The sequence below is a fragment of the Streptomyces sp. NPDC007917 genome, from assembly GCF_042959105.1.
Lineage (GTDB): Bacteria > Actinomycetota > Actinomycetes > Streptomycetales > Streptomycetaceae > Streptomyces.
The window spans coordinates 279,983-393,610 of sequence record NZ_JBIBKK010000008.1 but is presented as its reverse complement, the minus strand read 5'-3'; the positions used below and the strand labels follow the sequence as shown (position 1 = coordinate 393,610).

The 113,628-nt window shown below is 72.2% G+C and carries 97 protein-coding genes, 3 pseudogenes and 2 riboswitches (2 of these 102 only partly in view); of the genes and pseudogenes, 40 read left to right on the top strand and 60 right to left on the bottom strand.

All coding sequences use genetic code 11. From position 1 onward, the window contains the following. From sdhA to ACFZDL_RS18890, 3 genes are all read left to right on the top strand, one after another. Window positions 1–1,478, top strand: partial view of a succinate dehydrogenase flavoprotein subunit gene (sdhA, locus tag ACFZDL_RS18900; protein WP_353588297.1) — the 3' portion only. 277 nt of this gene lie to the left of the window's left edge; 1,478 of the gene's 1,755 nt are visible here — the last part of the coding sequence; its start codon lies off the left edge, out of view; its stop codon occupies window positions 1,476–1,478. Beyond that, on the top strand, window positions 1,478–2,251 hold the full coding sequence (locus tag ACFZDL_RS18895) for a succinate dehydrogenase iron-sulfur subunit (RefSeq protein ID WP_353588298.1): 774 nt from the start codon (window positions 1,478–1,480) through the stop codon (window positions 2,249–2,251). Before sdhA ends, ACFZDL_RS18895 begins: the two co-directional genes overlap by 1 nt. Window positions 2,252–2,427: 176 nt before the next feature. Beyond that, a complete protein-coding gene (locus ACFZDL_RS18890; protein ID WP_353588300.1) occupies window positions 2,428–3,717 on the top strand; it encodes a VanZ family protein in 1,290 nt (429 codons plus the stop codon). A gap of 18 nt (window positions 3,718–3,735) precedes the next feature. Here the strand turns inward: ACFZDL_RS18890 and ACFZDL_RS18885 are convergent. Further along, window positions 3,736–5,939: pseudogene (locus ACFZDL_RS18885) on the bottom strand (MMPL family transporter). 284 nt (window positions 5,940–6,223) lie between these two features. Between ACFZDL_RS18885 and ACFZDL_RS18880 the strand changes: the two are divergent. Beyond that, complete coding sequence (locus ACFZDL_RS18880) at window positions 6,224–6,910, top strand: response regulator transcription factor (RefSeq protein WP_353588302.1); 687 nt, start codon at window positions 6,224–6,226, stop codon at window positions 6,908–6,910. Beyond that, on the top strand, window positions 6,907–8,502 hold the full coding sequence (locus ACFZDL_RS18875) for a HAMP domain-containing sensor histidine kinase (RefSeq protein ID WP_353588304.1): 1,596 nt from the start codon (window positions 6,907–6,909) through the stop codon (window positions 8,500–8,502). The genes ACFZDL_RS18880 and ACFZDL_RS18875 overlap by 4 nt, the downstream gene beginning before the upstream one ends. Here the strand turns inward: ACFZDL_RS18875 and ACFZDL_RS18870 are convergent. Further along, window positions 8,406–9,758 carry a metallophosphoesterase gene (locus ACFZDL_RS18870; RefSeq protein WP_353588306.1) on the bottom strand — a complete coding sequence of 451 codons (1,353 nt, stop codon included), beginning with the start codon at window positions 9,756–9,758 and terminating at the stop codon, window positions 8,406–8,408. The genes ACFZDL_RS18875 and ACFZDL_RS18870 overlap by 97 nt on opposite strands. A 59-nt stretch (window positions 9,759–9,817) precedes the next feature. Next, entirely contained in the window at window positions 9,818–10,081 is a 264-nt protein-coding gene (locus tag ACFZDL_RS18865) for an SCO4848 family membrane protein (RefSeq protein ID WP_353588308.1), read from the bottom strand. Between the two features lie 106 nt (window positions 10,082–10,187). Here ACFZDL_RS18865 and ACFZDL_RS18860 point away from each other — a divergent pair, with 106 nt between their 5' ends. Next, window positions 10,188–11,486 (top strand): D-alanyl-D-alanine carboxypeptidase, encoded by a 1,299-nt coding sequence (locus ACFZDL_RS18860; protein WP_353588310.1) that lies wholly within the window; start codon window positions 10,188–10,190, stop codon window positions 11,484–11,486. A 97-nt stretch (window positions 11,487–11,583) separates the two neighbouring features. On the opposite strand, the gene ACFZDL_RS18855 is transcribed toward ACFZDL_RS18860, so the two are convergent. The 3 genes from ACFZDL_RS18855 to trpS all read right to left on the bottom strand — a co-directional run bounded on the left by ACFZDL_RS18855 (window position 11,584) and on the right by trpS (window position 14,409). After that, window positions 11,584–12,480, bottom strand: coding sequence for a YihY/virulence factor BrkB family protein (locus ACFZDL_RS18855; RefSeq protein WP_353588312.1), 897 nt, complete (start codon window positions 12,478–12,480; stop codon window positions 11,584–11,586). Window positions 12,481–12,614: 134 nt separating this feature from the next. Next, a complete protein-coding gene (locus tag ACFZDL_RS18850) occupies window positions 12,615–13,214 on the bottom strand; it encodes a 2'-5' RNA ligase family protein (protein WP_353588314.1) in 600 nt (199 codons plus the stop codon). 181 nt (window positions 13,215–13,395) lie between these two features. Then, the gene (gene trpS, locus ACFZDL_RS18845; RefSeq protein WP_353588316.1) at window positions 13,396–14,409 is read right to left on the bottom strand and encodes a tryptophan--tRNA ligase; all 1,014 of its coding nucleotides are present in this window, start codon (window positions 14,407–14,409) and stop codon (window positions 13,396–13,398) included. Here trpS and ACFZDL_RS18840 point away from each other — a divergent pair. Next, window positions 14,408–15,163 (top strand): annotated as a pseudogene (locus ACFZDL_RS18840) (RNA polymerase sigma factor); the annotation flags it as partial. The gene trpS and the pseudogene ACFZDL_RS18840 overlap by 2 nt on opposite strands. A gap of 422 nt (window positions 15,164–15,585) precedes the next feature. Here the strand turns inward: ACFZDL_RS18840 and glyA are convergent. Continuing rightward, the gene (glyA, locus tag ACFZDL_RS18835; protein ID WP_353588318.1) at window positions 15,586–16,896 is read right to left on the bottom strand and encodes a serine hydroxymethyltransferase; all 1,311 of its coding nucleotides are present in this window, start codon (window positions 16,894–16,896) and stop codon (window positions 15,586–15,588) included. Between the two features lie 43 nt (window positions 16,897–16,939). Beyond that, window positions 16,940–17,033: riboswitch (ZMP/ZTP riboswitch) on the bottom strand. 143 nt (window positions 17,034–17,176) lie between these two features. On the opposite strand from glyA, the gene ACFZDL_RS18830 reads away from it, so the two are divergent. The 6 genes from ACFZDL_RS18830 (at window position 17,177) to ACFZDL_RS18805 (ending at window position 20,165) form a co-directional block, all read left to right on the top strand. Further along, complete coding sequence (locus ACFZDL_RS18830) at window positions 17,177–18,394, top strand: helix-turn-helix transcriptional regulator (protein WP_353588320.1); 1,218 nt, start codon at window positions 17,177–17,179, stop codon at window positions 18,392–18,394. 153 nt (window positions 18,395–18,547) lie between these two features. Continuing rightward, window positions 18,548–18,964 carry a hypothetical protein gene (locus ACFZDL_RS18825; protein WP_353588322.1) on the top strand — a complete coding sequence of 139 codons (417 nt, stop codon included), beginning with the start codon at window positions 18,548–18,550 and terminating at the stop codon, window positions 18,962–18,964. Further along, window positions 18,961–19,146, top strand: coding sequence for a hypothetical protein (locus ACFZDL_RS18820; RefSeq protein ID WP_353588324.1), 186 nt, complete (start codon window positions 18,961–18,963; stop codon window positions 19,144–19,146). Before ACFZDL_RS18825 ends, ACFZDL_RS18820 begins: the two co-directional genes overlap by 4 nt. Beyond that, the gene (locus tag ACFZDL_RS18815) at window positions 19,143–19,349 is read left to right on the top strand and encodes a hypothetical protein (RefSeq protein ID WP_353588326.1); all 207 of its coding nucleotides are present in this window, start codon (window positions 19,143–19,145) and stop codon (window positions 19,347–19,349) included. Before ACFZDL_RS18820 ends, ACFZDL_RS18815 begins: the two co-directional genes overlap by 4 nt. Before the next feature lie 131 nt (window positions 19,350–19,480). After that, entirely contained in the window at window positions 19,481–19,609 is a 129-nt protein-coding gene (locus ACFZDL_RS18810) for a hypothetical protein (protein WP_353588328.1), read from the top strand. Window positions 19,610–19,679: 70 nt separating this feature from the next. Continuing rightward, a complete protein-coding gene (locus ACFZDL_RS18805) occupies window positions 19,680–20,165 on the top strand; it encodes a hypothetical protein (protein ID WP_353588329.1) in 486 nt (161 codons plus the stop codon). A 170-nt stretch (window positions 20,166–20,335) separates the two neighbouring features. On the opposite strand, the gene ACFZDL_RS18800 is transcribed toward ACFZDL_RS18805, so the two are convergent. Further along, window positions 20,336–20,995: a DUF4232 domain-containing protein gene (locus ACFZDL_RS18800; protein ID WP_353588331.1), complete on the bottom strand. Its 660-nt coding sequence runs from the start codon at window positions 20,993–20,995 to the stop codon at window positions 20,336–20,338. A gap of 261 nt (window positions 20,996–21,256) precedes the next feature. Beyond that, a complete protein-coding gene (locus ACFZDL_RS18795; RefSeq protein ID WP_353588333.1) occupies window positions 21,257–21,895 on the bottom strand; it encodes a TetR/AcrR family transcriptional regulator in 639 nt (212 codons plus the stop codon). A gap of 74 nt (window positions 21,896–21,969) precedes the next feature. Here ACFZDL_RS18795 and ACFZDL_RS18790 point away from each other — a divergent pair, with 74 nt between their 5' ends. Then, on the top strand, window positions 21,970–22,683 hold the full coding sequence (locus ACFZDL_RS18790) for a carboxymuconolactone decarboxylase family protein (protein WP_353588334.1): 714 nt from the start codon (window positions 21,970–21,972) through the stop codon (window positions 22,681–22,683). 76 nt (window positions 22,684–22,759) lie between these two features. On the opposite strand, the pseudogene ACFZDL_RS18785 reads toward ACFZDL_RS18790, so the two are convergent. Continuing rightward, a pseudogene (locus ACFZDL_RS18785) lies at window positions 22,760–22,882 on the bottom strand (MerR family DNA-binding transcriptional regulator); the annotation flags it as partial. A gap of 9 nt (window positions 22,883–22,891) precedes the next feature. Further along, entirely contained in the window at window positions 22,892–23,839 is a 948-nt protein-coding gene (add, locus tag ACFZDL_RS18780) for an adenosine deaminase (RefSeq protein WP_353588336.1), read from the bottom strand. Window positions 23,840–24,046: 207 nt separating this feature from the next. Between add and rocD the strand changes: the two genes are divergently transcribed. Beyond that, window positions 24,047–25,273, top strand: coding sequence for an ornithine--oxo-acid transaminase (gene rocD / locus ACFZDL_RS18775; protein ID WP_353588935.1), 1,227 nt, complete (start codon window positions 24,047–24,049; stop codon window positions 25,271–25,273). An 84-nt stretch (window positions 25,274–25,357) separates the two neighbouring features. Here the strand turns inward: rocD and ACFZDL_RS18770 are convergent, their stop codons facing one another. Next, entirely contained in the window at window positions 25,358–26,101 is a 744-nt protein-coding gene (locus tag ACFZDL_RS18770; protein WP_353588338.1) for a TetR/AcrR family transcriptional regulator, read from the bottom strand. 94 nt (window positions 26,102–26,195) lie between these two features. Between ACFZDL_RS18770 and ACFZDL_RS18765 the strand changes: the two genes are divergently transcribed. Then, a complete protein-coding gene (locus ACFZDL_RS18765; protein WP_353588340.1) occupies window positions 26,196–27,641 on the top strand; it encodes a DHA2 family efflux MFS transporter permease subunit in 1,446 nt (481 codons plus the stop codon). Window positions 27,642–27,720: 79 nt separating this feature from the next. On the opposite strand, the gene ACFZDL_RS18760 is transcribed toward ACFZDL_RS18765, so the two are convergent. After that, window positions 27,721–29,175: a PLP-dependent aminotransferase family protein gene (locus ACFZDL_RS18760; RefSeq protein ID WP_353588342.1), complete on the bottom strand. Its 1,455-nt coding sequence runs from the start codon at window positions 29,173–29,175 to the stop codon at window positions 27,721–27,723. A gap of 47 nt (window positions 29,176–29,222) precedes the next feature. Between ACFZDL_RS18760 and ACFZDL_RS18755 the strand changes: the two genes are divergently transcribed. The 3 genes from ACFZDL_RS18755 (at window position 29,223) to ACFZDL_RS18745 (ending at window position 31,578) form a co-directional block, all read left to right on the top strand. Then, complete coding sequence (locus tag ACFZDL_RS18755; protein ID WP_353588344.1) at window positions 29,223–29,705, top strand: carboxymuconolactone decarboxylase family protein; 483 nt, start codon at window positions 29,223–29,225, stop codon at window positions 29,703–29,705. Beyond that, window positions 29,702–30,457 (top strand): isocitrate lyase/phosphoenolpyruvate mutase family protein, encoded by a 756-nt coding sequence (locus ACFZDL_RS18750; protein ID WP_353588346.1) that lies wholly within the window; start codon window positions 29,702–29,704, stop codon window positions 30,455–30,457. The genes ACFZDL_RS18755 and ACFZDL_RS18750 overlap by 4 nt, the downstream gene beginning before the upstream one ends. Before the next feature lie 266 nt (window positions 30,458–30,723). Beyond that, window positions 30,724–31,578 (top strand): serine protease, encoded by an 855-nt coding sequence (locus ACFZDL_RS18745; RefSeq protein WP_353588348.1) that lies wholly within the window; start codon window positions 30,724–30,726, stop codon window positions 31,576–31,578. Between the two features lie 80 nt (window positions 31,579–31,658). On the opposite strand, the gene ACFZDL_RS18740 is transcribed toward ACFZDL_RS18745, so the two are convergent. The 13 genes from ACFZDL_RS18740 to purN all read right to left on the bottom strand — a co-directional run bounded on the left by ACFZDL_RS18740 (window position 31,659) and on the right by purN (window position 47,327). After that, window positions 31,659–32,654, bottom strand: coding sequence for an ABC transporter substrate-binding protein (locus ACFZDL_RS18740; RefSeq protein ID WP_353588350.1), 996 nt, complete (start codon window positions 32,652–32,654; stop codon window positions 31,659–31,661). Between the two features lie 2 nt (window positions 32,655–32,656). After that, a complete protein-coding gene (locus ACFZDL_RS18735) occupies window positions 32,657–34,702 on the bottom strand; it encodes an ABC transporter permease subunit (RefSeq protein ID WP_353588351.1) in 2,046 nt (681 codons plus the stop codon). A gap of 37 nt (window positions 34,703–34,739) precedes the next feature. Continuing rightward, window positions 34,740–35,831: a glycine betaine/L-proline ABC transporter ATP-binding protein gene (locus ACFZDL_RS18730; protein WP_353588353.1), complete on the bottom strand. Its 1,092-nt coding sequence runs from the start codon at window positions 35,829–35,831 to the stop codon at window positions 34,740–34,742. Beyond that, window positions 35,831–37,372, bottom strand: coding sequence for a GMC oxidoreductase (locus ACFZDL_RS18725; RefSeq protein WP_353588354.1), 1,542 nt, complete (start codon window positions 37,370–37,372; stop codon window positions 35,831–35,833). The genes ACFZDL_RS18730 and ACFZDL_RS18725 overlap by 1 nt, the downstream gene beginning before the upstream one ends. Before the next feature lie 143 nt (window positions 37,373–37,515). Beyond that, a complete protein-coding gene (locus tag ACFZDL_RS18720; RefSeq protein ID WP_353588356.1) occupies window positions 37,516–39,018 on the bottom strand; it encodes an aldehyde dehydrogenase family protein in 1,503 nt (500 codons plus the stop codon). 184 nt (window positions 39,019–39,202) lie between these two features. Beyond that, the gene (locus tag ACFZDL_RS18715; RefSeq protein WP_353588358.1) at window positions 39,203–40,036 is read right to left on the bottom strand and encodes a serine/arginine repetitive matrix protein 2; all 834 of its coding nucleotides are present in this window, start codon (window positions 40,034–40,036) and stop codon (window positions 39,203–39,205) included. A 56-nt stretch (window positions 40,037–40,092) separates the two neighbouring features. Then, window positions 40,093–40,506 (bottom strand): hypothetical protein, encoded by a 414-nt coding sequence (locus tag ACFZDL_RS18710; RefSeq protein WP_353588360.1) that lies wholly within the window; start codon window positions 40,504–40,506, stop codon window positions 40,093–40,095. A gap of 164 nt (window positions 40,507–40,670) precedes the next feature. Further along, the gene (locus ACFZDL_RS18705) at window positions 40,671–41,660 is read right to left on the bottom strand and encodes a malate dehydrogenase (RefSeq protein WP_353588362.1); all 990 of its coding nucleotides are present in this window, start codon (window positions 41,658–41,660) and stop codon (window positions 40,671–40,673) included. A 291-nt stretch (window positions 41,661–41,951) separates the two neighbouring features. After that, window positions 41,952–43,109 (bottom strand): DUF2690 domain-containing protein, encoded by a 1,158-nt coding sequence (locus ACFZDL_RS18700; RefSeq protein WP_353588364.1) that lies wholly within the window; start codon window positions 43,107–43,109, stop codon window positions 41,952–41,954. A 368-nt stretch (window positions 43,110–43,477) separates the two neighbouring features. Further along, the gene (locus ACFZDL_RS18695) at window positions 43,478–44,059 is read right to left on the bottom strand and encodes a DUF3017 domain-containing protein (RefSeq protein ID WP_353588366.1); all 582 of its coding nucleotides are present in this window, start codon (window positions 44,057–44,059) and stop codon (window positions 43,478–43,480) included. Then, a complete protein-coding gene (locus ACFZDL_RS18690) occupies window positions 44,049–44,957 on the bottom strand; it encodes a bifunctional methylenetetrahydrofolate dehydrogenase/methenyltetrahydrofolate cyclohydrolase (RefSeq protein WP_353588368.1) in 909 nt (302 codons plus the stop codon). The genes ACFZDL_RS18695 and ACFZDL_RS18690 overlap by 11 nt, the downstream gene beginning before the upstream one ends. Window positions 44,958–45,093: 136 nt before the next feature. Continuing rightward, window positions 45,094–46,680, bottom strand: coding sequence for a bifunctional phosphoribosylaminoimidazolecarboxamide formyltransferase/IMP cyclohydrolase (gene purH / locus ACFZDL_RS18685; protein WP_353588370.1), 1,587 nt, complete (start codon window positions 46,678–46,680; stop codon window positions 45,094–45,096). Next, the gene (gene purN, locus ACFZDL_RS18680; RefSeq protein ID WP_353588372.1) at window positions 46,677–47,327 is read right to left on the bottom strand and encodes a phosphoribosylglycinamide formyltransferase; all 651 of its coding nucleotides are present in this window, start codon (window positions 47,325–47,327) and stop codon (window positions 46,677–46,679) included. Before purN ends, purH begins: the two co-directional genes overlap by 4 nt. 429 nt (window positions 47,328–47,756) lie before the next feature. On the opposite strand from purN, the gene ACFZDL_RS18675 reads away from it, so the two are divergent. Both ACFZDL_RS18675 and ACFZDL_RS18670 read left to right on the top strand, forming a co-directional pair. After that, window positions 47,757–48,716 (top strand): hypothetical protein, encoded by a 960-nt coding sequence (locus tag ACFZDL_RS18675; protein ID WP_353588374.1) that lies wholly within the window; start codon window positions 47,757–47,759, stop codon window positions 48,714–48,716. 228 nt (window positions 48,717–48,944) lie between these two features. Beyond that, on the top strand, window positions 48,945–49,382 hold the full coding sequence (locus ACFZDL_RS18670; RefSeq protein ID WP_353588376.1) for a DUF4267 domain-containing protein: 438 nt from the start codon (window positions 48,945–48,947) through the stop codon (window positions 49,380–49,382). On the opposite strand, the gene ACFZDL_RS18665 is transcribed toward ACFZDL_RS18670, so the two are convergent. The 8 genes from ACFZDL_RS18665 to ACFZDL_RS18630 all read right to left on the bottom strand — a co-directional run bounded on the left by ACFZDL_RS18665 (window position 49,379) and on the right by ACFZDL_RS18630 (window position 61,305). Then, window positions 49,379–51,286 (bottom strand): DUF6350 family protein, encoded by a 1,908-nt coding sequence (locus tag ACFZDL_RS18665; protein WP_353588378.1) that lies wholly within the window; start codon window positions 51,284–51,286, stop codon window positions 49,379–49,381. The two genes, ACFZDL_RS18670 and ACFZDL_RS18665, sit on opposite strands and share 4 nt — an antisense overlap. Window positions 51,287–51,515: 229 nt before the next feature. Next, window positions 51,516–52,400, bottom strand: a complete 885-nt coding sequence (gene sucD, locus ACFZDL_RS18660; protein ID WP_014177349.1) for a succinate--CoA ligase subunit alpha — start codon at window positions 52,398–52,400, stop codon at window positions 51,516–51,518. A gap of 20 nt (window positions 52,401–52,420) precedes the next feature. Then, window positions 52,421–53,596, bottom strand: coding sequence for an ADP-forming succinate--CoA ligase subunit beta (gene sucC / locus ACFZDL_RS18655; protein ID WP_353588380.1), 1,176 nt, complete (start codon window positions 53,594–53,596; stop codon window positions 52,421–52,423). Between the two features lie 351 nt (window positions 53,597–53,947). Next, window positions 53,948–55,321 (bottom strand): hypothetical protein, encoded by a 1,374-nt coding sequence (locus tag ACFZDL_RS18650; protein ID WP_353588382.1) that lies wholly within the window; start codon window positions 55,319–55,321, stop codon window positions 53,948–53,950. A gap of 97 nt (window positions 55,322–55,418) precedes the next feature. After that, the gene (locus tag ACFZDL_RS18645; protein ID WP_353588384.1) at window positions 55,419–56,252 is read right to left on the bottom strand and encodes a hypothetical protein; all 834 of its coding nucleotides are present in this window, start codon (window positions 56,250–56,252) and stop codon (window positions 55,419–55,421) included. A gap of 171 nt (window positions 56,253–56,423) precedes the next feature. After that, a complete protein-coding gene (locus ACFZDL_RS18640; RefSeq protein WP_353588386.1) occupies window positions 56,424–57,635 on the bottom strand; it encodes a VWA domain-containing protein in 1,212 nt (403 codons plus the stop codon). Beyond that, window positions 57,632–60,094, bottom strand: coding sequence for a DUF5682 family protein (locus ACFZDL_RS18635; protein WP_353588937.1), 2,463 nt, complete (start codon window positions 60,092–60,094; stop codon window positions 57,632–57,634). Before ACFZDL_RS18635 ends, ACFZDL_RS18640 begins: the two co-directional genes overlap by 4 nt. A gap of 71 nt (window positions 60,095–60,165) precedes the next feature. Then, complete coding sequence (locus tag ACFZDL_RS18630; protein ID WP_353588939.1) at window positions 60,166–61,305, bottom strand: AAA family ATPase; 1,140 nt, start codon at window positions 61,303–61,305, stop codon at window positions 60,166–60,168. Between the two features lie 194 nt (window positions 61,306–61,499). Here ACFZDL_RS18630 and ACFZDL_RS18625 point away from each other — a divergent pair, with 194 nt between their 5' ends. Together ACFZDL_RS18625 and ACFZDL_RS18620 are read left to right on the top strand one after the other, a co-directional pair. Then, window positions 61,500–62,963, top strand: coding sequence for an SWIM zinc finger family protein (locus ACFZDL_RS18625; RefSeq protein ID WP_353588388.1), 1,464 nt, complete (start codon window positions 61,500–61,502; stop codon window positions 62,961–62,963). Continuing rightward, the gene (locus ACFZDL_RS18620; protein ID WP_353588390.1) at window positions 62,960–64,762 is read left to right on the top strand and encodes a DUF5691 domain-containing protein; all 1,803 of its coding nucleotides are present in this window, start codon (window positions 62,960–62,962) and stop codon (window positions 64,760–64,762) included. Before ACFZDL_RS18625 ends, ACFZDL_RS18620 begins: the two co-directional genes overlap by 4 nt. Window positions 64,763–64,827: 65 nt before the next feature. Here the strand turns inward: ACFZDL_RS18620 and ACFZDL_RS18615 are convergent, their stop codons facing one another. Next, complete coding sequence (locus tag ACFZDL_RS18615; protein WP_353588942.1) at window positions 64,828–65,238, bottom strand: cobalamin B12-binding domain-containing protein; 411 nt, start codon at window positions 65,236–65,238, stop codon at window positions 64,828–64,830. Window positions 65,239–65,563: 325 nt separating this feature from the next. Here ACFZDL_RS18615 and ACFZDL_RS18610 point away from each other — a divergent pair, with 325 nt between their 5' ends. Continuing rightward, on the top strand, window positions 65,564–65,758 hold the full coding sequence (locus ACFZDL_RS18610; RefSeq protein WP_391191543.1) for a hypothetical protein: 195 nt from the start codon (window positions 65,564–65,566) through the stop codon (window positions 65,756–65,758). 184 nt (window positions 65,759–65,942) lie between these two features. Further along, complete coding sequence (locus ACFZDL_RS18605; RefSeq protein WP_353588391.1) at window positions 65,943–67,592, top strand: peptidoglycan DD-metalloendopeptidase family protein; 1,650 nt, start codon at window positions 65,943–65,945, stop codon at window positions 67,590–67,592. 120 nt (window positions 67,593–67,712) lie between these two features. On the opposite strand, the gene pcrA is transcribed toward ACFZDL_RS18605, so the two are convergent. Then, complete coding sequence (gene pcrA / locus ACFZDL_RS18600) at window positions 67,713–70,202, bottom strand: DNA helicase PcrA (protein ID WP_353588392.1); 2,490 nt, start codon at window positions 70,200–70,202, stop codon at window positions 67,713–67,715. A 156-nt stretch (window positions 70,203–70,358) separates the two neighbouring features. Then, a riboswitch (cyclic di-AMP (ydaO/yuaA leader) is annotated at window positions 70,359–70,536 on the top strand. A gap of 7 nt (window positions 70,537–70,543) precedes the next feature. Between pcrA and ACFZDL_RS18595 the strand changes: the two genes are divergently transcribed. Further along, window positions 70,544–71,716 carry an NlpC/P60 family protein gene (locus tag ACFZDL_RS18595; RefSeq protein ID WP_353588394.1) on the top strand — a complete coding sequence of 391 codons (1,173 nt, stop codon included), beginning with the start codon at window positions 70,544–70,546 and terminating at the stop codon, window positions 71,714–71,716. Window positions 71,717–71,796: 80 nt separating this feature from the next. On the opposite strand, the gene ACFZDL_RS18590 is transcribed toward ACFZDL_RS18595, so the two are convergent. Together ACFZDL_RS18590 and ACFZDL_RS18585 are read right to left on the bottom strand one after the other, a co-directional pair. After that, the gene (locus ACFZDL_RS18590) at window positions 71,797–72,444 is read right to left on the bottom strand and encodes a L,D-transpeptidase (RefSeq protein WP_353588944.1); all 648 of its coding nucleotides are present in this window, start codon (window positions 72,442–72,444) and stop codon (window positions 71,797–71,799) included. A gap of 123 nt (window positions 72,445–72,567) precedes the next feature. Beyond that, window positions 72,568–72,921, bottom strand: coding sequence for a hypothetical protein (locus tag ACFZDL_RS18585; RefSeq protein WP_319689616.1), 354 nt, complete (start codon window positions 72,919–72,921; stop codon window positions 72,568–72,570). Between the two features lie 303 nt (window positions 72,922–73,224). On the opposite strand from ACFZDL_RS18585, the gene ACFZDL_RS18580 reads away from it, so the two are divergent. Both ACFZDL_RS18580 and ACFZDL_RS18575 read left to right on the top strand, forming a co-directional pair. Next, window positions 73,225–74,292, top strand: coding sequence for an NlpC/P60 family protein (locus ACFZDL_RS18580; RefSeq protein ID WP_353588396.1), 1,068 nt, complete (start codon window positions 73,225–73,227; stop codon window positions 74,290–74,292). Window positions 74,293–74,388: 96 nt separating this feature from the next. After that, entirely contained in the window at window positions 74,389–75,432 is a 1,044-nt protein-coding gene (locus ACFZDL_RS18575; protein ID WP_353588398.1) for a homoserine dehydrogenase, read from the top strand. A 68-nt stretch (window positions 75,433–75,500) separates the two neighbouring features. Here ACFZDL_RS18575 and ACFZDL_RS18570 read toward each other — a convergent pair whose 3' ends face one another. Beyond that, window positions 75,501–76,538 (bottom strand): alpha-hydroxy acid oxidase, encoded by a 1,038-nt coding sequence (locus ACFZDL_RS18570; protein ID WP_353588400.1) that lies wholly within the window; start codon window positions 76,536–76,538, stop codon window positions 75,501–75,503. 143 nt (window positions 76,539–76,681) lie between these two features. Further along, window positions 76,682–78,322, bottom strand: a complete 1,641-nt coding sequence (locus ACFZDL_RS18565; RefSeq protein WP_353588402.1) for a serine/threonine-protein kinase — start codon at window positions 78,320–78,322, stop codon at window positions 76,682–76,684. A gap of 131 nt (window positions 78,323–78,453) precedes the next feature. Here ACFZDL_RS18565 and ACFZDL_RS18560 point away from each other — a divergent pair, with 131 nt between their 5' ends. Further along, window positions 78,454–79,137, top strand: a complete 684-nt coding sequence (locus ACFZDL_RS18560) for a lipoprotein (RefSeq protein ID WP_353588404.1) — start codon at window positions 78,454–78,456, stop codon at window positions 79,135–79,137. 8 nt (window positions 79,138–79,145) lie between these two features. On the opposite strand, the gene ACFZDL_RS18555 is transcribed toward ACFZDL_RS18560, so the two are convergent. Further along, window positions 79,146–79,850, bottom strand: a complete 705-nt coding sequence (locus ACFZDL_RS18555) for a TetR/AcrR family transcriptional regulator (RefSeq protein WP_353588406.1) — start codon at window positions 79,848–79,850, stop codon at window positions 79,146–79,148. Between the two features lie 149 nt (window positions 79,851–79,999). On the opposite strand from ACFZDL_RS18555, the gene ACFZDL_RS18550 reads away from it, so the two are divergent. Further along, on the top strand, window positions 80,000–80,710 hold the full coding sequence (locus tag ACFZDL_RS18550; RefSeq protein ID WP_353588407.1) for an NAD(P)H-binding protein: 711 nt from the start codon (window positions 80,000–80,002) through the stop codon (window positions 80,708–80,710). A gap of 23 nt (window positions 80,711–80,733) precedes the next feature. On the opposite strand, the gene ACFZDL_RS18545 is transcribed toward ACFZDL_RS18550, so the two are convergent. The 3 genes from ACFZDL_RS18545 to ACFZDL_RS18535 form a co-directional block, all read right to left on the bottom strand. After that, window positions 80,734–81,450, bottom strand: coding sequence for a response regulator transcription factor (locus ACFZDL_RS18545; protein WP_353588409.1), 717 nt, complete (start codon window positions 81,448–81,450; stop codon window positions 80,734–80,736). After that, window positions 81,447–82,715 (bottom strand): PspC domain-containing protein, encoded by a 1,269-nt coding sequence (locus tag ACFZDL_RS18540; protein WP_353588411.1) that lies wholly within the window; start codon window positions 82,713–82,715, stop codon window positions 81,447–81,449. The genes ACFZDL_RS18545 and ACFZDL_RS18540 overlap by 4 nt, the downstream gene beginning before the upstream one ends. 70 nt (window positions 82,716–82,785) lie before the next feature. Next, window positions 82,786–84,447 carry a protein kinase gene (locus ACFZDL_RS18535; RefSeq protein WP_391191633.1) on the bottom strand — a complete coding sequence of 554 codons (1,662 nt, stop codon included), beginning with the start codon at window positions 84,445–84,447 and terminating at the stop codon, window positions 82,786–82,788. A gap of 217 nt (window positions 84,448–84,664) precedes the next feature. Between ACFZDL_RS18535 and ACFZDL_RS18530 the strand changes: the two genes are divergently transcribed. Then, the gene (locus ACFZDL_RS18530) at window positions 84,665–85,987 is read left to right on the top strand and encodes a PspC domain-containing protein (RefSeq protein WP_353588414.1); all 1,323 of its coding nucleotides are present in this window, start codon (window positions 84,665–84,667) and stop codon (window positions 85,985–85,987) included. Continuing rightward, window positions 85,984–86,286: a hypothetical protein gene (locus tag ACFZDL_RS18525; RefSeq protein WP_353588416.1), complete on the top strand. Its 303-nt coding sequence runs from the start codon at window positions 85,984–85,986 to the stop codon at window positions 86,284–86,286. The genes ACFZDL_RS18530 and ACFZDL_RS18525 overlap by 4 nt, the downstream gene beginning before the upstream one ends. A 14-nt stretch (window positions 86,287–86,300) precedes the next feature. On the opposite strand, the gene ACFZDL_RS18520 is transcribed toward ACFZDL_RS18525, so the two are convergent. The 4 genes from ACFZDL_RS18520 to guaA all read right to left on the bottom strand — a co-directional run bounded on the left by ACFZDL_RS18520 (window position 86,301) and on the right by guaA (window position 90,826). Beyond that, window positions 86,301–86,876 (bottom strand): DoxX family protein, encoded by a 576-nt coding sequence (locus ACFZDL_RS18520; protein WP_353588417.1) that lies wholly within the window; start codon window positions 86,874–86,876, stop codon window positions 86,301–86,303. Between the two features lie 60 nt (window positions 86,877–86,936). Next, window positions 86,937–88,268, bottom strand: a complete 1,332-nt coding sequence (locus ACFZDL_RS18515; RefSeq protein ID WP_353588419.1) for a hypothetical protein — start codon at window positions 88,266–88,268, stop codon at window positions 86,937–86,939. Between the two features lie 36 nt (window positions 88,269–88,304). Further along, the gene (locus tag ACFZDL_RS18510) at window positions 88,305–89,093 is read right to left on the bottom strand and encodes a class II aldolase/adducin family protein (protein ID WP_353588421.1); all 789 of its coding nucleotides are present in this window, start codon (window positions 89,091–89,093) and stop codon (window positions 88,305–88,307) included. Window positions 89,094–89,239: 146 nt separating this feature from the next. Continuing rightward, window positions 89,240–90,826, bottom strand: coding sequence for a glutamine-hydrolyzing GMP synthase (gene guaA / locus ACFZDL_RS18505; protein WP_353588423.1), 1,587 nt, complete (start codon window positions 90,824–90,826; stop codon window positions 89,240–89,242). Between the two features lie 960 nt (window positions 90,827–91,786). Between guaA and ACFZDL_RS18500 the strand changes: the two genes are divergently transcribed. After that, window positions 91,787–92,827, top strand: coding sequence for an LAETG motif-containing sortase-dependent surface protein (locus ACFZDL_RS18500; RefSeq protein ID WP_353588425.1), 1,041 nt, complete (start codon window positions 91,787–91,789; stop codon window positions 92,825–92,827). A gap of 196 nt (window positions 92,828–93,023) precedes the next feature. Here ACFZDL_RS18500 and ACFZDL_RS18495 read toward each other — a convergent pair whose 3' ends face one another. Further along, complete coding sequence (locus ACFZDL_RS18495) at window positions 93,024–94,010, bottom strand: aldo/keto reductase (RefSeq protein ID WP_353588427.1); 987 nt, start codon at window positions 94,008–94,010, stop codon at window positions 93,024–93,026. Between the two features lie 132 nt (window positions 94,011–94,142). Here ACFZDL_RS18495 and ACFZDL_RS18490 point away from each other — a divergent pair, with 132 nt between their 5' ends. Then, the gene (locus ACFZDL_RS18490) at window positions 94,143–95,186 is read left to right on the top strand and encodes an aldo/keto reductase family protein (protein WP_353588429.1); all 1,044 of its coding nucleotides are present in this window, start codon (window positions 94,143–94,145) and stop codon (window positions 95,184–95,186) included. 50 nt (window positions 95,187–95,236) lie between these two features. On the opposite strand, the gene ACFZDL_RS18485 is transcribed toward ACFZDL_RS18490, so the two are convergent. The 10 genes from ACFZDL_RS18485 to ACFZDL_RS18440 all read right to left on the bottom strand — a co-directional run bounded on the left by ACFZDL_RS18485 (window position 95,237) and on the right by ACFZDL_RS18440 (window position 107,011). Further along, window positions 95,237–95,704, bottom strand: coding sequence for a hypothetical protein (locus ACFZDL_RS18485; RefSeq protein WP_353588431.1), 468 nt, complete (start codon window positions 95,702–95,704; stop codon window positions 95,237–95,239). A gap of 10 nt (window positions 95,705–95,714) precedes the next feature. Further along, a complete protein-coding gene (locus tag ACFZDL_RS18480; RefSeq protein WP_353588432.1) occupies window positions 95,715–96,887 on the bottom strand; it encodes a hypothetical protein in 1,173 nt (390 codons plus the stop codon). Between the two features lie 11 nt (window positions 96,888–96,898). Next, complete coding sequence (locus ACFZDL_RS18475) at window positions 96,899–97,357, bottom strand: hypothetical protein (RefSeq protein WP_353588433.1); 459 nt, start codon at window positions 97,355–97,357, stop codon at window positions 96,899–96,901. A 158-nt stretch (window positions 97,358–97,515) separates the two neighbouring features. Beyond that, window positions 97,516–99,333, bottom strand: a complete 1,818-nt coding sequence (locus tag ACFZDL_RS18470; protein ID WP_353588435.1) for a GMC family oxidoreductase — start codon at window positions 99,331–99,333, stop codon at window positions 97,516–97,518. 34 nt (window positions 99,334–99,367) lie between these two features. Then, window positions 99,368–101,038, bottom strand: a complete 1,671-nt coding sequence (locus ACFZDL_RS18465; protein WP_353588437.1) for a succinic semialdehyde dehydrogenase — start codon at window positions 101,036–101,038, stop codon at window positions 99,368–99,370. Between the two features lie 50 nt (window positions 101,039–101,088). Continuing rightward, entirely contained in the window at window positions 101,089–103,017 is a 1,929-nt protein-coding gene (locus ACFZDL_RS18460; RefSeq protein ID WP_353588439.1) for a protein kinase, read from the bottom strand. A gap of 88 nt (window positions 103,018–103,105) precedes the next feature. Next, a complete protein-coding gene (locus tag ACFZDL_RS18455) occupies window positions 103,106–104,845 on the bottom strand; it encodes a serine/threonine-protein kinase (RefSeq protein WP_353588441.1) in 1,740 nt (579 codons plus the stop codon). A 77-nt stretch (window positions 104,846–104,922) separates the two neighbouring features. Next, window positions 104,923–105,822, bottom strand: a complete 900-nt coding sequence (locus tag ACFZDL_RS18450) for an aminoglycoside phosphotransferase family protein (protein ID WP_353588443.1) — start codon at window positions 105,820–105,822, stop codon at window positions 104,923–104,925. Window positions 105,823–105,917: 95 nt separating this feature from the next. Next, entirely contained in the window at window positions 105,918–106,205 is a 288-nt protein-coding gene (locus tag ACFZDL_RS18445) for a DUF397 domain-containing protein (protein WP_353588444.1), read from the bottom strand. Continuing rightward, window positions 106,202–107,011: a helix-turn-helix transcriptional regulator gene (locus ACFZDL_RS18440; protein WP_353588446.1), complete on the bottom strand. Its 810-nt coding sequence runs from the start codon at window positions 107,009–107,011 to the stop codon at window positions 106,202–106,204. Before ACFZDL_RS18440 ends, ACFZDL_RS18445 begins: the two co-directional genes overlap by 4 nt. A 120-nt stretch (window positions 107,012–107,131) precedes the next feature. Between ACFZDL_RS18440 and ACFZDL_RS18435 the strand changes: the two genes are divergently transcribed. The 3 genes from ACFZDL_RS18435 to ACFZDL_RS18425 all read left to right on the top strand — a co-directional run bounded on the left by ACFZDL_RS18435 (window position 107,132) and on the right by ACFZDL_RS18425 (window position 109,380). Continuing rightward, complete coding sequence (locus ACFZDL_RS18435) at window positions 107,132–107,509, top strand: ATP-binding protein (RefSeq protein ID WP_353588448.1); 378 nt, start codon at window positions 107,132–107,134, stop codon at window positions 107,507–107,509. 54 nt (window positions 107,510–107,563) lie between these two features. Further along, on the top strand, window positions 107,564–108,088 hold the full coding sequence (locus ACFZDL_RS18430; protein ID WP_353588449.1) for a hypothetical protein: 525 nt from the start codon (window positions 107,564–107,566) through the stop codon (window positions 108,086–108,088). A gap of 98 nt (window positions 108,089–108,186) precedes the next feature. Continuing rightward, a complete protein-coding gene (locus tag ACFZDL_RS18425) occupies window positions 108,187–109,380 on the top strand; it encodes a winged helix DNA-binding domain-containing protein (protein WP_353588451.1) in 1,194 nt (397 codons plus the stop codon). Between the two features lie 16 nt (window positions 109,381–109,396). Here ACFZDL_RS18425 and ACFZDL_RS18420 read toward each other — a convergent pair whose 3' ends face one another. After that, window positions 109,397–110,302 carry a LysR substrate-binding domain-containing protein gene (locus ACFZDL_RS18420; RefSeq protein WP_353588453.1) on the bottom strand — a complete coding sequence of 302 codons (906 nt, stop codon included), beginning with the start codon at window positions 110,300–110,302 and terminating at the stop codon, window positions 109,397–109,399. 103 nt (window positions 110,303–110,405) lie between these two features. Here ACFZDL_RS18420 and ACFZDL_RS18415 point away from each other — a divergent pair, with 103 nt between their 5' ends. The 3 genes in view from ACFZDL_RS18415 to ACFZDL_RS18405 are tightly spaced (at most 43 nt apart) and all read left to right on the top strand, a layout consistent with a single transcriptional unit that may run on beyond the window. After that, on the top strand, window positions 110,406–111,239 hold the full coding sequence (locus ACFZDL_RS18415; protein WP_353588455.1) for an oxidoreductase: 834 nt from the start codon (window positions 110,406–110,408) through the stop codon (window positions 111,237–111,239). A 24-nt stretch (window positions 111,240–111,263) separates the two neighbouring features. Next, on the top strand, window positions 111,264–111,509 hold the full coding sequence (locus ACFZDL_RS18410) for a hypothetical protein (RefSeq protein WP_353588457.1): 246 nt from the start codon (window positions 111,264–111,266) through the stop codon (window positions 111,507–111,509). Between the two features lie 43 nt (window positions 111,510–111,552). Beyond that, window positions 111,553–113,628: the 5' portion of an MMPL family transporter gene (locus ACFZDL_RS18405; protein ID WP_353588459.1), read on the top strand. The gene runs 135 nt beyond the window's last position; the window shows 2,076 of its 2,211 coding nt (coding positions 1–2,076); it begins with the start codon at window positions 111,553–111,555; its stop codon lies off the right edge, out of view.

Here is a 113,628-nt window from a genome sequence, read left to right as displayed (position 1 = left end):
TCCTCGACCTGGAGAAGATGGGCCTGCCGTTCAACCGGACCCCGAACGGCACCATCGACCAGCGCCGTTTCGGCGGCCACAGCCGTAACCACGGCGAGGCCCCGGTCCGCCGGTCCTGCTACGCCTCGGACCGCACCGGCCACATGATCCTCCAGACGCTGTACCAGAACTGCGTCAAGGAGGGCGTGGAGTTCTTCAACGAGTTCTACGTCCTGGACCTGCTGCTGACCGAGGTCGACGGCGTCAAGCGCACCGCGGGTGTGGTGGCGTACGAGCTGGCGACCGGCGAGCTCCACGTCTTCCAGGCGAAGGCCGTCGTCTTCGCCTCGGGCGGCTGCGGCAAGTTCTTCAAGGTGACCTCCAACGCCCACACCCTGACCGGTGACGGCCAGGCGGTCGCCTACCGGCGCGGGCTGCCGCTGGAGGACATGGAGTTCTTCCAGTTCCACCCGACCGGCATCTGGCGCATGGGCATCCTGCTCACCGAGGGCGCCCGCGGTGAGGGCGGCATCCTGCGCAACAAGGACGGCGAGCGCTTCATGGAGAAGTACGCGCCGGTCATGAAGGACCTCGCCTCCCGCGACGTGGTCTCGCGCTCCATCTACACCGAGATCCGGGAGGGCCGCGGCTGCGGTCCCGAGGGCGACCACGTCTACCTGGACCTCACCCACCTGCCGCCGGAGCAGCTGGACGCCAAGCTGCCCGACATCACCGAGTTCGCCCGGACGTACCTGGGCATCGAGCCCTACACGGACCCGATCCCGATCCAGCCGACCGCGCACTACACGATGGGCGGCATCCCGACCAACGTCCTGGGTGAGGTGCTGTCCGACAACGACACCGTCGTGCCGGGCCTGTACGCGGCGGGCGAGGTCGCCTGTGTCTCCGTGCACGGCGCCAACCGCCTGGGTACCAACTCGCTCCTCGACATCAACGTCTTCGGCCGCCGGGCCGGCATCGCCGCCGCGGAGTACGCCGCCGGGAGCGACTTCGTCGAGCTCCCCGACGACCCGGCCCAGCTCGTCCAGGACCAGGTCGAGGGGTTGCGGAGCGCGACCGGCAGCGAGCGGGTCGCCGAGGTCCGCAAGGCGCTGCAGGAGACCATGGACAAGAACGTCATGGTCTTCCGCACCGAGCAGACGCTGAAGGAGGCCGTCGAGGAGATCGGCCACCTGCGCGAGCGCTACAAGAACATCAGCGTCCAGGACAAGGGCAAGCGGTTCAACACCGATCTGCTGGAGGCGATCGAGCTGGGCAACCTGCTCGACCTGGCCGAGGTCATGGCCGTCTCCGCCCTGGCCCGCAAGGAGTCGCGCGGCGGCCACTACCGCGAGGACTACCCGAACCGCGACGACGTCAACTTCATGCGCCACACCATGGCGTACCGCGAGGTGGGCGCCGACGGTTCCGAGTCCATCCGCCTCGACTACAAGCCGGTCGTGCAGACCCGCTACCAGCCGATGGAGCGTAAGTACTGATGAGCACCCCGACGCTTGACAAGCCCTCCGAGGCTCCGGAGGCGGCCGCGGCCACCGCTTCGCACCTGATCACGGTCACCTTCCGGATCCGCCGGTTCAACCCGGAGGTCGCCGCCGATGCGTTCTGGGAGGACTTCCAGATCGACATCGATCCCAAGGAGCGCGTCCTCGACGGGCTTCACAAGATCAAGTGGGATCTGGACGGCACCCTGACCTTCCGCCGCTCCTGCGCCCACGGCATCTGCGGCTCCGACGCCATGCGGATCAACGGCCGCAACCGGCTGGCCTGCAAGACGCTGATCAAGGACATCAACCCTGAGAAGCCCATCACGATCGAGGCCATAAAGGGCCTCACGGTCCTCAAGGACCTGGTCGTGGACATGGAGCCGTTCTTCCAGGCCTACCGCGATGTGATGCCCTTCCTGATCACCACGGGCAACGAGCCGACGCGTGAGCGCCTGCAGTCCGCCGAGGACCGCGAGCGCTTCGACGACACCACCAAGTGCATCCTGTGCGCCGCGTGCACCTCCTCGTGCCCGGTGTTCTGGAACGACGGCCAGTACTTCGGCCCGGCGGCGATCGTCAACGCGCACCGCTTCATCTTCGACTCGCGCGACGAGGGCGGTGAGCAGCGCCTGGAGATCCTGAACGACAAGGACGGCGTCTGGCGCTGCCGCACCACCTTCAACTGCACGGAGGCCTGCCCGCGTGGCATCGAGGTCACCAAGGCGATCCAGGAAGTGAAGCGCGCGCTGATCACGCGGCGCTTCTGATCCCTGCCCTGGGCCTGCCGAGTGCCCCGCTTCCTTCCGGGAAGCGGGGCACTCGCCGTTTGTGCCGTATCGCGTGCCGGCTACGAGCCCTGGGGCGGGATCACGACCGCCCCAGGCCCGGACCCCGCATCAGCACCTATACACACTGTGTATACGTGGTGTGTATAGTGCTCCGCATGACCGCTGCCTACCTGCTGCCGATCAAGACCGCCGCGGCCCTGTTCCCCCTCATCGCGCTGGCCTTGTTCCTGCCGACGGCCGTCGTGCTGTACCGCAGGCACGGCGTCATGTCGCGGGGGCGGGCCCTGTCGCTGTACGGCTTCCTGTACTACGCGCTGAGCGCGTTCTGCATGACGGTCGTCCCACTGCCCCGGCGGTCCGCTGACATGTGCGCCGGATTCGCCGCGGTCGCCGACCCGCAGCTGATCCCGGGCAACACCTTCGGCGACATCTGGAAGGAGGCGCACGGCAAGGTCACCGTCAACGCGCTGGTCCTGCAGAACCCCGCCGTCGCCGGCACCCTCTTCAACCTGCTGCTGCTCCTGCCGCTCGGGGTCTTCCTCCGCTATCACTTCCGGCAGGGGCTGCGGGCCACCGCGGCCCTCGGCTTCGGCGCCTCGCTGTTCTTCGAACTGACGCAGTGGAGCGGGGTGTGGGGCCTGTACGCATGCCCGTACCGGCTCTTCGACGTGGACGACCTGATCGTCAACACCTCGGGCGCGCTGCTCGGCTGGGTCCTGGCCGGGCCCGTGGCGCGGCGGCTGCCCACGCTGGAGACGCTGGACGGACGGGCGCTGGCGCGCCACCCGGTGCCGTTCGGACGGCGGCTGACGGCGCTGGTGGTCGACCTGGCCGGGTACGCGGCGGCGACGCTTCTCGCCGTCGTGGTGAGCCACGGAGCCGGAGCGGCGGGCCTCCTTCCGTGGGTTCCCTTCGCTTCCTTCGCCGGGTGGTTCGTCGTCCTGCCGTATCTGACCGGGACGACGCCCGGCAAGCGGCTGCTGCGGCTGCGGCTGGTGGCCTCGGACGGCGGCGCGCTCCCCCTGTGGCGGCCGGCCGTACGGGCGCTGGTGCTCGGCGCGGCCGCGCTGCCGCTGCTGGCGGGGCTGTCGTTCGCGGCGGCGGTGCTGCTCTTCGAGCCCGGCCTCATCGACGCCGCCCGGCGGGCGGACGGCGAGGACGCGGTGTATCTCATGGCGTCCTCGCCGGAGCAGGCACTCGTCGCCGTGCTGGGCATCACGATGCTGATGGCCTACGGGCTGCGGACGCTGCGGCACCCCGAAGGCCTCGCCCCGCACGAGACCGTCTCGGGGCTCCGCAACGAGGCCCTGCCGCCCACCCGCGCCCTGCGGCCCCGCACCCCGGTGGCCGCCCCCGCCCCCGTCGCCATCCCCGCCCCCGTCGGCACCGCTCCCGTCGCCGTGAGGGCAGCCGACCCGCGGCAGAAGACGCTCACCAGCGTCTGAGCCCGACGCCCGGGGGCCTCAGCGCTCCGCCACGAACTCCCGCTCGCCGTCGGACGCCGCGGACGCCCCCGGGTACGGGCGGTCCGGCGGGTCGACCGCCAGGTGCGGCAGCCGCTTGTCGATCGCGCGCGGCAGCCACCAGTTGGCGGCCCCGAACTGGTGCATGAGGGCGGGCACCAGGATCGTCCGCAGAATGAACGCGTCGAGCGCGACAGCGCCCGCGAGGCCGATGCCGAACATGGTGATGATCCGCTGCCCGCTGAGGATGAACGCCCCGAACACGCAGATCATGATGACCGCCGCGGAGTTGATGACACGGCTGGTCTCCGTGAGGCCGACGCGCACGGCCCGGGCGTTGTCCCGGGTGTGCACCCACTCCTCGTGCATCCGGCTGACCAGGAACACCTGGTAGTCCATGGACAGGCCGAACAGCAGCGACAGCATGATCACCGGGAGGAACGGCTCGATCGGGCCCTCCTTGCCGGCGCCCAGCGACTCGACGCCCCAGCCCCACTGGAACACCACGATCACCAGGCCGAAGGACGCCACGGCGGCGATCAGGTTCATCGCGGCGGCGGTCAGCGGCACCAGCAGGCTGCGGAAGGCGATCAGCAGCAGCACGAAGCCCAGCACGACGATAATGCCGACGAACATCGGCAGCTTGCCGGTGAGGACCTGCGCGAAGTCCTTGTAGGTCGCGGTGGCCCCGCCGACGTGCGCCTTCATCGTGGTGCCGCGTTCGGCGGCCGGGACGACGTCCTCCCGCAGGTGGTCGATCAGCTTGGACGTCTCCTCCGACTGCGGTGACGTCGTCGGCACGACCGAAAGCACCGCGATGCCGGCGTCCGGCGGCAGCGGCAGCTGTGCGACCTGCGCGACGCCCTTGACCGCGGCGAGGTCCTTGGCCAGCGTAGCCACGGCCGCCCGGTCGCCGGTGCCGGGCACCTCGGTGACGATCTGCAACGGGCCGTTGAAGCCTGGCCCGAAACCGTCCGCCAGCAGGTCGTACGCCTTGCGGCTGGTTGTGGACGACGGGTTGTTGCCCTGGTCGGAGGAGCCGAGGCGCAGCGACAGCGTGGGGATGGACAGCGCCGCCATCACGGCGACCGCCACCACGGTCAGCATCCGCGGGTGCCGCTCCACGAACGTGGACCAGCGGGCGGCTGTGCCGTTCACGGCCTCCGGCTCCGAGCCGTTCGCGGCCAACCTGCGGCGCTGGCGGCGGCTGAGGATCCGTATGCCGAGCACGCCGAGCATCGCGGGCAGCAGCGTCACTGCCGCGGCGACGGTGAAGACAACGCTCAGTGACGCGGCGATCGCCACGCCGTTGAGGAACGACATGCCCATCGCGAACATGCCGAGCAGGGCGATGCACACCGTGCCGCCCGCGAACAGGACGCCCGTCCCGAGGTGTTGACCGCCTGGACCGCAGCCTCCTCCAGGGGCCGGCCCCGCAGGATCGCCTTGCGGTACCGGGTGATGATGAACAGCGCGTAGTCGATGCCGACGCCCAGGCCCACCAGGGTGGACAGGATCGGCGCGATCTGGGGGATCTCCATGCCGTGGCTGAGGAGGATGACCAGGAAGGACGCGGTGCCGATGGCGAACAGCGCAGTGACGATCGGCAGCAGCATGCCGAACAGCGAGCCGAAGGCCAGGAACAACACGACGGCCGCGGCGACGATCCCGACAATTTCGGCGATGTTCTGCGGCGGCCGCTCGGCATCCGAGACGGCCTTGCCGCCCAACTCGACCTGGAGTCCCTTGCCCGCGGGCGCCCTGGCGGTGTCCATCATCTTCTCGACCAGGCCTTCGGGCAGATCTTTGCCCTGCTTGGCGAGGGTGACCGTGGCGTAGGCGGTGCGGCCGTCCCTGCTGATGCGGCCCTTGCCGCCCTTGTCGTAGGGGCTGGCGACGGCGCCGACGTCCGGCAGCTTGGCGATGTCGGCGAGCGCCGCCGCCATCCGCTTCTTGACGGAGGCGTCCCGCACCGAGCCGTCCGTGACGTGCCACACCACGGTGTCCGACTCACCGGACTGCTGCGGGAAGGCCGTCTTCATCAGTTCGAGAGCGCGTGCGGACTCCGTGTCGGGCAGTTGGAACCCGTCCGAGTAGGTGGTACCCAGGGAACCGCCCACCCCACCGAGCCCCGCCAGCGCCAGCACCCATGCAACGATCACCACCCATCCGCGCCGGAAGCACCAGCGTGCCAAAGCGGTCACGTCAAAATCTCCTTGTGGTCGTCCGGGTCGTACCCGTCCACCTTCTGCGGGGCGCCGGAGCGCCGCCAAACCAGGCCGGGGCCTCACAGGAAACTCTCAAGTTCGTATAAGGAATCTCTGAGGGTCGGGGGCGCGGCGGCCCCGGATACTGGTCCCCATGCAGGACGACCACACCGCCAGGCCCCCCCGCCCCGGCACCGGGGGCGGACCCCTTCACCCCGCCGCCCCCAGAGGAGTCCGCGGACCGCACGGCGGGCGGGGCGGACGCCGCCCGCGCGGCGACCGTGCTGGTCGTGGAGGACGAGCCGAGCATCGCCGACATCCTGACCATCACGCTCCGCTTCCACGGGTTCGTGGTGCACTGGGCGTCCACCGGCAGACAGGCCATCGAGATGGCCCGCGAGCACCGGCCCGACCTGCTGCTGCTCGACGTGATGCTGCCCGACGGCAACGGCTGGCAGGTGTGCCGCAGGCTCACCGAGGAGCGCGACGACCTCGCCGTGGTGTTCCTCACCGCCCGCGACGCCCCGTCCGACCTGGTCAGCGGCCTTGCGCTGGGCGGAGACGACTACATCACCAAGCCGTTCACCATCGACGAGGTGCTGGCGCGGGTCCGCGCCGTGCTGCGCCGCACCCGCCGTAATGCGCCGGGCAGGGCGCCGCACAGCGTCCTGCGCCACGGCGACCTGGAGATGGACGAGGCGACGTTCACGGTGCGGCGCGCGGGCCAGCCCGTGGAGCTGACGCCCACCGAGTACAACCTGCTGCGGCTTCTGCTGCGCAACGCCGACCGCATCGTCACCAAGGAGCAGATACTCCAGCACGTGTGGCGCTACGACTTCTCGGTCGAGTCAACGGTGGTGGAGACGTACATCAGCTATCTGCGGCGCAAACTCGACCCGCTGGGGCCGCCGCTGATCCGCACCCGGCGCGGCGTCGGCTACGGCCTGCGGCCCGTGGAGCCGACATGAAGTGCTGGCGCGGGAGGCGTCGGCGCAAGGAGCAGCACCGGCGCGCGACGCTGCGGGCCAAGCTGACGCTCAGCACCATCGCCATGCTGACGATCGGCATCACCGCCGCCCTGTGGGTCAACACCGTGGGCATCCGGCACTACATGGTCGCCAACATCGACAACGATCTCATCGCCTCCCGCGACGGGCTCCAGCGGACCGGGCTGACCCGCGACCAGATAGAGGCCATCGGCGCGATCGCCGACCTGAGCGGCCAGTTCGCCACCAAGAACCGTTCCAGCCGGACCCTGTTCACCGTCGTCGGCCGCGACGGCAAGGCCGCTCCGTTCGGCAGAGTGGCGCCGGACGCCATCCAGCGCGCCCTCGCCGACGCCGTCCCCGACGCCGCCGCGCTGGCCCGCCGCGACAAGCCCATCGACGTGACCGCGCACGGCACCGGCTACCGGGTCACCGCCCTGAGCCTGAGCGACCCCGACGGCCGGCTGCTCCTGGTGGCCAACTCCACGACGGCCGTCACCCAGACGATGCACAAGGTTCGTCGGATGGTGCTGATCATCGGCACCATCCTGGTCGCCTCCCTGGGCGCGGCCACCTTCTTCGGCGCGCGGCGACGGCTGCACCCCCTGGAGGACATGGTCGAGACCGCCTCCGCCATCGCCGAGGGCTGTCCTCAGGGGCTCGACCTCTCCCGCCGGATCGCCTCCCGCGGCCACCGGCGCAACGGCGGCGAGGTCGAGCAGCTGCGCACCGCGCTCAACGCCATGCTCCAGCAGCTGGAGACCGCCTTCGTCACACGCGAGCACGCCGCCGGACAGCTGCGCCGGTTCATCGCCGACGCCTCGCACGAGCTGCGGACGCCGCTCGCCGCGATCCGCGGCTATCTGCAGCTGCACGAGAAAGGCATGTTCAAGGACGAGGCGGAACGGGCTCGCGCGATGGCCCGGATGAACGCCGAGACCGAACGTATGGCCCGGCTCGTCGACGAACTCCTCGCCCTGGCCCGCCTCGACCAGCGGCCCCGGCTGCGCCCCGCACCGGTCGACCTGGCGGGCGTGGTGCGCGGCGCCGCCGCCGACCTCAGCGCCCAGCAGCCCGGCCGCCCCGTGGAGCTGCGGCTGCCCGCGGACTGCCCGGTCCTCGCCGACGAGCCGACCCTCCACCAGATCGTCAGCAATCTGCTGGCCAATGTGCGCGTCCACACGCCCGCCGACGCACGGGTGCGGATAAGCGTCGACGAGGAGGCCGCGGAGGCCGAGGAGGGCGGCTACGGGGTGCTGCGGGTCGCCGACGAGGGACCCGGCATGCACCCGCGGGACGCGGAGCGCGTCTTCGACCGCTTCTTCCGTACGGGCGGCGCGGAGGGCAGCGGGCTGGGCATGGCGGTCGTACGGGCGGCGGTCGACGCGCACGACGGCACGGTACGGGTCACCACCGCCCCGGGCGAGGGGCTGACGGTCGTGGTGACCCTGCCGTCGGCGCGCGCCGGCAGACCGCATCACGCGCGGGCCGCGGCCAGCTCCACCACGGTGATGTCCGGCGGCGCCCCCACCCGTACCGGCGGGCCCCAGGCGCCCGCGCCGCGGGTGACGTAGAGCTGGGTGTCGCCGTAGCGCTCGAGCCCGGCGGCGGTCGGGTTCGCGAGCTCGGCGACGTAGTTGCCGGGCCACATCTGACCGCCGTGGGTGTGCCCGGACAGCTGCAGATCCACGCCGTGGTCCACCGCATCGTGGATCACCACCGGCTGGTGGGCGAGCAGCACACAGGCACGGGCCGGGTCGCGGTCGCCGAGAGCCGCCTCGAAGTCGGGGCCCTGGCCCTCGTCCTCGCCCGCGACGTCGTTCACGCCGGCGAGGTCGAAGCCGCGCAGCTCGGTGCGCTGGTTCTCCAGCGGGCGCAGCCCGAGCTCGCGTACGTGGTCGACCCACTGGGCCGCGCCGGAGAAGTACTCGTGGTTGCCGGTGACGAAGTACGACCCGTGGCGGGCGCGCAGCCCGCGCAGCGGCTCGGCGGCGGGGCCCAGGTCCTCGACGCTGCCGTCGACGAGGTCGCCGACGACGGCGATCAGATCGGGGCTGGTGCGGTTGATCGTCTCCACGATCCGCCGGGTGTGGGCCCGGCCCAGGATCGGCCCGAGGTGGATGTCGCTGACCACGGCGATCCGGAACCCGTGTGCCTGGCGCGGCAGTTTGGCCAGCGGCACGGTGACCCGCTTGAGGCGGGGCCCGCGCAGCACGGTGTACGTCCCGTACCCCACGGTGCCCGCCGCCACGGCGGCCGCCCCGGCGGCCACGGTCCGCGCGACGAACAGCCGCCGGGAGGGGGGCGGCGGCGCGGCTGCGGTGTCGGTCGCGGTCGTGTTGTCGGTCGCGGTGTCAGTCGCGGTCGCGGTGTCGGGCTCTGGGCGTACCGCCTCGTCCACGGCGCCCACCGCCACCGGCGCCCGCTTCGCGGGAAGGCCGGCGGGAAGATCCGCGAGCGGGCCGGCGGGCGAAGCGGCCGGCACGGGGCCGTGCTGAGCGGACCTGGCCGCGTCACGCCGCTCCAGCCACCGGCGCAGCAGCGGCCGCACCGCCTCGCCCGCCAGCAGGGCGAGCGTCAGATACAGCACCAGCGCCAGCCACAGATAGCCCGGCCAGGCCAGGGCGCGCTGCAGAGCGAAGGGCGCTCCGGCCCGCCCGGAGACCAGCGCGCCCACGCTGATCAGCGGCAGGACCACCGCGGCGACCGTACCGGCGCGCCGGGCGCGCCCGCCGCGCGCCGTCGTGTCGCGGACGAGCCGACGCCACAGATACCAGTGGACGCCGGACAGCAGCCCGACGACGGCGAGCGCCACGAGGGCGAAGAGCACGACCAACCCAGGTCCTCCCGTTTCGCGCCCCCAGGGCGCCCGGTTACGCCACTACTGCTTCACTGCTGCCCCTTCGCGGCGGCGTCCTCGTGGCGCAGAGCGCGCAGCCCGCGGAACCCGATCACGCCAATGCCCGTCCCCAAGAGAAACGAAGTGATCGCGAGCAGCAGATGCACCCAAAAGTACGCGGTGGGATCTCCGGCGTCGTCGAAAGCGAGCCCGCTGGCGTCCTTCCACAAGTTTTTGACAAAGGTGAACCAGATGGCCCAGCTCCAGACCCCGAAGGCGAGCAGGAACCAGGAAATGGGGCGGCTGAGCTTCATGCTTTCCAGTATGAGGACGCCCGCCGGACGAGGCTCGCGCGGGTCGGACACTCGTAAGGCCGTGGCCGTTTCGCCAGGGGGTTCGACGGCCGGTACGTTCGCAGGCGTGCCGACCTCCTCCTGCGCCCCCAAGCGGGGCACCGCCGCGTCTCTGGCCGCCTCCGCCGCCCTCCTGCTGGCCGCCCTGCTGTCCACCGCCCCGGCCCACGCCGCGACGACCGCCGACCGCACCGACGACGACACCGCCAAGCCGCCCGCCAAGATGTCCGAGGTGGGCGGCGAACGGCTCGGCCGCCCCGGCACCCAGGTGTCGCTGAAGGCGGGCGCGCCCGCGCTGCCCAAGGGGCTGAGCGGACTCTCCTGGATGGTGGCCGACGCCGAGTCCGGCGACGTGCTCGCCGCGCACAACGCCCACTGGAAGCTGCCGCCCGCGTCCACCCTGAAGATGCTCTTCGCGGACACGGTGCTGCCCAAGCTCCCCAAGGACCGCGAGCACAAGGTGGCGCCGTCCGACCTGGCGGGCATGGGGGCGGGCAGCAGCCTGGTCGGGGTCAAGGAGAACCTGACCTACACGGTGCACGACCTGTGGCTCGGTGTCTTCCTGCGCTCGGGCAACGACGCGGTGCACGTGCTGTCCGCGATGAACGGCGGCAAGGCGAAGACCGTGGAGGAGATGCAGGCGCACGCCAAGCAGCTGAACGCGCTCGACACGCAGGTCGTCACCCCGGACGGCTACGACGAGAAGGGCCAGGTCAGCAGCGCGTACGACCTCACCCTCTTCGCCCGCTCGGGGCTGCAGAAGGCGGACTTCCGGGAGTACTGCTCGACGGCGACCGCGCAGTTCCCCGGGGAGTACAAGAAGGACAAGAAGAACAAGGGGAAGAAGAAGCGCGAGAGCTTCGCGATCCAGAACACCAACCGCCTGCTCACCGGCTTCCAGGTCCCGCAGTACAAGGGCATCGCCGGGGTGAAGAACGGCTACACGACGCACGCGGGCTCCACCTTCACCGGGGTCGCGCAGCACGGCGACCGGGTGCTGCTGGTCACCGTGATGAACCCGCAGAAGCAGGAGGCCAACGAGGTCTACAAGGAGACCGCGAAACTCTTCGACTGGGGCTTCAAGGCGGCCGACTCGGTCGAGCCGGTGGGCACGCTCGTCCGACCGGGCCCGAAGGGCCTCACGGACGGGTCCGCGTCGGACGGCTCCGGGGGCACCGGGAAGAAGACCGGTGACCACGCCCAGGCGGCCGTCTCGGCCGGCGACGGCGGCTCGGGCTCGGGCGGCGGCATGTGGACGGCGGTCGGTGTCACGGGCGGTTCGCTGGTGCTGCTGGGGGGCGTGGCGTACGCGGTGCACCGGCGCTGGCCGCTGCCGGAGCTGGTGCGGCGCCGCTCGCGCGGCTGAGCCCGCCGGAGCTCCGGCTCCGGGGGATACGCGGGCTTCAGGAGCGCGGGCTTCAGGGGCGCGGGCTTCAGGAGCGCGGGCTTCAGGGGCGCGGGCTTCAGGAGCGCTCGGGCTGGGGGACCTTCAGCCCGGGCCGCTCCGTCTCGGGGACGGGTTTGGTGGCGGTCCAGGCGGCGCAGAAAAGCGTCAGCTTGGCGGTGAAGTTGATCCACAGGAGCAGGGCGATGGGCGCCCCGAAGGCCCCGTACATGCTCTTGGCCGCGACACCCTGCAGGTAGCTGCTCAGCAGCAGCTTGAGCACCTCGAAGCCGATCGCGCCGATGAGCGCCGCGACGACGACGCTCCGGCGCTCCGGCTCGACGCCGGGCAGCCAGGTCAGGACGTAGCACAGCAGCAGGAAGTCGGCGACGACGGCGGCCCCGAAGGCCGCCAGCCGCAGCAGCCAGCCACCGGGCCCGTTCTCGGGGATGCCCAGATGGCGCGCGGTCCAGCCGACGGCGGTGACGGCGAAGGCGGACACAGCGAAGGAGCCGACCGCGACACCGCCGAGGCCCACAAGCACGATGGCGTCCTTGGCCTTGCGCCCCACCGGGTTGCCGGGGTCCTCCTCCAGCTCCCACACCGCGCGCAGGCACTCGCGCAGCGACCCCACCCAGCCGATGCCGGTGAACAGCAGCAGCGCTCCGGCCACGACGCCGATCGTACCGGCGTTCTCGATGAGACCGCTGAGGTCGAGCTGGCCGGAGATCCCGGGGACCTGCTGGGCGAGCTTCTTCTCCAGCTGCCGCATCTGGGCCTCGCTGAGCGTCGCGGCGCCGATCGCGGCGCCGACGGTGATCAGCGGGAAGAAGGCGAGAAAGCTGATGAAGGTGATGGCGGCGGCGAGTCGGGTCCAGTGGACGCGCTCCAGCGTCTCGTACGAGCGCCAGGCGTGGGTGTGCGTCAGCCGGACGAACAGGGGTCCGATCACAGGCAGCCGGGTCAACCAGTCCATGATCAGCGAGTACCCTTCGGCCGTCTTCCAGTCCCGGGGCGACCAGGCCAGGTTCTCGCTACGACCGGCCGTCAGCCGGAACAGGCTTGTCCGACACTCCGCCCATCACTCTTCTTGGTGAGGGTCGCGGCGCGTCACAGGGACGGCGCGGGCGGGCGGGAGAGGTTGACCTGACGGGGAAGCACCGGGCCGGTGCCCGACAGTCCGGGTCCGTCGCCGAAGGGGTATTCGCGCTCCAGGCGCCAGACCCCGTCCGCGCCCTGCTCGTAGAGCGCGAAGCCGTCGATCGTCCAGGCCGCCTCGAAGTCCTTCAGCTCGGCGTACGCCCGGTCCATGGCCGCCTCGTCGATGCCATGGGCGATCGTGACGTGCGGGTGGTAGGGGAACTGCAGCTCGCGGGCGCAGGGTCCGGAGGCGATCCGCACCCGCTCCTGGAGCGCCGTGCACTCCTCGGCACCCTCGACGATCCTGACGTAGACGACCGGGGACAGCGGGCGGAAGGTGTCGGTGCCCTCCAGCCGCATGGTGAACGGCCGACCCTCGGCCGCGACCGTCGCCAGATGGCGCTCGACGCCGGGCAGCGCCGAGGGGTCGACCTCGGTGGGCGGCAGCAGCGTGACGTGGGTGGGGATGCCATGGGCCGCGGGGTCCCCGAAGCCCGCGCGCCGCTGCTGCAGATAGCTGCCGTACGGCTCCGGGACCGCGATCGAAACGCCGAGCGTTACGGTCCCCACTGCGTTCTCCCTCCTGGCCCTCCCGGGCGTTGTGGGCCTGAGCCTCTCCGCCGCTGCTTCGGTGTCAGTGTGGCGGCTGGGCCGCCTTCGCGGCTAGGTTCGTCGGTCCATCGGCGCACGTACCCACGGCCCCCCGCGCAGGGGGCCTTGGGACGTCGGCCGGTGCTTCGGTCAGTGCCGGTCAGTGCTTCGCGGGCAGGAAGCCCACCTTGTCGTAGGCGCGGGCCAGCGTGTCGGACGCGACGGCTCGGGCCTTCTCCGCGCCCCTGGCCAGAATCCCGTCCAACGTCTCGGGGTCCGCGAGGTATTCCTGGGTGCGCTCGCGGAACGGGGTGGCCCACTCGACCAGCACCTCGGCGAGGTCCGTCTTGAGCGCGCCGTAGCCCTTGCCCTCGTACTTCCGCTCCAGGTCGGCGATCGTGGTGCCGGTGAGGGTGGAGTAGATGGTCAGCAGATTGCTGACGCCGGGCTTCTTCTCCTCGTCGAAGCGGACCTCGGTCTCGGTGTCCGTGACCGCGCTCTTGATCTTCTTCGCCGAGACCTTGGGATCGTCCAGCAGGCTGATGATGCCCTTCGGCGTGGACGCCGACTTGCTCATCTTGATCGCCGGGTCCTGCAGGTCGTAAATCTTCCCGGTCTCCTTGACGATGTGCGGAGCGGGAATGGTGAAGGTGTCGCCGAAGCGCCCGTTGAAGCGCTCGGCGATGTCGCGGGTCAGCTCGACGTGCTGGCGCTGGTCCTCGCCGACCGGGACGTGGTCGGCCTGGTAGAGCAGGATGTCGGCGACCTGGAGGATCGGGTACGTGAAGAGGCCGACGGTGGCCCGGTCCAGGCCCTGCTTGGCCGACTTGTCCTTGAACTGCGTCATCCGGGACGCCTCGCCGAAGCCCGTCAGACAGTTCATCACCCAGGCGAGCTGCGCGTGCTCGGGCACATGGCTCTGGATGAAGAGCGTGCAGCGGTCCGGGTCGAGCCCGGAGGCGAGCAGCTGGGCGGCGGCGAGGCGGGTGTTGGCGCGCAGCTCCGCCGGATCCTGCGGCACGGTGATCGCATGCAGGTCCACGACCATGTAGAAGGCGTCGTGGGTCTCCTGCAGCGCGACGTACTGCCGGATCGCGCCGAGGTAGTTCCCGAGGTGGAACGAGCCCGCGGTGGGCTGGATACCGGAGAGTGCACGGGGACGATCGAGGGCCATGGCACCCATTCTCTCAGGTGTGGAACCAGTCTCGGTCCGCCGGTGTATGAAAGGTGTGAGGACTCGTGAGAGGGCGCGGGAGGGGGACCTCGCCGTGCGGAAGACGGCAGGGGCACAGTCGGCCGGGGCCGGGGCCGAGACGGCGGCCTCGGCCGACGCAGCGATCGCCGACGCAGCGATCATCGCTCGGGTGCGCGCCGGGGACACCGAGGCGTACGCGGAGCTGATGCGGGCCCACGCGCCGATCGCGCACCGCACCGCCGTGGTGCTCGGGGCGGGCGCCGACGCGGAGGACGTGGTGCAGGACGCCTTTGTGAAGGCCTATCTCGCCCTGGGCGGATTCCGGGACGGCGCGGCGTTCCGGCCATGGCTGCTGCGGATCGTGGCCAACGAGACGAGCAACATGCTCCGCTCGGCGCGGCGGATGCGCACGGCGGTGGGCCGGGAAGCGGCGCTGGGCGGCTGTGCCGGCCGCGGCGGATCCGAGCCGGCCATACCGGAATCCGCGGACCCGGCGGTGGCGGCGCTCGCGGGCGAGCGGCGGACCCGGCTGCTGGCCGCGCTGGACGAGCTGAGCGAGCCGCAGCGGCGGGTGGTCACCTACCGCTATCTGCTGGATCTGGACGAGTCGGAGACCGCGCAAGCGCTCGGCTGGCCGCGCGGCACGGTGAAATCCCGGCTCAGCCGTGCGCTGAGGCGGCTGGAGGGGCTGGTGGCGGAGGAGGAAGGAAGGCGAGGAAGTGACGGAGAGGAACGCGGAAAGGACTGCGGAGAGAGGCTCGGGGTCGCCCGCGAAGGACACCGAGGCTGTGGCCCGGAGCGGGGACGGGCACCTGCCCGACGAGTTGCGGGCGCTCGGGCGCGCGCTGGGGTCTCCCCCGCTGGGCGGGTCGCCGGTGGACGGAGAGACGCTGATCGAGCGGGTGATGGCGCGGATAGTGGGCGCTTCGGCGGCCGCCCCCGCGGCCGCTCCGGACCAGGACGGGCGGGTCCAGGTCCGGGCGGACGAGCAGTGGCGGGACCTGCCCGGCCTGACGGCCGGACAGGGCTCCGCGGGCGGCCGGCCCGGGCCCAGACCGGAGGGTTCCCAGCCGGAAGGGGCCAGACCGGACAGCCCCAGACCAGACAGCACCAGGCTGGAAGGGGTCAGACCGGACGAGACCAGGCCGAACGACGTCAGGCGGTCGGCAGACCGGGGGCGGGATAGGCCGCCATCAGCTCGGCGACCTCGGCCCTGACCTTGGCAAGCGTCTCCTCGTCGCCGGTCCTGGCGGCGCCCACGCCCCGATCGATCCACTCCGCCACGGTGGCCATGTGCTCGGTGCGCAGGCCGCGCGAGGTCAGGGACGGGGTGCCGATCCGGATGCCGGAGGGGTCGAAGGGCTTGCGCGGGTCGAAGGGGACGGTGTTGTAGTTCACCACGATCCCGGCCTGGTCGAGGGCCTTGGCCGCGACCTTGCCCGGCACGTCCTTGGGCGTGAGGTCCATGAGGATCAGGTGGTTGTCGGTGCCGCCGGAGACCAGGTCGAAGCCCCGGGCGAGCAGGGCTTCGGCGAGGGCCTGGGCGTTGGCGACGACGGCGTGGGCGTAGTCGCTGAACGCGGGCTGGGCGGCCTCGTGCAGGGCCACGGCGATGCCCGCGGTGGTCTGGTTGTGGGGGCCGCCCTGCAGCCCGGGGAAGACGGCCTTGTCGATCGCCTTGGCGTGGGCCTCGCGCGACATCAGCATCGCGCCGCGCGGGCCGCGCAGCGTCTTGTGGGTGGTGGTGGAGACGACATCGGCGTGCGGCACCGGGGAGGGGTGGGCGCCTCCGGCGATCAGCCCGGCGATATGCGCGATGTCGGCGACCAGCACCGCGTCCACCTCCCGGGCGATCTCCGCGAAGGCGGCGAAGTCGATGGTGCGGGGCACCGCCGTACCACCGCAGAAGATCACCTTCGGGCGCTCCTTGCGGGCCAGGTCGCGCACCTCGTCGAAGTCGATCAGCCCGGTGTCCTGCCGCACCCCGTACTGAACGCCCCGGAACCACTTGCCGGTGGCGGAGACGCCCCAGCCGTGGGTGAGGTGGCCGCCCATGGGCAGCGCCATGCCCATCACGGTGTCGCCGGGCTCGGTGAAGGCCAGGTAGACGGCGAGATTGGCGGGCGAGCCGGAGTAGGGCTGCACGTTGGCGTGCTCGACGCCGAACACTGCCTTCGCGCGGTCCGCCGCCAGGGTCTCGACCTGGTCGATGACCTGCTGGCCCTCGTAGTAGCGGCGGCCCGGGTAGCCCTCGCTGTACTTGTTCTGGAGCACCGTGCCGGAGGCCTCCAGGACGGCGCTGGAGACATAGTTCTCGCTGGGGATCAGCCGCAGGGTCTCCGCCTGCAGCCGCTCCTCCGCCCCCACCAGCGCGGCAAGCTCCGGGTCGGCCGCGGCCAGCGCGGGGTGAGGGAGGAAGGGGCCGGGAGAAGAGGCGGAGTCGGAATGGGAGAGGGGCTGGCTCATCGGTGTCCTCCGGGGCGATCGGTCGGTTGGTCCGGTCGTGGTCCCGGGGTGCCCAGGCGGGCGGCACCTCGTGATGGTCGCAGCCGCACACCGCTTCCTCGTGGTCACTTCCACGTTCGCCAGTCACGGCGTGCGCTCCCACTCTAATCGGGGTTCGGTTTCGGCCCAGCCGGGTGTCGGGGACGACGGGCCCTCTCGTACGCCCGGCAGGTGAACAAACTCGTGCATGGGGCTCCCTGCGGCGTAGCGTGGATGAACCGTTCACCTGGTGGGGGTGACTATGCAGTACGCGAACGAGACGATCGGCGATCGAATCGGCCGGCTCCGTGAACGACGGGAGCTGACGCAAGAGCAGCTTGCCGAGCACGCGAACGTGTCAGTGGACACCGTGCGGAAGCTTGAGCAGAACCGGCGACTGACGGCTCGGCTTTCCACACTGAACCAGCTGGCCCGCGCCCTGGATGTCGAGACATCGGCACTGGCCGGTCAGCCAACGACCTTCGAGGTGCGCTCTGATGGCGACACACCCTCCGTGCTCGCATTGAGACAGGCGGTCTCACCGCTGTCCGACCTGCTCGGCGAGGACCCCGACACGGAAGACCCGCCCTCCGTAGGAGCGCTGCGCGCTTCGCTTCGCTCGACCGAGGTCATCCGTCGCGAGGGCCGCATGGGTGAAATCGGTTCGCTTCTGCCTCAGCTCATCCGAGACGCCCGCGCTGCGGCCCGCGCCTACCACGGCAGCGACCAAGCAGCCGCCCATGCCGTCCTGGCCGAGGCATATCAAGTGGCGGCGACCACGCTCACAGCGCTGGGCAAGGAAGATGCCGCGTTCACCGCCATGGAGCGCGCTACGGAGGCAGCCAGACGCTCCGACGACCCCCACCTCGAATCCATTGGCGCCTCGACACTGGCATGGATCTTCACGAAGCAAGGACGCCTTGAAGATGCCGAGCGCGTGGCACTGACGTATGCCGACCAGATCAACCCCGGCTTCCGCTCTCAGCCTGTTGATCTCTCGCTGTGGGGAATTCTGCTGCTGCGGGCGGCCACTGCGACCGTGCGTCAGGGCGAGGGCAAGTACGACAGGGTGAAGGAGCTGCTAAGGCTGTCGACGGGCGCCGCAGCAAGCATCGGGGCCGATCGCCTCGACTATGCCACACCGTTTGGCCCGACCAACGTGGGTGTAGCGAAGGTGAATTTTCTGGTCGAGATGGAACAAAGCGCCGATGCGGTAGCTACGGCCCGCGCCGTGCAGGGCATCGGATCGCTTCCACCGACCTGGCGGGCTCGGTTTCATGTGGATCGCGCCCTGGCCTACTCCGATCTCCGCCGGGATGCGTCGGCCATCGGTGCCCTGTTGAAAGCCGAGGAGGACGCACCTGAGTGGATGCGGTACCACGGCACCGCGCGGCAGCTTGTGGCCGAGCTGCGCAGCCGGGAGCGGCGCCGCACCTCTCCGGTAACGCAACTCGCGGACCGTCTCCACCTGGACGGGTAGGGCATCGCGTCCTACCCAGGTGCGAAAGTAGGACGCCTCGTCACTGTCTGCTTGCGCGCAGTGCCTCTAAGTTGCGCCCCACTGGACAGCGGCCCTGATCGCGCGACCCCCGCCAGGGCAGACCGGCGCCGCTACGCATGACAAGGGGCGCACATGACGACCGAAGCCGAACCATGGACACCGCCAAGCGGCCGCAACGCGCAGTTGCAGGCCGCTGGTCAATGGTGGGACGTCGTACGCGTCCCCCGCTTTATCGGTGAACAGGCCCTGGCACTGCTCGGCAACGACGTGGGCGCGGTCATCGAGAATCCCTTCGACGGGGTGCTGTGCTGGCTCATCGCTCCCGGGGAGGCCGCCGGATGGGACATGAGTGCGCTGCCCAGCATCCAGGTCTGGGGAGCGACCGCCTATATCGAGGTGCCCTCCGTCGACTCCCGTAGGGGACCCGGGGTGCGCTGGCGCGTACCGCCCCGGCACGACCGGTACCTCACCGACCCGACGGCTCTCCTCACCGCGCTGAAGATCGCCACCAGCGCGGCGCTAGGCCCACGCGAAGGGTCCACCCGGTGACCGAGTGCTGCTATCGCTGCGACAAGCCCACCCGCGAGCCGATCACCGTGCTGCGCGCGTCGGCCTCAGGGCCCGGCTGTCTGCGCCACCTGTGCCCGGACTGCAACCGCCGCTGGCCGCACCCCGACGCCGACCTGTACGCCGTGCTCGTCACGCTGCAGCGCGAAAGGCGGGCGACGTGACCGTCCCGGTGGGTGCCCGGCGGATGTCCCCGTACTGCGCGCTGTATACGGCCGAGCCCGACACCACGCCCGACGAGATCCACGCGTTCTGCAACGGCCCGGGCGAAGTCCGGCTGAAGCCGGTACCGCCCGCCACGCGCGGATTGCTCATCATGACCGTCCCGTGCGACTGCGACTGCCACAAGAAGGCGGACGCCACATAGACCGGTGGGCCGCTCGGTGGCCCACCCCACCCTCGCCCCGGCCTCCCGCTTGCAGGCCAGTGGCCGGGACGAGGACCGCGCAACCAGCGCGGGGACACCCCTGCGCACCTCAACAACTCACAGGAGGCCCTATGCGATTACAGCACGCCGTCCACCTCCAGGACCCGGACGATCGCGACACCATGCCGGACACCGACACCCCGACACCCGGCGGCCAGACACCCGGCGACTCGGACGACGGGCGCCAGTACGCGCGCTGACCAGACCGCGGCCCCGTCCTCAGACCGCCCCCGCCAAAGGGCGGGGCCGCTCCCCCACGCAGGAGCCACCATGACAGCACCGCCCGCACCTGATCACTGGCACTGCTACCGCTGGACCGGAGAACGCCGAACCTATGACGATGAGTCCGCGCGTCGGCCGCCCCATCTCGTCGTCCAGAACATGTCGCCCCAGGAGTGGAAGCAGATCGCGTCCGCCAGCCCCGCCTTCATGGCAAGCGACGTACCACCCCTGGAGGTAGCACACTGGCTGCTACGCCCAGCCAGAACGATCAAGGCGACCTTCGAGGAGCCGGACAAGGCCTCGGCCTGGTACCGAGACCAGGTCACCGACCTGGCCCCCTCCTTCATGACCGACCTCGACACGAACCCCACCCGGCAGACCGAACGATTCACGGCCGCCGATGACCGGCTCCGCTGGGGCGGGGACGTCGTCGGCGGCTGGTACCTGCGGGGTACCGGGTTCGCCTCCATCCAGGTGGTCGCCTGCAGCGCGAATCGGATTCGTCCGACCATCCCCTGCCCCATACCCCCCTAGCTACCGCCGGGAGATCCCACCTGATGCCTCGCCCGGAACGCCGATGACCCCCGCGGGGGCAGGGGCCATCGGGGCGGGAAGCCGGGGGGAGGCGGCTCCCCGGGTCTGTGGGCCGGGTTGGTCGGCCGGTCGTCAGCTGACCGAGTGGGCCAAGCCGTCAGCTGGGTGGGTTAGTCGAGGGCGTTGGACAGGTCGCTCTGCCAGTACGTCACCTGGGCGCTGTTGTCGATGTAGACGGAGCCGCCGGGCAGTTCGACCGACTTGGAGTCATCGGAGCCTTCGAGGAAGACCTCCAGAGAAGTGGCCTTGTAGCCGTTCAGGCCCGAGCCGTCGGCGGAGGAGGTGCGGATCCCCGCGTACGCGGTCTCGCCGGGGGCGAGGGTGACCACGGCCTGCGGCTTGCTGTCCTCGTACACCGGGGTCGCGGCCTGGGCGTCCTCGCCGAACTTCAGGCGGGGGAAGCCGGGCATGTTGCAGTCCACACCCGCGTGATTGTTCACCTCGAGCACCATGTAGTTCACCGGCCGCTGAACCGACTTGACGCCAACCGTCAGCTTGTTGATGTCACACGGGCCGATCTCCTGCTCCGAGCCACCCGAGCCCTTGGCGCCGTCCTCGGACGACCCGGCCTGCTCGGCGCCGCCGCCCTTCTTCGCGCCGCCCGCCGCGTCGAGGCGCTGATCGCTCTGCTCGGCCGGGGCCTCGCTCTTGGTGCCGGTGCCCTCGTTGCTGTTGCAGGCGGTGAGGGTGAGAGCGGCAACCGCGGTCAGGCCGGCGGCGGCCAGGCGCAGGGTACGGGCTCGACGGGCGGCGAAGGCGGTGATCGACATGGTGGGTTCCCCCCAGTGGGACTTGGCCGTTTCCGGTGTGTCTTTCTCGGTACGGCTTAAGCCTGGCCTCCCCCGCTGTCGTTCGACTGCCGCACCACAGCCGTCCGACTGCCGAGCCGCTAACGTCCCACTAACGCCCCGCCCTTAGCGCCCTCCAGCTCTCTTTCACCGCGCTGAAGATCGCCACGAGCGCGGCGCTAGGCCCACGCGAAGGGTCCACCCGGTGACCGGCGAGCCATTTCGCCGCACGGCACACCGCCGTCACCCTTCCATAGGCGGAACGCCGACCAGTTTCACGAGGAACCGGTCCACCTGTTCCTCCAGCGGGGGCCAGGGCAGATCGGGTTGGTTGACGCGCAGCGAGACCGCGCCGTGGACGGCCGTGCGCAAATCCAGGGAGATGGTCTCCGCGTCGCCGCCCGGCGCCAGCCCGGCGTCCATGCAGCGGCGGATCGCCGTGGTCGTGCGCTTGGCCATCTCCTCCTTGAAGGACATGTCCGTGCGCCGGTTGAGCGTGCTCTCGTGCAACACCTTGTACAGCCCCGGGTGCTCGCGGGACCACGCGCCGAGCAGCGTCGTACGGGCGCGCAGTGCGGCCACCGGGTCGGCGGCGCCTGACTCCGCGTTGTCCACCGCTCGCAGCAGGTCCGCATGGCAGTGCTCCAGCGCGGCCAGTACGAGCGCATCGCGGTCGGCGAAGTGGATGTAGACGGAGGTCGCGGCGATGCCCACCTCGCGGGCGACCGCCCGCAGCGACAGCGCCTGGTCGTCGGCGAGTTCGTCCAGCAGCCGCAGCGCCGCGTCGACGATCTCGGCGCGCAGCCGCTCGCCCTGGCCGCGCGGGTTGCGGCCCCGCGGCGCAGTGCGGGCGGTCTTTCGGGCCGGAGTGGTCGCATCCATGATTCGCCATTGTATGGGAACGCCTGTAGGGCTACAGTCGTAGCCCTACAGGCATTCACTTACAGGGAGTCACCATGACGCTGCCGACCCGGACCACGGTCAAGGAACTGGACCCGGCGTTCGCGGAGATGGCCGCCGCGAGCTTCCAACGCGCCTGGTCAGGGACCCAGCTGACGCCGCGAGAGCTCGCTCTGGTCAGCCTCGTTGCCGACGTCTGCGAACAGGTCCTTGGGACGCCGTTCGAACTGCACGTGCGGGCCGCCCTGGACAATGGCCTCGACGCCGATGACCTACGCGAGCTGCTCCGTTTCATCTCCTACGACAGCGGCTATCCGGCGGCGCTGGCCGCGTTGGAGCGGCTGGCTGAGATCGAGCGCACACACGGCCTGCCCGGGCCGACAGGCCGGGGCCACCAGGTGAACGCGGACGGCACGGGCAGCCCCCTCCCCACGGCGATGCGCGCCGAGGTGCGCGCCCTCGACCCGGGCTTCGCCGACTACATGGACCTGCAGTCGCGGATGCGCGCCGGCATGTCCCGGATCAGCGTCCGCGAGCGGGCGTTCGCCACCATGACGGTGGACGTCCTCTACCAGACCCTCCAGGAGAGCTTCCGTGCCCACGTCGGCCGCGCGCTGGGCGCGGGAGCGACGCCCGACGAGGTCCGCGCCGCCGTCCGCGCCACCGCAACGTTCGGGATGACCCGGACCTGGCGCGCCCTGAACGTCCTCGACGCGCTGCTGGCCGAGCAGGAGGAACTGCGGGAGAAGCAGACGGCCGGGGACGCCTGACCGCCTGCGGCCTGCACCCCGCGCACGACGCGGACCGCAGGGCCGGTCCGTCATGGTGCAGGCCGCAGGCGCGGGGATCACCGGCGGTGTAGAGCCGGTATCCGGCAGCCGTGCGCAGCGACGGTCGCGCCAGACCGATCTCGTCCCAGTGGTGCAGCGCGCGGACGGTCACGCCCAGACGCGTCGAGACCTGGCCGATGAGCCGCCCTCACTCGCTCAGCCATTGCTCGATCTCGGCGCTGATCCGCGCCTTCAAGGCCGCGGGGGCGAAGCTGCCCTCGGCCGAGGCTCGGGCCAGGTTCGCCAGTTCGGCGTCGCTGTACCCGAAAATCTCCCGGGCGCGCTGGTACTCCGCCGCCAGCGACGTCTCCCCGTCGGTGTTCAGGGTGACCGTCAGACCGGCCTCGACCAGGCGTGGCAGCGGGTGTTCGGCCAGTGACGGCACCAGGCCGAGCAGGACGTTGGAGGAGGGGCAGACCTCCAGCGGCACACGGCGGCTGCGCAACTCGGCCACCAGGTCAGGGTCCTCCAGCGCGCGGATGCCGTGGCCGATCCGCTCCGCGTGCCCCGCCGTCAAGGCCTCCCGGACGCTGGCCGGGCCGGCCGTCTCCCCGGCGTGGTGCACCAGGTGCAGTCCCGCCTCGCGGGCGGCCTGGAACACCTCGGCGAAGGGCGCCGCCGGGTAGGACTCGTCTCCCGCGAGGCCGATGGCGATCACCTGCGGGTACCGGGTGGCCAGCTTGAGGGTGCGCCACAGCCGCTCGACGGGGCGGCGGCGCGAGTGGTCCAGGATCACCCGTGTCTGGATGCCGTACCGCTCAGCGCCGGCGGCCAGCCCCTCGAGCACCGCTTCCAGCGGCATCTCAGGATCGCCGACGCGCTCGCCGTGGGCCGCCGCGGTGAAGGTGACCTCCGCGTAGCGGACGCCCTGGCCCGCCTCGTCCTGGCAGAACTCCTCGGCGATACGGCGGAAGTGCCGAGGGTCGCGCAGCAGCGCGCGCGACCGGGCCCGCTGGTCGGCGAACTCCCCGAAACTGGTGAACGGCCGGTCCTCGGCGGGCGGCTCGCCGCCCAGGTCGCGGATCGTGGCGCGGCGGACGGTGCTTTCCAGGTGGGTGTGCAGATGGGCCTTGGGCAGGAGGCGAAGATCTCTCACGGCAGGACTTTAGGCAGTCGGGCCCGCAGAGCCGACATCTTTTTCGAGGCCCCGCCCGACCTCGGCCCAGGCGCGGTTCCGCTCCGGCCGGGCATCGGCCCGCCCCGCCGCCGCGCGAGCTCCGGCGCCGGAAAGTTTCTTCGCAAACCACCCGGGCGACGATAGGAATGAGCACTGATCGGCGCCGACACCGAACGGAGCATGACTTTGACCTCAACGGAACGCGCCATCGCCGCCGCCGAGGCGCACAGCGCGCACAACTACCATCCGCTTCCGGTCGTCGTCGCGTCCGCGGAGGGCGCCTGGATGACCGATGTCGAGGGGAGGCGGTACCTCGACATGCTCGCCGGGTACTCCGCGCTCAACTTCGGGCACGGCAACCGGCGGCTGATCGACGCCGCGAAGGCCCAGCTGGAGCGGGTCACGCTCACCTCCCGCGCGTTCCACCACGACCGCTTCGCCACCTTCTGCGCACAGCTGGCCGAGCTGTGCGGCATGGAGACGGTGCTGCCCATGAACACGGGGGCGGAGGCGGTGGAGACGGCCGTGAAGACCGCCCGGAAGTGGGGCTACCGCGTCAAGGGGGTCCCGGACGGCCGCGCGAAGATCATCGTCGCGGACAACAACTTCCACGGCCGGACGACCACCATCGTCAGCTTCTCCACCGACCCCGAGGCCCGGGCGGACTTCGGCCCGTACACGCCGGGCTTCGAGATCGTGCCGTACGGGGACCTGGCCGCGATGGAGGCCGCCCTGGACGCCGCCGGTGAGGACGTGGTGGCCGTGCTGCTGGAGCCCATCCAGGGCGAGGCGGGGGTGCTGGTGCCGCCGCCCGGCTATCTGGCCGGGGTCAGGGAGCTGACCCGGGCGCGGAACGTGCTGTTCATCGCGGACGAGATCCAGTCCGGCCTGGGGCGTACCGGCAAGACCTTCGCCTGTGAGCACGAGGGCGTCGTCCCGGACGTGTATGTGCTGGGCAAGGCGCTCGGCGGCGGCGTGGTGCCGGTGTCGGCGGTGGTCTCCTCCCAGGAGGTGCTGGGGGTGTACCGGCCGGGCGAGCATGGTTCGACCTTCGGCGGCAACCCGCTGGCCTGCGCGGTCGCGCTGGAGGTCATCGCCATCCTGCGGACCGGTGAGTTCCAGCAGCGGGCGGCGGAGCTCGGCGACCATCTGCACAGCGAGCTGGGGCTGCTGGTGGAGGGCCCGGCGCAGCGGGGCGGCGTTCGGGCCGTGCGCGGGCGGGGGCTGTGGGCGGGGGTGGACATCGACCCCTCGCACGGCACCGGGCGGCAGATCTCGGAGAAGCTCATGGACCGGGGGGTGCTGGTCAAGGACACCCACGGCTCGACCATCCGGATCGCGCCCCCGCTGGTGATCAGCAAGGAGGACCTGGACTGGGGCCTGGACCAGCTGCGGGCGGTCCTGGCCGGGTGAGCTCCCCTGCCTGACCGGCTGACGGAGCTGACGGAGGGCCGTCGGGCGCCCCGCGGCGCTCGGCGGCCCTCCGGAGAATCACCCTCAGGGAATCGCGGTCGCCCCGAGCCCGTCGATCATCAGGCCGATGGTGAAGTCGAAGCGGTCGTGCACCGTTCCGGCCGTGAGCTCGGCGGCGTAGCGCTTGGTCTGCGGGAACGTGTCGGGCAGTGCGGCGAATCGGCCCAGTAGTTCATCGCGGCTGACGACCCAGTCGTCGTCACTGCGGCTGAGCCGCTTGTTCGCCAGCGAGAGCTCGAGGCTATAGGCGTTGACGTAGAGCGACAGTGAGTCGATCGCCCAGGCGGCAGCCTGCGGGGCGATGCCCCCGGCGAGCAGGATGGCGAGCATTCCCTCGCTGACGCGCAGCGTGTCCAGATTGGACGGAGCGGCGGCGAAGGCCGCCTGGGAGATTCCCGGGTAGCGCAGATACTGGTCGCGCAGCTGGGTGCAGACGCCGATGATCTGCTGCCGCCAGCGGGCGGGGTCCGGTTGGGGCAGGTCGATCTCGGCGCACAGACGGCCGAGGAGCAGTTCGTCCAAGTCCTCTTTGTTGACGACGTGAGCGTAGAGCGACGACGGTCCCGTCTCCAGCGCGGTCGCCAAACGCCGCATGGTCAGGGCTTCGTATCCCTCTTTCTCCACGATGGCGAACGCGGTGCTGATGATGGCATCGACCGTGATCGGCTTCTTGCGCCCGCCGGACGGTCCACGCCGGGCCGCTGGTGTGCTCGAACCGGTGCCGAGCTGGTGCCGCGCTGCGCGCCGTTCCTGCGGAGTCGGTGACATACGGGCAGTCTAGCGAATCGACGAACAGTGTTCTGCATCACTCAGAACGACGTTCTGGTTGTCTGGAACACTGTTCTGCCGTAGAACGGTGTTCGTGTCTATTGACCAGCGCATATCTCAAGCGCCCACCCCAAGCACCCTGCCGCTGCGCACCGCATGGCTCGTCCTGGCCGTCGTGGTCCTGGCCGACATCATGGATCTGATCGACTCGAGCATCGCCAACCTCGCCGGCCCGTCCATCCGCGCCGATCTCGGCGGCGGCGAGGTGACGGTGCAGTGGGTGCTGAGCGCCTACACCGCGGCCTTCGCCCTCGGCCTGGTCACCTCAGGACGGCTCGGGGACCTGCTCGGGCGCCGACGGCTGTTCCTGCTCGGCATGACCGGCTTCACCCTGGCCTCGCTGGCCTGCGGTCTCGCCCCCGACGCGGTCTTCCTGATCGTCGCCCGCACGCTGCAGGGCCTGTGCGGATCGGTCATGATCCCGCAGGGGCTGGCCCTGGTGAAGGTCGTGTTCCCGCCCCAGCATCTGCGCAAGGCGCTGACCCCGGTCGGCCCGCTGATGGGCCTGACCATGGTGGCCGGGCCCATCCTGGCCGGCTGGCTGCTCCACCTGGACCTGTTCGGCAGCCAGTGGCGCTCCATCTTCCTGATCAACGTCCCGTTCGGCATCATCGCCGCCGTACTCGGCCGGCGGGTGCTGCCCCGCCACGGCGGCGAGGACCCGGCCGCCCGCCTCGACCTCACCGGCGTCGGCCTGCTCACCGCGGCCTCGGCGCTGCTCATCATCCCGCTCATCCAGGGACGCGAACTCGGCTGGCCCGCCTGGACGTACGTCATGATGGCCGCCGCGGTGGTTCTGCTCGCGCTGTTCGTCGTCTCCCAACGGCGCAGCGAGCACCCGGTCATCACCCCGTCGCTGTTCCGCAAGCGCAGCTTCGTCGTCGGCCTGGTGATCGTGGCCGGGTTCTACGCATCACTCAGCGCGTTCGTCCTCGTCATCAACCTGCTGCTGCAGCAGGGCATGCACTGGACGCCGCTGCACACCGGCCTCACGCTGATCCCCTGGGCCCTCGGCACCGCCGTCGCCGTCCTGCTCGCGGGCGCCGTGCTCGCACAGAAGCTGGGACGCGCAAGCCTGCACCTGGGGCTGTCCATCGCCGTCGTCGGCCTGCTGGCCCTGTGGTGGTCCATCGCCCACTGGGGCGCCGACATCACCGTCTGGAAGCTGGCGCCCGCGCTGCTGTTCGCCGGGTTCGGCTCCGGGCTGGTGTTCGTCCCGCTGGTCGATTTCATCATCGGCGATGCCACCGTCGAAGAAGTCGGCACCGGCGCCGGCCTGCTCAACGCCGTCCAGCAGTTCGCCGGCGCCATCGGCGTCGCCGCGCTCGGCACGGTGTTCTTCGCCCGGGTCGGGCACCCGTCCGTCCATTCCTACTTCGCCGCCGCGGAACTGGTCTTCGGCATCGCCGCAGGCCTGAACTTCCTGACGCTGCTGCTGGTGGGCCTGCTGCCCAAGCACGCCCAGCAGGCCCACGGCTGAGCCTGAACGACGGGCTCCGCGCCCGCCCGGTGCACCGTGACGCCCGCGCCCGCCCGATCGTCCATATGAACGCCGGGGCTCATACGGGAAGCGCCCGGCACAGCGCCTCCAGGGCGCCCGAGAAGGCGTGGTCGGGCGGGGTCCCGTAGCCGACCACCAGGGCGTCGCCCCGCGCATCCCCGCGCATGTCCTCCCGCGCATCGTCGTACGCGTGCCGGAAGCGGGCCAGTCCGTCCATCGCCAGGCCCTGCCAGGCCGCGCCCTGCAGCACGGACCGCTCGGTCCCCGGCGGGAGGTCGAGCACCGCGTGCAGCCCCGCCGCGATCCCCCTCACCCGCACCTGCGGGGCGTACTCGGCGAGCGCGGCGACCAGCTGGTCACGCCGGCGCCGGTAGCGCAGCCGCATGCCGCGCACATGGCGGTCGTACGCCCCGGAGTCGAGGAATTCGGCCAGCGTCAGCTGGTCGAGCCCGGCCGTCGGCCACTCCCCCGTCTCCTTGGCCGCCAGCAGCTCGTCCATCAGGTGGCCGGGCACCACCATCCAGGCCAGCCGCAGCACGGGCGCCAGGCTCTTGCTCGCCGTGCCCAGGTAGAGCACGTGCTCGGGGTCGAGCCCCTGGAGCGCCCCGACCGGGTTGCGGTCGTAGCGGAACTCCCCGTCGTAGTCGTCCTCCACCACAAGACCTCCGGTGCGGGAGGCCCAGTCGACCACGGCGGCGCGGCGGTCGGGGTGCAGGGGCACCCCGGTCGGGAACTGGTGTGCCGGGGTGAGCAGTACGGTCCGTACGCCGCTGAGCCCGGCCAGCTCGTCGGTGCGGGCGCCGCGGTCGTCGACCGGCAGCGGCACGGTGCGCAGCCCGGCGCGCCGCATGACCCCCCAGTGCATGTCAAGACCGTACGACTCGACGGCCACATGCCGCTCGCCGGCGGCCCGCAGCACCCTGCTGAGGACGGCCAGGCCCTGTTTGAACCCCGCGCAGACCACGATCCGCTCCGGGTCGGCCCGCACCCCCCGGGCCCGCGCCAGGTAGTCGGCGAGGGCGCGGCGCAGCTCGGGGCGCCCGCTCGCGTCGCCGTACGCGAAGGCGTCGTGCGGCGCCGCGGTCAGGGCCCGCCGGGCGGCGGAGAGCCAGGCCGCGCGGGGGAAGGACGAGACGTCGGGCGAGCCGGGCCGCAGGTCGTAGGCGGGGCGGCGGCGCGCCTCGGCGGTCGGCGGGGTGCGCGGGGGCGTGGGTTCGGGCGGTACGACGCGCCGGGCGACGCGGGTTCCCGAGCCCTGGCGGGCGGTGAGCCAGCCCTCGGCGACCAGCTCGCCGTAGGCGTCGGCGACGGTGTTACGGGCGATGCCGAGGTCGGCGGCGAGCGAGCGGGAGGAGGGCAGCCGGGTGCCGGGGGCGAGCCGGCCGCCGCGTACGGCGTCGCGCAGGGCCCGGATGAGCGCCGCGCGCACCCCGGTGGCGGCACCGCCCTCCGGTAGGTCCAGATGCAGATCGGTGCCCAGCCCGGCCGGGGGAATGGCCCATGAATCCTCCATGGAAATGGACCATACCTCTGGGCTACCGGCCGCCTAGCGTGGTGGTCATGACGACGACCGAAGACACCTCCCGAAGCGCCCACGAGCACGGGCCCCGCATGGGGCTTGCCAAGCTGGCCCCCGAGTTCTACAAGGCGATGGTCGGCCTCGACGCGGCCGCCCGTAAGGGCCTCGACCCCACCCTCGTCGACCTCATCAAGATCCGCGCCTCGCAGATCAACCACTGCGCCTTCTGCGTCCACATGCACACCCGGGACGCGCGCAAGGCGGGCGAGACCGAGGAGCGCATCAACCTCCTCAGCGCCTGGGAGGAGGCGTCGGGCTTCTTCACCGAGAAGGAGCGGGCGGCGCTCGCGCTGACCGAGGCCGTCACCGTGCTGACCGACGGCTTCGTCCCGGACGCGGTGTACGAGCGGGCGGCGGCCCACTTCGAGGAGGCCGAGCTGGCCCAGGTCATCGCCGCGATCATCGCCATCAACGCCTGGAACCGCATCGGTGTCACCACCCGCATGGTGCCGGGCAAGGCATGACCGGCGCCGCGACCCTCCGGGCCCTGCACCACGGCCGGGCCCCCGGCGACCCGCTCGTCCTGCCGGGCCCCTGGGACGCGGCCACCGCCCGCGTCCTGGCCGCCGCCGGCTTCCCCGCCCTCGCCACGCCGAGCGCGGGGGTCTCGGCGTCGCTGGGCTACCGGGACGGCGAGACCCCGGCCGGCGAGATGTTCGCCGCGGTCGCCCGGATCGCCCGCGCCGTGGACGTGCCGGTGACGGCGGACATCGAGGAGGGGTACGGGCTCGCCCCCGCCGAAATCGTCGAGCGGCTGCTGGAGGCCGGCGCCGTGGGGTGCAATCTGGAGGACGGCGACCGGGCGGCGAACACGCTCAAGGACGCGCGGCGGCACGCGGACTGGCTCGCCGAGGTCCGCGCGGCGGCGGGCGAGAGCCTGGTCATCAACGCCCGCGTCGATGTCTTCGTGCGCGGCGCCGCCGCCGCGGGCGGCGGCGTCTCAGAGGACCGGCTGGCCGAGGAGGCCATCGACCGCGGGCGGCGTTACGTGGCGGCGGGCGCGGACTGCGTCTACCCGATCTTCGCGCCCCCGCGGCTGCTCCCCCGGCTCGCGGACGGCATCGGCGCCCCGCTCAACGCGATGGCCGAGCCGGACGGCCCCTCCGTCCGCGAACTCGCCGCAGCGGGTGCGACCCGCATCACGTTCGGCCCTCGTCTCTTCCACCGGGCGCTGGCGGCGGTGGAGGACATCGCCGAGCGGCTGCGCCCGGCGTAACACCACAATTCCCGACAAGAGAACCCGACAAGTGAATACAGCTCTCCTGATTCTTCACCGCAAAGCCGCCCAATAACGCCAACCGGATTTTCTCGGCGCATAAAGCGGCATACAAAGCCGCTGGACACGTCTGCGGGGCGGCGTTATCGTGCACTCGAATTCCGCGAAAGTCATGAAAAGCGGAACAGAAATCGGGGAGCAACAACAGAATGAACAACGTCATAGGGGAGCGCGGCGAAGGCCAACACCGAGGTCGGGGATGGCGGTTGACCACCCGTGCGGTGCTGGCCGCCGCGCTTTCCGTGGGTGCGCTGGCGGGCGCCGGGGCGGCGCAGGCCGATGAAAACACCTCGACCCCGACCCCCAGGATTATCGGCGGCCATGACGCCACCGAAAACTACTCGTTCATCGTTTCCCTGCAGAAGGAAAGGAACGGGGACCCCGACGGTCACCGTTGCACCGGAGCGCTGATCCGCAAGGACTGGGTCGTGACCGCGGCGCACTGCGTCACCACGGCGGGCACCGGCTCGGACCCGTACACGGTCATGGACCCGGCGCTGTTCCACGTCCGGGTGGGCTCCAACGACCGGACCACCGGCGGCACCGTCGCGAAGATCAAGAAGATCGAGGTCGACCCCGGGTACCAGGCGCTCGACGAGCGCTCGGAGGGCTACGACGTGGCGCTCCTCCAGCTCGACACCGCGCTGACCAACAAGACGGTCCCCCTGGCGCCCACGGCGACCAACGAGGGCACCGCGGTCCGCCAGCTCGGCTGGGGCTACACCGCGACCGGCGACGTCGGCGACCCGACCAAGCTCCCGGTGAAGCTTCAGGAGCTCGACACCAAGGTGCTGAACCCGAGCGCGGAGGAGTGCCGGGTGGACTCCGGTGGGGACGACTCGTGGGGCATCCGCGAGGGCGATGTGTGCACGGACAACCCGCAGGACACCTACGGCCCGTGCGGCGGTGACTCCGGCTCGCCGCTGCTGCGGAAGGTCTACGGCCGCTGGCAGCTGGTCGGCGTGGACAGCCGCGGCGTCGGCGAGATCTGCGGGTCGACCCCGGACATCTACACCGACCTCCACTACCACCGCTCCTGGCTGAACAGCGTCATCGGCTGACGAACAGCCTGAAACGCGGCACAGCCGCACGCCGGCCCACGCCGGTGTGCGGCTGTTGCCGTATCAGGACAGCGGCCCCGTCACGGCAGCCACTTCTTCCAGACGTCCGGGTGCTCCTTGACCCACTTCTCCGCCGCGTCCTGCGCGGAGAGCCCGTCCGAGGCGATCAACTCGGCGACCGCGTTCTGGTCCTCCTCGGTCCACTGGAACTTCTTCAGGAACGCCGCCGCCTTGCCGCCCTTCCCGGCGAAGTCCGCGTTGAGGTACTTCTGCAGCGGGGTGGTCGGATAGGCGCAGTCGAAGGACGTGGGGTCCTCGGCGCCCTTTTCGGCGCACGCGTCCGTGTACTTGGGCAGCTTCACCTCGACCATCGGCACCTGGTTGAACAGCCACTGCGGCGCGTACCAGTAGGTCAGGAACGGCTTCTTCTCCTTGGCGAACTGCTTGATCTGGGTGATCTGCGCCGCCTCGGAACCCGCGAACACGACCTGGTAGTCCAGGTCCAGATTCTTCACCAGCGCCTTGTCGTTGGTGACATACGACGGCGAGCCGTCCAGGAGCTGGCCCTTGCCGCCGCTTTCGGCCGTACGGAACGTCTTGGCGTACTTGTCGAGGTTCCGCCAGTCGGTGACGTCGGGGTGCGCGTCGGCGAAGTACTTGGGGACGAACCAGCCGATGTGGCCGGTGACACCGAGATCGCCGCCGCGCGCGATCGTCTTCTTGTCCTTGACGTAGCGCTGCTCCTGCTCCGGGTGGCCCCAGTCCTCCAGGATGGCGTCCACCCGCCCCTGGCTGAGCGCGTCCCAGGCGGGGACCTCGTCGACCTGGACGGTCTCGACGCGGTAGCCCAGCTCGTGGTCGAGGAGGTATTCGGCGACGGCGACGTTGGCCTGCGCGCCGACCCAGGACTGGACGGACAGGGTGACGCTCTTGGTGCCGCCGACGTTCGCGTACGGCGAGGACTGCTTGGTCATGTCCGCCGCGCCGCAGCCGGTCGCGGTGAGCAGCGCGGTGACCCCCGCGGCGGCCGTCAGCAGCCGCGTGCGGATACGGCGCCGGGTATGGGTGCGCGGCACGGTCAGGCTCCCTTCCTCGGGCGGCGCGCCGTCGGCTGCGTCACCCTGTCGAGCATCAGGCCCAGGCAGACGATCGCGGCGCCCGCCACCAGGCCGGTCGCCAGATCGCCCTGGGCCAGGCCGAACACCACGTCGTAGCCGAGCGCGCCTGAGCCGACGAGGCCGCCGATGATGACGACGGCCAGCACCAGCACCACGCCCTGGTTGACGGCGAGCAGCAGCGCCGGGCGGGCCAGCGGAAGCTGCACCTGGAGCAGTTGCTGGCCGCGTGTGGCGCCGAGCGAGCGGGCCGACTCCAGCGCGGCCGGGTCGACGTTGCGCAGGCCCTGGGTGGTGATGCGGATGACGGCGGGCAGGGCGTAGACGATGGCCGCGGCGGCCGCCGGGGCCCGTCCGACGCCGAACAGCGCGACCACCGGGATCAGATACACGAACTGCGGCATGGTCTGGCAGACGTCGAGCACCGGGCGCAGCAGCCGCTCCAGGCGGGGCGAGCGGGCCGCCGCGATGCCGGTCGCGAAGCCGAGGACGAGCGTCACGGCGACGGCGGCCAGCACCTGCGACAGGGTGTCCATGGCCGGGTCCCACACGCCGAGCACGCCGATCGCGGCCAGGGCCAGGACAGCGGTCAGCGCGGTGCCCCAGGTGCCGATCAGCCAGGCCAGGGCCGCGACGATCAGCAGCAGCGACCACCACGGGAGGCCTTGCAGCGCGCCGCGCAGCGGGTCGAGGACGTGGGTGACGTAGCCGGACGCCCAGTCGGCGGTGCCGCCGACCACCGGCACTCCGGAGTAGAGGTGGTCGACCATCCACTCCTTGGCGGTGTTGACGGGTTCGGCGATGGCCAGGGTCCAGCCCTCCGGCCAGGTGGCCGAGCCGGCGGCCCGCCCGGCCAGCGCCACGGCGGCGGTGCCGGCCGCGACCCCCGCCCAGGCGTACCAGCCGCGCAGCCACCGCGGGCCCGTCTCGCGGTCGGTGCCCAGGCGCAGCCCCGCGGCGGCGGTGGTGCGGTCCAGTACGACGGCGAGCAGCACGATCGGGATGCCGGCGGCGAGCGCCTTGCCCACGTCGACGGCCGACAGCGCCTGGTAGACGCGGTCGCCGAGCCCGGCGCCGCCGATGACGGAGGCGATGACGGCCATGGACAGCGCCATCATGATCGTCTGGTTGACGCCGAGCAGCAGCTCCTTACGGGCCAGCGGCAGCCGGGCCGACAGCAGCCGCTGCCGGCCGGTGGCGCCGAGCGAGGCCACGGCCTCCATCACCCCGGCGTCCGCGCCGCGCAGCCCCAGCGCGGTCAGCCGGGCCATGGGCGGGGCCGCGTAGATGACGGTGGCCAGCACGGCACCGGGCACGCCGATGCCGAAGACCAGCACCACGGGCAGCAAATAGGCGAAGGCGGGCAGCACCTGCATGGTGTCGAGCACCGGCCGCAGCGCCCGGTACGTGCGCTCCGAGAGCCCGCCGGCCAGCCCGAGCAGCATCCCGATGGCCACCGACACGGCGACGGCGACGGCCATCAGCGCCAGGGTCTGCATGGTCGGCACCCACATCCCCAGCAGCCCGCACACCGCGAACGACACGAAGGCCAATGCCGCGACCCGCACCCCGGCGACCCGCCAGGCCAGCAGCGTCGCGGCCGCGGTGACCCCGGCCCAGCCGAGGGCCAGCAGGACGAGGTAGACGGCGCGGACGGAGACGATGACCGCGTTGCTGATGTGGCCGAAGAAGTAGAGGAAGATCCAGTGGCTGTCGCGGTTGTCGATGATCCAGTCGCTCGCCTTGCCCAGCGGCTCCGACACATCGACGGTCAGCGCGCCCGGCCAGCTGCCGCTGTGCCAGCGGACGGCGGCGACGGGTACGAGAACGGCCGCGATCAGGGCGAGCAGGGCCAGCTTGCGGACGGCGGGGCGGCGGAACGCGGCGCGCAGCGCGCCCGGGGGCGCGTCGGCGGCCTTCGAGACGTCGGAGGCGCCGGGGGCGTCAGGGGCGTTGGTGGGGGTGGTGGATTCGGCGGAGGCGGAGCGGCCGGTGGTCGCGGCGGTCATGCGCGCCCCCCTGTGCCGGGGTGGCGGTTGCCCCAGGTCATGCCGGCGCCCCCTTCACCCGCAGCCCCGCCACCACCGCGAGCAGCCGCTGATGGTCGACCACCCCCAGCAGCCGCGAGCCGTCCATGATCCGGGCCGGGCCGCCGGTGCGGGCAACGGCCTCGATGGCGGTGGCGATGGTCGCGTCGGGCGCGAGCGCGGGGCCGCGGTCCCGCTCGCCGTCCTCCGCGGCGCGCAGCGCGTTGCGCACGGTCAGCACCTGCTCGCGCGGCACATCGCGGACGAAGTCCCGTACGTAGTCGTCGGCCGGGGAGCCGACGATCTCCTCGGGGGTGCCCAGCTGCACGATGCCACCGTCGCGCATCAGCGCGATGCGGTCGCCGAGCCGCAGGGCCTCGCTCAGGTCGTGGGTGATGAAGACCATCGTGCGGCCCTCCTCGCGGTGCAGCCGGACCACCTCCTCCTGCATATCGCGCCGGATCAGCGGGTCGAGCGCGCTGAACGGCTCGTCGAAGAGCAGGACTTCGGGGTCGGCGGCCAGCGCGCGGGCCAGGCCGACGCGCTGCTGCTGACCGCCGGACAGCTGGCCGGGGCGGCGGCGCTCCAGGCCGGTGAGGCCCACCTTGGCGACCATCTCGGCGGCCTTGGCGCGGCGCTGGGCCTTGCCCATGCCCTGGATCTCCAGGCCGTAGGCGACGTTGTCGAGCACGGTGCGGTGCGGCAGAAGACCGAAGTGCTGGAAGACCATGGCGGCGCGGTGCCGGCGCAGCTCGCGCAGCCGCGCCTTGTCCATGGCCAGCACGTCCTCGCCGTCGATGTGGAGGGTGCCGGAGGTGGGCTCGATCAGCCGGGTCAGACAGCGTACGAGGGTGGACTTGCCGGAGCCGGACAGGCCCATGACGACGAAGACCTCGCCCTGCCGCACCTCGAAGGACACATCGCGGACGGCGGCCGTGCACCCCGTACGGCGGCGCAGCTCCTCGGCGGGCAGGTCGGCGGCGGGCGAGCCGGGGACGCGGTCGGCCTTGGGGCCGAAGACCTTCCACAGGCCGCGCACGGAGAACACCGGCGCGGTCGGCTCGTGCTGCCCGGGCGCGGGGGTCGGGGGCTTGGTCTCGGTCGCGGTCATCACGCCTCACCTCCAGTAGTGAGCAGTTCCGCGCATTTCTCGCCGACCATCAGCACGCCGATCATCGGGTTGACGGCGGGCATGGTCGGGAAGACGGACGCGTCGGCGATCCGGATGCCCTTGAGCCCCCGTATCCGCAGATCCGGGCCGACCACGGCCGACTCGTCGGAGTCCGCGCCCATCCGGCAGGTGCCCGCCGGGTGGTAGACGGTGTGCGCGACCTTGCGGGCGTACTCGCTCAGCTCCTCGTCGGAGGTGAGCTCGGGACCGGGGCACACCTCGCGCTTCAGCCAGCCCGCCAGCGGCTCGGTCTTCGCTATCTCGCGGGCCATGCGGATGCCGTCGACGAGGGTGCGGCCGTCGTAGTCCTCCTCGTCGGTGAAGTAGCGGAAGTCCAGGGCGGGTTTGACGGATGGGTCGGCGCTGGTGAGGTAGAGGCGGCCGCGGCTGCGGGGCTTGGGGATGTTCGGGGTCATCGACACGCCGTGCTCGGGCTTCTCGTAGCCCAGCCGCTCGGGGTTGTCGGTGAACGGGATCTGGTAGAAGTGGAACATCAGGTCCGGGCCCTGCGCGCCGGGGTCGCGCCGGACGAACAGGCCCGCGTCCGAATCCATCGCCGAGTTCTCGGGGATGGGGCCGTCCGTCTCCCAGACGATCACCGACTCGGGGTGGTCGAGCAGGTTCTCGCCGACGCCCGGCAGATCGTGCACCACGGGGATGCCGAGCGCTTCCAGATCGCGCCGGGGCCCGATGCCGGAGTGCAGCAGCAGCCTCGGGGTGTCCACGGCACCCGCGCAGACCAGCACCTCGCGCCCCGCCTCGACCAGGAGTTCCGTACCGTCCTTGGTGCGGACCCGCACCCCCGTCGCCCGGCCGGACGCGTCAAGCTCCAGCCGGTACGCCCAGGTCTCCAGCATCAGACGCAGGTTGGGCCGGTCGAGGAACGGGTGCAGATAGGCGACGGAGGCGGAGGACCGCTTGTTGTTCTCCGGGTGGTAGGCGAGGTCGAAGAAGCCGACGCCCTCGTGGAAGGGCTGTTTGTTGAATCCCTCGACGCGCGGCACGCCGAGCGCCGTCTGCGCGGCGTCGACGAAGTCACGGGCGATGGCGTTCCGGTCCTTCTCGTCGACCGGCACGATGTTGTTGCGCAGCCGCGCGAAGTACGGGTCCATGGAGGCGGCGTCCCAGCCTTCCGCGCCAGCCTTCGCCCACTCGTCCCAGTCGCCCGGCAGCGGCTTGAAGGAGATGAGGGTGTTGTGCGAGGAACAGCCGCCGAGCACCCGGGCCCGGCTGTGCCGGATGTGCGAATTGCCGCGTGGCTGCTCGGTGGTGGGGTAGTCGTAGTCCAGTTCACCGCCGAGCAGGCCGAGCCAGCGGCGCAGGGTCAGCACCTCGGGCCGGTCGATGTCGGACGGCCCGCCCTCGATGACGGCGACGCGGATGTCCGGGTCCTCGGTGAGCCGGGAGGCGATCACCGATCCCGCGGTGCCGCCGCCGATGACGACATAGTCGAATGGATCGATCGCGTCAGCTACGGACATGCGTTACTCCTCGCGGCCCCGGACCGGGGCCCGGGTGTGGGGGGCGTACCTACGTGGGGCATACGTACGCGGTGGGGGTGTACGGGGGACGGGGATGTGTGGGGGCGTACGGGGGACGGGGCAGGGGTTGGCGGGCGTGCGGCTCAGCCGGCGAACCAGCGGACCGGGGCGGGCCGCAGGTTCTCGTAGATGTGCTTGGTCTCGCGGTATTCGGCCAGTCCCGAGGGGCCCAGCTCGCGTCCGATGCCGGACTTGCCGAAGCCGCCCCACTCGGCCTGCGGGAGGTAGGGGTGGTAGTCGTTGATCCATACGGTGCCGTGCCGCAGCCGCCCCGCGACGCGACGCGCCCGCGCCGTGTCGCCGGACCAGACGGCGCCCGCCAGCCCGTACTCGGTGTCGTTGGCGAGCGCGATGGCCTCGTCCTCGGTGCGGAACGACTCGACGGTGAGGATCGGGCCGAAGGTCTCCTCCCGCACCACCCGCATCTCGCGGTGGCACTGGTCGAGGATCGTCGGCAGATAGAAGTAGCCGGTCGCGGGACGGACCTCGGACGGCTCGGGCTGCGCGCCGCCGCAGCGCAGCAGCGCGCCCTCCTCCAGCGCGGAGGCGACATACGCCTCGGCCTTGTCGAGTTGGCGCGCCGACACCAGCGGGCCGCACTCCACACCGGACTCGGTACCGCGCCCGAGCTTGATCTTCTCGGCCCGGCGGGCGAGTTCGGCGACGAACCGCTCGCGCACGGACTCCTCGATGATCAGCCGGGCCCCGGCGGAGCAGACCTGGCCGCTGTGGATGAAGGCGGCGTTGAGGGCCTGGTCGACGGCGGTGTCAAAGCCCTCGGCGGTGTCGCAGGCATCGGCGAAGACGACATTGGGGTTCTTGCCGCCGAGTTCGAGCGCGACCTTCTTCACACCCGGCGCGGCCGCCTGCATCACCCTCGTGCCGCTGGCCAGGCCGCCGGTGAAGGACACCAGGTCCACCTCGGGGTGCTCGGCCATCCGGGCGCCCACCGGGTCCCCGGCGCCGGTCACCAGATTGCCGACCCCGGCCGGCAGCCCGGCCTCGGCCAGCAGCTCCATCAGACGCACCGTCGACAGCGGGGTCAGTTCGCTGGGCTTGACGACAAAGGTGTTGCCCGCGGCGAGCGCCGGGGCGATCTTCCAGCTGGCCTGCAGCAGCGGGTAGTTCCAGGGGGTGATCAGCGCGCAGACGCCCACCGGCTCATGCACGACCACGCTGTGCACATCCCGGGTGCCGGCGTCCACCACGCGGCCGGCCGACTCGCCGACGACCAACTGGGCGAAGTAGCGGAAGGCGTTGGTGACATCGTCGACGTCGACCCGCCCCTCCTCAAGGGTCTTGCCGGTGTCACGGCTCTCGAGCAGCGCGATCTTCTCGCGGTCGCGCTGCAGGAGATCGGCGACGCGGCGCAGCAGCGCCGCCCGCTCGGCCACGGGCGTATGCGGCCAGGGGCCCGTGTCAAAGGCGCGGCGCGCGGCGGCGACGGCCGCGTCGGCGTCCTCGGTGCCGCCCTCGGACACGACCGCGAGGGTCTTGGCGTCGGCGGGGTCGAGGACCTCCCGCTGCGCGCCGGACGCGGCGGCGCGCCACGCCCCGTCCACATGAATGGTCTCGACTGCCGACACGTCTGCTCTGCCTTCCGGTGGTACGGGGACTGGCGCCGCCGGCCGTGCCGGTGACGCGAAGCCCCTCCCCGAAAGGTGCGGACCTATGCGTGATTGTCGTTCGAAAGTGGTCGGGCTCACGTGGTCACAAGGTGTACGCGCTCGCGCACAGCCGCTCATCAGCGGATAGAGCGGATGGATCAGGTCAGCTCAGCCGGAAGGAGTCGACGGCGGCCCGCTGGATCTCCCGCTGTCCGGCGCGGTCGTCGGCCGGGCCGATGACCAGGACGGCGTACATCGTGCCGTCGGACGCGGTGAAGCGGTGGTCGAGGACCCGCCGGGAGCCGCCGTACTTGTCGCTGTCGTAGGTGTACTCCAGCTCCGCCGGGTCCATGGCGCCCTGCCCGGTCCGCTCCAGGGTGATCTGCTCGTAGCCGCGCTGACGAGCGGCTATCCGCTCGGCCTCCTGCGCCGACTCGTACGGCGTCCGCTCCGGGCCGTGCAGCTCGAAGATCTGCACCATGGAGGCCTGGTCGGAGGAGGTGTAGAAGACGCTGGGCCCCTCGGCGGTGCGCCGCCAGCCGTCCGGGACGGCGACGGTGAAGCCCGCCGGGTCGTCCTCCGTACGGAAGCCGGCGGGCGGGGACGCGAAGGGCGTGGCCGAGGGCGACAGCGACGGGGATTGCGCCGGGTCCTCGGACGGCGGCTCGTACGGGTCCGCCGACGGGGAGGCCGACGGTGCGCCGGACGGGGCGCCGGACCCCTGGCCGGGCGCCGGAGAGGCGCCGTCGGGCGAGGCCCCGTCCGTGTCCGCCGGGCCGGGCACCGGGCTCTCACCGAGCCCGGGGACGGGTCCCGCACGGTGCCCGGCCTCGCCGTCGCTCCCGAACGCCACCCATCCGGCGAACGCGACCGCGGCACACAGCACCACCGCCACGGCGGCCACCCGCAGTCCGCGCCGCGCATCGCCGACCGACGGAGGCGGCGGCGCGCCGCCGCCGTCCGCCCACTCCAGCCCCTCCGTGCCCCCGTCGCTCATCCGAGCCCCCCGATCTTCGAATCACTCTCCGCGGATGGCGCTGACCAGCATGCGTCTCAGCTGCCCAGCAGCGCACCGACCGCCTGCCCCAGGGCCACGCCGGACGCCAGCATGCCGATGCTCGCGCTCGCGTCCTGCAGCAGCGCCCGGAGCCGGGCGAGGCGGCCCGGGGCCGCCACCCCGGTGCGCCGGATCTCCTCCTCGGTCTCGGACAGCTCGTCCGCCAGCGCGCCGACCTCGGGGCTCGCCACAAGCCGGCCGAGATCCGCGCCGAGCTGCCGCACCGCCTCCAGCAGCCGCTCGTACTCCGGGTCGCACGGGGCCGCCCCGCCCCGCACGTTCACGATGTGGTTGTGGTCGCCGATGCCGACGGCGCCGCCGCGCACACTGCCGATGTGGATGTCCCCGTATGCGCGCCCACCCGGCCCGGCAGCCTCTTTCTCGTGCTCCGCGCCCGTGTCCTTCGCCATGCTCTCCCCCCGGCCGGCGTCAACTCTCACCGGCAACTCATCCCAAAATAGGGGAAGCTGAGCCACAGTCATAGAGAAACAACAAAAGGGTCACCCTCCGGAGTGAATACCGGAAGGTGACCCTTCGGATAGTCGGCGATCGGCCGCCGGCGGGCGATCGGCCGTCAGATCAGGCCGAGGCCGCGCACGGCCTCGCGCTCCTCCTCCAGCTCCTTCACCGACGCGTCGATGCGGGTGCGCGAGAAGTCGTTGATCTCCAGGCCCTGGACGATCTCGAACTTGCCGTCCTTGGCGGTGACCGGGAAGGACGAGATGAGCCCCTCCGGCACACCGTACGAGCCGTCGGAGACCACACCGGCGGAGGTCCAGTCGCCGGCCGGGGTGCCGTTGACCCAGGTGTACACGTGGTCGATGGCGGCGTTGGCGGCGGAGGCGGCCGACGAGGCGCCGCGCGCCTCGATGATCGCGGCGCCCCGCTTGGCGACGGTCGGGATGAACGTCTCGGCCAGCCACTGCTCGTCGTTCACGACCTCGGCGGCGTTCTTGCCCGCGACCTCGGCGTGGAAGACGTCCGGGTACTGGGTGGCGGAGTGGTTGCCCCAGATCGTGAGCTTGGCGATCTCCGAGACCGGGACGCCGGTCTTCTTGGAGAGCTGCGACAGGGCGCGGTTGTGGTCCAGGCGGGTCATCGCGGTGAAGCGCTCGGCCGGTACGTCCGGCGCGGCGGCCTGGGCGATGAGCGCGTTGGTGTTCGCCGGGTTGCCGACGACCAGGACCTTGATGTCGTCCGCGGCGTGGTCGTTGATGGCCTTGCCCTGCGGCTTGAAGATGCCGCCGTTGGCCTCCAGCAGGTCGCCGCGCTCCATGCCCTTCGTCCGCGGCCGGGCGCCGACCAGGAGCGCCACGTTCGCGCCGTTGAAGGCCACGTTCGGGTCGTCGCTGATGTCGATGCCCTGGAGCAGCGGGAAGGCGCAGTCGTCGAGCTCCATCGCGGTGCCCTCGGCGGCCTTCAGCCCCTGCGGGATCTCCAGGAGGTTCAGCTTGACCGGCACGTCCGCGCCGAGGAGCTGGCCGGAGGCGATGCGGAAGAGCAGCGCGTAGCCGATCTGGCCGGCCGCGCCGGTGACGGTGACATTGACGGGAGTGCGGGTCATGGCGGTCTCCTGCGCTGTGTTTTCTGTCGATCTCTTGGTGTCGAGATACCGGCGTCAGGCTATCCGACGGGGATGTGCGGAGCCCCGGGGGCCACTGTGTAACTGCTCACCGCCAGCGGACAAGGCCCGGCCGGCGGCCGCCTGCCTGAGGAGGGGGAGTAGCAGACGGCCGCCGCGGTGCCATGCCGCACCCGTGGGGGGGGTTCGGCGTGCGCCTGCCCCGATTCGGCGAGCGCATTCCCCCTGACGCGGATATTTCCTCGAAGATCCCCTAGTGGTCCTCACAGGGCCTCACCGAGGGGCGCGCTCCGGCGCTCCGGAGCGCGCCGCGGCCGTCGCGGTGCAGCCGCGCTGTCCGGTGGTGAGGGTGGCGCAGGCCTCGGCGCGGGCGGTGGAACCGACCGCGACCATCGGGGTGTACGCGTCACCGTCGGCGTTGACCTTGCCGTTCTCGGTGCGCGCCGGGCCGACCGCGCCCCGGGCGGGCGCGGTCACCTGTAACCGGTCGCCGGGAGCGGCCTTGGTGATGCGGGCCCATGCCGCACCGCACACCTTGCTGTAGCGCACCTCGACGTACGCGCTGCCCACGGTCACGCTCGCGGTCGTCCTGGCGTACGCGCCACCGCACCCCATCGTCTCGGGGTCCTTGCCGGTGCACTCCTGACCGGCGCACTTCACTCCGCTGGGCAGGCGGGGGCCGGTGGTCGCGGTCCGCCCGGGCGTCGGGTCCTTGGCGCGCTCGTCGGCCCGGCCGCCCGGGTTGGCCAGGAGCACCGCCGCCGCGCCCATGAGCAGCACGCCGACCGCCGTGGCGACGAACAGCGGGACGCGCCGACGGCGGCCGTCCGGCGAGGACGGCCTGTCGGCGGGGGCGCCGGGGCCGGCGGGGCCGGTGGGGGCGTCCGCGCGCGGCGGGCCCAGCTGATCCGGCGGTTCGGGGAGGAAGGCCGGTGCGGCGGCGACGAGCGGAGGGTCCGCCACGGGCGGCTCGGGAGGCACGGCGACAGCCCTGCGCACCGCCGTCCCGGGAGCGTGGGCCGGCTCGGCGCCGGCCCACTCCGCTTCCGCCTCCTGCGCCGTACGGCCGTTTCTGGAGTGCGGCAGCGGGCCCCCCTCCCCCAGCGCGTCCCGCGCCCGCGCGACCCTGATCGCCTCCATCGTGACGTCGTGCCGTGACTCGGAGCGGCTCCAGGCGCGCTCCGCCAGCTCCCACAGGGTGCTCAGATGCTCGACGTCCGTGTCCGTCGCCTCGGCCAGCGCCACCACGGCGCCCTGTGGCGGCAGCAGACGGCCGTTGAGGTAGCGCTCCCACGACGTCTTGCTGTAGCCGGTGCGGTCGGCGACCGCGGCGAGGCTCAGCTCGCTGTGCTCGACGAGCCCGCGCAGCTGCCCGACGAACCCCCGAACGTGCGGATCGAGCTCTTCCGGCAGCTCCCTCCACCGAGGCATTGCCTCCCCCTGTCCCCCCGTGTACCCGTGAACTTCCCGTGCCCGTCCCCCATGAGGGCACCCCCGGCAGTCCCCGATCCGTTACCCGGGAGATGCCCCGCCCAAGGATGACAGTTCCCCCAGCAGGGGCGCACCGGAGCATTCCGGACCCGGACGCGCTCCCCATGCGCCCCTATGGGGCTGTTGCGCGCCCGAGACGTCGTACCGGAATGGTCACTTCCGCGCCACAGGCCCTCGACGTCCATTGATCCAGCAGGGCTCTTAACAGAACCCTTATGCCAGACGGCCCGTCCTTCTTCGGGGGAGAGGACGGGCCGTCGTCGTGCACGGGCGCTGAGCGGTCGGGTGGTGGCAGAGACCTCATCGCCCTAGCGGACGGTGAAGTGCACCACATCCTCCAGGAACGGCACCTTCAGCCAGGGCTTGGGCTGGGCCATCAGGGACAGCAGCACGATCGCCGACCCCAGCACCCCGTACGTCAGCATGTCGGTGAACCGGGAGCGCACCGCCAGCATCCCGACCTCCGGCAGCGCCCACCGCAGCAGCGCGCCCGCCAGCAGGGACAGCCCCACCAGGATCGTGCCCGCGCGGAACGCGTCCAGGGCCACCACCAGCAGCCCCACGCCGACGCCGGCCATCACCACCAGCAGCGGCCACTGGCGGGCGGGCGCCGGGGCGGCGCCGCTCGCGGCGCGGCCGCCGCCCTCGGGGCGCGCGGTGTCCCGGGTGATCAGGGGGAAGCGGCGCGATCTGGCCGCAGGGGGCGCGGCCGCTCCGTTGTGCGCCGCGGCTCCGTTCAGCCCCGCCGTCCCGTTCAGCCCCGCCGTGCCGCTCGGCGCAGCCGCTCCGCTCGGCGCAGCCGCTCCGTTCGGCGGCGCCGCTCCGTTCGGCGGCGCCGCGGAACGCTGTCCGGCCGGCTCGGCGGCCGGCTCATCGGCCTCAGCCGGCATGTCCGGCACCGCTGTCGCCGTCGCCTGCCCCGTCACCGCCGCCGGCCTTGGCGGCGCGCTCCGCGGCCTCCACCACGTTGACCAGCAGCTGGGCGCGGGTCATCGGGCCGACGCCGCCCGGGTTCGGGGAGATCCAGCCCGCGACCTCGCTCACGTCCGGGTGCACATCACCGGCGATCTTGCCGTGCTCGTCCCGGCTGACGCCGACGTCGAGCACCGCCGCCCCCGGCTTGACGTCCTCCGCCTTGATCAGGTGCCGCACCCCGGCCGCCGCCACGATGATGTCGGCTTGGCGCAGCAGCCCGGACAGGTCGCGGGTGCCGGTGTGGCACAGCGTGACCGTGGCGTTCTCCGAGCGGCGGGTGAGCAGCAGCCCGATCGACCGGCCCACGGTGATACCGCGGCCGACGACCACCACATGGGCGCCGTTGATCTCCACGCCGTGGTGGCGCAGCAGCTGGATGATGCCGTACGGGGTGCACGGCAGCGGGCCGGTCTCGTTGAGCACCAGCCGGCCGAGGTTCGTCGGGTGCAGCCCGTCGGCGTCCTTGGCCGGGTCGATCAGCTCCAGCACACGGTTGGCGTCGATGCCCTTGGGGAGCGGCAGCTGGACGATGTAGCCCGTGCAGGCCGGGTCCTCGTTGAGCTCCCGTACGGCCGCCTCGATCTCCTCCTGGGTGGCGGTCTCGGGCAGGTCGCGCCGGATGGAGGCGATGCCGACCTCGGCGCAGTCGCGGTGCTTGCCCGCGACGTACCACTTGCTGCCCGGGTCCTCGCCGACCAGCACGGTCCCGAGACCGGGTTGGATGCCCTTGGCCTTGAGCGCCTCCACTCGGCTGACGAGGTCGGACTTGATCGAGGCTGCGGTTGCCTTGCCATCGAGAATCTGCGCGGTCATGGCTTCATCCTCCCGGATTCGGGGACGTCTGTTCCAATCAGGGCCGGTCCCAGCGGCGGTCTGGGGCCGGGTGTGTCGCCCACGGCCCGAGGGCCGCACCCCGCGCGTCGCAGGTGCGGCCCTCGGTCGGTACCACTCAGTGGAAGAAGTGGCGCGTGCCGGTGAAGTACATGGTCACGCCCGCCTTCTGGGCCGCCTCGACGGTCAGCTCGTCGCGGACCGAGCCGCCCGGCTGCACCACGGCCTTGACGCCGGCCTCCGCCAGCACCTCGAAGCCGTCGGGGAAGGGGAAGAAGGCGTCGGAGGCCGCGTACGAGCCGCTGGCCCGCTCCTCGCCCGCCCGCTGCACGGCGAGCCGCGCCGAGTCGACGCGGTTGACCTGGCCCATGCCGACGCCGACCGTCGCGCCGTCCTTCCCGAGCAGGATCGCGTTGGACTTCACGGCCCGGCAGGCGCGCCAGGCGAAGGCCAGCTCGGCCAGGCCGGCGGCGTCCAGCGGCTCGCCGGTCGCCAGGGTCCAGTTGGCCGGGTCGTCGCCCTCGGCCTGGAAGCGGTCCTTGATCTGGACGAGCGTGCCCCCCTCGATGGGGCGCTGCTCGACGACGGCCTCGGGCGCATCGGCACAGCGCAGTACGCGGACGTTCTTCTTGCGGGCCAGTACTTCGACGGCGCCGTCCTCGTAGTCCGGGGCGACAATGACCTCGGTGAAGATCTCGGCGACCTGCTCGGCCATGGCGACCGTCACCGGGCGGTTGACGGCGATCACGCCGCCGAACGCCGAGAGCGGGTCACAGGCGTGCGCCTTGCGATGGGCCTCGGCGACGTCCGCGCCGACCGCGATGCCGCAGGGGTTGGCGTGCTTGATGATCGCGACGCAGGGCTGGTCGTGGTCGTAGGCGGCTCGGCGGGCGGCCTCAGTGTCCACGTAGTTGTTGTACGACATCTCCTTGCCGTGCAGCTGCTCCGCGTGGGCGAGTCCCTTGCCGGAGCCGTCGCTGTACAGCGCGGCGGGCTGGTGCGGGTTCTCGCCGTAGCGCAGCACCTGCTTGCGCTCGTAGGTGACGCCGATGAAGTCCGGCCAGGGGCCCTCGTCGGCCGCGCTGTGTCCATCAGCGGCTCCGCCGCGGGCCTCGGCGAACCAGTTGGCGACCGCCACGTCGTACGCCGCGGTGTGCTGGAACGCCTCGCTCGCCAGCCGCTTGCGCTGTTCGAGGTCGAAACCGCCCTCGGCGGCGGCCTTCAGCACGTCCGCGTAGCGCTCGGGGTTGACGACCACGGCCACGGACGGGTGGTTCTTGGCGGCCGCGCGGACCATGGAGGGGCCGCCGATGTCGATCTGCTCGACGCACTCGTCGGGCGAGGCGCCCGAGGCGACGGTCTCCCGGAACGGGTAGAGGTTGACCACGACCAGCTCGAAGGGCTCGACGCCCAGCTCGGCGAGCTGTTCGCGGTGCGACTCGAGCCGCTGGTCGGCCAGGATGCCCGCGTGGACGCGCGGGTGCAGCGTCTTGACGCGGCCGTCCAGGCACTCGGGGAAGCCGGTCAGCTCCTCCACCTTGGTGACCGGGACGCCCGCGGCGGCGATCTTCGCCGCCGTCGAGCCGGTCGAGACGAGCTGGACCCCTGCCGCGTCCAGCCCCCGGGCCAGTTCCTCGAGCCCCGTCTTGTCGTAGACGCTGACCAGCGCGCGGCGGATGGGCCGCTTCGTACCTTCGGCGGTCACGGGATCATTACCTTTCGTCCCTCAATGCGGTAGCCGTTGCGGGCCAGACGCCCCACGACCTCGACGAGCAGCGAGCGCTCGACTTCCTTGATCCGCTCGTGCAGAGCGGACTCGTCGTCCTCGTCCCGGACCTCGACCACGCCCTGGGCGATGATCGGGCCGGTGTCGACTCCGTCGTCGACGAGATGGACGGTGCAGCCGGTCACCTTCACGCCGTACGCGAGCGCGTCGCGCACCCCGTGGGCACCGGGAAAGCTGGGCAGCAGCGCGGGGTGGGTGTTGACGCACCGGCCGCCGAAGCGGGCCAGGAACTCCGGGCCCAGGATCTTCATGAACCCCGCCGAGACGACGAGGTCCGGCTCGTACGCGGCCGTCGCCTCGGCCAGCGCGCGGTCCCACTCGACGCGGGTGGCGTGGTCCTTCACCCGGCATACGAAGCTGGGGATCCCGGCGCGCTCGGCGCGCTCCAGGCCCGCGATACCGGCGCGGTCGGCGCCGACGGCCACGACCTCCGCCCCGAAGCCGGCGGCGCCCTCGGCGGCGATCTCATCGAGGAGCGCCTGCAGATTCGTACCCGAACCGGAGACGAGGACGACGAGGCGGGCGGGGCGCTCGGAGCGGGCGGCGAGGGGAGGCGGGGAGGCCACGGCGGGGATCTTTCTCGCGGGCGATGCGGGCGGTGCGCGGGTGATACGGGGCTGGTGGGCCGGTGGTGCGGGTGGTGCGGATGCTTGCGCGGGGTGGCGCCACTGCGTTTGTGTGGTCGTACAAGGTCGCGGAGTCATGAATTCCGGGGAACTCTACGAAGCCGCCGACCGTCAGCAACGATACCGGCACACGAAACGGCCCCCGAGGGACGGGGGCGGGCGCGGGAGGTAGCGTCTGGACTGCGAATCCGACTGACGCCGTGGGAACCACCGTCGCGTCCCGCGCAAGGGGAGCCGTACGGCGCAGGCCGTACGGAAGCCTTGCGTGCATCACGACGACACAAGGGGAAGACACCTCCACATGCCGGACCGACGCCGCCGCGCGGCTCACTGCCTCACGCCGACCTCTGCGCGTACCGGGGGGCCGCGATGAGGTACGCCCGCACGTCGCGCACGACGCCGCTGCTGCGGGAGCAGCAGTCCCCGTCCTCCGCCGCCTCGCCCGAGGGCTCGCCCGCCGGGCGCGAGGACGACAACCCCTTCGCACCGCCGCCGGAGGGACGGCCGGACCAGCCCTGGCAGCCCAGGCACCGGCCCGACGCCGCGCCGGGCGGTGAGGGCGGCAGCGGTGGCGAGGACGACGGCCGCTCCGCGCCGGGCGGGCCGTCCGGCCCCGGTGCGCCCGGCGGCGCCGGCGGGCCCAGCGGTCCCAGCGACGGCATACAGGGCGGTCAGGGCGGCCAGGGTGGTCAGGGCGGCCAAGGAGACCAGGGAAGCCAGGAGGGCGGCCAAGGCGGCCCGCCGCAGCAGCCTCCGGTCTGGGGCAGCCAGTGGAGCAGCCGCCAGCCCGGCCGCCAGAGCGGCGGCTTCGGCTCGAATCCCGGCCGCCCGGCCGGGACGGGCGGCCAGGGCGGCTCCGGCGGCCCGCGCTGGGACCCGAACGACCCGGCCCAGCGGCGCGCCCGCTACGCGCTGCTCGCGGGCATGTGGGGCTTCTTCTTCGCGCTCTTCAGCCTGCCCCAGATCGCGCTGCTGCTCGGCGCCCTGGCCGTCTACTGGGGCATCAGCGCCCTGCGCGCCAAGCCGCGCCGCCCGGCGCCGGCGCCCTCCGCCGTCCCGCTGAACGCTCCGCCGCCCGCCCCCGGCTCCACCCCGGCCCACCTCCCGGCCCCAGGTACCGGCCCCTCGAAACCGCAGGCCACCGCGGCGATCAGCGGGCTGGTCACGGGCGGTCTCGCGCTGGCCATCGTCCTCGCGACCTTCACCGTCCAGATCGTCTACAGCGACTACTACTCCTGTGTGGACGACTCCCTCACCCAAACCTCCCGGCACGCGTGCGAGGACCTGCTGCCCAAGCAGCTCCGCCCGCTGCTCAGCACGGAGGACTGACCCCAGAAGTCCCAGGGGCGGCCGCGACGGACTGGCGTCGCGGCCGCCCTTTCGCGTGCCGGAACGCTCGCGGCCTGGCGAACACCTCGTCACCACACGAGCCATGAGACGCCGCCCGCGATGACTAGCGACGCTAGACAATCGAGCAGCACTCCACTAGCATCGCTTATGTGCCTAGCGTCGCTAGGTAATCCGATTCCGGGCTCTACTCGCTCCTGTGGGGGACTCATGTCGAAGCAGCGCATCACTACCGTCCTGGCCGTTCTGTGCGCCGCCGCATCCCTGTTCTTCGGCCTGAACTTCCTGCTGAACCCGCACGGCGCGCCCAACGGCTTCGGCATCGAGCCGTGGCCGCAGGGCAATGCCCAGGGCTACTTCGTCGTGAAGGGCGTGCGCGATCTCGCCATCGGAGCCACCGGCCTGCTCCTGCTCGCGCTCGGACAGCGCCGCGCGCTGGGGTGGGTGGTCCTGATCGACGCGATCGTCCCGCTGGGTGACGCGCTGGCGGTCGTCACACACGGCGGCACCCTCACCACGGCGCTGAGCGTGCACGTCTCCGCGGCCTGCGTCCTGCTGCTGACCGCCGGGATGCTCATCACGGAGGGGCGCGCGGAGGGGCGTACGCGCACGGCGCACTCCCCCGCGCGACAGACCTTGAGCGCCTAACGGCCCGGGGCACCCGCTTCGCGGCGCCGCTCCGGGCCGGGGGGCGGCGCGCCGGTGCCGGCCGGCGCTGCCGGCTGGTCGGCGCCGGGCCCGGGCTCCGCGCCGGCGCGCGGGAGGAACTGCCGCCACCACGGCGCGGGCGCCGTGGCGCCATCCGGCCGGCCGGGCGCCGTGGTGGCGTCCCGCCGGCCGGGCGCCGTGGTGGCGTCCCGCCGGTCGTCGTCCTCCCGCTCGTCGCCGTCCGGCCGCGGGGCGGGCGTCGCCGAGGCGGCCCAGGCGCGGGCCTCGGACTTCCGGGCCAGCCAGGCCATGACCACGGGCACGACCAGCCGGAGCCACCGCAGGACCACCGCGCCGGGGATTCCCGGCAGGGCCGTCCAGGTCAGCGTCGCCGCGCCCGTACGCCACCAGCTCGGGCCCAGCTCGGCGAGTCCTTGGGTGCCCAGGGCCCCGCCCGACGCACCGGCGAGCAGCGCCATCGCGGCCGCGCAGCCGAGCGAGGCGCCCGCGGCCATCAGGGCGGTCTGGGCCCACCCCCACACCGACACGGTCGGGCGCGGCCTCCGCCGCCCCTCGCCCCCGCCCTCGCCCGCGCCCTTGGCGCCGCGCTCCGCGCCGTCCACCCTCCGTACCGCCGCGGCCGCCACGAACCACGCCACCGACGCCCCCGCCGCGCACCCCGTCAGCCAGCTCAGCGGGGCGCCCCTGCCCTCGGCGGGCAGGGCGGCCAGCAGGGGGAAGTGGGGCAGGTCGGGGTAGTCCGCCACGCCGAGCGGGCCGACGGCGGCGGAGCCGACCGTGAACCCCGGGCCGAGTCCGTACGCGGCGCCCCAGACGAACGCGTTGGGCAGCAGCGCCAGGCTGATCAGCAGCACCGCGAAACGGCCGGACCACACGTCGCTGAGCTCCAGGAACGCCGACTGCACCGCGCCCGCGTGGCTCATCAGCGACACCGCCGTGAACAGCGCGCCGCAGCCGAGCAGCACGACCACGGCGCCCCCGGCCGCCCGCAGCACGGCGGCACGGAAGGCGGGGGTCCGGTAGGCCGGAGGCCGGGGGGCGGCGGCGCCGGGGGCCGCGCCCCGGCGCCCGATGGCCGAGCGGAGCCGTACGAAGGGCACGAGACACACCAGGCGCACCAGACGCACCACACGCTTGAGCCGGTGACGGGCCGAGATCAGCTGTACGGCGCGCGGCGCCCGGGCGGCCAACCGCGCGCGCAGCCAGCTGCCCAGCCTGCCTCGCCACCGGCGCCACGCCTCGCGCACCCAGGCGGGCGGCAGCGGTCTGGGGAACCGCCCGTCCGCCGCCCACACCCCCACCGCGACGGCCGCCGCGGCGACGAGCGGCAGATGCAGCAGGGCGCTGAACGCCTCGGCGTGCAGCGGCCCCGTCGACGCGTACACCACGATGGCCACCCCGACCAGGAGATAGCCGGCCGTCACCCATCCGAAGGCGGTGCGAGGGTGGAGCGTGGCCTCCTCGGGCACCCACGGCCCCGGGCCGCCCGCCGCCCCCGCAGCCTCTTCCGCCTCCTCCGGCACACCCGTCTCGATCGCATGGCGCCCGGCCCGGTAGAGCAGCCAGCACGGCAGGGCGCTGAGCAGCAGCGGGGTGAGCCCGACGGGCGCGGAGCCCCCCGACAGCGTCCCGGTCCGTACGAGCTCCGCGCCATGCGCGAGAAGCCACAGGTCGGCGGCGATGTGCAGGGCCCCGTCCGGGCTGCTTTCGGGCGCCGAGGAGGTGATCCACAGCAGGAGTACGACGACGGCGAGCACGCCAAGACCGAGCCCCGCGGCGACGACGCCGCCGAGGAACGCCTCTCTCACCGCGGAGGAGGGGCGCCGGAGCGCGGCGCGGCCGGAGGAGGACAACGACGGGCTGCGATCGGTCAATTGGGTCACGCACCCATGCTGCCAATAACCTCCGTTTCATCCGTACATCAGGCGATTAGTCGCCGTGTCGCAAAGATTGCGCTTATGCACCTTTCGGGGTAAAGGCGCGCTGAAAGGCAGGGGGTCAGCCGGAGCCGTGGCATCCGGAACAGCAAAAGGCGCGGGCCCGCATCACCCATGGGTGATGCGGGCCCGCGTCCGTGAGCCGTACGCTCCGGCCGGCGGCGCCTCGGCGGCGTCAGCCGGCCAGCGCGGCGCGCGCCAGGCGGGCGGTCTCGGACGGGGTCTTGCCGACCTTCACGCCCGCGGCCTCCAGGGCCTCCTTCTTCGCCTGCGCGGTGCCGGAGGAACCGGACACGATCGCACCGGCGTGGCCCATGGTCTTGCCCTCGGGCGCGGTGAAGCCCGCCACATAGCCGACGACCGGCTTGGTGACATTGGCCTTGATGAAGTCCGCGGCCCGCTCCTCCGCGTCGCCGCCGATCTCGCCGATCATGACGATCAGGTCGGTGTCGGGGTCGGCCTCGAAGGCGGCCAGGGCGTCGATGTGGGTGGTGCCGATGATCGGGTCACCGCCGATGCCGACGCAGGACGAGAAGCCGATGTCGCTCAGCTCGTACATCATCTGGTAGGTCAGCGTGCCGGACTTCGACACCAGACCGATCCGGCCCGGCTTGGTGATGTTGGCCGGGATGATGCCCGCGTTCGACTGACCCGGCGTGATCAGACCCGGGCAGTTCGGGCCGATGATGCGGGTCTTGTTGCCCTTCTGGCCGGCGTACGCCCAGAAGTTGGCGGTGTCGTGGACCGCGATGCCCTCGGTGATCACGACGGCGAGCGGAATCTCGGCGTCGATCGCCTCGATGACCGCGTCCTTGGTGAACTTCTCCGGGACGAAGATGACGGTGACATCGGCGCCGGTGGCCTCGATGGCCTCCTTGACGGTGCCGAAGACCGGTACCTCGGTGCCGTCGAAGTCGACCTTCGTACCGGCCTTGCGCGGGTTCACACCGCCGACGATGTTGGTGCCCGAGGCGAGCATCCGACGGGTGTGCTTCTGGCCCTCGGACCCGGTCATCCCCTGGACGATGACCTTGCTTTCCTTGGTGAGGAAGATAGCCATGGTGTTGGTGACCTGTTCCCTTACTTCGCAGCCGCGAGCTCGGCGGCGCGCTCGGCCGCTCCGTCCATGGTGTCCACCTGCTGCACGAGCGGGTGGTTGGCGTCGGTCAGGATCTTGCGACCCAGCTCCGCGTTGTTGCCGTCGAGGCGCACGACGAGCGGCTTGGTGACCTCTTCGCCCTTGGACTTCAGCAGCTCCAGGGCCTGGACGATGCCGTTGGCCACGGCGTCACAGGCGGTGATGCCGCCGAAGACGTTGACGAAGACCGACTTGACGTCCGGGTCGCCGAGGATGATCTCCAGGCCGTTGGCCATCACCTCGGCGGAGGCACCGCCGCCGATGTCGAGGAAGTTGGCGGGCTTGACGCCACCGTGGTTCTCACCGGCGTACGCGACGACGTCGAGGGTCGACATGACCAGACCCGCGCCGTTGCCGATGATGCCGACCTCGCCGTCGAGCTTGACGTAGTTGAGGCCCTTGGCCTTGGCGGCCGCCTCAAGGGGGTTGGCCGCGGCCTTGTCCTCAAGCGCCTCGTGCTCGGGCTGGCGGAAGGCGGCGTTCTCGTCCAGGGAGACCTTGCCGTCCAGGGCGATGATCTTGCCCTCGCCCGTCTTGACCAGCGGGTTGACCTCGACGAGGAGGGCGTCCTCCTCGATGAAGACCTTCCACAGGGTCTGCAGGACCTCGGCGACCTGATCGGCGATGTCGGCCGGGAACTTCGCCGCGGCGACGATCTCGGCGGCCTTCTCCTTGGTCACGCCCTCGATGGCGTCGACCGGGATCTTGGCAAGCGCCTCGGGGTTCTGCTCAGCGACCACCTCGATCTCCACGCCGCCCTCGACGGACGCCATGGCGAGGAAGGTGCGGTTGGTGCGGTCCAGCAGGAAGGAGACGTAGTACTCCTCCTTGATGTCCGCGGTCTGGGCCAGCATCACCTTGTGGACCGTGTGGCCCTTGATGTCCATGCCCAGGATCTGGGTGGCCTTGGTGACCGCGTCATCCGCGTCAGAGGCCAGCTTGACGCCACCGGCCTTGCCGCGGCCGCCGACCTTGACCTGCGCCTTGACGACCGCGCGGCCGCCCAGTCGCTCGGTCACCTCGCGCGCCGCCTCAGGCGTGTCGATGACTTCACCGGCCAGCACCGGTACACCGTGCTTGGCGAAGAGGTCCCTCGCCTGGTATTCGAACAGGTCCACGCGCGTCCGTCCCTTTTCCTGGAAATCGCGGTTCGTTGTCTGCGCGGGCGTGCCGCGGTGGCAGCGTGAGGACGCGATCTTTGACGAGGCGGCACACGTGCGCCGAGTACGCGGCATGTCCGTCTCGCAGGTTATCCCCGCAGGACGTGCGACCCTAAATCGCAGATCACACTGGCGCGGTGATTACGGTCACAGATCGCGACCATACCCACCTATCTTTGTACAGCCTTGCTGCTCGGAGGGGTGCGAGCGGGCCGGGAAGCCGGAAAAACCGGTCGGGCGGCCCCCTCCCCAACGAGGGCCGCCCGATCGGTCAAGCAGATGCCGTACGGCGTACGGCAGGTGGTGTCATCAGACGTTCAGCCCGCCGAGGCCGTCAACGCCGTCGATGCCGGGGACGGTGGGCAGGTCGGCCGGAACGGCCGGCAGCTCGGCGGCCGGGACGGTCGGGAGCTCCGCCGGGACGGCGGGCAGGTCGGCGGGAACCGTCGGCAGGTCGGCGGGAACAGCCGGCAGGTCCGCGGCCGGGACGGTGGGCAGGTCGGCCGGGACGGCCGGGAGGTCGGCCGGGACGGCCGGGAGGTCGGCGGGAACCGTCGGCAGGCCCGTGACCGGGACGGCCGGGAGGTCGGCCGGGACCGAGGGGACGCCCGGCAGGACCGGCAGGCCCGGGATGTTGGCGGCGTCCGTCAGGTCGCTCAGGTCGCCGGGCAGCGCCGGGACCAGGGTCCGGGCGCCCGCGGCCGCGTTGCCGACGGCGATCTGCCCGTCGGCGGTCACCGTCCAGGTGAGGCCCTGCACGAGCAGCACGCTGTCGGCGGCCACGCCCGTCACGTTGTCCTGGGCGCCGTTGGCCAGGTTCTGGGCGTACGGCGCGACCTGCAGGTACACATCGTCGGCCAGCAGGCCGGCGTCACCGACGGTCTGCTGGGCCACGGGGGTCACCTTCGCCACGACGTCGTTCCCGGCCGGGGGCAGCTCGCCCGGGGCCACGGAACCGGCGGTCGCCTGGGCGTCGGCCACGGCGCGCTGGGCCTTGCCGGCCAGCTCCTCCGGACGGACACCCGCGCCGGAGAGAGCGGCGAGCAGGTTGTCGGCCGAGCCGGGGGTGGCGGGCAGCTCAGGGGTGGCCGGGACGGCCGGCAGCTCGCCCGGAACGGAGGGGAGGGCGGGCACGGAGGGGGTGGCGGGCACGGACGGCAGCGAGCCGAGGCCGGGGAGCTGCGGCACGACGCCGGGCACCTCGCCGGTGGGCAGGTCGACACCGCCAATGACCTTCTTGACGGTCTTCTTGGCCTTCTTGACGGTCTTCTTGGCCTTCTTGACCGTCTTCGCCGGGTCGACCTTGTCGGTGGCGCCCTTGGCGAGGCCGTCGGTCACCCCGTCGGTCAGGCCGGTCACGTCGCCGACGCCCGGCAGGGCGCCCTTCGCGGTGCCGGTGACCTTAGAGGCCGCGCCGTCCACGGTGGCCTTGGCGCCGTCCACGGCCTTGCCGGCGGCACCGGTGACCTCGGAGGTGTCGGCCACCCCGTTGGTCACGTCCTTGACGCCGTCGGTCGGCAGCGCGTCCCCGGCGGTCTTGGTGGCGCCGCCGACGGTGCTGGTGACGCTGTCGGTGGACGGGACCTCGGGGACCTCGGCCGCGTTGGCGGCGGCGGTGCCGAGGGCCCAGATACCGGTGGCGGCAGCGGCGACGAGGATGGAACGGCGGATGTTGTTACGCATGAGGGGGAAGTCCTTCGAATTCAGGGGGATGTTCGGACGGGCAGACCTGACCCGCCCCCGCGCGGCAGGTCTCAAACAGACGGGGTGAAGGTCTGCCCTAGCCGGGGAATTCGAGGACTTCGTTGAACCGCTCACGCGTGGGCGCGGAGCTCTCGGCGCGGACGGCGCCGGGCCGCAGCCAGTGGCTCGCCTGGCCGCCGGGCACCAGGGCGGCATGGGTGTCCCCGCCACGGGGGGCGCCGCTGTCGCCGGTGCACTGGGAGACGGCCCCCGCCGGGGAACCGGGGAGGGGGAGGGGGAGCGGCGCCGGAACGCCGTCGCCCTGGGCCGGGCCGTGCGCCGCCCGCACGACCGGGGCCCGGTCGTGGTCGGTGACGGTGCGCGGCGCGGTCACGGCCGACCGCGGGGCCATGGGCCCCATACGGGAAGCGGCGCGCGCGGCCGGGTGCCCGGAGGCCTCGCCGCCCTTGGCCCGGTGGCCGTCGGACGGCTGATGAGCAGGCACGGAACCGCTCGGACCGGTGTCGTCGCCCGCCCCGCGGAGCACGTCGGAGGGCAGGTGGACGGGCAGGGAGCGGCCCGCCTGGTCCAGCAGGTCGGTGACCGGCTCGGTGAGCTCCCGGGTCTGCTTCTCGACGGGCCGTACGGCATCCCGCACGGCGTCGTCGGCGATCCGGGCCGCGCCATCGGTGACCTTGGCGGCCCCGGTGGCGTCCTTCGTGTGCCGCGCCACTGTGTTGTCCGCGCTGCCCGGGCCGAGCAGCCCGGAGGCGGTCGACGAGTCGGCCGCCCCGCCCGCGTCCGTACGGTCCGCGGCGTGCGCGCTGCCCCCGAAGAGGAACGCGAGCGCCAGGAAACCCCCGAGGAACAGCGCCGCCAGCAGCGCCCGCCGCGCGGCCGCGGTGCGCGGCAGGCGCACTGCGACAGGCATGGCGGACACAGCAGACACGAGCGGGGGCCTTCCCAGACGTACGGGCATACGGGCACACGGAACAGGGCTAAGCAGAGGTGAATCGACCAATCGGAAGGTCAGATTCACTTCCGCGGCGATGGGTTGATCCTTGCACGACGGGCGGGGGGCGGCGCAACCCCCCGGTTAGGGTTACAGCTCCTTGTCCGGTATGGGTAGTTGGCGCTTTTCGATCGCCGCGGCCATGACGTCCGGGAAGAGATCGGGGGTACAGGCGAAGGCGGGCGCGCCGAGCGCGGCCAGCGCCGCGGCGTGCTCACGGTCGTAGGCGGGCGCGCCCTCGTCGGACAGCGCGAGCAGCGCGACGAACTGCACACCGGACGCCTTCATCGCCGCGACCCGGCCCAGCATCTCGTCGCGTATGCCGCCCTCGTACAGATCGCTGATCAAAACGACCACGGTGTCGGCGGGGCGGGTGATCTGCGACTGGCAGTAGGCGAGCGCCCGGTTGATGTCCGTGCCGCCGCCGAGCTGGGTGCCGAAGAGCACGTCCACCGGATCGTCCAGCTCCTTCGTCAGGTCCACGACGGCGGTGTCGAAGACGACGAGCCGGGTGGCGAGGGAGCGCATCGAGGCCAGTACGGCGCCGAAGACGGAGGCGTAGACGACGGACGCCGCCATCGACCCCGACTGGTCGATGCACAGGAGCACGTCCTTCTTCACCCCGTGCGCCGCGCGCCCGTATCCGATCAGCCGTTCGGGGACGACGGTGCGGTGCTCGGGGAGGTAGTTCTTCAGGTTCGCGCGGATGGTGCGGTCCCAGTCGATGTCGCGGTGGCGCGGGCGGCTGGTCCTGGCCGTGCGGTCGAGGGCGCCGGTGAGGGTGGCGCGGGTGCGGGTGGCCAGCCGCTTCTCCAGGTCCTCCACGACCCTGCGGACGACGGCGCGGGCGGTGGTCTTCGTCGTCTCCGGCATCGCCTTGTTGAGCGAGAGCAGGGTCCCGACCAGGTGGACGTCCGCCTCCACCGCCTCCAGCATCTCGGGCTCCAGGAGCAGCGCGGACAGGCCGAGCCGGTCGATGGCGTCGCGCTGCATGACCTGGACCACGGAGGTGGGGAAGTACCGGCGGATGTCGCCGAGCCAGCGGGCCACCTGGGGCGCGGAGCCGCCGAGCCCGGCCGCGCGCGGACCGCTCCCCGGGGAGCCGCCCCGGGCGGCGCCCGCCGCGCCCCCGCCGGGGCCCGTCCCGCCGCCCGCCCCGTAGAGCGCTTCGAGCGTGCGGTCCATCGCGGCGTCCTGCCCGCTCAGCGCGCGTCCGGTCCCGTCGCCGCCCTGCCCGCCGAGCACCAGCCGCCAGCGGCGCAGCCGCTCGTCCGTGGCTTCCCCGGCCGTCTCCCCGGTCATCCGGCCCCCTCCGGCACGTGGTTGTCGTGACTGCTCCGGCTGACGTCGCCGCCGTGGCCGATGTCGCTGTCGTGGCCGATGTCGCCGCCATGGCCGATGTCGCTGTCGTCGAGGCCCAGGAGCAGACGGACCGTCGGCAGGGCGGCCGCCGCGCGCCCCTCCTCCAGGCCGGGCCCGAACCCGGGCGCGGGCGGACCACCGGCCGGCCGCGCGCCACCGGCCGCCGCCGGTCCACGGCGGACCAACTCGCCGAGCGTGCGCCGCACCCCGGCGTCGTACGCCGCGAACGTGCGCCGCAGCAGCGGCAGTACGTCCGTGAACGCCTCCGCCGGAACGCCCGTGAGCCAGCTGTCGAGCAGGCCGAGCAGCCGTTCGTCATGGACCAGCAGCATCCCGCCGCCCGCGCCGCCGGCACCGCCCCCTACGAATCCCTCGATCCAGGACGCCGCTTCGGTCGGCGCGGTGCCCGGCGAGAGCACCAGCCCCATCAGCCGGGCCGCCTCGCCCTCGGCCAGCCGCCCGTCGTCCAGCAGCAGACGCGCGGCCCGGCCACGGATCAGCCCTGACACGCCGTCCCGCCCCGCAAGCCCCCGCAACACCCCCAGCCAGCGCCCCCGCAGCCCAACGACGGGCCGACCGCCCCCACCGTCTGCCCGGATCTCGGCCAGCAGGCCGACCGCCTGGTGCACGGCCTCCATATGGCCGCGCATCTCCGCGGCGCCGTCGGTGTCGAGGCCGAAGCAGGCGGGTGGCAGGCCGACCAGGACGCGCTCGGCCAGTCCCACGGCGACCTCGGCCAGGGCGGCGGTGTCCGTGCCGCGCACGTCCCCGTAGCGCACCGAGCGGACGAGCGCGGGCAGGGCCTGGGCGAGATGTCCGACGTCCGCGTCGAGGGCGGCCCGGTCGGCGAGCGCGCGCATGACGACCGGGAGCGCGTCGGGGAGCCCGGCGAGCAGACAGCGCTCGGCCAGATCCGTGACCTCGCCGAGGGCGGTGGCGTCCACCGCCTTGGCCTCCGCTCTCGTCGTGGCGGCCGACAGGACGGTGGTGCCCCACACCCCGGCCTCGGCGACCCGCACCGACAGCTCCGGCTCCCAGCGAAGCCGCCAGGTCTCCCGGAACGTGCCGGTGCTGCCGCGCGAGGCGGCCGGGGTCCCCCAGTCGACGCCCAGCAGCCGCAGCCGGTGCAGCAGGCGGCTGCGCGCGATGTCGTTCTCCTTGCGCAGGTCCAGCTCCACCTCGCGGTCGAGCGCTTCCGGCTTGAGCCGCAGCGAACGCTGGGTGCGCGCCAGGTCCCGCTGGAGCGGAGTGGCGGGCGCCGACTCGGGCACCTCGCCCAGGACGTCCCCGACGACCAGCCGGTCGTGGACGAGCGCGAGCGGCACGTCGGAGCCCTCGCACATCACCGCCCGCACCGCGTCCGTGGTCTCGGCGAGCCCGGCCAGCGGCCGGCCGCGCACGGCGGCGAGGGTTTCGGCGAGCCGTACGGCCTCGATGACATGCGCGGACGAGACGGCGAAGTCCTCGGCGCGCAGCAGCCCGGCGACCTTGGTCAGCCAGCGCTCCAGCGGGCGGTCGGCGGCGTGGAAGAGATGGCTGTACCAGCCGGGGGAGGTGATCCCCGCGCCGTAGCCGCTGTGCCGGGCCAGCCGACGGTGTGTCCACGGCACCCAGCTGAGCTCGGCCTTGACCTTCGGCAGCCCCTTGAGGAGCCCGCGGTCGGCCGTCACGGTCGTCCGCTCGGCCAGCGCCGGAACGTGCCAGGCCCCGCACACGACGGCGACGCGGTCTCCGAACTCCCGCCGCGCCTCGCGCAGCCGCAGCCGCATCTGCGCCTCGCGCGCGGCGTCGTGCTCGTGTCCGCCGTGGCCGTACTCGGCGCGGAGCGCGGCCATGGCTTCGCCGAGCGCGGCAAACGACGCGACGGCCCCGGCCCCGTCGGCCCAGCCCGCCCCGTCAGCCCTGTCAGTCGCGCCCGCCCTCCCCGGGCCGGCGCCACGGTGCTCGACGACGTCCTCCCACCAGCGCTCCGGCTCGTCGTATCCGGCAGCCTCCGCGAGCACCGCCAACGGATCCACCCGCAGCCGCCCGGCCGGCTCCCCATCCGACACCTCAGCACCGGCCTCCCCCTCCGCATCCGTACGGTCCGCCATGGCCAGGGAGTTCGCCGCCGGGAGGTCGATGAACCGCACCGGGACACCGTGGGACAGGGCCCACTGAACGGCCACCCACTCCGGCGAGAACTCGGCCAGCGGCCAGAACGCGGCCTGCCCCGGGTCGCCCACCGCGTGGGCGAGCAGGGCGACGGGGGGCCGCATGCCCTCCTCCGCGGCGAAGCCGACGAGCGCGTCCGCCTCCGGGGGCCCCTCGATGAGCACGGTGTCGGGCTCGCACGCGTCGAGCGCCGCCCGGACCGCCCGCGCGGAGCCCGGGCCGTGGTGCCGTACGCCCAGGAGCAGCGGCCACGGCGGCTCGGCCGCGGCGGGCCCAGGGCCCGGCGGGGGTGCCTCGCGGCCCGGGGCGGCGGCGCTCACTCGCTCACCTCGCGGCACGCGCGGTAGAAGTCCTTCCAGCCGTCGCGCTCGCGGACCACCGTCTCCAGGTACTCCTGCCAGATGACGCGGTCCGCCGCCGGGTCGCGGACCACCGCGCCCAGGATGCCCGCGGCCACATCGCCCGCCCGCAGGACGCCGTCGCCGAAGTGGGCGGCGAGGGCGAGCCCGCCGGTCACCACGGAGATCGCCTCGGCCGTCGACAGCGTGCCCGACGGCGACTTGAGCTTGGTGTGCCCGTCCTCCGTCGCCCCCGCCCGCAGCTCGCGGAAGACCGTGACCACCCGGCGGATCTCGGCCACGCCCTCGGGAGCCGGCGGAAGATCCAGCGAGCGGCCGATCTGGGCCACGCGGCGGGCCACGATGTCGACCTCCTCCTCCGCGGTCGCGGGCAGCGGCAGCACGACCGTGTTGAACCGGCGGCGCAGGGCGCTGGAGAGCTCGTTGACCCCCCGGTCGCGGTCGTTGGCCGTGGCGATCAGATTGAAGCCGCGGACCGCCTGGACCTCCTCCCCCAGCTCCGGGATCGGCAGGGTCTTCTCCGAGAGGACGGTGATCAGCGTGTCCTGGACGTCGGCCGGGATACGGGTCAGCTCCTCCACGCGCGCGGTCATGCCCTCCGCCATCGCCCGCATCACCGGGCTCGGCACGAGCGCGTCGCGGCTGGGGCCGTGGGCGAGGAGCCGGGCGTAGTTCCAGCCGTAGCGGATGGCTTCCTCGGGCGTGCCCGCGGTGCCCTGGACGAGCAGCGTCGAATCGCCGCTGACCGCCGCCGCCAGGTGCTCGGAGACCCATGTCTTGGCCGTGCCGGGCACGCCGAGCAGGAGCAGCGCGCGGTCGGTGGCGAGGGTCGTGACGGCGACCTCGATGATGCGGCGCGGACCCACGTACTTGGGCGTGATCACGGTGCCGTCCGGCAGCGTGCCGCCGAGCAGATACGTCGCGACCGCCCACGGCGACAGGCGCCAGCGGGCGGGCCGCGGGCGGTCGTCCGCCGCGGCGAGCGCCTTGAGCTCGTCGGCGAAGGCGTCCTCGGCATGCGGGCGCAGGGCCTCGGCCTCGCCCCCGGCGGCCCCCGCCGCGCCGTCGGCGGCTCCGGCGGCGGCGTCGCCGCGGATCTGGGCGGTCTCAGCGGTCTCGGCGGTCTCGTCTCCGCTGGGCACAGGCACGGTCACAGCTCCCCCACGACTCGTCTCTCCGTCCGTTTCCGGACCCGGGAACCACCCTGCACCACACCACTGACAACCACCCCGCACGCCAACAAACCAGCAGGTCAAGGCCGTTGTCAGTGGGTGCACGTACCGTCGGGGACATGAATGCGCAGGGGGAACGCTGGACGGCGGAGCAGGTGCTTGCCCTGGCTCCTGACGCCGCCTCACGCAAGGCGGGCGGCAAGCTCGCCACGCCCGGCCCGTGGTCGGGCGCGGGGGCGCATGGCCGGGGTGTGTGGGGGTTGTGCGCGGGCAGCGGCAGCAAGCCCTATCAGACCGTCGTCGACCTGGACGGGCCGGGCTGTCGCTGCAGCTGCCCGAGCCGGAAGTTCCCGTGCAAGCACGCGCTCGGCCTGCTGCTCCTGTGGGCGGGCGGCGGGGGCGTCCCGGAGGTCGAGGGGCCGCCCGAGTGGGCCGGGCAGTGGCTGAGCGAGCGGCGGGAGCGCGCCGAGCGCGCGGCGTCCGCGGCCGTCGCCGGAGCCGAGGGGGCGGCAGAGGGGCGGAAGGAGTCGGGCGGCGTCGCCGATCCCGAGGCGGCCAGGCGGCGGGCCGAGCGGCGCGCCCAGCGCATCGCCGCCGGCGCCACCGAACTGGAGCAGCGCCTGGCGGATCTGCTCCGCGAGGGCCTGGCCGGCGCCGGCCAGGCCGGTTACGCGACGTGGGACGAGACGGCCGCGCGCATGGTGGACGCGCAGGCGCCCGGCCTGGGCGCGCGGGTGCGGGAGTTGGGAGCCATCCCCTCCTCAGGGCCGGGCTGGCCCGCGCGCCTGCTGGAGGAGTGCGCCCTCCTCCACCTGCTGAACCAAGGCTTCTTGCGCCTGGACCGGCTTCCGGAGGCGTTGGCCGTAACGACCCGTTCGCGTGTCGGCCTCACCACGACCACGGCCGAGCTGCTGGCCTCCGGCACCCCCGTCCGGGACCGCTGGCTCGTCCTCGGCCTGCAGGACAGCGCCGACGGCAGGCTGACGACGCGCCGGATCTGGCTGCGCGGCCAGGACACGGGCCGCATGGCGCTGCTGCTCTCCTTCGGGGCGGCCGGGCACTCCCCCGAACTGGCCCTGCCGGTGGGCATCGTGCTGGACGCCGACCTCACGTACTACCCGGCCGGGCGCCCGCTGCGGGCCGCGCTCGGCACCCGCCGCCCGGACCCGCCGCCGTCCCCCGCGCCCTCCCCACCGTCCTCCGCGTCCGCCGCGCCCTCGTCCGAGGTGCCGACGGGGACCGACATCGCCTCGGCCCTGGCCGCCTATGGGGACGCGCTGCGCGAGGACCCGTGGCTTGAGGGCTGGCCGGTCGTCCTCGCGGGGGTGACCCCGATCCCGGGCGGCGAGGAGGACTGGCAGCTGGCGGACGTCCGGACCGGCTCCGCCCTGCCGATCGACCCCCGGTGCACGGGGCGTACGGAGCTGTGGCAGCTGACGGCGATCTCGGGCGGCGGCCCCGTCACGGTCTTCGGCGAATGCGGCCACCGCGGCTTCGCCCCGATCACCACCTGGGACCCGGCCCCCGTCCCGCTCCAGAGCCCGTCCGGCTCCGGATCGACACAGCATGGAGGCATGCCGTGAGCACCACCGCGCCCTGGGACGACCTGGTCGCCGCCGCCCTGCTCGGCACCGAGCGCCGCACCCCGCCCCTCACCCCGCGCCCCGGCCAGGACGCGCCCGCCGCCCTGCTGGACGCCGCGGCGCTCAGCACCGTGCGGCGGCGGGCCGGGCTGCGCCCCGCCGCCTCCCGGCCGGCCCCCGCCCCCGCGCCCGAGGACCCGCGCCCGCCGCTGCCACCGGCCGCCCGCAGCCGGCTGGCCATGCTGCTGGCCGGCCGCTCGGCCCCCGGCGGCGGCCGGCGCTCCGCGCCCGACCTCGCCGAACTGCTTCCGCAGTGGCTCACCATGGCCAACCAGCACGGCTACCGCGCGCCTGACGCCCTCCTCCCGGCCCTGTTGGACGCGGCCCGCGCGCGCACCGATCTGCGCCCGGAAGCGCTCGCGCTCGGCGGCCCGCGGATCCTGTGGCTGGCCAGGCTCAACCCGGAGTGGAGGTTCGCGCTGCGCGGCGGCAGTGGCGGGCGCGCGGCGGAAGCGTTGGCGGCGGTGGACGCGGATGCCGGGGCCTCAGCATCGCCGTGCCCCCCGGATGCCCCCGGGAGCACGGCCCCCGCGGGCACGGCCCGGGTGGCGCCGGGCGCCTCGGCCCCGCCCGACTCCATGCCCGCCGTCCCGGCCGTGCCCGCCGGGGTCCGGCGCCAGTGGGAGGAGGGCCTGTTCGCCGAGCGGGTCTCGCTGCTGGCGACGGTGCGCCACCGCGACCCGGAGCTCGGCCTCGCCCTGCTCGGCAGCACCTGGTCCATGGAGCGCGCCGAGGACCGGCTGATGTTCCTGGACTCGCTCCGCGACGATCTCTCCCCGTCCGACGAGCCGTTCCTGGAGCACGCCCTGGCCGACCGCAGCCGCAACGTCCGGGCCACGGCCGCCGAGTTGCTGTCCGCCCTCCCCGGCTCGGCGCTGGCCTCCCGTATGGCCGAGCGGTCCAGGGCCTGTGTCTCGTTCACCTCCGGGGTCATCGCCATCGAAGCGCCGGCCGAGTGCGACGGCGGTATGCAGCGCGACGGCGTCGTGGCCAAGCCCCCTTCGGGGCGCGGCGAGCGCGCCTGGTGGTTCGGCCAGTTGGTGGAGGCGACACCGCTGGAGCGCTGGAGCGACTGGTTCGGCGGGCGCGGCGCGGCCGAGATCGTGGCGCTGCCGGTCGCCGACGGCTGGGAGGCGGACCTTCAGGCGGCGTGGTGCCGGGCGGCCGTCCGGCAGCGGAACGTGGAGTGGTCCCGCGCCCTGCTCGGCGCGCCGTCCGCGCCACCCGCCGCGCCCACCGCCGCCCCCGGCCCCGGTGCGCCGGGCGGGGCCGCCCTGCCCGCCGCCGCGTCCTGGCGCGACCCGGCGAAGCTGCTGTCCGCCCTGCCGCCGGGCGAGCGGGCCGAGTGGGTCGCGGACTTCATCGCGGCCCACGGGCTGTCCGACGCCTTCCGGCTGCTGGGGGTGTGCGCGGTGCCGTGGGCCCAGCCGCTGGGCCGGGCGGTCGTGGACGCGCTCGACATCGCCCGTGACGCGGGCAGCTACCCCTGGAGCTTCAGCGGCGTGATGGGGCTGGCCGAGCGCTGTCTGGACCCGGACCAGGCCGACCGGCTGGAAGTGCTCACCGCAATACCGGACGAGTCGGCGGACGGCTCGCCCGGTGCCGGGAGCTACTGGTCGGAGGCGTTCCAGCGTCTGGTGGGCACGCTCCGGCTGCGCGCCGCGATGCGCCGCGAGCTCGAACCACCCGGCACAGCGGCGACCCGCCCATCACCGACCGGCCCGGCGCCGGCCCCCTAGGACCGCGTCGCCGAACCCCAGCGCGGCGCGGCGCGGTCGCGGGAGCCGCCCCGCAGCCCACCGGGCTACGCGGCCACCGGCCTCACGTTCGTCCTGACCCACTCCACGATCGAGGCGGTCGTGGCCCCGGGGGTGAAGATCTCGGCCACCCCCTGCTCCTTGAGCAGCGGGATGTCCGCCTCGGGGATGATGCCGCCGCCGAACACCTTGATGTCCTCCGCGTCGCGCTCCCGCAGCAGCTCCAGCACCTTCGCGAAGAGCGTCATGTGCGCGCCGGAGAGGATGGACAGCCCGATCGCGTCGGCGTCCTCCTGGATCGCGGTGCCGACGACCTGCTCGGGCGTCTGGTGCAGGCCGGTGTAGATCACCTCCATGCCCGCATCCCGCAGGGCCCGTGCGATGACCTTCGCCCCGCGGTCGTGACCGTCGAGCCCAGGCTTGGCCACCACCACGCGGATCGGACCGGTCACACCCATCGCAGCCTCCATGTCGTCATCCTCCGCGGCGCGTCGCGCGGAGCTCGCGGACCGCCGTCGCGGGACGCGAACGTGAACGAACGTTATCTACAGCATCCCGCACGCAGCAGTTTCGCGGCGCGCAGCGGAGGGGAAATCACACGTGGGACACATTCGCCTCGGCCGCGCCCACCTCCGCCTCGACCGCCCGAGGCGGTTTCCACGCATCGGGCCGGCCATCAGGGGAGCCGCAGCGGGGACCGTCGCACCGCGAAGCGCCGTCAGCACGAGCCGCCTGGCGCCGCGGTGCGACGGCGCGGTCGTACCGCGACGAACAGCAGGGGACGTGGATCAGCTGATGATCCCCACGGAGACGGCCCGTATCGACCATCCGGATCTACGGGCGCGCAACGTCCGCGTCAATGGAATTGGGCATCTCACCCTCCCGGTGCACCCTGCGATCGCCGCCGAAGTCCGCGAGGCGCTGGATGCCGCCGACGGGGCGCCGGCAGACGCTTCGGAAGCCGCCTCGGTTGCGTGAGTGGGCCGGAAGTTGCCGAACAGTAATCGAACGCCCGGCCAAATTACGGCAGCCAGTCCACCGAAAGACGGCCAAATGCCCGTTCCGGTGTTGCTCAAAACCTGAGGAAGATTGTCGCCGTCCCGAACCGGCGGGTACAGTCGCCGCTAATTCTCCTGCTGCCGAGGCGAAAGAGAAGTTGGTGGTGAACGACCGTCACCCGTCGGGGATCACAACCTCGACCGTCCCCGCTCCTGACGCCTCATATCAGTATTACGAGGCCTACGACCAGCAGGGCACAGCGCACGGCTACGCCGGGTACGACGGCTACTCCACCGGCACCTTCGACAGCCTTGCCGCCGCGTACGGCGACGGCGATCCCCTCTTCGGCTCCCTCCCCGGCAACCACGGCGGCGGCTACGGGAGCGGACACGACGGATCCGACAGCGGGCAGTACGACGCCACGCAGTGGGGCGCCGCGACCGGCGCCTACGACTCCGCAGCCTATGACTCCGGCGCTTATGACTCCGGGACCTATGACACCACCGCGGCGTGGGCGGGCTCCGGCGTTCCGCTGGCCGGCACCATCCCGGCGCAGCAGGACTCGGACACCGGCGGCCAGTGGGACGCCTCCTCGTGGGACACCACCGGCCACCACGACCTGACGGCCGCCGCCCAGTGGGACGGCGGCGGGCAGTACGACACGTCGGGGGTCGACACCGGCCAGACCCAGTTCTGGGACATGAGCGCCTACGCGACCGTCGACGAGTCGCAGTACGAACAGGCCGGACATGACCAGGCCGGATACGACCAGGCCGGGTACGACCGGAGCGGGTACGACCGGAGCGGGTACGAGCACGGCGGTTATCAGCAGCCCGCCGAGCAGCCGTACGCCGTCCCCGAGGCGGAGCCGGAACCCGGGGCGGGGGCCGTGCACGGGGCCGAGACCCAGACCGCCCTCATGGTCCTGGACCCCGACTCGGCCGAGGCCGACACGGCCCACGCCGCCGTCCCCACCGACACCGCCCACTCCGAAGGCGCGGCCGCCGACCCCGAGGACGTCATGCCCGAGGTGGCGTCGGTTCCCTCCCCCCGCCGGGACGGCGGCCGCAGCCGCCGCCGCGCCCCCTCGGCCCGCCCCAAACGCTCGGCGCTCCTCACCGTCGCCGTCCCGTCCGTCTGCGCGCTGGGCGTCACCGCCGTGGCCGCCGCCTCCGTCGCCAACATCGGCGATGACAAGAAGGACGCCAAGACCACCCAGGCCGCCTCCGACACCCCGCCGGTCAAGGCCTCGGTCGCCAACAGCAAGCTGGACACCCAGCTCGCCGCCGGCCTCGAGGACGCCGACGACTTCCGGGACCGCGCCAGCCGCACCCAGGAGCGGATCGACCTCCGGGCGCGCCAGGCCGCCGAGCGGAAGCGCAAGATCGAGGAGGCCGCCCGCAAGGAGGCGCTGCGGCCGAAGTTCGCGCTGCCCGTCGCGGAGCACGGGCTGAGCGCCACCTTCGGCCAGGCGGGCATCAACTGGATGTCCCTGCACACCGGTATCGACTTCCCGGTCAGCTACGGCACGCCGGTCATGGCCGCGACCGACGGCACCGTACGCACCCAGTGGAACGACGCCTACGGCAACATGGTCATATTGACCAGCCCGGACGGCACCGAGACCTGGTACTGCCACCTGAGCAGCGCCAAGATCCGGGCCGGCTCGGTCAAGGCCGGGGACGTGATCGCGTACTCCGGGAACTCAGGCAACTCCACCGGGCCTCATCTGCACTTCGAGGTGCACCCCGGCGGTGGCTCGGCCATCGACCCGCTGCCGTGGCTGCGCACCCACGGGCTCGACCCGACGTAAAACCACGGCCCGGCGCGGACCACGGCCCGGCCCAAGCCACAGCACACGACGTGAACCACGGCCCGGCGCAGGAGCGACGGGCCCGAGCCGACGCAGGCGGCCCGGGCGGCCCCGCTCCCCCTACAGCTTCTCCACCGGCGCGTACCGCAGCAGCAGCCGCTTGGGCTTCTCGTCGCCGAAGTCGATCGTCGCCTCCGCGTTGTCCCCGCTCCCCTTCACCGCGACCACGGTGCCGAGCCCGAAGGCGTCATGCGTGACCCGGTCGCCGATGGCCAGCGCGACCACCGGCCGCTCCTTGGCCCGGCGGGTGGCGAAGCCACCGGCCCCGGCCCCCGCCCTCGAACGCGACGAGGACAGCGAGGACGCGACCCCCGAGACGGCACCGCCGGCCCCGACGGGGCCCATGGACGCCGACGGGGTGGCGGGCCCGGTCCGCTGCCAGCGCACGAACTGGTCCGGGATCTCCTCCAGGAAGCGGGACGGCGGGTTGTACGCGGGCTGGCCCCAGGCGCTGCGCATCGTCGACCGGGTCAGATACAGCCGCTCGCGCGCCCGCGTGATGCCGACGTACGCCAGCCGCCGCTCCTCCTCCAGCTCCTTGGTCTGGCCGAGCGCCCGCATGTGCGGGAAGACCCCGTCCTCCATGCCGCTGAGGAAGACGACCGGGAACTCGAGGCCCTTGGCGGTGTGGAGCGTCATCAGCGTGATGACCCCGGCGCCCTCGGTGTCGTCGTCCGGGATCTGGTCGGAGTCGGCGACGAGCGCGACCTGCTCCAGGAACTCCGCGAGCGTGCCCGGGTTCTCCTCGCCGCGCTCCTGCTCGTACTCCAGGGCGACGGCCGCCAGCTCCTGGAGGTTTTCGATGCGGGTCTCGTCCTGGGGGTCCGTGGACGCCTGCAGCTCCGCCAGATAGCCCGTGCGCTCCAGTACCGCCTCCAGCACGGTGGCCGGCCCCGCGCCCGACTCGGTGATCGTGCGCAACTCCTCCATCAGGACGTTGAACCGCTTCACCGCGTTTGCCGAGCGGGCCGCCATGCCGTACGCCTCGTCGACGCGGCGCAGCGCCTGCGGGAATGTGATCTTCTCGCGCAGCGCCAGCGCGTCGATCATCGCCTCGGCGCGCTCACCGATGCCGCGCTTGGGCACGTTCAGAATCCGGCGCAGCGGGACGGAGTCCTCCGGGTTGGCCAGCACCCGCAGGTACGCGAGGACGTCGCGGACCTCCTTGCGCTCGTAGAAGCGCACACCGCCGACGACCTTGTACGGCAGCCCGACCCGGATGAAGACCTCTTCGAAGACACGGGACTGGGCGTTGGTCCGGTAGAAGACGGCGACGTCCCCGGCCCTGGCGTCGCCCGCGTCCGTCAGCCGGTCGATCTCGTCGGCGACGAACTGCGCCTCGTCGTGCTCGGTGTCGGCCACATAGCCGGTGATGGTCGCCCCGGCGCCGGCATCGGTCCACAGGTTCTTCGGGCGCCGGTTCTCATTGCGCTCGATAACGGCGTTGGCCGCGCTGAGGATCGTCTGGGTGGAGCGGTAGTTCTGCTCCAGGAGGATGGTCGTGGCGTCCGGGTAGTCCTCCTCGAACTGGAGGATGTTCCGGATGGTGGCGCCCCGGAAGGCGTAGATCGACTGGTCGGCGTCGCCCACCACGCACAGCTCGGCGGGAGGGATCACCTCGCCGCCGTCGACGGCCTCCGCCGGGCCCGTGCCCACCAGCTCGCGCACCAGCGTGTACTGCGCGTGGTTGGTGTCCTGGTACTCGTCGACCAGGACGTGCCGGAAGCGGCGGCGGTAGTGCTCGGCGACGTCGGGGAAGGCCTGGAGCAGATTGACCGTCGTCATGATGATGTCGTCGAAGTCGAGGGCATTGGCCTCGCGCAGCCGCGACTGGTACATCGCATACGCCTCGGCGAGCGTCTTCTCGAAGCCGTCCGAGGCCTGTCCGGCGAAGGTCTCCTCGTCGATCAGCTCGTTCTTCAGGTTGGAGATCTTGGCGCTGAAGGACTTGGGCGGATACCGCTTCGGGTCGAGGTCCAGGTCCCGGCACACCAGCGCCATCAGCCGCTTGGAGTCGGCCGCGTCGTAGATCGAGAAGGAGGACGTGAAGCCGAGCTTCTTGGACTCCCGGCGCAGGATGCGCACACAGGCGCTGTGGAAGGTCGACACCCACATGGCCTTCGCGCGCGGGCCGACCAGCTCCTCGACCCGCTCCTTCATCTCGCCCGCGGCCTTGTTGGTGAAGGTGATGGCGAGGATCTGGCCGGGGTGCACCCGGCGCGAGCCGAGCAGATGCGCGATGCGGTGGGTGAGCACCCGGGTCTTGCCGGACCCGGCGCCCGCGACGATCAGCAGCGGCGAGCCGGTGTGCACCACGGCGGCGCGCTGCTGCTCGTTCAGCCCCTGCAGGAGGGCGGCCGGATCCACCGCGGGACGCGCCGCGCCGTCGCGGTAGTACGCCTCCCGGGGCGCGGGCGCGTCGAACCGCCCGTCGAAGAGGTCGTGCGGGACGGCCTCAGCGGCGGGCCGGCCGTCGTCCTCGGGCGGCGGGGGCTCCTCGTCCGGGGGTCCGAGATCCGCCAGGAAGCTGTCGTCAAAGAGGCTGCTCATCGCTCACCGAGTTTAGGCCGCCCCACTGACAGCGTATGCGTGGATGTCACAAAACGGTTTCGGGGCAATTCGAACACCCGCCTTCACATGAGCACCACAAGCCCACTACCGTCCTCCGTCAGGCGGTCCGGAACCCGTCGGCGACCACGCCGGCACGGGCTGTCTCCGCCGAGTCCGGCCCCGCCGCGAGGCAGCCGGAGCCGGGGACCCAAAGACACCACTGGGGTGAATCGGCCCATGTGGCGACGCCAGCCGTCCGCCGCCCGGGCCGTAGGGCAGCCTTCCGACGCCCGAACCCGACAGCTAACCCGGTAGGCGGTCCACGGAAGGAGTCGCCTCCCTTGGCGTCGCACCGCAAACCGCGGACCCGAATACTGGATTCGGCCACCGGCCGCCGCACCGCCGTCGGGGTCACCACGGCCGCCCTCGCCTCCGTCACCCTCCTCTCCCAGACGGCGAGCGCCGAGCCCGGCAAGCCCAAGCCGACGGTCGAAGAGGTCAAGAAGAAGGTCGACACGCTCTACCACCAAGCCGAAACCGCGACCCAGGCCTACAACGCCGCCAAGGAGCGCACGGGCGAACAGCGCGCCAAGGTCGACCGGCTGCTGGACAGCGTCGCCAAGCGCACCGAGAAGCTGAACGAGGCACGCCGCAAGCTGGGCAGCTACGCGGCGGCGCAGTACCGCAACGGCGGCATGGCCTCCAGCGCCGCGACCCTGCTGTTCGCAGGCGATCCGCAGGACATCTTCGACCAGTCCCATCTGATGGACCGGCTGACCGGAGAGCAGAAGCATGCCGTCGACGACTTCCTGACCCAGCAGGCCAAGGCCGCCAAGGAGCGTACGAAGGCCGGCGAGAGCCTGGCCTCGCTGACCCGGTCGCAGGAGCAGCTGAAGACCAAGAAGAAGACCGTCCAGGACAAGCTCACCCAGGCCCGTCAGCTGCTGTCGAAGCTGACCGCCGAGGAGAAGGCGCGGCTGGCGGCGATCGAGAAGAAGAAGGAAGAGGAGGCCCGGCGCAAGGCGGCGGAGCTGGCGCGCAAGCAGCGGGAGGAGGCGGCGAAGCGGGCACAGGAACAGCAGCAGCAGGAGGAGCAGGCAGACGGCTCCGGCTCGTCAGGCTCCTCCGGGTCCTCGGGCACTTCCGGTTCCTCGGGCTCGTACGCCACCAAGGCCGACAAGGCCATCGCCTTCGCGCGCTCGCAGCTCGGCAAGCCGTACGTCTGGGGCGCCACCGGCCCCAACTCCTACGACTGCTCGGGGCTCACCCAGGCCGCCTGGAAGACCGCCGGGGTCTCCCTGCCGCGCACCACCTGGGACCAGGTGAAGGTCGGCACGCGCGTGTCGACCTCCGACCTCCAACCGGGCGATCTCGTCTTCTTCTATGACGACATCAGCCATGTCGGCCTCTATATAGGCGACGGAATGATGATCCACGCCCCGAAGCCGGGCGATGTGGTCAAGAAGGCGCCGATCACCGAGATGCCGATCTACGGAAGCGTCCGCCCGGCCTGACGGCTTCCCGCCTCCCCGGGCCCCGAAGGAGCTCCCCGGGCCCCGAAGGGGCTCTCCGGGGCCCGGGGAGGCGGCACGGCTCAGGTGCCGGGCTTGCGGCCGTAGACGTACACGTCGTCGCCGTTGCGCAGCAGGCTCCAGTACTTCTTCGCATCGCCCTTGCGCATGTTGACGCAGCCGTGGGAGCCCGGCGGCGACCACACGCTGCCCGCGATGGAGTGGAAGGCCTGGCCGCCGTCGAAGAACTGGCTGTACGGCATCGCGACGTCGTAGAGCGTCGACCAGTGGTCGATGTCCCGCCAGTAGATCTTCTTCAGCCCGCCCCGGGTCTCATACCGGTCACGGCCGGTGCGCACCGGCACCGGGCCGAACTTCAGCCGCGAGCCGTCCTGGATCCAGCTCAGCTGGCGGGTGAGGTCCACACAGGCGATGCGGCCCTTGTTGGTGGGGCACTTCCTCGCCTTGTTCGGATTGTGCCCGGCCGCCTTCTGCGTGTTGATCAGCTTCATCACGCCCCAGGTGACCGGCCCGGCGTAGCCGATCGTGGGGCTGATCCCATGGTTGATCTGGAACTGCTGGACCGCCCGGCAGTCCGTCCGCGACTGCCGCCCGTCCACCGGGCGGCCCAGGAACTTCTCCACCTGCTTCTGGTACGGCCCGACACTCGTCGTGCACGACGAGGCGGCCTGCGCCGGGGTGCCGAGCGCGACCGCCAGCGGCACCACCATCCCCGCCACCCCCAGGGCCACGCCCGTACGGCGGCGCCATCCCCCAAGTACCCCCACTGCCCGCTCCCTTCGGCTGCCTTGCCCGGTAAGACAGACGACGGCGGCAAGAGGTTGTGCGGAAAATCAGGTCCACAGGACGGCGATGAAGATGTTGGCCGTGGTCAGCAGCCCGACCGCGCCGAGGGCCGCCGATTCGACCTTCTCCTCGTCGCGCTTCACATAGACCAGCCCCAGGATCACGATCAGCAGCGCCAGCTTCACACCGATCTTGATGTTGTTGACGCTGTTGTCGTCGGCCTGGTTGAGCCCCACCAGCGCGGCACCGGTCACCAGCATGGTCAGCGCGCCGTGCAGCATCCCCGGGGTCATCCGCCCCTCGCCCGCGCGCATCGGCTTCAGCTGCGCCAGGAAACCGCCGAGCAGCGCGGCGATGCCGACGATGTGCAGCCCGACGAAAACATTGATGAGGACGTCCATGGTTGGCGAGCGTAGCCCTGCCCATAGCAGCCCCCGGCAACCGGGTGGGCCCAGATCGCCGCTTCGGTCACGGCCGCCCCGCGAGTCATCGGCGGTCGTGCACCGGACGGTCGGTTACGGGCATCAGGGCACCGAAACCGTCCACTCCCGTTCATCGCACCGCCCGTCCGCGCCCGCCCGCCTAGCTTCCTCCCCCAGGTGGCAGTGCGCTTCCCGTTTGCCGAGGGTCCCCGCCTCATGGGCGGGCTGCCACCTGCCCGACCGGGCAAGGACCACGCAGGAAAAGGATGGTGACCCGCCGCCGTGGCGTCGCACAGGAAGCCCAAGCAGCGCTCGCTCACGGGCGGGACCGCCTGGACCGCCGCCATCGCCCTCGCGGGGGCCGCCGCCACCGTCATCGGCGGCACCGGCCACGCCGAGACCCGTCCCACCCCCGCCCAGGTGCGGGCGAAGGTGGACCAGTACCAGCGGGAGGCCGAGGAGGCCAACGAGAAGTACAACGGCGCGAAGGAGAAGGCGGACAAGGCCCGCCAGGCGCTCGACCGGCTGCGCGACGAGGCGGCCCGGGGAACGGCGCGGCTGAACGCCTCGCGCAACGCGCTGGGCGCCTTCGCCACCGCCCAGTACCGCTCCGGCACCGTCGCGCCCACCCTCCAGCTCGCGCTGTCCTCCTCCCCCGAGCAGTTCCTGCGCCGGGCCTCGCTCGCCAACCGTGCGAGCAGCCGCCAGGCCGCCACCGTCGCGGGCCTCTCCCGCCAGTCCCGGACGTTACGCCGGCTGCGCGGCGAGGCGCAGGACCAGCTCGACCGATTGCGCGGCGCTCAGGCGGCGCTCGCGCGCCACAGGGGCGTCGCCCGCAAGAAGCTCGCCGCCGCCAGGGCCCTCCTCGACCGGCTGACCGACGAGCAGCGCCGCCGCTACGCGGCCCGGGAGGCGGCCCAGGAGGCACGGGAGGCCCGGAAGGCACGCGAGGCACTGGAGGCCCAGAACGCACGGCCCGGCGCCGCGTCGTACGCCGCGTCGGGCCGTGCGGCCCGCGCCGTCTCGTACGCGTACGGGGCGCTCGGCAAGCCGTACGTCTGGGGCGCGACCGGCCCGCACGGCTACGACTGCTCGGGGCTGACCCAGGCCGCCTGGCAGGCCGCCGGGGTGGCCCTGCCGCGCACCACCTACACCCAGATCAACGCGGGCCGACGGGTCTCGCGCACCCAGCTCGCCCCCGGTGACCTGGTCTTCTTCTACTCCGGCGTCAGCCATGTCGGCCTCTACATCGGCGGCGGCCTCATGATCCACGCCCCGCGCCCCGGCGCGCCCGTCCGCGTGGCGCCGATCGACCAGATGCCGTTCGCGGGCGCCACCCGCCCCGCGTAGGGGTCCGCGCAGGGGTCCGCGCGGGGGCGGCCGGCGGCCCGCGCGTAGCGTTCTGGCTGATCAGCGTCGAGCCGCGCGCGAAGGAGCCCCGCACCCGTGTCGGACGAAACCGCGGACGAAACCGCCGCCCCGGCCCCCCTTGTCCTGTCCGGCTACGGCCGGGTCGGCCAGGCCTACGCCGAGCACCTGGCCGCGCACGGCGAAGCCCTCGCGCGCCAGTACGGGGTGCGTCCGCGCCCGGCGGCCGTACGGGCCGGCTCGGCCGAGTACCTGCCGCCGGCCGGCGGTACGGACGCCTGGGCGCCCCCGCCGCCCCGGTCCGCGTGGGGCCCGCTGCCGCCGCTGGCCGAGACGCTGGACCGTACGGGGGCCGGGGTGCTGGTCCAGTGCGTGCCCTCCTCCCCCGAGGTGCGCGACCAGGCGGCCGCCGAGGCGCTGCTCGCCCTGCGCCGCGGCGTCCACGTGGTCACCGCCACCAAGAGCCATCTGCTCAGCCACTGGCGGGAGCTGGACCGGGCCGCGGCCGAGGGCGGCAGCCTGATCAGGATCTCGGGCGCCACCGGCGCCGCCCTGCCCGCGGGCGACCTGGCCAGGACCGGTGTGCGCGGCCTCGGCTGCCGTACGATCCGCGCCTGCCCGAACGGCACCGCCACCTTCGTGCTCGACCGCCTCGCGGCCGGTGACTCCCTGGCCGGCGCGGTCGCCGAGGCGCGGCGGCGCGGCATCGCCGAGGCCGACCCCGGCGCCGATCTGTCCGGCTCCGACGCCGCCACGAAGGCGCGGCTGCTGGCGGCCCTGCTGTGGGGCTGGGACGCCTCGGCGGTCCGTACCGAGACCGAGGCGGTGGACGACGGCACGGCGCGGGCCGCGCGGGAGGCCGCCGCCGCGGGGCAGCGGCTGCGCGCGGTCGCGAGCGCGAGCGCCGACGAGCCGCTGCTGGTGCGGGTCCGCCTGGAGCGGACCGCGCCCGGGGACCCGCTGCACGCGCTCGCCGGGCCGGAGAAGGCCGTGGTCTACGGCTGTCCGGACGCGGGTGACATCACGGTGAGCGGCGGCCGCTCCAGCCCGCTCGGCGCGGCGCTCGCCATGGTCAAGGACACGCTGGACGTGGCCGCGCCGCGGCGCCTCGGCTTCGGCTGACAGCGTCCGGGGCCCGGACCCTCTGCTTCGGCTGACGGCGCTCAGGCCCGGGCCCCCCTGAAACCCGCTCAGGCGACGAGGTCCGGGGTGAGCTCGGCGGGGGTCTCGACGCCCAGCAGGGTCATGGTGTGGGCGAGTTCGGCGGTGAGCCGGTCCACGGCCTCCTGGACCCCCGCGGCCCCCTCCGTCGCCAGCCCCCACAGCGCCGGGCGGCCGACGAACACCGCGCGGGCGCCCAGCGCGAGGGCCGCGGCTATGTGCTCACCGCGGCGCACCCCGCTGTCGGCGTAGAGCTCGGCGCCGGTGCCCGCCAGCGCCTCGGCCACCCGGGGCAGTGCGTACGCCGAGGTCACGCTGCGGTCGAGCTGGCGGCCACCGTGGGTGGAGACCACCACGCCCGCGCCCCCGTGGTCCACGACGACCTTGGCGTCGTCCGCCCGCAGCACGCCCTTGACGACGACCGGGAGCCCGCTGATCTCGTGCAGCCAGCCGATCAGGTCCGGCGTCAGATCCAGCTCCATCTGGGCCGCTTCGCGCGGAAGCTCCTGACGGCCCTCCAGATTGACCAGGCGCACGAGCGGATCGAGGTCGGCGGCCCGGTGATTGTCCCCGCGGCGGCCGAGCACCGGCACGTCGACGGTGAACAGCAGGGCGCGGGCGCCGTGGTCGACGGCGCGCCGGACGAGTTCGGCGGTCAGGCCGCGGTCGCGCATCACGTACACCTGGTACCACCAGGGCGCGCCCGAGGCGGCGACGTTCTCGAAGCGGCTGGCGGTCCAGGTCGTCACGCCCACAAGGGACCCGGCGCCGCCCGCGCCCTTGGCCATCTCCTGCTCCCCGTCGGGATGGGCGTACTCCTGACCCGCCATGGGGGCGACGAGCACCGGGGTGGCGACCTCGGTGCCCAGCACCGTCGTACGGGTGGAAACCCCGGACACGCGGCGCAGCATGTGCGGCAGCAGCCGCAGCGCGTCCCAGTCGCGCAGCCCCTCGTCCCGGGTGACGTCACGCCCGGCGCCGGAGGCGTAGTAGGCGTAGGCGTGCGGCGGCAGGCGCCGCTCCGCTTCGGCCTCCCAGGTCTCCCACCACTCGGTTTCCGCTTCCACTACTGGTTCCGCCACTGGTTCCGCCCCCGGTCCCGCTCCTGGTCCGGCAGTGCCCATGGTGTGCGCCTCCCTCCCGGCCCGCGGTCACAAGCCGCGGGCGGCCCAAGCACGTTATGCACAGGAGCCCGGGGCCCGGAAACGTTTCATCCCTTCGCGGCCCTGCGGTAGTAGTCGACCGCGACGGTGACCGTGTAGTCGCCGGAGTCGGTGTCCAGGACCTGGACGACGGCGATGTCGCCCGAGATGCGGTCGCGCAGGCAGAACCACCGCCCGGCGGGCGCCTGGGAGAAGCGCACCTTCTCGCGCAGCGGCCGGCGGGCGACCAACTCGGCGCACCGCTCGGGGGTGACCGGCCGCTCCCCCGCGACCTGGGCCTGGGTGGCGTCCTGGAGCTCGAAGGCGCCGTGGCCGTCGCCACCGCTGTTGGTGCTCAGCATCCAGCGGCCGCCGCCCTTGACGACCTTGCCGGTGTGCAGGTCGATGTAGTGGTCGTAGTCCGGCAGCGTCAGGGTCCGCCCCTTGTACCCGGCCGTGTACCGGGGGCCGCCGCCGTCCTTGCCGCCGTCCTCGCCGCCGCCGGTGGTCAGAGCGACGGCGGTGGCGACCGCGACGGCCGCCACGCCGAGGAGGGCCGCGGCCACGGCGCCGCGCCGGGACCGCCGGGCGCCGCGGCCCCCGGCGGTACGGCCACCACCCACCGAGCCACCACCCGCCGGGCCGCCCCCTAACGAGTCGCCGCCCGCCGAGTCACCACGCCCCGCGGGGGCGCGGCCCAAGGCCCGCTCCAGGGCGGCGTGGGCCCCGGCGATGCGGGGGCCGAGGCCGGCCTCCGGCCAGCCCGACGGCTGCCCGTCGGACTGCCCGCCGGCCTGGCCGGCGCAGGCGTCGATGACCTCGTCCACGGTCGGGCGGTCGGCGGGCCACTTGCGCAGACAGCGGCCGATCAGCACGCTCAACTCCGGGTCGCCGCAGTCCAGGTAGTCCGGGGCCGGCTCGGCGTGGATGACGCGGTACAGCACCTCGCTCGCCGGCCCGTCGCCGAACGGCGGCCGGCCGGTGACCGCGTACGCGAGCAGACAGCCCAGGGCGAAGACGTCGGAGGCGGGGGTGACCGGGCGCCCGTCGGCCTGCTCGGGCGACATGAACCCGATCGTGCCGAGCCGGACGCCGGTGCTGGTCAGCCGGGTGGCGTCGGCCGCGGCGGCGATCCCGAAGTCGATGACCTTCGGCCCGTCGGCGTCCAGCAGGACGTTGCTCGGCTTGAGGTCGCGGTGCACCACCCCGGCCGCGTGGATGGCGTCCAGCGCCTCGGCGACGCCGGCGCCCAGCCGCCGCGCCATCGGCGGCGCCAGCGGGCCGCCGTCCTCGACGGCCTCGCCCAGCGAGGGCCCGGCGATGTACGAGGTGGCCAGCCAGGGCAGTGCGGCGTCCGGGTCGGCGGCCACGACGGCCGGGGTGTACGGGCCCTGGACCCGGCGGGCGGCGGCGACCTCCGCGGCGAAGCGGCGGCGGAAGGTGGTCTCCTCGGCCAGGTCGGCGCGTACGACCTTCACGGCGACCGGCCGACCGGCCCGCGACACCCCCAGATACACCCGCCCCATGCCGCCCGCGCCGAGCCGCCCGACGAGCCGGAACGGACCGATGTGCGCCGGGTCCCCGGCCGCCGGCGCGGCGACCCGGTCCTGACCGTCGGCGCCTCCCGTCCCCCGCGCATGAGCCGGGCCGCCGGACAGCGGCCGGTCGGGTAACGGGCCGTCCGGAACCGGTATCTCCGATCTGCTCATGACCCCCACAGCCTCTCGTCGCCTTCGCCGGGGATTGTTGGTGGCATGTCACCCCCAGTCAACCGGTTCCCCTTCCGGATATGCTGCGGCGAATTTTCGATTTTTCTGTGGAGAAGGCGGGGAACAGCGCGATGCGCATACCTGGTCGGGCAGCCGTGGGCGCCGCTGTGGCAATCGGCGTGATCGGCATGTTCGGGGCACTGACGGGCTGCTCCTCGGACTCCGGCGACGACGGCGAGGGCGGCAAGGGTGGCAAGGGGCCCAAGGCCGGCAAGGGCGGCGTCGAGGTGGCGGCGGCGGGCGGCGAACTCGGCGGCCGGGGCACGGCGTGCGAGCTGCCGGTGCGGTTCAGCCTCGCCAAGTCGTGGAAGCCGGAGGCGGTGAAGGAAGTGGAGGGGGCCGACCCCGAACTGGGCTCCACCCTCCTCTCGCAGGGGCCGGTGACCCTCGTCTGCGAGATCGACGCGAAGCCCGCCGGGCACATCGGCTTTCTGCGCGTGTGGACCGGCGACAAGGGCAAGGCCGCGGCCGGCAGCGAGCCGCGGCAGCTGCTGAAGGCTTTCATGGCCGACGAGAAGGGCGTACGCGACGCCAAGTACAGCGATGTGAAGGCCGGTGACCTGCCCGCCGCGGAGATCAGCTACATCCTCGACGTCCCCGACCTGGACGAGTCCAAGCGGGAGCGGGCGCTCGCGGTGGTGACCCCGAAGGGCGGCGTCGTCCTGCACCTCGGCGGGCTCGACAGCGAGGAGCACGAGGCCATGCTGCCCGCGTACGAGCTGGCCAAGCAGACCATGGCGGGCGCCGGCAGCTGACCGCGCCGCTACACGGGCAGGCCCAGACCGCGGATCAGCTGGGCCAGTTCCGCGCGGTAGATCTTGTCCGGGCGCGGTGTCTGGACGCGCATATGGCCGTAGATCTCCAGTGAGACCAGGCCGTGCAGATGGCCCCAGATGCGCAGCGCGATGGCCACGGCGGCCGGCGGCAGGCCGGGGAACTCCTCGCGTACCTCGGCCGCGAGCCGGGGGTCGAAGTCCGACCACTCGAATTCGGCTTCCGGGTAGAGCTCCTTGGCGTGCGGCCAGGCCCCGGCGGCCAGGCCGGTGAGCCCGGCGCAGACGCGGTGTTCCGCCTCGGGCGCGGCACTGGCCTCGGGCGCCTGGTAGCCGGGGACGGGGTCGCCGTAGATCAGCCGGAAGCCCTCGGGGTTGGTGAGCGCCCAGTCGCGGAAGGCGTTCGCCCAGGCCGCGATGCGGCCGGCCGGGTCGTCGGCGGGACAGGCGTCCCGGGCGGCGTCCACGGCGTCGGCGAGAGAGGTGTACACATCGCTGATCAGCGTGGTGACCAGATCGTCCCGGGTGGCGAAGTAGCCGTAGATGGCGTTGGCCGTCATGCCCATCTCGCGGGCGATGGCCCGCAGGGTGATCGCGTCCGGCCCGCCCGAGGACATCAGCCCGAGCGCGACCTTCTTGATCTCGGCCGTCGTCTCGGCCCGCAGCCTCTCCCGGCGTCCCGTCGTCGTGCCCACGGGAGCACTCTACAGCGTCACAATCCTTGGTTGCCGTATCAAAACTTCACGCCGTATAGTCACCGCACGCCGTATAGATCACGCCGTACCCATCGACCGGATCTACGCCCTGCGGCTCAACTCGCCCGTCGGCATTGGAGATCGTTCTCATGCGCATAGGAATCATCGGCGCCACCGGCAACATCGGACAGCGCGTCGTCACCGAAGCCCTGGGCCGGGGCCATGACGTCATCGCGTTCACCCGCGACGCCTCCCGTATCGAGGAGAACCGCGAAACCCCCGAAAACATGGTGTGGAAGAGCGTCGACGTCCTCGACGCCGACAGCGTGGCGGCCGTCCTGCCCGGGCTTGACGTCCTGATCAGCGGCTTCCAGCCGGGCAACGCCGCCCAGGACATGGCGGACACCGTGCGGCGCTCGATCGCCGATCCGACCGTCTACGCCACGGCCGCCAAGGCGCTGCTGAAGGCCCTGGAGAGCCATCCCCGCACCCGGCTGATCATGATCGGCGGCGCGGGAAGCCTGGAGATCAGGCCGGGCGTCACACGCGCCGACTCCGACGAGGAGCTGTACGAGGCGCTGGACTCGCTCGGCCTGCCGAGGGAGTACGCCGCCGCGGTCCGGGGCCACCGGGACGCGCTGAACGTGCTGCGCACCTCCAACCGGCTGTGGACCTACTTCAGCCCGGCCGAGGAGATCGCCCCCGGCGAGCGCACCGGCCGCTTCCGGCTCGGCGGCGACCAGCCGGTCCTGGACGCCGAGGGGCGCAGCCGCATCTCCATCGAGGACGCCGCCGTCGCGCTGGTCGACGAGGCCGAGCTGCCCCGGTTCGTCCAGCGGAGGTTCACGATCGGCTACTAGCCGCGGGTCAGGGGGTCAGGGGGTCAGACCAGGCGGCGGGCCGTCGCCCAGCGGGTCAGCTCGTGGCGGTTGGAGAGCTGGAGCTTGCGCAGCACCGCCGAGACATGGCTCTCCACCGTCTTCACCGAGATGAACAGCTGCTTGGCGATCTCCTTGTACGCGTAGCCGCGGGCGATCAGCCGCAGCACCTCCCGTTCGCGCTGGGTGAGGCGGTCCAGGTCCTCGTCCACCGGAGGGGCGTCCGTGGAGGCGAAGGCGTCGAGGACGAAGCCGGCGAGGCGGGGCGAGAAGACGGCGTCGCCCTCGGAGACCCGGAAGATCGCGTCGACCAGGTCGGTGCCGGTGATGGTCTTGGTGACATAGCCGCGGGCGCCGCCGCGGATCACCCCGATGACGTCCTCGGCGGCGTCCGAGACCGACAGCGCCAGGAAGCGCACCGGCCGCTCGGCGGCGGCCATCAGCGCGGCGCTGCGGCGCAGCACCTCGACGCCTCCGCCGCCCGGGAGGTGGACGTCGAGGAGGACGACCTCCGGCCGGGTGGCGCCGATCACCGTGACGGCCTGGTCGACGTCGGCCGCCTCCCCGACCACCTCGACGCCCGTACGGGCCGTCTCCCCGATCTCGGCCTGGACGCCGGTCCGGAACATCCGGTGGTCGTCGACGAGGACGACCCGCACCCGGCGCTCCGTCTCCCGCGCCGGCTCGTTCGCCGCCTGGCTCGCCCCGCTCGCGTCGGTCATGTCGTCGTCGCCGCCCTCTCCATCTCCAGCTCCACTACCGTGCCCCCGTCCGGCGCGGACCTCAGCCGCGCCGTACCGCCGTTCCGCCGCATTCTGCCGATGATGGACTCGCGCACGCCCATCCGGTCCTCCGGCACCGCGTCCAGGTCGAAGCCCGGCCCCCGGTCCCGTACGGAGATGAACACCGTGGCCCCCTCGACCTCGGCGAAGACCTGGACGGCCCCGCCGTCGCCACCGTACTTGGCGGCGTTGACCATCGCCTCGCGCGCCGCCTGCAGCTGCGCGGCCAGCTTCTCGTCCAGCGGGCAGTCGCCGACGACCACCACCTCGATCGGCACGCCGTGGTGGTCCTCGACCTCCGCGGCGGCCGCCTTGACCGCCTCCGCCAGCGTGTCCGGCTCCTCGGCCTCGTCCTTGCCCCTGCCCTCCGGCCGGTACAGCCAGGCGCGCAGCTCGCGCTCCTGCGCCCGGGCCAGCCGGGCGACCTCCCGGGGGTCCTCCGCGTTCCGCTGGATCAGGGTCAGGGTGTGCAGCACGGAGTCGTGGACATGGGCGGCGACCTCGGCCCGCTCCTGGGCGCGGATGCGCATCAGGCGCTCCTCGGAGAGGTCCTGGGCCATCCGCACCAGGTACGGGCCGGCGAGCAGCGCGATGCCCACCAGCACCGCGAGCGCGGCCTGCAGCACCGCGCCCAGGTGCTTGGCCGAGCCCTGCAGCACGACGATGCCCGTCACCCCGGCGCCGACCAGCACCACCCCGGCCGCGCCCCGCGCGATCGGCAGCACCTGCTTGCGGCGGCTGAGCTCGACCCACTGGGCGCGCCGGGAGTTGTCGGCCTGGCGCCAGACCAGGGCCACGCCCGCGCCGATGAGCAGCAGCGGCCAGATGTAGGTGTTGGCGCGGCCCAGCTGGAAGTTCTCGACGAACACGCCCATGCCGACCAGCAGCGCGAGCAGCGCGAAGACCTGCCCCTTGTCCGGTTTGCGGGCCAGGATGCGGCGGCCGCCCCCGTCGGCCCGCTCGGACACCGGGCGGGGGGTCTCGACGCCGCCGAAGCCCAGCGGCACCACGAACCAGAACAGCGCGTACACCAGCGCGCCGAAGCCCTCGACCATCAGCAGCGCGACGAACACGAACCGCACCCAGGACACCGGCAGCCCCAGATGACCGGCCAGCCCGCGCGCGACCCCGCCGACCATCCGGCCCTCGGCGCTGCGGTACAGCTTGCGCGGGGGCGGCTCGGCGGGGGGCGCGGCGGCGGTCATGCCCCGATCGTCACACGAACGGCCCCGCCCGGGTATCAGGGTCCCCCCTGATCGTTCCCCGAAGGGCGCCTCAGGGGGAACTGTCCTCGATCTTGAAGCCTTCCTTGACGTTCCGGAAGACCGGCAGGTACGTCTCCCACTCGTCCGCGGGCGCGCTGAGGTAGATCGCGTACGCCTTGCCGCCCTCCTCGCCGAAGCCGAGGTCGATGGCGCGGTACCAGCGCTCCCGCCCCTGGAACTTGAACTCCCAGATCGCCCCGGGCAGGCCCCGGTACTTCGTGTCGTACAGGCGCATCCGCTGGTAGACGGGGTACTCCTGCTTCAGCGCGGTCTCGACCTCCTCGAAGTGCTTCACAGGGTCCGAACCGGCCGAGTCCAGGACGTTGACCATGAGCCTGACCTTCTGGGTGGGGTCCAGGAACCTGACTTCCTGGGTGCCGTCCACCGTGCCCTCCGGGCTGGAGTCGGGCTGCCGCTTCCAGTCGTCCGGTACGGGGAGGGAGACGCCGAACTCCTTCAGCTGCTCCCGGTGGTAGCCGTCGGGAAGCTCCGGGATCTTGTACGTCGGCGACGACGACGCGGTCGTCGTGGGGGTCCCGGAACCCCCTCCGTCGTCGCTGCCCCCGCCGAAATCGACGCCCGCCAGATACAGCCCGGCCGCGACCCCGACCACGGCCACCACGGCCACGGACGCGCTCCACAGCGCCGTACGCCCGCGGCGCCGCCCGCCGCCGCCCGGGGCGGAGTCCGGCGCGCCGGGGCCGGGGGCGGGCGGGAAGCCGGAGCCGTGGATGTGCGTGGGGGCCTGCAGGGGCGGATGCCCGTACACAGGACCGGGCGTGGGGGTGTGGGCGGGGGCAGGCGTGGGGGTGGGTGTCGGGGTGGGGGTGGGCGTCGGGGTGTGCGGGGAGTGGAAGAGGGACGTGGACAGCCGGGTGGTGTCGGATGTCGGGTCCGGCCTGGGCATCGACGTCGTATCGGGAACCCCCGCCGGGCCGCGCAGCGCGCGCTCGGTCTGCTCCGCCGTCGGCCGGTCGTCGGGCTCCTTGGCCAGCAGCCCCTCGATCAGCCCCGTCAGCGGCCCGGCCCGCAGCGGCGGCTCCAGCGGGTCGACGGCGATCGCGTACCCGGTCTCGATCGGTGTGGCCTTGCGGAACGGCGGCCGCCCCTCGATGGCCTGATAGAGCGTCGCGCCCAGCGCCCACAGGTCCGAGGCGGGCCCCGGGGTCCTGCCCCTGATCCGCTCGGGCGCGATGTAGTCGATGGACCCGACGACCTCGCCGGTCTTGGTGAGCGTGGAGGTGCCGGTGGCCATGGCGATGCCGAAGTCGGTGAGCACGACCCGGCCGTCGTCGCCGAGGAGGACGTTGCCGGGTTTGACGTCGCGGTGCAGCACCCCGGCCGCGTGCGCGGCCCGCAGCGCGGCGACCATGCCGCGGCCGATCCGGGCCGCCTCGTCGGGGGTGACGGTCCGGCCGGACTTGAGCAGATCGCCCAGCGTGGCCGAGGGCACGTACTCCATGACGATGCACGGCAGCCCCAAGTCCTCCACCACGTCATGGACGACCACCACATTGGGGTGCGCGATGCGGGCGGCGCTGCGCGCCTCGCGGCGGGTCCGCTCGAAGAGGGTGGCGACCTCCTCCTCGGTGAGGTGGGGTGAGATGTGCAGTTGCTTCAGCGCGACCTGGCGGTCCAGCAGTTCGTCCTGGGCACGCCAGACGGTGCCCATGCCACCGCGGCCGATCTGCTTGACCAGCCGGTACCTCCCCGCGATCAGCCGCCCTTCTTCTGACACTGTGTGCCCCTCCCGCTCCCCCGGCTGTCCATGTCCCCCCGCATATGTTCGATGCGCCACGATAGCCGCCGCCGTCTCAGGGACGATCTCAGGGAAGGGCCAGGGTTGAGACGGATGCCGCCCGGGACCCCGGCTTGTCACCATGGTGGGCATGACCGACGCACCCACTGTCACGGAGCCGGCCCCCGGCGCGCCCGGCTCCGGCGATCCGCGGCCGCAAATGTGGGCGCCGCTGCGCCGCAGCCGCGATCAGAAGATGATCTCGGGCGTGTGCGGGGGGCTCGGCCGGTTCTGCGACGTGGATCCGGTGATCTTCCGGGTGGTGCTGTCGGTGCTCGCCGTCACCGGCGGCCTCGGCCTGATCGTGTACGGCTTCTGCTGGCTGCTGGTCCCGCTGCAGGGCGAGGAGGAGAACGAGGGCCGCAAGCTGCTCTCGGGCCGGGTGGAGGGCCCGGCGCTCACCGCGGTGCTGTGCGCGCTGGTGGGCTGCGGTCTGTTCCTGTCCATGCTCAACGACGGCGGCGTGATCTTCTTCTCCGTCATGCTGTGCCTCGCCGCGGGGGGCCTCGGCTACTGGTCCCACCACCGCCACCTGGCGGAGAGCGGGGGCGTGGTGGACCCGGCGACGGCGCAGGCGGTGGCCGACGCGCCCCCCGAGACCAAGGCCCCGCCGCCGGCCTGGGGCGGCCCGTCCTGGTGGCGGGACCCGATCGTCAAGGACGGCACGACGGGCCCGGTCGGCGCGGACACGGGCTATCTGTGGGGCCCCGACGACGGCTCCGACGGCGCCTCGTACCCCGCCGGGGCCGCGGGGCGGACGGCGTTCCGCAGGGCCCGCAGGGCGCCTGAGGGGACGTCGATCGGCGGCTGGACGTTTCTGCTCGCCCTGGCGGCCGCCGTGGCGGGCGCGGGCGCCTCGTGGGGCTCCCGGCCGCTCGGCACCAGCCTGGAGATCGGGTTCGCGTGCGCGCTGGGCGTCCTCGGGCTCGGCATCGCGGTCAGCTCCCGGTACGGCCGCACCGGCGCGGGCACCCTCGTGCTGGCGGTGGTGACCAGCGCGCTCCTGGCGGCCTCCGCCTGGCTCCCCGAGTCCGTCACCACCGACTGGACGCGCCGCACCTGGACGCCCGCGTCCACGGCCGCCGTGCGCGGCTCGTACGAGCTGGGCGGGGGGGTCGGCGAGCTGAAGCTGGACCGCCTGTCGCTGGAGAAGGGCCAGGTCGTCACCGCGCACGCCGAGGTCGGCGCCGGAAAGCTCGCGGTCACCGTGCCCAAGGACGCGCGGCTCGAGCTGTCCATCCATGTGGGGTTCGGCGACATACGGCTGCCGGGCGAGAAGAGCGACGACATCGACATCAAACCGGGAAGGGACCGGACCGTGACCGTGCCGCCGGCCGACGGGCGCGCCGCGAAGGGCACGCTGCGGCTCGACCTGGAGATCGGACTGGGCAATGTGGAGGTGAGCCGGCCATGACGCGCCACCGTTTCGAACCGGGCAAGCTGATCGCCGGGCTGGTCGTCCTCGGGGCGAGCCTCGCGTACGGCCTGGACGCAGCCGGGGAGTGGGATCTGCCGCCCTTCGCGCCCCTGCCCGTCCTCCTCGGCGGGCTGTGCCTGGCGGGGCTCGTCTCGGCGCTCGCCTTCGGCGCCCGGCGCCGCCGCGCCCGCCTTTCCGAGCACGCCGCCCCGCCGCTGGGCGACCTGCCCATGGACGAGCTGCGCCGCAGCTACGACGACATGAACGTGTCTCGGCGCGCTGCGCGCCGAGACTGACCGGGAGGAGACGGCTAGCTGAACAGCTGCGCGCCCTGGCGTCTGCGCCGCTTGGAGATCGCCACGTCCAGCGACAGATAGGGGGTGCCCGCCAGGACCAGCGGCAGCCACGCCATCAGATACGCCAAATCGTTTCCGTAGTAGTACGGGTCCGACTGCCAGCTGACCGTCAGCCACAGGCTCAGCGAGATGAGCGCGCCGCCGAACGCCGCGAGCCGCCCCAGCAGCCCCACGAGCGTGCCAAGGCCGACCGCCAGCTCCCCGAACGCCATGGCGTACCCGAAGCTGGAGGGGTCCTTCAGCGCCTGGTCGATCAGCCACGGCACCGCGGAGCTGTCGCGCGCGTTCCGCATCAGCTCGCCGATCGAGCCGCTGCCGCTGTCGGCCAGGAAGGCCGAGTCCGTCAGCTTGTCGATCCCCGCGTAGATGAACGTCACCCCGAGGAAGATCCGCAGCGGCAGCAGGGCGTACCGCGCGGCGGAGTCCCGCCAGCCGCCGGTGCGCCCGCCGCTCCCGCCTATCCCGCCCACGCCGCCCACACCGCTCACACGGCCCGAGCCGGCTCCGACCGTTCTGTCAGCATGCCTCATGACGCCCGCCTCTCCCGTTGCCTCGTCAACAAAACCTTACGGAGGGAACGGGCAGGCGACTCAGTCCAGAACGTCGATCGGATAGCGGTTTGTCTCCGCCCCCGCCGCGGTGACGACCTGAACCTCCACCCGCCCCGGCTCCACGTCCACCGGCACCGGCACGGTCAGCACGGTGTCGGTCGGGTTGCTGAAGCCCCCGGCGACCGGCACCAGCGGCACCTGGACATGGACCGCCCCGATCCGTACGACCATACGGGCGAGCCGGTCCGGCTCCTGCGCCCCCGGGGGCACGAAGCCACTGCCGCGGATCTCGATGTCGTCCCCGGTGCGGATTGGCGCGTCCCGGTCGAAGCCGCCCTCCTCGGGCCGGACCCGGACCACCGAGAGCACCGTGGGCCGGCCGCCCTCCGTGTACTTCCCCGCCAGGTACATCAGCACCGAGACGGCGGCCAGCAGCACCAGGCCCCAGGGCAGATCGGGCAGCCGCCAGGGCTCCCGGGCGAGCCGCACCGCGGCGAAGACGAGCGCGACCGCGTGCACCACCACGTACTGCGCGTCCGCCAGGCTGCCGCGGCCCGCGTCGTCGGTCAGCAGGTCCGCGGCGCGCGGCCGCAGCGCCCGGACCTTCTGCAGCCGCTGCGACCGCACCCGCGCCGCCACCACGAGCCGGGCCGCGACCGCGGCCAGGCAGCTCAGGGCGGTGACGGTGAGCAGCCCGGCGGCGCCCTGAAGGGCCAGCCCGTCGGCCGTCCGCCGACCCGCTTCCGGGGCGAAGGCCAGCTCGACCGCGAGCATCAGCACCGCGAAGACCGCGAACAGCACCCACGCGGCGGCCACGGCGCGCGAGGTGGACAGCCGGTTGTCCTCTCCGACGAGCGGGGCGAGCGGACCGCCGTCGCCGCGGTGCAGCCGGGCGGCGAGCGTCAGCAGCCCGGCCGCGAGCAGCGCGACGGTCAGCGACGCCGTACGCGCCCCCGACCAGCCCGCGCCGACCGCCGTGGCCAACTGCCCGACCAGCAGCGCCCCGACCGCGCCCCACACCACGAACAGCGTGCGCCGCCGCACCGCACCGCCCCACGCGACGCTCTCGGCGCGGCCGGTGTCCCAGGTCGTCCTGGCCGCCTGCGTCAGCTCGTCCGACACCCACTGCCGGGAGGCCTCGGCGGAGTGCGCGAGCGCCGCCGGGAGACCCTCCCCGGCCGCGAAACGGTCGCGCAGCGCCAAGAAGGCGGCCACCGCGCGCCGGTGCCCGTCCCGGGCGCAGTCGGCGCAGTCACATCCGCTGTGCGTATGGCGCTCTGCCGTCGTGGCGTCTTCCGCCGCTTTCACCGCCACGAGGCGCTCCCGCTCGTCGTTCTCCCGGGTCAGTGGTGCTCTCGTCCCAACTGACATGTCTCGACAGGGGATTGTGCCGTAAGTCGGGGGTCCTCAGCTCAGCAGGTCCGGCTCGCCACGGGTGATCTGCTGGTACAGAGGTTGATAGTTGATCCAGGCGACGAGATCGGTGCCCAGCTGCTCACGGGTCTGCACCGCGTTCCTGTAGTCGATCAGGACCGGTTTGCCCGCGGCCTTCGCGGCCAGCTGCACCTGGCAGGAGCGCTCCATCGCGATGAACCACCAGGCGGCGGCGTCGACCGAGTCCCCGACCGTCAGAAGACCGTGATTGCGCAGGATGACGGCCTTACGGGGGCCGAGCGCCGCCGCGATGGCCCGCCCCTCGGCCTCGTCCACGATCACGCCCGTATAGCGGTCGTAGAGCGCGTGGTCCTCGAAGAAGGCGCAGACGTCCTGGGTGATGGGTTCGAGCAGTTCGCCCAGCGCCGACAGGGCGCGGCCGTGGACCGAGTGGCAGTGCGCGACGGCCACGACCTCCGGCCGCGCCTGATGCACGGACGAGTGAACGACGAACGCCGCCTGGTTGACGTGGTGGCGCCCCTGGACCACCCGGCCCGCCTGGTTGACGAGGATCAGATCGCTGACGGTGATGTGGCGGAAGGACATCCCGAAGGGGTTCACCCAGAAGCAGTCGGTGAACTCCGGGTCCCGCGCCGTGATATGGCCCGAGACCCCCTCCTCGAACCCGTACCGCCCGAAGAGGCGCAGGGCCGCGGCCAGCCGCTCCTTGCGGTGGCGCCGCTCGTCCTCGAGCGAGGTGTGCTGCGGCGGCAGGGTGAAGTGCAACTGATCGGTGGGGATCGGCTCCGGCGTCGGCGGCATCGGCGGCTCACTCCTTGGCGCACTGCGTGCTCTCAGGGCTCGGAGCGGAAGCTACCTGGGGGTATCACAGGACGCCAGAGGCGCGACGGAACGCCGACGCCCATCGGGTGCGGGCGTCGGCGTCGACACGGCTCAGGGGAGTCGGGTCACTCCCACTCGATGGTGCCCGGAGGCTTGCTGGTGATGTCCAGGACCACGCGGTTCACCTCGTCGACCTCGTTGGTGATCCGGGTCGAGATCCGCGACAGCACGTCGTACGGCAGCCGCGACCAGTCCGCGGTCATCGCGTCCTCGGAGGAGACGGGGCGCAGCACGATCGGGTGGCCGTAGGTGCGGCCGTCGCCCTGGACGCCCACCGAGCGCACATCCGCGAGCAGCACCACCGGGCACTGCCAGATGTCCCGGTCCAGGCCCGCGGCGGTCAGCTCCTCGCGCGCGATGGCGTCGGCCTCGCGCAGCAGGTCCAGGCGGTCCTTGGTGACCTCGCCGACGATGCGGATGCCCAGGCCCGGGCCAGGGAAGGGCTGGCGCTGGACGATCTCCTCCGGGAGGCCGAGCTCCTGGCCGACCATCCGCACCTCGTCCTTGAACAGCCGGCGCAGCGGCTCGATCAGCTTGAACTCGAGGTCGTCGGGGAGCCCGCCCACGTTGTGGTGGGACTTGATGTTGGCGGTGCCGGTGCCGCCGCCGGACTCCACCACGTCCGGGTAGAGGGTGCCCTGCACCAGGAACTCCACGGCCTCGCCCGCGGCGCCCGCCTCGGCGACCAGCTCGGCCTGGGCCTGCTCGAAGACCCGGATGAACTCCCGGCCGATGATCTTCCGCTTCTCCTCGGGGTCGGAGACCCCGGCGAGCGCGGCCAGGAAGCGCTCCTCGGCGTCGACGACCTTCAGCTGAACGCCGGTGGCCGCCACGAAGTCCTTCTCGACCTGCTCGGACTCGCCCTTGCGCATCAGGCCGTGGTCCACGTACACGCAGGTCAGCTGGTCGCCGATGGCCCGCTGGACGAGGGCGGCGGCGACGGCGGAGTCCACGCCGCCGGACAGCCCGCAGATCGCCCGCTTGGTGCCGACCTGCTCACGGATGGCGGCGACGGCCTCCTCCACCACATTGGTGGTGGTCCAGCTCGGCTCGATCCCGGCGCCCCGGTAGAGGAAGTGCTCCAGCACCTGCTGGCCGTGGGTGGAGTGCATCACCTCGGGGTGGTGCTGCACGCCGTACAGCTTCTTCTCGTCGTTCTCGAAGGCCGCGACCGGCACCACGTCAGTGGAGGCGGTGACGGTGAAGCCCTCGGGGGCGGCCGAGCAGGCGTCGCCGTGCGACATCCACACGGTCTGCTCGGCCGGGGTGCCCTCGAAGAGCGTGGAGCCGGGCTTGGTGACGGTCAGCGGCGTACGGCCGTACTCGCGGGCCCCGGTGTTGTCGACGGTGCCGCCGAGCGCGGTGGCCATCAGCTGGAAGCCGTAGCACATCCCGAAGACCGGCACCCCGGCCTCGAACAGGGCGCGGTCGACGGTGGGCGCGCCCTCGGCGTACACCGACGACGGGCCACCGGAGAGGATGATCGCCCTCGGCTTCTTGGCGAGCATCTCGGCCACCGGCATCGTGGACGGGACGATCTCGCTGTAGACCCGGGCCTCGCGGACGCGACGGGCGATGAGCTGGGCGTACTGCGCGCCGAAGTCGACGACCAGGACGGTGTCGGGGGCGGCAGCAGGGGACGCTGATGGCACTTCGGCGGCCTTCCGGCGGAGGTTGCGGTGTTTCTGGGGGCTGGACCATCGATTCTAACGGGCTCGCCATCAGTGCTTTTCTGGCGCATTCCGCACTGGCTCTCCGGCGCGCTCCGGGCACTTTCCGTGCGCTTTCCATGCGCTTTCCGTGTACTTTCCTGCGCTTTCCGTGCACTTTCCGGGCTCGCACCCTCACGCGCCGTCACCCGTACGCCGCGTGACCAGGCCGTGAGCCGCTTCGTTGAGCCCGGTGTCCGCGCCAGCCAGGAGCGGCCCGGAAGAAATCCACGCGTGGCTCAGATCCGCCGAAGCGATGAGACGTGCCCCCCTGCGGTGATTCAGGCGGCGCGCGTCGTGGGACCTCGCTTCGGCGAGGCGACCGGTCAGCAGGGGACAGCAGCCCGGTCGCCACCCCAAAGAACGGTCGGTCCCGGGGACGCCTGGGACCGACCGTGTCCGGTCGAAACGGTTGCGCCCGAAGCGCCACATCCACCACGATGCACAGAGGGAAGACGCCCCCGGACCTCCCACCGTCATTGGTCCGACCACGCGGGCGCACGCCCCCCTTGCACTCCGCTTCACCACCGCGCTCCACCCGCAAGCGCGCCGTTCGACAGCGCACCACTCGAAACGCACCACCCCGAAAGACCGGCGGCCTCCAAAGCCAGCGGCGCTCCCCCCGGCGCCGCCCTTCAGCACCGGCGCTGCCCTGACGCCGGTGCTGACCGCCCAGGGCCCCGGGGACAACCGCTCGTTCGGGCGTCCCCGGGGCCCCTCAGGTCCGTGACCATGGCCGGGTTTTTCTGTGACCATTCTGTGAGCAAATCCGAGGGCAACCTTTCGGCCACTTGGCCGGTCATGTACGTGCAAACGCACGGCCAGACCGCGCCCCCACCGCGACGGCCTTCCACTGCGTGCCGCGGGCGACCAGCGGCACGAACGGACCCCGAAGAGGTCTTCATGAAGCTTCGCCGCGCCCTGGCGACCGCCGCAGCGACGGCCGCCATAGCCCCCGCCGCGCTGCTGGCGGCGCCCGCTGCCTTCGCCGACGAGCCGACGGACGAGCCGACCGCCACGGTCACCACGACGCCCGACCCCACGGTGACCACCCCGTCCCCGACCGACCCGACGACCAACCCGCCCACCACCGAGCCGACGGACACCAAGCCGCCGACCACCCCGCCCACGACCGACACCCCGACGGACACCAAGCCGCCGACCGCTCCGCCCACCACCGAGACCCCCTCGACCAAGCCGCCGACCGGTGACCCGACGGACGAGCCGACTCCGGGCGACGACTGCAACGACGACGGCTCGTGGAACGAGGACCCCGACCTCACCACCACCATCACCGGCCTGCCGTCGAAGGTCGTGGCGGGCAGCGGCTTCCACAGCTTCAAGTTCCAGGTCGAGAACGACTCGGACAAGTCCCTCAAGCGCGTGGACTTCGGTGTCTTCGCCGGCACCGCGGACTCCAAGCACCCCGATGGCACCGGCAAGTTCCTGACGCTGCAGTACAAGGACCCGGACACCGGTGCCTGGACGTCGATCTCCACCGACGAGAACGACCCGGGCGCGGGCTACATCGGCTACACCGACGTGCGCGCCCACGAGACCGTCACCCTCGACATGCGGCTGAGCGTCTCCGCCAAGGCCCTCGGCGACGGCTTCGGCTACGCGCTCACCTTCGGCGTCTACACCGACGACGAGGGCAACTGCGTCTACTCGACCGGCGACTACTACGAGTTCGACGTGCTCCCGGCCGGCTCGAAGCCGGGCCACGTCCCGCCGGCCGAGCCCAAGCCGGAGCCGCAGGGCGGCAAGAAGCCCCTGCCCAAGCCCGCGGGCGACACGAAGATCAACCCCAAGGGCACCCTCGCCGAGACGGGCTCCTCCTCCGCGCTGCCGACGATCGCCGTGATCGGTGGCGTCGCGATGGCCGCCGGTGCGGGCGCGGTGTTCGTGGTGCGCCGTCGCCGCGCGGGCGGCGCTGCCGCGTAACGCGTTGACGACGGCGGGCTGACCCGCCGGGCGGCACTGAGGCCGCGACGAAGGGGCCGCCCCGCCCGGGGCGGCCCCTTCGTACGTGACGGGCAGGGGGCCGCGCCGGTGGGACAGCGGTCGACGTGCCGCGCCCCGACGGCGGCTGCGCCCGGTGCCCCGCCGAAGCCGCCCGGGGCGGAGCGCGGCGGCGGGCTCAGCCGTTGACGAAGGTGAGGCTGGTCGCGTCGTAGCGGGTGCCCGCGATCTGCTCGGACGGTGCGGCGGCCTCGATCGCGGCGAGGTCCTCGGCGGACAGCTCGACGTCCAGGGCCGCGAGGTTCTCCTCCAGATACCGCTGCCGCCGGGTGCCGGGGATCGGCACCACGTCATCGCCCTGGTGCTGCACCCAGGCCAGGGCGAGCTGACCGGCGGTGACCCCCTTCGCCTCGGCCAGCTCGTTCAGCTTCGCGACGATCGCCAGGTTCCGTTCGAGGTTGCCGTCGGCGAAACGCGGCTGGGTGCGCCGCATATCGGTCTCCTCCAGCCCGTCGACCGAGGTGTACCGGCCGGTCAGGAAGCCGCGTCCGAGCGGGGAGAACGGGACCAGTCCGATGCCGAGCTCACGGCAGACCGGGGCGATCTCCGCCTCCAGGTCGCGGGTCCACAGCGACCACTCGCTCTGGAGCGCGGCGATCGGGTGCACCGCGTGCGCCCGCCGGATGGTCTGCGCGCCGGCCTCGGACAGCCCGAGGTGGCGGACCTTCCCGGCCCGCACCAGCTCGGCCATCGCGCCGACGGTCTCCTCGATCGGCACCTGGGGATCGACCCGGTGCAGGTAGTAGAGGTCGATGTGGTCGACCCCGAGCCGGCGCAGCGACGCCTCGCACGCCTGCCGCACATAAGCGGCGTCGCCGCGGATCCGGGTGGGCTCGCCCAGGCGGTTGGCGAAGCCGAACTTCGTGGCCAGCACCACCTCGTCACGGCGCCCGGCGATGGCCCGGCCGATCAGCTCCTCGTTGTGGCCGACGCCGTAGAAGTCGGAGGTGTCCAGCAAGGTCACCCCGAGGTCGAGGGCGCGGTGCAGCGTCGCGATCGACTGCTCGTCGTCCGAGACGCCGTAGGCGTGGCTCATGCCCATGCAGCCCAGGCCCTGTGCGGAGACCGCCAGCTCGCCGAGGTGTCGGGTGGGAACGTTGGTCATGCTGCTGTGCCTCCTGGACTCGGAACCGTATGCCCAGAACGCTAGGAGTTGGAGTGCACTCCAAGTCAAACGAGTTTGACGCCATCCGCCAGGATCGGCGCCGCCCTGCAGGGGCAGTCTAGGGTCAGCCCCATGGAACATCGTCAACTCGGCCGCAGCGGCCTGATGGTCAGCGAGATCACGTACGGAAACTGGCTGACCCATGGGGAGTCGGTCGGCAGGGACGCGGCCCTGGCGTGTGTGCGGGCGGCGCTCGACTGCGGTGTCACGACCTTCGACACCGCCGACGTCTACGCCCAAGGCGCCGCGGAGGACCTGCTCGGGGAGGCGCTGGGCGGGGTGCGGCGCTCGTCGGTGGAGATCGCCACCAAGGTGTGCCTGCCGACCGGCGACGGCCCCAACGACCGCGGCCTGTCCCGCAAGCACGTCATGGAGTCCTGCCACGCCTCGCTGCGCCGGCTGGGGACGGACTACGTCGACCTCTACCAGGCCCACCGGTTCGACGAGCGGACGCCGCTGGAGGAGACGCTTGTCGCCTTCGACGACCTGGTGCGGCAGGGCAAGGTGCTGTACGTCGGGGTGTCGGAGTGGACGGCGCCGCAGATCGAGAGCGCGCTGCGGATGGCCGGGGAGTTCGGACTGCGCAGCCGGATCGTGTCGAACCAGCCGCAGTACAACATGCTGTGGCGGGTCATCGAGCCCGAAGTCCTTCCGCTGTGCCTGCGGGAAGGCATCGGCCAACTGGCCTTCCAGCCACTGGCGCAGGGCGTGCTCACGGGGAAGTACCGCCCCGGCCAGGCTCCCCCGGAAGGCTCCCGGGCGACCGCGTCGGGCCGGGGCCCGAGGTTCGTCAGCCGGGTGCTCGGCAGCGGCCTGCTGGAGCGGGTGGCGCAGCTGCGTCCGGTCGCCGAGGAGGCCGGGCTGTCCATGGCCCGGCTCGCGATCGCCTGGGTGCTGCGGCAGCCGGGGGTCTCGGCCACCGTCATCGGCGCCTCGCGGCCCGAGCAGGTGACCGAGAACGCCGCGGCGGCCGGTGTGCGCCTGGAGGACGAGGTGCTGGAGCGCGTCGACAAGGTGCTCGGCGAGATGGTCGATCGCGACCCGTCGAAGACCGCGCGCATGCTGGCGGTCGAGCCCGACTGGCGCGCCGAGCCCAAGGAGCCTGTCGCCGGCTGAGACGCGGGGCCCAGGCAGCTCTATGCGGCCTCAGTTGCGGCCTCCACCCGCTAAGACCAGCTGTCCATCCAGACGTGACAGACCGAGCCCTTGGGGGACACGAGGACACCGACCCTCTTTGCTGTCACCACCCCTGGATTTCGGCGGAACCCGTAGTCTCCCGCTCGGTGGGTCCAGCCGCGCCCCTGGGCGGCGGCTGCCACGGTTGTCCCCCACACTTTCTCCATGGGCAAGCGCGTGAGCTTGTTCTGCTTCGAGAAGGACTTCATCACGGAGCAGGAGGCTTCGAATGTCAAGTACAGTGGATAGCCCTCCAAATCACTGTTGGCCGAGTACTGCACGTGCTGCGCATCTTTCGGAATTTTGATCCGATGGTCGCGCAGCGCCTGTTCAAGGGAGACGTTGACGTCAGCGTTCTGATACTGGTGGGCGAATTTATCGTCGGAGCAACCCGCGATAAGCAGTGTCATGCAACTTGTGGCGGCCAGCAGGGCCGCCGCACGGTGGCGCCTCGACATGTGAGTCAGTTCATCCGATCCGATAAGTCTCATGACCGACCACGTCGAAATCGCGCGCCAGGCCAACGGTGTTGAGATGGGCAAGGTCGTTCTGCGAAAGCTTCACCGGCCCTTTCCCCACATCTCCACGATGAACGCCACCCGCGGGATTTCCAAAGTTGTATCGTTTGTAGATGTCGACCGTCACGGTACCCTTCAGAACGCCGTTGTCGTCCACCACATTGCCCCTTACCCGGTACTGGTAGCCATTGAGGGCGTAGTACCAGTCGCGCACCTGCGCACTGTCACCCCCGTCGAGACTCAAGTGCCGGGACACCTTATCGGATTTCCACCCGCTATCAAATCTCCCGGGCTTTACTTCCTGCCCGACCAACCTTTTCAGCTCCGGTAGATCATCCATCATCTTAAGAGGGTTGATGGTGGCGGCTTCGCCGCTGTTCGAGAGCCAGTGCTGGAACAGATCGGACGCCATTTTGTTGTCCTGCAACGCCATGTAAGGCAGGGCGAGAGTCGAAGCCAACCAGAAAGTCCGGCTGTCGCTGTCCCCGGGCTCCGCGCTTCCCCATGCCGGCCGGTTCAAATCCTCGGCCGGCACCGGCGGATACTCGACGAGATCGTACCGCGCCTCATCCAGCGAATCATACGTGGCATGCCCGGGATTATGCTGATCATTTCCGTGGGACCGGGACAGCGCGATGGCCGTCGCCTGGTCGATCACATTGGCTTCCCAGAGACAGGAGCTGATCTGATCGGCGTACTCCTTCTCCGCTTTCCTGGTCTCCGCGTCTTCGTTGACCGGCTGGCCCGGCGCCGTGCGCATGGACACGGTGACGAGACTCTCACCGGAGTCCGCGATGACTAAGCCTTTCTTGCCGGCCGAATCGATCAGGCGCGAGACCTTCTGCTGTAAGCGGAGCAGTTCCCGGTGTGCGTCATCGAGTACTTGATAGATACTGCTGGCCTCTGCATGCAGGTCGTCGAACTCTTTCGCCGTCTTGTGGATGAATCCGCGAGAGACGGTGGCGTTCACGCCCTTCCAGCGCGCTCGATCGGCCTTCGCCTGCAGTCCGTCCCGGGCGTCCGTGGCCAGGGTTTCGAGGTCCTGCACCGCTTTCTTCCAGTGTCCGACCGCTGTGCCGAGGCTTCCGAGGTCCGCTTCCGCGAGGTCCCTGTAGCCGATCATGACGCCCCCGTTTACTTGAAGTACTTGTTCAAACGCGAAGCCGGCATGGACAGCCCGTCCTTGCCCCGCAGATCGGCGGCAATCTTCGCGTCCTCGTGGGCATGGAGCTTCTTGGTGTAATCCAGGTGGTTGGAGATGTTGGCGCACGCCTGCAGAACCGTCTTGACCTGGACCGACCATGTCGTCAGCGTCTTGTCCAGGGCGGCCGCCATGGCGAATCCCTGCTTTTTCAGCGCGGCTGCCGCCTGTGCGGTGGAGCTGTCCCCGTGCTTGTCGGCCCCCATGCCGGCCAGATCGGCCTTGGCCTTTAACTCCGTGTGGAGGCGAAACGCTTCGGACCCCACGGCTCCCAGGTCGTCCTGATACACCATGATTCCGTCTTCGGGTACTCCACCCCCAGAACTGGCAGAGTCGAGCTGGATCCTCTCGGCCGCCGTCTTCTTCAGTTGCTCCCACTCATGCCAGGTCATGACGCCTCCCCCGTTTCTGGAGTCGCTCCCCCGAGCGCAGGCCGAAGCAATGACCGCAGTTGTCCGCACCTGCCCCCTCTTGCTGTCATGTTCACATATAAATCCCTGGACCCAGCCGCGCGCCAACGAAAATTGGCCAGCTCACGGCCGGGGCGACCTCAGTGGTCGGCGGGCGGCACCTTGGGGACCGGCAGCAGGGGCAGCTTCAGGGCGCCGAAGGCGTCCTCGGGGACGGCGGGGGCCATGGGCGCGACCGGGGACAGGCGCCGATACGGCTCGCCCTGGGGCGGGCGGGGGTCGGGGTCGCCGTTGTTGGGCCACAGGGACATGGCGCGCTCCGCCTGGGCCGTGATGGTCAGGGAGGGGTTGACGCCGAGGTTCGCGGAGACCGCCGCGCCGTCCACGACGTGGATGCCCGGGTGCCCGTAGAGCCGGTGGTACGGGTCGATCACGCCGTGTCCGGGGTCCGTGCCGATCGGGCAGCCGCCGAGGAAGTGGGCGGTGAGCGGGGTGCCCATCAGCTCGCCGACGTTGCTGCCCGGGAAGCCGTTGATGGACTCGGCGAGGTGGCGGGCGGCTTCGGCGCCCTCGGGGATGTGGTCCGGGTTGGGTTCGCCGTGGCCCTGGCGGGCGGTCAGCAGGCCCTTCCCGAGGCCCCTCCGCTTGCGGTAGGTGGTGAGCGAGTTGTCGTGGGTCTGCATGACCAGGCCGATGATGGTGCGCTCCGACCAGCGCCGGGTGGACATCGAGCGCACCGCGAGCGCCGGGTGCCGGAGGTTGGCCGCCAGGAACCGCAGCAGGCGCGGCAGCCGGCCGCTCTCCGGGATCTGCAGGACGGACAGCAGCCCCATCGCGTTGGAGCCCTTGCCGTAGCGGACGGGCTCGATGTGGGTGGTGTCGTCGGGGTGGATGGAGGAGGTGATCGCCACGCCGCGGGTGAAGTCGGCCCGCTCCCGCTCCGGATGGACCTTGCGGTAGCGGCGGTCCGTGGTCTGCGCGCCGACCAGGGCCTCGGAGTTGGTGCGGGTGAGCATGCCGAGCCGGTCCGAGATCCGGGGCAGCAGGCCCTTGTCCCGCATGGTGTGCAGCAGCGTCTGGGTGCCGTACGTCCCGGCGGCGAGTACGACCTGGCGGGCGCGCAGCGCGCGCGGCGGGCCCTTGCGGCGGCGGTCGGTGGGGACGGTGGTGACCCGGTAGCCGCCCCGCTGGTCCTCGCTGACGGCGAGGACGGTCGTCATGGGATGGACGACGGCGCCGGCCCGCTCGGCGAGGTGGAGGTAGTTCTCGTTGAGGGTGTTCTTCGCGCCGTGGCGGCAGCCGGTCATGCACTCGCCGCATTCGGTGCAGGCCCGGCGGGCGGGGCCGGCGCCGCCGAAGTACGGGTCGGGGACCCGCTCGCCCGGTGCCGCCGTCGCCGCGCCGTCCGCGTCGTCGCCGTCCCCGAAGAAGACCCCCACCGGCGCCATGTGGAAGCTCTCGCCCACCCCCATCCGCTCGGCGGCGGCCTTGAGGTGTTCGTCGGAGGGGGTCATGGTCTTGTTCAGGCGCGCCCCGAGCATCCGCCGCGCCTGGTCGTAGTACGGGGCGAGCTCCGCCCGCCAGTCGGTGATGGCGCCCCACTGCGGGTCCCGGAAGAAGGGCTCGGGCGGTACGTAGAGGGTGTTGGCGTAGTTGAGCGAGCCGCCCCCGACCCCGGCGCCCGCCAGCACCATCACCTTGCCCAGGACGTGGATGCGCTGGATGCCGTAGCAGCCGAGGGCGGGGGCCCACAGGTAGTCGCGGAGGTGCCAGGAGTTCTTGGGCAGGGTCTCGGGGGTGAAGCGGCGGCCCGCCTCCAGGACCCCGACGCGGTATCCCTTCTCGGTCAGCCGCAGGGCCGTCACCGAGCCGCCGAAGCCCGAGCCGACGACGATGACGTCGTAGTCGTACGGACCGTCGTACGCGTCCTCGTACGGACCGTCGTACGCGTCGTCCACAGCAGCACCTCCCCTCCCTCGCCGCGCGCGCCGGTCAGCGCAGGCGCAGCGCCTTCATCGCACGCAGGCTGCGGGTCATGAACGCCGCGTACTTCTCGTCCGTCATCCCGAAGGCCGGGCCGAGCGGCAGCAGCCGCTGGTGCGCGACCGTCTGCGCCTCGGTGAACTTGAGGATGCCCTCCGAGCCGTGGCGGCGCCCGAGGCCTGAGTCGCCCATCCCGCCCAGCGGCGCCCGGACGCTGCCGTAGGCCGCGCCGTAGCCCTCGTTGACGTTGACCGTCCCGGCCCGCAGCCGGGCGGCGACCGCGCGGCCGCGCCGCCCGTCCTTCGTCCAGACGCTGGCGTTGAGGCCGTACGGGGTGGCGTTGGCGCGTTCGACCGCCTCGTCCTCGTCGGTGAAGCGGTAGATGGAGACGACCGGACCAAACGTTTCCTCGGCGCACACCGCCATCGGCGGCTCGACGCCGTCGAGGATGGTCGGCTCGTAGAAGTACGGGCCTATGTCGGGCCGGGCGCGTCCGCCGGTGAGCACCTTGGCGCCCTTCTCCCGGGCCTCGTCGACATGGCGGATGACCGTCGCCAGCTGGCGCTCGCCCGCGAGGGAGCCCATCTCGGCCCCGTACGCGAGGGCCGTGCCCAGGCGCATCGCCTTCGTCCGGGCGACGAACCGCTCCAGGAAGGCGTCGGCGACCGATGTGTGGACGTAAAGGCGCTCGATGGACTCGCACAGCTGCCCGGCGGAGGAGAAGCAGGCGCGCACCGAGCCCTCGGCGGCCTTGTCGAGGTCGGCGTCCCGCAGCACCAGCATGGCGTTCTTGCCGCCCAACTCCAGGGAGCAGCCGACCAGCCGGGCCGCCGCGCGCTGGGCGACCTCGCGGCCGGTGCGGGTGGAGCCGGTGAAGGAGACGTAGTCGGCGTCCTGGACCACGGCGGGGCCGACGACCGGGCCCTCGCCGAGGACGATCTGCCACACGCCCTCCGGCAGCCCGGCCTCGATCAGCAGCTCACGGGCCCACAGGGCGGTCAGCGCGGTCTCGGTGTCCGGCTTCATCACGAGGGCGTTGCCCGCCGCGAAGGCGGGGAGCGAGTCGCCGACGGAGAGGGAGAGGGGGTAGTTCCAGGGGGAGATCAGGCCGACCACGCCCTTGGGCTGGCGCAGCTCGGTGACCTTGGTGAGGACGGGTACGGCGCCGGTGTGGCGGCGGGCGCCGAGGTAGGCGGGGGCCTTGCGCCCGTAGTGGCGGGCGGTGAGGCAGACCTCCTGCACCTCCTCGTGGGCGTGCAGCCGGGTCTTGCCCGTCTCCACCTGGATCAGGTCGAGCACCTCGGACTGGCGGCGCATGAGCAGGTCGTGGAAGCGCAGCAGCACGGCGGCGCGCCGACGCACGGGCGTACGGGCCCAGGCCCGCTGCGCCTTGCGTGCCCGCTCGTACGCCTTAGCGACGTCCTCGGGGGTGGACTCGGGCAGTTCGGCCAGGACCTCCCCGGTGAAGGGGGTGTGGCTGGTGGTGCTGGAGCTGCCCACCACGCCGCGCGTGAGCCGGGCGACCAGCTCGGGGGTGACGACATGGGCGGCGGTGCGGGCGCCCGCGGGGGCGGCCGGGTTGCCGTCGGCGGGGGCAGGGGTGGCGGCGCGGGCGGCGTCGGGTGCGGCCTCCCGCGGGGCGTCCTGCGTGGGCTGTTCGCTGTCCTGCGAGTCCGTCATGGGGGCGAGGGTAGGCCCGCCCCGCCCGGTTTGACTACCCGAGGGTAACTCTATTTCGCGGCCGTCTTGAGGTCCTGGATCTCCAGGTGCTTCACGACTTCCTCGTAGAGCTCGTCGCCGCTCTTACGGGCCTCCCCCTTGGCGGGCATGGTCACGATCAGCTGCCACTGCGTCTTGTCGGTGTTGACGTAGATGTGGGTGCGGTCGAGATAGGGGGTGTAGTCGTCGCGGTTGCTGGAGAAGGGGCGGTAGGTGGTGTCCACGTCCGCCGCCGGCTGGCCCTGCTGGGTGGATTCCTTCTGCTTGCTGTGGGCGTCCGCCCACTTGTACTGGGAAGTGCTCTTGCGGTAGGCGATCGTCTTCTTGACCGCGTCCGCGAGCCCGGTGACGTCGTCCTCGCCGTCCTTGACGGCCCGGAGGAGATAGATGGTGAAGACGCCGCTGGGATCCTTGAAGGTGACGGCCTGGTTGTTCTCGTCGCTGTCGTTCAGAACCCGCTTGTAGTCCTCGGGTACGGCCAGCGACGCGTCGACCACCTCGCGCTCGTCCCGGACCGTCCACCCGTCCGGAATGCCGCTGCCCTCGCTCGCGAACGGCTTCATCAGCGTCAGCACCAGCGCGGCGACCACCACGAGCACCACACCGGCCAGGCCCAGCTGCGCCTTGCGGTTCTTGTGCAGGATGGGCGGTACGAAGCGGCTGCCCCCGCGCCGCGCCTCCCCGGCTTCTCCCGCGCCCCCGGCCCCGGCCCCGGTCCCGGCCCCGGTCTGGCCGTAGAGGCTGGTCGCCAGCACCGTCGGCACCGGCTGCGGGGGCCGCGCCACCTCCTCCAGCGCCTGCCGCGCCTCGGCCGCCGACGGCCGCGCCGCCGGGTCCTTGCGCAGCAGCTGCATGGTGAGCGTGCCGAGCGCGCCCGAGCCGCGCGCGGGCGTCTGGGGCTCGGCGGAGAGGATGGCCTGCAGGGTCGCGGGGGCATGCGAGCGGCGGAACGGGGACACGCCCTCGACCGCCGCGTACAGCACGACGCCCAGCGACCACAGGTCCGACTCGGGCCCGGGCCGCTGGCCCAGCACCCGCTCGGGCGCGATGAATTCGGGAGAGCCGACGAACGCGCCGGTCTCCGTCAGCCCCTGCTCCCCCTCGACCTGCGCGATGCCGAAGTCGGTCAGCACCACGCGGTCGTTCCGGCCGAGCAGGACGTTGTCCGGCTTGACGTCGCGGTGCAGCACCCCGGCCTCGTGCGCGGCCGTCAGCGCGCCCAGCACGGCGACGCCGATCCGGGCCGCCTCGCGCGGGGCCAGCGTGCCCTCGGCCAGCCGGTCGGCGAGCGAGTCGCCGCGCACCAGCTCCATCACCAGCCAGGGCCGGCCGTCCTCGACGGCCACGTCGTACACGGAGACCACCGAGGGGTGGTCGATCCGGGCCGCGGCGCGCGCCTCGCGCTGCATCCGCTGGTAGACCTTCTGCCGCTCACTCTCCGGCAGGGTCTCGGGCACCCGCGGCTCCTTGACCGCGACATCGCGGTCGACGACCTGGTCGTGTGCCCTCCAGACCGTGCCCATGCCGCCGTTTCCCAGACGGGAGACGAGGCGGTAGCGGCCGCCGATGACGCGGCCGACGCCGGGGTCCTGGGCGGCGGGCGCGGGCGGCGACGTACGGGGGTCGGGCTGTCCGGGGGCGGGCTGCCGGGGAGCGGACTGCCCGGCGGTGGACGGCTCGGAGGGCCGCTCGGAGGACGACCCGGAGGACGACTCGGAGGACGGCTGCCCGGGAGTGGCCCGGCCGTCGAGCTGCGTCGGCTCGTACACGCCGTGCGGCCGGTCCTGAGCCCCCTGCCGATGCGGCTCCTGGGCCGCGTCGCGAGCCGGCTGCCCGGACGGCACCGGCGCGGGTGGAGGCGGCGCCGGCACGGCCGGAGCCTGCGGTGGCCGCAGCTCGTAGCTGGTGGGCTCGTTCGCCCGTCCCCCGTCGTTCGTCATGGCTCCATCATTACCTGCTCCGTCACACGCCCCGCCACCGGCACCGGGGCGGCTGTGACCGCTCGTGACAAAGCCGTTGCGGTGCTGTTCAGTTCCGGCCGGCGGACTGGGAGAAAGTGTTGACAGCCGTGTCGAAGTGCTGCTTTCCCTCGGATTTCTTCGCGACCGGCGCGGACACCCACACGTCGTACATCCTGCCCGCCTCGTCCCAGGTCAGGTCATAGGTCTGGCGCGAGCCGCCGTCGTCGGCCGAGCCGTTCCAGATGAACGCCCACAGGGCGGCGGGCAGTCCCTTGCGGTCCGTCTCGATGACCTGGCCGCCGCGGTAGCCCGGGTAGTCCTGCGGCCCCCTGGCGTCCGCCTCCCGGCTCAGCCTCAGCGGGCCCTTGGGGTCCTGCTCCTGGACGTGGATACCGATCCGGAACTCCATCCCGGGCGAGTTGTAGTAGACGCGCGGGGGCTTGAATTCGCGGGAGTACCCCTTGGGTACGGCGATCGTGAAGCCCTCCGGGTCATCGACCAGCTCATACCCCTTGGGGACGGCGGCTTTGGAGGAGGTGTTCGAGGGCGTGGGCGACCCCTTCGACGGCTTCTTGCCAGGGTCTGTCGTGGCGCTGGCCGTGCCCTTGCCCCCGCCCCGGCCCTCGTCCGCGGTGTCGCCGTCCTCCCGGTCGAGCGCCAGCGCCGCGACCCCGGCGCCGAGGCCGGCCAGCGCGACCACCGCGACGGCCGCCATCAGCGCCGTACGGCGGCGGGGGCCCCGGCCGCGCGGGACGGGGGCGACGGGGGTGGGGGCCTCCGGAGCCGCGGGGGCCGCCACCGGGGTGGCTCCCCCGTACCCGGCGCCCCCGAACCCGGCTGAGCCATACCCGGCTGACCCGAACCCGGACGCCCCGTGCCCTGCTGCCCCGTGCCCGGACGCGTGGCCGTTCGACACCGGCACGGCGGGCTGCGTCGGCGTGTACTCCAGGGGGATCTCGGGGGTGTCGCCCGGCTCCAGGCACATCCGCAGCATCCGGGCCGCCTGGTCCCCGGTGAGCCGCTGGTCGGGGTCGCGCTGCAACAGCCCCTCGATGACGGGGGCCAGGGCTCCGGCCGCCTCGGGCGCCCGTATCTCGTCGAACACCACCGCGTGCAGCACGCCGCCCAACGAGTCACGGCGGAACGGGGACTCGCCGCTGACCAGCGTGCACAGCAGCACCCCCAGCGACCACAGGTCCGACTCCGGGCCCGTGCGGCGCCCCGACATCCGCTCCGGCGCGGTGTATTCGGGCGAGCCCACGAACGTCCCGGTCTCGGTGATCGTGGCGCTCCCCGTCACCTGCGCGATCCCGAAGTCCGTCAGCACCACCCGCCGGGTGCCCGCCTCCACCAGCACATTGGCGGGCTTGATGTCCCGGTGCAGCACCCCGCGCGCATGCGCCACCCGCAACGCGTCCACCAGCGCGACCCCGACCCGCGCCGCCTCACGCGGCCCGGCCGGCCCCTCGGCTGCCAGCTGATCGGCGAGCGAGCCGCCGTCGACCAACTCCATGACGATCCAGGGGCGTCCGTCCTCCTCCACGACATCGTGCAGGACGATCACATTCGGATGCTTGATCTGCGCCACGGTGCGGGCCTCGCGCAGCGTGCGCTCGTGCTGCTGCTGGATGTCCAGGGCCGACATCCCGTCCAGCCCCTCGTCGAGGTGCAGTTCCTTGACCGCCACATGCCGGCCCAGCAAAGTGTCGACGGCCCGCCACACCGTACCCATGCCGCCGCGCCCCAGCCGTGACACCAGCTGATAGCGCCCGGCCAGCAAGCGATCACTTCCCCCGGAGCTACCCATGCCCCTCATCTTGCCTCACTGCAAAGGGGATCAATGGACGGGCCTGGCCCGCGGCCTCTCAACCAGCTGAGAACGACTCAGCTCAGCAGTCCCGCGATCCGGTCATTGAGCTGGATGACCCAGGCGGGATCGCCCAAGCGCCGACCTCGCAACGAATCTGTCACGGCGCGAGCCTGGGCCCAGCGGCGGGCTCGGTCCGGATCAGCACCGGCGGCATCGGCGAAGATGGCGAGACGACGCAGCAGAGCAGACTTCAGGTCAGCCGCAGCGAGCAGTTCTTGGTGGCGATTACGGAGCAGGGTGATGGCGTCGTAGGCCACGTCGCCCACATACCCCTTCGGGTCGACGGCCAGCCAAGGTTCCCGTTCGGCACGCAGCACGTTGCCGTAGTGCAGGTCGCCGTGAACAAGTGTGTCCAGCTGTTCCGAACCCAGCTCCCGGAAGGTCGCGAGAGCGGCTTCGACCTCGCGCTGAAGCGAGGAGTCGGCCAGATGTGCGGCATCTTTTCGGAGTTCTTCCTCCCATTGACCCATCTGGTCCCGCAGCCTGGGCAGGCCGACCGGCGCCGGAACGGCCAGACGATGTGCGAGTCGGCCGGCGATCGCGACAGCCTCGTCAACGTCGGCGACATCGGCCAGGCTGCCACGTTCGGCCCGCTCCAAAAGCATGGCGAAGGATGTGTCATCGCGCTCGTACAGCGCCACTGCACCTCGCCCTCCCCAGGCGGCGAAGGCGTCCGGTTCGTGGACGTTGCCGGGGTGGGGAAACGATATTTTCAGAACAGCGGATGGCACATCGCTGCAGCGCACGGGAACGACGATGCCGACCTGCCCATGCAGTATCGCCCCTGTTGGGGTGCAATCCCAGCGCTGAAGGAATTCATCGACGAGGCCGGGCAAAGCCGCTATCCAGTCGCGGCCGCGTCTACCCTCCCGAGCTGCTGTCCCTCGCGCAAAAGCCTCGGGTATCTGGATCACCCCAACACCCTAGCGACTTAAAGGAACGCGCGTTCGGCCGGTTGGCCGGGAGGGGCCTTATGGAGACGGAGGAGCGTGGCTGAGAGAGCCCCGGATCACACCCCGGTTCCATGCGCCGCTGGAGCGGGAGTTGACGGCATAGATCTGGCGTAGGCGAGGAAGGCGTGCCAGGCGGTGGCGGTGAAGTGGAGGCGGGGGCCGTCGGGGTTCTTGGAGTCGCGGACGGCTATGCCACGGCTGACCTCGGCGCACTCGACGCAATCACCACCCTGGGCACTGCTGTAGCTGGACTTCGTCCAGGTCGCGTCGCCAAGGGGAGTGCACTCGACGCAATCACCGCCTTGGCCGCTGCTGTAACTGGACTTGCGCCACGTGCTGCTCATAGCTCCTCCAAGAGTGAGGCGATCAGCTTCCACGACTCCTCCGCCGAGAGCGCGGCGGTGCGCAGAAGATCGTAACGGAATCCCGCCCGCTCGAACTCCTTTGGATGCGCCAGGACTTGGGCGGTCCCCACACCTTCGCTGTACACCAAGTTCGCACCTTCGTCCATGGTCAGGAGGTTGAACGAGCCGTCCAGCGAGGCCGGAAAGCCCGCACGGAACGGGAGAACCTGGATGACCATCTTCGGGTCGTAGCGGTAGTCCAACAAGCGCTGAAGTTGGACCCGCATGACCTCGTCGTCTTCGGGGCGTCGGCGCAGCACCGCCTCGTCCAACACTGCCCAGATCTTGGGCGCCTCCGGCCGCTGGAGGATGCGCTGTCGCTCCATCCGGGCCGCCACCATGGCATCCAGATCTTCGTGGCGGCTCGTACACATCACCGCGCGGGCGTAGGCCTCAGTCTGCAGAAGGCCGTAAATGGTCTGCGCCTGGTACGTGCGGATCGCCCTCGCCCCCGCCTCGAAGTCCACGTAGTGACGGAACGAATGCGGCAGCACGAACCGGCTCACCAGCGGCCACAGCCGCACGAAGAACCCACCCGTCCCGAACACCTCGTCGCAGCGCTCCGCGAACTCCAGCGTCGGGTACCGCTTCGCCGCCTCGATGTACCCGACGAGCGCCCCGGAGCAGTACAGCGCCTTGCCGAGGTCCTGCTGGGACATGCCCGCCTTCTCGCGCTCCAGGCGCACCTCCGAGCCGAAGAAGGCCAGCGGGGACCGGGACGGGTCGAGGTCGTTGGGATTCGGCACGGCTACCCCCTCACACAACAGTCGCTGCGGTCAGCGACCAACTCATTGCCGAGCGTAATCGACGTCACTGACATTGGACTCGTGAATGACGCAAATGACCCTGGACTTCACATCAGCCGCATGCCTCTCCCCCACGCGCCCAAGGCAGCGGCCACCGCCCGGCGCCATGTCCGCGACGTCCTGGACGCGTGGTGTGTGGACGGCGAGTTGACCGAGTGCATCGAGGTGGTGGCCAGCGAGCTCGTCAGCAACGCGGTGCGGCACGCCGGGCAGACCCATGGCCTGATCGCCCTGACGATGCTGCGCAGCGCGAAGCAACTACGGCTGGAAGTGGACGACCCGGACCGTCGGCCGCCGGTCTGGCCCGTCGGGCCCGTGCCCGACAGCCAGGAGCGGGGGCGGGGACTGATGATCGTGGCGGCGCTCAGCAAGGACTGGGGGCATCACGCCAGGCCGTTGCGGGGGAAGGTGGTATGGGCTGAGTTCGCCGTGCCGTAACGCTCATGGGAGTCCGCAACCAGCCCAGCACGCAACTGCTTCAAGGGGGCATCCGTGGATCTTGATTCGGTGATTATCGCGGTGGCAGGTGTAGCCGGAACCCTAGGAGGGTCGCTTCTCACCCAGCGGGCCTCCGAACGGGCAAAGCGCCGGGAGATAGACCTGATTCGTGACCACGAGGAGCTTCGCGAGAACCTGCTCAGCCGACGCACCTGCTACGTGGAGCTCAATCGGGACGCACGTCAGTTCACCACGGCGCTCAACCGTCATCTGCATGTCATGCGGGAACGCGGTGTCGAGGAAGCGGACAAGGAGGCACTCGAGGAAGCCAAGGGCGCCCACCGCGATCGATACTCCGAAGCGCAGATGATCGCACCCGACGAGGTGCTCGCATGCGCACGTACGGTCAATCAAGCCCTGAACAGGGTCTATGGCCAGGTCAAGCGCCTGGAGCGAGGAGAGCCCCAGGAAGGGGAAACCATGGCCACCGCCATCCGTGGCCAGAGGGAGATCTGGGACCTGATCCGGGCCATGAGGACCGCCATGCGCCGCGATCTCGGGGTGCCACCCACTGAGTGACAAGGCTCGAACAACACCATGAGCACCCGACTGTGCCCGTGCCCCGCGAGGCCATACCTGCCAGGAGATGACAGGTACGGCCCCTACGGTCAGCCCCCATGAGCGACCTTCTCCCCCGTATCAGCCCCGCCCAGCGCCGCGCCCGCCTCGGGCGGCGGCATCTGCTGGCCCCGTCCGCGCGGGCGGCGCGTGTCGAAGCCGTGGCGGACGCGGTCGTCGGGCTGCACGCGACCGATCCGGCCACCGTGTATCTGTCGGCGTGCGCGCGGCTGCGGAAGCCGGGGGCCGGGGAGGTGGACCGGGCACTGTACGAGGACGTGTCGCTGGTCAAGCTGTTGAGCATGCGGCGCACGATCTTCGCCGTGACGACGGAACTCGCGCCGGTCGTCGGCTCGTCGACCGCGCGGGCGATCGCGGTACGGGAGCGGGCCACGCTGCTGAAGCATCTGCGGGAGCGCGCCGAGGAGCACTGGGACGAGGCGCGGCTCGCCGAGGTGGAGCAGGCCGTGCTGGCGTCCGTGGCCGCGCGGGGCGAGGCGACGACCGCCGAGGTGGCCGAGGACGTGCCCGCGCTGCGCGAGCGGATCGTGATGGCGCCCGGCAAGCCGTACGCGGCCCGGCAGACCGTCGGCAGCCGGCTGCTTCGGCTGCTCGCCTCCGACGGACATCTGCGCCGCTGCCGCCCGCGTGGCTCCTGGACCAGCAGCCTCTACCCGTGGGCCCTCGTCCCGCCGCTCCCCGACCTGCCCGTCCGCGAGGCGAAGGCCGAACTGGCCCGCCGCTGGCTGGCCGCGTACGGCCCCGCCACCGAGGCCGACGTGAAGTGGTGGACGGGCTGGACGGTGACCGACACCCGGCGGGCGCTGGCCGACATCGGCGCGCAGGGCGTGGCGCTGGCGGAGGGGCCGGGGTACGTGGTGGCCGGGGACGCCGAGCCGTTGGCGGACGGGTCGCCGGTGGCGGACGACGAGCCCTGGGCCGCGCTGCTGCCCGGCCTCGACCCGACCGCCATGGGCTGGCAGGCCCGCGGCTGGTATCTCGACCCGGACCATGTGAAGCCGCTTTTCGACGGCAGCGGCAACATCGGCCCCACAGTGTGGTGGAACGGCCGCGTCGTCGGCGGCTGGGCCCAGCGCGCGAGCGGCGAGGTGGTCTGGCGCGCGCTGAGCGACGTGGGCCGGGAGGCGGCGGCCGCCGTGGAGGCGGAGGCGGCGCGGCTGAGCGGGTGGCTGGGGGAGGTCCGGGTCACGCCCCGGTTCCGTACGCCGCTGGAGCGGGAGTTGGCCTCGTAACCGCGTGCGCGCTGCCTCAGTCCGTTGTCCCGGCCGCCAGCTCACACGCGCGCGCGTACTCCCGCACCAGCGGGCGGCGGTCGTCGGCGCGCCAGGCCAGGGCGAAGCGGCTGGGCGAGATGCCCCTCACCGCACGGGTGACGACTCCGCCGAGGGTGATCAGCGGGGCGTTCCCGGCCGCCAGCAGGACCACGCCGAGACCCGCGACGAGCGCCTCGTACGTCTCCTCGGTGCTCGCCACCTCCGCGCCGATGCGTGCCGGCTTCCCGCCGCGGGCATCGGTGGCGAGCCAGTAGTCCCGCAGGAGCCCCGCGCTGTCGGGCAGAGCGAGGAACGGCTCGTCCAGCAGGTCGGTGAAGTCGATGATCTCCCTGTCGGCGAGCGGATGCGTGTCGGCCATGGCGACCAGGCGGGGTTCCTCGGCGACCACCACCCACTCGTAGCGGTCCGGATCGGGCAGCGGTAGCCAGACGAACGCCGCGTCACACGTGCCGTCGGCGAGCCCGGCGGTCGAGTCCTGCCAGGGGACCTGGCGGAGTGTGAGGCGGGCGTCGGGGCGCGCGGCGGTGAAGCGGGAGCGGATCGCCGGCAGCACGCCCCCGCGCCCCGGGCTGGTGCTCATCCCCACGACGAGACGGCCCGCCTGGTCGGCCATGACCCGGGCGACCGTCTCCTGGGCCGCCTCCCACTCGGCGAGAACGCGCTGAGCGTGCGGCAGCAGCACCGCACCGACCGCGCTCAGCCGCACGTCGCGCCGGTCGCGCTCGAACAACGCGGCCCCCACCTGTTTCTCCAGCATCCTGATCTGCTTGCTCAGCGCGGGCTGTGAGACGTACAGCCGCTCGGCCGCGCGCGTGAAGTGCAGTTCCTCGGCCACTGCGGCGAAGTACCTCAGATCCCGCCCATGAACGTCCATAACCATCGGCTATCACGGCAGGTCTTGGACGCACAAGCCGTGTGCCTCGCAAGGTGGTGCCCACACGGACCGCCGAGAGCGGCGGATCACCCGGCACAAGGAGAAGAACATGAACAAGGTGTGGCTGGTCACCGGGGCGAGCAGCGGATTCGGCCGGGCGATCACCGAAGCGGCGGTGGCCGCGGGGGACATCGTGGTCGCCGCCGCCCGCCGTACCGCGCTGCTCGACGACCTGGTCGCCGCGCACCCGGACCAGGTCGAGGCGCTACCGCTGGACGTCACCGACATCGCGGGCGTCCAGGCCGCGGTCGACGGCGTGGCAGCCCGGCACGGCCGAATCGACGTCCTGGTCAACAACGCCGGACGGGGCATGGTGGGGGCGGTCGAGGAGACCACCGACGCGGAGCTGCGGGACCTGATGGACCTGCACTTCTTCGGCCCGGCCGCGCTCACCCGGGCCGCGCTGCCGCACATGCGCCGCCGGGGCTCGGGCGCCGTCGTGCAACTGACCAGCATGGGTGGACGGTTCGCCCTCGCCGGGGTCGGCGCCTACTGCGCCACCAAGTTCGCCCTGGAGGGGCTTTCCGAGGCCTTGGCCGCCGAGGTCGCCCCGCACGGCATCCGGGTGCTGATCGTTGAGCCCGGAGCGTTCCGTACCGGCTTCGCCGACGCCGCGGCGCTGCGGCCCACCCCGGCCCTGGACGCCTACCAGGAGACCGTGGGCCCCGTCCTTTCCGGGCTGCCGGGCGGCAGCGGCCGGGAACCCGGGGACCCGGCCAAGGCCGCGGCCGCCATCCTCGCCGCTCTGGACGCCGACGAACCGCCGCTGCGTCTGCCGCTCGGCAACGACGCCGCCGACGCGATCGGCGACCACCTCGACCGTGCCCGCACCGAACTCCGCTCCTGGGAAAAGCTCATCCGCTCCACCGACTTCGCCGACTGACACCTTCTCCGACGGAGCGTCCTGATGACATCCCTGCTCAAGTCCTCTCCTGGCTCCGGGGCCGCGGTCGCGGCACCGGAGGCGGCCCGGGGCGGATCCCGGACGGTGCTCGGTGCCGCCCTGATGCTCTCCGCGGGCGCCCTGTCCGACCGCACCGGGGCCCGGCAGGCGTACGGCGGGCGCGACGCTGATGCTGCCACGGGACAGGCGGTACGGGGGATAACCCCCTCCCCCGGGTCCCCCGATCGGTGGACGGCAGGTTCAACCTGACACCTCTGTCCGCCAACCGCCCTGGTCAACAAGGCTTTCCCGTATGAATTCACTCACTGTGCGCGCGGCCCGCTGGAGCGCGCTCCACCCCTGGCGAGCGGTCGTCGGATGGCTGGTGTTCGTGGCGCTGTGCCTGGTCGTCGGCGGGGCCGTCGGCACCAACAGCGCCAAGACGGCGGACTACCGCGTCGGCGAGGCGGGCCGGGCCGAGGCCATGGCGGCCGAGGGACATCTGGAGCGCCGCTCCACCGAGCAGGTGCTGATCTCCGCCCGTTCCGGCGCCCTCGACAGCCGGACCGACAAGCGGGCCGCCGAAGCGGCCGCGCGGGACCTCACGGCGCGGATGAAGCAACTGCCCGAGGTCGCGGGCGTGGCCGCGCCGCTGTGGTCACGCGACGGCCGGATCCTCATGGTCGAGGTGGCCATCAAGGGCGAGGAACTGGACGCGGACGCCAAGGTCGGCGCGCTGGTCGCGCAGACGGCCGCCGTCCAGAAGTCCCACCCCCGGCTGCTCCTCGAGGAGACCGGATCCCCCTCCACCAGCAAGGGCGTCGATCAGCAGCGGAACGACGACCTGGCGCTGTCCGAGAAGATCACGCTTCCGGTCACGCTGATCACACTGCTGATCGCCTTCGGCTCGGTCGTCATGGCGACGGTGCCGCTGCTGCTCGCCCTGTCATCGATCGCGGCGGCGATCGGCCTGTCGATGGTGGTCTCGCACCTGTCCCCCGACGTCGGGGTCGGCACGAACGTCATCCTGATGATCGGCCTCGCGGTCGGCGTCGACTACACGCTCTTCTACCTCAAGCGGGAGCGCGAGGAGCGGGCACGCTGCGGCGGCCGGCTGAGCACCGAGGCGCTGGTGGAGCTGGCGGCGGCCACCTCGGGCCGTGCGGTGGTGGTGTCGGGGCTCGCGGTCGTCGCCTCCACCGCGACGCTCTACCTGGCCTCCGACGTGATCTTCTCCTCGCTCGCCACCGGCACCATCGTGGTCGTCCTGGTCGCCGTGGCCAGCTCCCTGACGGCGCTGCCCGCGCTGCTGGTCGTGCTGGGGAAGCGGGCGGAACGCAAGGCGCGGCGCCGGGCGGAGCGCGGCAAGCCGGCCCGGCGGACGCGCCGGGAGGGCGGCGGCCGGATCTGGGCGGCGCTGCTGCGGCCCGCCGCCCGGCACCCCCTCGCCACGCTCTGCGTCTCGGTCCTCGCCCTGCTCGCCCTCGCCGTTCCGCTGAGCGAACTGAAGATCACGGAGATGAGCCGGGACACCCACTCCCGCGCCATCCCCGCCATGCGGGTGTACGACCGCCTCAACGAGGCGTTCCCCGACCGGAGGGTCACCCACGACGTCGTCGTACGCGCCGACGCCTCACGCGCCCGCGAGGTCACCGGGGCGCTGCGCGACCTCGCCGAGCTGGCCGACCGCGATCCGCTGTTCGCTGACGGCTCGCTGATCAGGACATCGGCCGACCACCGGGTCAGCGTGCTGCGGCTGAAGGTGCCGTACCTCGGCAACTCCCCTGAGGCCAAGGCCTCCCTGGACCACCTGCGCCAGGACTATCTGCCCGCCACCGTCGGCCGGATCGCGGGCGCGGAGTACGGCGTCAGCGGCGACGTCGCCCGCTACGCCGACTATCCCGCCCACCAGAACGCCAAACTGCCCCTGGTGATCGGCGCGCTGCTGCTGGTGACGTTCGTGATGACGGTGTACGCCTTCCGTTCCGTGGTGCTCGGCCTGATCGGTGTCGTCCTGAACCTGCTGTCGGCCGCGGCGGCGCTCGGGCTGCTCGTCCTCGTCTTCCAGGGCACCTGGGCCGAGGGGCTGCTGGACTTCCACTCCACCGGTTCGATCGGGTCGCGCGTCCCGCTCTTCCTCTTCGTGATCCTCTTCGGGCTCTCCATGGACTACCAGGTCTTCGTGGTCAGCCGGATCAGGGAGGCCGCGCTCGCCGGCGTCCCCACGCGCCAGGCGGTGCTGGACGGGCTCCGCACCTCGGCGGGCGTGGTCACCAGCGCCGCGGTCGTGATGACCACCGTGTTCGTGAGCTTCGTCTTCCTGCACATCATCGAGATGAAGCAGATCGGTTTCGTGCTGGCGGCGGCCGTGCTGCTCGACGCCTTCATC

Excerpts from the sequence above, each read along its gene's own strand:
- ACFZDL_RS18895 (WP_353588298.1), top strand. The coding sequence starts at position 1,478 with ATGAGCACCCCGACGCTTGACAAGCCCTCCGAGGCTCCGGAGGCGGCC.
- ACFZDL_RS18890 (WP_353588300.1), top strand. The coding sequence starts at position 2,428 with ATGACCGCTGCCTACCTGCTGCCGATCAAGACCGCCGCGGCCCTGTTC.
- ACFZDL_RS18875 (WP_353588304.1), top strand. The coding sequence starts at position 6,907 with ATGAAGTGCTGGCGCGGGAGGCGTCGGCGCAAGGAGCAGCACCGGCGC.
- ACFZDL_RS18865 (WP_353588308.1), bottom strand. The coding sequence starts at position 10,081 with ATGAAGCTCAGCCGCCCCATTTCCTGGTTCCTGCTCGCCTTCGGGGTC.
- ACFZDL_RS18855 (WP_353588312.1), bottom strand. The coding sequence starts at position 12,480 with ATGGACTGGTTGACCCGGCTGCCTGTGATCGGACCCCTGTTCGTCCGG.
- trpS (WP_353588316.1), bottom strand. The coding sequence starts at position 14,409 with ATGGCCCTCGATCGTCCCCGTGCACTCTCCGGTATCCAGCCCACCGCG.
- glyA (WP_353588318.1), bottom strand. The coding sequence starts at position 16,896 with ATGAGCCAGCCCCTCTCCCATTCCGACTCCGCCTCTTCTCCCGGCCCC.
- ACFZDL_RS18830 (WP_353588320.1), top strand. The coding sequence starts at position 17,177 with ATGCAGTACGCGAACGAGACGATCGGCGATCGAATCGGCCGGCTCCGT.
- ACFZDL_RS18825 (WP_353588322.1), top strand. The coding sequence starts at position 18,548 with ATGACGACCGAAGCCGAACCATGGACACCGCCAAGCGGCCGCAACGCG.
- ACFZDL_RS18810 (WP_353588328.1), top strand. The coding sequence starts at position 19,481 with ATGCGATTACAGCACGCCGTCCACCTCCAGGACCCGGACGATCGCGAC.
- ACFZDL_RS18805 (WP_353588329.1), top strand. The coding sequence starts at position 19,680 with ATGACAGCACCGCCCGCACCTGATCACTGGCACTGCTACCGCTGGACC.
- ACFZDL_RS18800 (WP_353588331.1), bottom strand. The coding sequence starts at position 20,995 with ATGTCGATCACCGCCTTCGCCGCCCGTCGAGCCCGTACCCTGCGCCTG.
- ACFZDL_RS18795 (WP_353588333.1), bottom strand. The coding sequence starts at position 21,895 with ATGGATGCGACCACTCCGGCCCGAAAGACCGCCCGCACTGCGCCGCGG.
- ACFZDL_RS18790 (WP_353588334.1), top strand. The coding sequence starts at position 21,970 with ATGACGCTGCCGACCCGGACCACGGTCAAGGAACTGGACCCGGCGTTC.
- ACFZDL_RS18770 (WP_353588338.1), bottom strand. The coding sequence starts at position 26,101 with ATGTCACCGACTCCGCAGGAACGGCGCGCAGCGCGGCACCAGCTCGGC.
- ACFZDL_RS18760 (WP_353588342.1), bottom strand. The coding sequence starts at position 29,175 with ATGGAGGATTCATGGGCCATTCCCCCGGCCGGGCTGGGCACCGATCTG.
- ACFZDL_RS18755 (WP_353588344.1), top strand. The coding sequence starts at position 29,223 with ATGACGACGACCGAAGACACCTCCCGAAGCGCCCACGAGCACGGGCCC.
- ACFZDL_RS18750 (WP_353588346.1), top strand. The coding sequence starts at position 29,702 with ATGACCGGCGCCGCGACCCTCCGGGCCCTGCACCACGGCCGGGCCCCC.
- ACFZDL_RS18735 (WP_353588351.1), bottom strand. The coding sequence starts at position 34,702 with ATGACCGCCGCGACCACCGGCCGCTCCGCCTCCGCCGAATCCACCACC.
- ACFZDL_RS18730 (WP_353588353.1), bottom strand. The coding sequence starts at position 35,831 with ATGACCGCGACCGAGACCAAGCCCCCGACCCCCGCGCCCGGGCAGCAC.
- ACFZDL_RS18725 (WP_353588354.1), bottom strand. The coding sequence starts at position 37,372 with ATGTCCGTAGCTGACGCGATCGATCCATTCGACTATGTCGTCATCGGC.
- ACFZDL_RS18715 (WP_353588358.1), bottom strand. The coding sequence starts at position 40,036 with ATGAGCGACGGGGGCACGGAGGGGCTGGAGTGGGCGGACGGCGGCGGC.
- ACFZDL_RS18710 (WP_353588360.1), bottom strand. The coding sequence starts at position 40,506 with ATGGCGAAGGACACGGGCGCGGAGCACGAGAAAGAGGCTGCCGGGCCG.
- ACFZDL_RS18705 (WP_353588362.1), bottom strand. The coding sequence starts at position 41,660 with ATGACCCGCACTCCCGTCAATGTCACCGTCACCGGCGCGGCCGGCCAG.
- ACFZDL_RS18700 (WP_353588364.1), bottom strand. The coding sequence starts at position 43,109 with ATGCCTCGGTGGAGGGAGCTGCCGGAAGAGCTCGATCCGCACGTTCGG.
- ACFZDL_RS18695 (WP_353588366.1), bottom strand. The coding sequence starts at position 44,059 with ATGCCGGCTGAGGCCGATGAGCCGGCCGCCGAGCCGGCCGGACAGCGT.
- ACFZDL_RS18690 (WP_353588368.1), bottom strand. The coding sequence starts at position 44,957 with ATGACCGCGCAGATTCTCGATGGCAAGGCAACCGCAGCCTCGATCAAG.
- ACFZDL_RS18675 (WP_353588374.1), top strand. The coding sequence starts at position 47,757 with ATGAGGTACGCCCGCACGTCGCGCACGACGCCGCTGCTGCGGGAGCAG.
- ACFZDL_RS18670 (WP_353588376.1), top strand. The coding sequence starts at position 48,945 with ATGTCGAAGCAGCGCATCACTACCGTCCTGGCCGTTCTGTGCGCCGCC.
- sucD (WP_014177349.1), bottom strand. The coding sequence starts at position 52,400 with ATGGCTATCTTCCTCACCAAGGAAAGCAAGGTCATCGTCCAGGGGATG.
- ACFZDL_RS18650 (WP_353588382.1), bottom strand. The coding sequence starts at position 55,321 with ATGCGTAACAACATCCGCCGTTCCATCCTCGTCGCCGCTGCCGCCACC.
- ACFZDL_RS18645 (WP_353588384.1), bottom strand. The coding sequence starts at position 56,252 with ATGCCTGTCGCAGTGCGCCTGCCGCGCACCGCGGCCGCGCGGCGGGCG.
- ACFZDL_RS18640 (WP_353588386.1), bottom strand. The coding sequence starts at position 57,635 with ATGACCGGGGAGACGGCCGGGGAAGCCACGGACGAGCGGCTGCGCCGC.
- ACFZDL_RS18625 (WP_353588388.1), top strand. The coding sequence starts at position 61,500 with ATGAATGCGCAGGGGGAACGCTGGACGGCGGAGCAGGTGCTTGCCCTG.
- ACFZDL_RS18615 (WP_353588942.1), bottom strand. The coding sequence starts at position 65,238 with ATGGGTGTGACCGGTCCGATCCGCGTGGTGGTGGCCAAGCCTGGGCTC.
- pcrA (WP_353588392.1), bottom strand. The coding sequence starts at position 70,202 with ATGAGCAGCCTCTTTGACGACAGCTTCCTGGCGGATCTCGGACCCCCG.
- ACFZDL_RS18590 (WP_353588944.1), bottom strand. The coding sequence starts at position 72,444 with ATGGTGGTGCCGCTGGCGGTCGCGCTCGGCACCCCGGCGCAGGCCGCC.
- ACFZDL_RS18585 (WP_319689616.1), bottom strand. The coding sequence starts at position 72,921 with ATGGACGTCCTCATCAATGTTTTCGTCGGGCTGCACATCGTCGGCATC.
- ACFZDL_RS18565 (WP_353588402.1), bottom strand. The coding sequence starts at position 78,322 with ATGAGCAGATCGGAGATACCGGTTCCGGACGGCCCGTTACCCGACCGG.
- ACFZDL_RS18560 (WP_353588404.1), top strand. The coding sequence starts at position 78,454 with ATGCGCATACCTGGTCGGGCAGCCGTGGGCGCCGCTGTGGCAATCGGC.
- ACFZDL_RS18550 (WP_353588407.1), top strand. The coding sequence starts at position 80,000 with ATGCGCATAGGAATCATCGGCGCCACCGGCAACATCGGACAGCGCGTC.
- ACFZDL_RS18545 (WP_353588409.1), bottom strand. The coding sequence starts at position 81,450 with ATGACCGACGCGAGCGGGGCGAGCCAGGCGGCGAACGAGCCGGCGCGG.
- ACFZDL_RS18540 (WP_353588411.1), bottom strand. The coding sequence starts at position 82,715 with ATGACCGCCGCCGCGCCCCCCGCCGAGCCGCCCCCGCGCAAGCTGTAC.
- ACFZDL_RS18535 (WP_391191633.1), bottom strand. The coding sequence starts at position 84,447 with ATGGGCACCGTCTGGCGTGCCCAGGACGAACTGCTGGACCGCCAGGTC.
- ACFZDL_RS18530 (WP_353588414.1), top strand. The coding sequence starts at position 84,665 with ATGACCGACGCACCCACTGTCACGGAGCCGGCCCCCGGCGCGCCCGGC.
- ACFZDL_RS18525 (WP_353588416.1), top strand. The coding sequence starts at position 85,984 with ATGACGCGCCACCGTTTCGAACCGGGCAAGCTGATCGCCGGGCTGGTC.
- ACFZDL_RS18520 (WP_353588417.1), bottom strand. The coding sequence starts at position 86,876 with ATGAGGCATGCTGACAGAACGGTCGGAGCCGGCTCGGGCCGTGTGAGC.
- ACFZDL_RS18515 (WP_353588419.1), bottom strand. The coding sequence starts at position 88,268 with ATGTCAGTTGGGACGAGAGCACCACTGACCCGGGAGAACGACGAGCGG.
- ACFZDL_RS18510 (WP_353588421.1), bottom strand. The coding sequence starts at position 89,093 with ATGCCGCCGACGCCGGAGCCGATCCCCACCGATCAGTTGCACTTCACC.
- ACFZDL_RS18500 (WP_353588425.1), top strand. The coding sequence starts at position 91,787 with ATGAAGCTTCGCCGCGCCCTGGCGACCGCCGCAGCGACGGCCGCCATA.
- ACFZDL_RS18495 (WP_353588427.1), bottom strand. The coding sequence starts at position 94,010 with ATGACCAACGTTCCCACCCGACACCTCGGCGAGCTGGCGGTCTCCGCA.
- ACFZDL_RS18490 (WP_353588429.1), top strand. The coding sequence starts at position 94,143 with ATGGAACATCGTCAACTCGGCCGCAGCGGCCTGATGGTCAGCGAGATC.
- ACFZDL_RS18485 (WP_353588431.1), bottom strand. The coding sequence starts at position 95,704 with ATGTCGAGGCGCCACCGTGCGGCGGCCCTGCTGGCCGCCACAAGTTGC.
- ACFZDL_RS18480 (WP_353588432.1), bottom strand. The coding sequence starts at position 96,887 with ATGATCGGCTACAGGGACCTCGCGGAAGCGGACCTCGGAAGCCTCGGC.
- ACFZDL_RS18475 (WP_353588433.1), bottom strand. The coding sequence starts at position 97,357 with ATGACCTGGCATGAGTGGGAGCAACTGAAGAAGACGGCGGCCGAGAGG.
- ACFZDL_RS18465 (WP_353588437.1), bottom strand. The coding sequence starts at position 101,038 with ATGACGGACTCGCAGGACAGCGAACAGCCCACGCAGGACGCCCCGCGG.
- ACFZDL_RS18460 (WP_353588439.1), bottom strand. The coding sequence starts at position 103,017 with ATGACGAACGACGGGGGACGGGCGAACGAGCCCACCAGCTACGAGCTG.
- ACFZDL_RS18455 (WP_353588441.1), bottom strand. The coding sequence starts at position 104,845 with ATGGGTAGCTCCGGGGGAAGTGATCGCTTGCTGGCCGGGCGCTATCAG.
- ACFZDL_RS18445 (WP_353588444.1), bottom strand. The coding sequence starts at position 106,205 with ATGAGCAGCACGTGGCGCAAGTCCAGTTACAGCAGCGGCCAAGGCGGT.
- ACFZDL_RS18435 (WP_353588448.1), top strand. The coding sequence starts at position 107,132 with ATGCCTCTCCCCCACGCGCCCAAGGCAGCGGCCACCGCCCGGCGCCAT.
- ACFZDL_RS18425 (WP_353588451.1), top strand. The coding sequence starts at position 108,187 with ATGAGCGACCTTCTCCCCCGTATCAGCCCCGCCCAGCGCCGCGCCCGC.
- ACFZDL_RS18420 (WP_353588453.1), bottom strand. The coding sequence starts at position 110,302 with ATGGTTATGGACGTTCATGGGCGGGATCTGAGGTACTTCGCCGCAGTG.
- ACFZDL_RS18415 (WP_353588455.1), top strand. The coding sequence starts at position 110,406 with ATGAACAAGGTGTGGCTGGTCACCGGGGCGAGCAGCGGATTCGGCCGG.
- ACFZDL_RS18410 (WP_353588457.1), top strand. The coding sequence starts at position 111,264 with ATGACATCCCTGCTCAAGTCCTCTCCTGGCTCCGGGGCCGCGGTCGCG.